The 115,343-nt window shown below is 65.3% G+C and carries 98 protein-coding genes and 1 riboswitch (2 of these 99 only partly in view); of the genes, 55 read left to right on the plus strand and 43 right to left on the minus strand.

From position 1 onward, the window contains the following. The 3 genes from waaC to glnE form a co-directional block, all read right to left on the minus strand. On the minus strand, positions 1 to 409 hold the 5' portion of the coding sequence (gene waaC, locus CTR55_RS23425; protein WP_296289823.1) for a lipopolysaccharide heptosyltransferase I. It extends 665 nt beyond the left edge of the window; the window shows 409 of its 1,074 coding nt (coding positions 1-409); its start codon is at positions 407 to 409; the stop codon falls past the left edge of the window. Further along, positions 406 to 1,449: a lipopolysaccharide heptosyltransferase II gene (gene waaF, locus CTR55_RS23430; RefSeq protein WP_296289825.1), complete on the minus strand. Its 1,044-nt coding sequence runs from the start codon at positions 1,447 to 1,449 to the stop codon at positions 406 to 408. Before waaF ends, waaC begins: the two co-directional genes overlap by 4 nt. Positions 1,450 to 1,733: 284 nt before the next feature. Further along, positions 1,734 to 4,679 carry a bifunctional [glutamate--ammonia ligase]-adenylyl-L-tyrosine phosphorylase/[glutamate--ammonia-ligase] adenylyltransferase gene (glnE, locus tag CTR55_RS23435; RefSeq protein ID WP_296289827.1) on the minus strand — a complete coding sequence of 982 codons (2,946 nt, stop codon included), beginning with the start codon at positions 4,677 to 4,679 and terminating at the stop codon, positions 1,734 to 1,736. Positions 4,680 to 4,924: 245 nt separating this feature from the next. Between glnE and aceE the strand changes: the two genes are divergently transcribed. The 4 genes from aceE to msrA all read left to right on the plus strand — a co-directional run bounded on the left by aceE (position 4,925) and on the right by msrA (position 13,081). Beyond that, on the plus strand, positions 4,925 to 7,573 hold the full coding sequence (aceE, locus tag CTR55_RS23440) for a pyruvate dehydrogenase (acetyl-transferring), homodimeric type (protein WP_296289828.1): 2,649 nt from the start codon (positions 4,925 to 4,927) through the stop codon (positions 7,571 to 7,573). Positions 7,574 to 7,584: 11 nt separating this feature from the next. Beyond that, complete coding sequence (gene aceF, locus CTR55_RS23445; protein ID WP_296289829.1) at positions 7,585 to 9,225, plus strand: dihydrolipoyllysine-residue acetyltransferase; 1,641 nt, start codon at positions 7,585 to 7,587, stop codon at positions 9,223 to 9,225. Between the two features lie 408 nt (positions 9,226 to 9,633). After that, on the plus strand, positions 9,634 to 12,333 hold the full coding sequence (locus CTR55_RS23450) for an EAL domain-containing protein (RefSeq protein WP_296289830.1): 2,700 nt from the start codon (positions 9,634 to 9,636) through the stop codon (positions 12,331 to 12,333). A 100-nt stretch (positions 12,334 to 12,433) separates the two neighbouring features. Next, positions 12,434 to 13,081, plus strand: a complete 648-nt coding sequence (msrA, locus tag CTR55_RS23455; RefSeq protein WP_296289832.1) for a peptide-methionine (S)-S-oxide reductase MsrA — start codon at positions 12,434 to 12,436, stop codon at positions 13,079 to 13,081. Positions 13,082 to 13,129: 48 nt separating this feature from the next. Here the strand turns inward: msrA and CTR55_RS23460 are convergent, their stop codons facing one another. Then, positions 13,130 to 13,921 (minus strand): hypothetical protein, encoded by a 792-nt coding sequence (locus CTR55_RS23460; RefSeq protein WP_296289833.1) that lies wholly within the window; start codon positions 13,919 to 13,921, stop codon positions 13,130 to 13,132. Positions 13,922 to 14,043: 122 nt separating this feature from the next. Then, positions 14,044 to 14,883, minus strand: coding sequence for a 23S rRNA (adenine(2030)-N(6))-methyltransferase RlmJ (locus CTR55_RS23465; protein WP_296289834.1), 840 nt, complete (start codon positions 14,881 to 14,883; stop codon positions 14,044 to 14,046). Positions 14,884 to 15,055: 172 nt separating this feature from the next. Here CTR55_RS23465 and CTR55_RS23470 point away from each other — a divergent pair, with 172 nt between their 5' ends. The 13 genes from CTR55_RS23470 to CTR55_RS23530 all read left to right on the plus strand — a co-directional run bounded on the left by CTR55_RS23470 (position 15,056) and on the right by CTR55_RS23530 (position 31,299). Continuing rightward, positions 15,056 to 16,858, plus strand: a complete 1,803-nt coding sequence (locus CTR55_RS23470; RefSeq protein ID WP_296289835.1) for an acyl-CoA dehydrogenase — start codon at positions 15,056 to 15,058, stop codon at positions 16,856 to 16,858. A 216-nt stretch (positions 16,859 to 17,074) separates the two neighbouring features. Next, the gene (locus CTR55_RS23475) at positions 17,075 to 17,725 is read left to right on the plus strand and encodes a hypothetical protein (RefSeq protein WP_296289837.1); all 651 of its coding nucleotides are present in this window, start codon (positions 17,075 to 17,077) and stop codon (positions 17,723 to 17,725) included. A 100-nt stretch (positions 17,726 to 17,825) separates the two neighbouring features. Continuing rightward, complete coding sequence (locus tag CTR55_RS23480; RefSeq protein ID WP_296289838.1) at positions 17,826 to 19,568, plus strand: potassium/proton antiporter; 1,743 nt, start codon at positions 17,826 to 17,828, stop codon at positions 19,566 to 19,568. 85 nt (positions 19,569 to 19,653) lie between these two features. After that, positions 19,654 to 23,019, plus strand: coding sequence for a mechanosensitive channel MscK (mscK, locus tag CTR55_RS23485; RefSeq protein ID WP_296289841.1), 3,366 nt, complete (start codon positions 19,654 to 19,656; stop codon positions 23,017 to 23,019). 58 nt (positions 23,020 to 23,077) lie between these two features. Next, positions 23,078 to 24,538 (plus strand): protein adenylyltransferase SelO, encoded by a 1,461-nt coding sequence (gene selO / locus CTR55_RS23490; RefSeq protein ID WP_296289842.1) that lies wholly within the window; start codon positions 23,078 to 23,080, stop codon positions 24,536 to 24,538. Between the two features lie 121 nt (positions 24,539 to 24,659). Then, the gene (locus CTR55_RS23495) at positions 24,660 to 25,937 is read left to right on the plus strand and encodes a bifunctional O-acetylhomoserine aminocarboxypropyltransferase/cysteine synthase (RefSeq protein ID WP_296289844.1); all 1,278 of its coding nucleotides are present in this window, start codon (positions 24,660 to 24,662) and stop codon (positions 25,935 to 25,937) included. A 189-nt stretch (positions 25,938 to 26,126) separates the two neighbouring features. Then, positions 26,127 to 28,046: a methyl-accepting chemotaxis protein gene (locus CTR55_RS23500; RefSeq protein WP_296289846.1), complete on the plus strand. Its 1,920-nt coding sequence runs from the start codon at positions 26,127 to 26,129 to the stop codon at positions 28,044 to 28,046. Between the two features lie 372 nt (positions 28,047 to 28,418). Next, positions 28,419 to 28,739: a hypothetical protein gene (locus CTR55_RS23505; protein ID WP_296289847.1), complete on the plus strand. Its 321-nt coding sequence runs from the start codon at positions 28,419 to 28,421 to the stop codon at positions 28,737 to 28,739. A gap of 121 nt (positions 28,740 to 28,860) precedes the next feature. Next, on the plus strand, positions 28,861 to 29,139 hold the full coding sequence (locus tag CTR55_RS23510) for a BrnT family toxin (RefSeq protein ID WP_296289848.1): 279 nt from the start codon (positions 28,861 to 28,863) through the stop codon (positions 29,137 to 29,139). Further along, on the plus strand, positions 29,117 to 29,365 hold the full coding sequence (locus CTR55_RS23515) for a BrnA antitoxin family protein (protein WP_296289850.1): 249 nt from the start codon (positions 29,117 to 29,119) through the stop codon (positions 29,363 to 29,365). The genes CTR55_RS23510 and CTR55_RS23515 overlap by 23 nt, the downstream gene beginning before the upstream one ends. Before the next feature lie 74 nt (positions 29,366 to 29,439). Next, entirely contained in the window at positions 29,440 to 29,874 is a 435-nt protein-coding gene (trxC, locus tag CTR55_RS23520) for a thioredoxin TrxC (RefSeq protein WP_296289852.1), read from the plus strand. Positions 29,875 to 29,968: 94 nt separating this feature from the next. Beyond that, entirely contained in the window at positions 29,969 to 30,412 is a 444-nt protein-coding gene (locus tag CTR55_RS23525) for a YiiD C-terminal domain-containing protein (RefSeq protein WP_296289854.1), read from the plus strand. A gap of 77 nt (positions 30,413 to 30,489) precedes the next feature. Then, positions 30,490 to 31,299 carry a universal stress protein gene (locus CTR55_RS23530; RefSeq protein WP_296289855.1) on the plus strand — a complete coding sequence of 270 codons (810 nt, stop codon included), beginning with the start codon at positions 30,490 to 30,492 and terminating at the stop codon, positions 31,297 to 31,299. Between the two features lie 4 nt (positions 31,300 to 31,303). Here the strand turns inward: CTR55_RS23530 and CTR55_RS23535 are convergent, their stop codons facing one another. Next, positions 31,304 to 32,071: a ParA family protein gene (locus CTR55_RS23535; RefSeq protein WP_138213958.1), complete on the minus strand. Its 768-nt coding sequence runs from the start codon at positions 32,069 to 32,071 to the stop codon at positions 31,304 to 31,306. A gap of 310 nt (positions 32,072 to 32,381) precedes the next feature. On the opposite strand from CTR55_RS23535, the gene CTR55_RS23540 reads away from it, so the two are divergent. The 21 genes from CTR55_RS23540 to CTR55_RS23640 are packed head-to-tail and all read left to right on the plus strand — an operon-like array spanning position 32,382 to position 50,857. Beyond that, positions 32,382 to 33,098, plus strand: a complete 717-nt coding sequence (locus CTR55_RS23540; protein ID WP_296289861.1) for a beta-ketoacyl synthase chain length factor — start codon at positions 32,382 to 32,384, stop codon at positions 33,096 to 33,098. Continuing rightward, positions 33,074 to 33,886, plus strand: a complete 813-nt coding sequence (locus CTR55_RS23545; protein ID WP_296289863.1) for a lysophospholipid acyltransferase family protein — start codon at positions 33,074 to 33,076, stop codon at positions 33,884 to 33,886. Before CTR55_RS23540 ends, CTR55_RS23545 begins: the two co-directional genes overlap by 25 nt. Next, positions 33,861 to 34,121, plus strand: a complete 261-nt coding sequence (locus CTR55_RS23550; RefSeq protein WP_296289865.1) for a phosphopantetheine-binding protein — start codon at positions 33,861 to 33,863, stop codon at positions 34,119 to 34,121. Before CTR55_RS23545 ends, CTR55_RS23550 begins: the two co-directional genes overlap by 26 nt. A gap of 11 nt (positions 34,122 to 34,132) precedes the next feature. Next, positions 34,133 to 34,381, plus strand: a complete 249-nt coding sequence (locus CTR55_RS23555; RefSeq protein ID WP_296289867.1) for an acyl carrier protein — start codon at positions 34,133 to 34,135, stop codon at positions 34,379 to 34,381. Then, complete coding sequence (locus CTR55_RS23560) at positions 34,378 to 34,923, plus strand: hypothetical protein (RefSeq protein ID WP_296289869.1); 546 nt, start codon at positions 34,378 to 34,380, stop codon at positions 34,921 to 34,923. Before CTR55_RS23555 ends, CTR55_RS23560 begins: the two co-directional genes overlap by 4 nt. Then, positions 34,920 to 36,611 (plus strand): AMP-binding protein, encoded by a 1,692-nt coding sequence (locus CTR55_RS23565; protein WP_296289871.1) that lies wholly within the window; start codon positions 34,920 to 34,922, stop codon positions 36,609 to 36,611. The genes CTR55_RS23560 and CTR55_RS23565 overlap by 4 nt, the downstream gene beginning before the upstream one ends. Continuing rightward, positions 36,608 to 37,351: a glycosyltransferase family 2 protein gene (locus tag CTR55_RS23570; protein ID WP_296289873.1), complete on the plus strand. Its 744-nt coding sequence runs from the start codon at positions 36,608 to 36,610 to the stop codon at positions 37,349 to 37,351. The genes CTR55_RS23565 and CTR55_RS23570 overlap by 4 nt, the downstream gene beginning before the upstream one ends. A gap of 47 nt (positions 37,352 to 37,398) precedes the next feature. Further along, a complete protein-coding gene (locus CTR55_RS23575) occupies positions 37,399 to 38,277 on the plus strand; it encodes a glycosyl transferase (protein WP_296290360.1) in 879 nt (292 codons plus the stop codon). Continuing rightward, positions 38,261 to 39,802 (plus strand): aromatic amino acid ammonia-lyase, encoded by a 1,542-nt coding sequence (locus CTR55_RS23580; RefSeq protein WP_296289874.1) that lies wholly within the window; start codon positions 38,261 to 38,263, stop codon positions 39,800 to 39,802. The genes CTR55_RS23575 and CTR55_RS23580 overlap by 17 nt, the downstream gene beginning before the upstream one ends. Then, positions 39,795 to 40,232, plus strand: a complete 438-nt coding sequence (locus CTR55_RS23585; RefSeq protein ID WP_296289875.1) for an acyl-CoA thioesterase — start codon at positions 39,795 to 39,797, stop codon at positions 40,230 to 40,232. Before CTR55_RS23580 ends, CTR55_RS23585 begins: the two co-directional genes overlap by 8 nt. Further along, positions 40,226 to 40,834, plus strand: coding sequence for an outer membrane lipoprotein carrier protein LolA (locus CTR55_RS23590; RefSeq protein WP_296289877.1), 609 nt, complete (start codon positions 40,226 to 40,228; stop codon positions 40,832 to 40,834). Before CTR55_RS23585 ends, CTR55_RS23590 begins: the two co-directional genes overlap by 7 nt. Then, positions 40,824 to 43,154: a hypothetical protein gene (locus CTR55_RS23595; protein WP_296290361.1), complete on the plus strand. Its 2,331-nt coding sequence runs from the start codon at positions 40,824 to 40,826 to the stop codon at positions 43,152 to 43,154. The genes CTR55_RS23590 and CTR55_RS23595 overlap by 11 nt, the downstream gene beginning before the upstream one ends. After that, positions 43,148 to 44,317 (plus strand): sodium:proton antiporter, encoded by a 1,170-nt coding sequence (locus tag CTR55_RS23600; protein ID WP_296289878.1) that lies wholly within the window; start codon positions 43,148 to 43,150, stop codon positions 44,315 to 44,317. Before CTR55_RS23595 ends, CTR55_RS23600 begins: the two co-directional genes overlap by 7 nt. Beyond that, positions 44,304 to 45,542, plus strand: a complete 1,239-nt coding sequence (locus CTR55_RS23605) for an NAD(P)/FAD-dependent oxidoreductase (RefSeq protein WP_296289879.1) — start codon at positions 44,304 to 44,306, stop codon at positions 45,540 to 45,542. Before CTR55_RS23600 ends, CTR55_RS23605 begins: the two co-directional genes overlap by 14 nt. A gap of 16 nt (positions 45,543 to 45,558) precedes the next feature. Next, positions 45,559 to 46,281, plus strand: a complete 723-nt coding sequence (locus tag CTR55_RS23610; RefSeq protein ID WP_296289880.1) for a class I SAM-dependent methyltransferase — start codon at positions 45,559 to 45,561, stop codon at positions 46,279 to 46,281. Between the two features lie 2 nt (positions 46,282 to 46,283). Beyond that, a complete protein-coding gene (locus CTR55_RS23615; RefSeq protein ID WP_296289882.1) occupies positions 46,284 to 46,778 on the plus strand; it encodes a hypothetical protein in 495 nt (164 codons plus the stop codon). After that, positions 46,775 to 47,983, plus strand: a complete 1,209-nt coding sequence (locus CTR55_RS23620; protein WP_296289883.1) for a beta-ketoacyl-[acyl-carrier-protein] synthase family protein — start codon at positions 46,775 to 46,777, stop codon at positions 47,981 to 47,983. Before CTR55_RS23615 ends, CTR55_RS23620 begins: the two co-directional genes overlap by 4 nt. Beyond that, positions 47,980 to 48,462, plus strand: a complete 483-nt coding sequence (locus tag CTR55_RS23625) for a hotdog family protein (RefSeq protein WP_296289886.1) — start codon at positions 47,980 to 47,982, stop codon at positions 48,460 to 48,462. Before CTR55_RS23620 ends, CTR55_RS23625 begins: the two co-directional genes overlap by 4 nt. Next, positions 48,459 to 49,187 (plus strand): 3-oxoacyl-ACP reductase FabG, encoded by a 729-nt coding sequence (gene fabG, locus CTR55_RS23630; RefSeq protein WP_296289887.1) that lies wholly within the window; start codon positions 48,459 to 48,461, stop codon positions 49,185 to 49,187. The genes CTR55_RS23625 and fabG overlap by 4 nt, the downstream gene beginning before the upstream one ends. After that, complete coding sequence (locus CTR55_RS23635; protein WP_296289889.1) at positions 49,187 to 50,413, plus strand: beta-ketoacyl-ACP synthase; 1,227 nt, start codon at positions 49,187 to 49,189, stop codon at positions 50,411 to 50,413. Before fabG ends, CTR55_RS23635 begins: the two co-directional genes overlap by 1 nt. Positions 50,414 to 50,461: 48 nt before the next feature. Beyond that, positions 50,462 to 50,857 (plus strand): hypothetical protein, encoded by a 396-nt coding sequence (locus CTR55_RS23640; RefSeq protein ID WP_296289891.1) that lies wholly within the window; start codon positions 50,462 to 50,464, stop codon positions 50,855 to 50,857. Between the two features lie 122 nt (positions 50,858 to 50,979). Here CTR55_RS23640 and CTR55_RS23645 read toward each other — a convergent pair whose 3' ends face one another. After that, on the minus strand, positions 50,980 to 51,885 hold the full coding sequence (locus tag CTR55_RS23645) for a LysR family transcriptional regulator (RefSeq protein ID WP_296289893.1): 906 nt from the start codon (positions 51,883 to 51,885) through the stop codon (positions 50,980 to 50,982). A 313-nt stretch (positions 51,886 to 52,198) separates the two neighbouring features. Between CTR55_RS23645 and CTR55_RS23650 the strand changes: the two genes are divergently transcribed. Next, a complete protein-coding gene (locus tag CTR55_RS23650) occupies positions 52,199 to 53,542 on the plus strand; it encodes an MFS transporter (protein ID WP_296290362.1) in 1,344 nt (447 codons plus the stop codon). A 244-nt stretch (positions 53,543 to 53,786) separates the two neighbouring features. After that, positions 53,787 to 55,178: a GABA permease gene (gene gabP, locus CTR55_RS23655; RefSeq protein ID WP_296289894.1), complete on the plus strand. Its 1,392-nt coding sequence runs from the start codon at positions 53,787 to 53,789 to the stop codon at positions 55,176 to 55,178. Positions 55,179 to 55,476: 298 nt separating this feature from the next. On the opposite strand, the gene hemE is transcribed toward gabP, so the two are convergent. From hemE to CTR55_RS23710, 11 genes are all read right to left on the minus strand, one after another. After that, positions 55,477 to 56,541: a uroporphyrinogen decarboxylase gene (hemE, locus tag CTR55_RS23660; RefSeq protein ID WP_296289896.1), complete on the minus strand. Its 1,065-nt coding sequence runs from the start codon at positions 56,539 to 56,541 to the stop codon at positions 55,477 to 55,479. Between the two features lie 190 nt (positions 56,542 to 56,731). Next, positions 56,732 to 58,165 (minus strand): FAD-dependent oxidoreductase, encoded by a 1,434-nt coding sequence (locus tag CTR55_RS23665; RefSeq protein ID WP_296289897.1) that lies wholly within the window; start codon positions 58,163 to 58,165, stop codon positions 56,732 to 56,734. 29 nt (positions 58,166 to 58,194) lie between these two features. Continuing rightward, a complete protein-coding gene (gltB, locus tag CTR55_RS23670) occupies positions 58,195 to 62,640 on the minus strand; it encodes a glutamate synthase large subunit (protein WP_296289899.1) in 4,446 nt (1,481 codons plus the stop codon). Positions 62,641 to 63,101: 461 nt separating this feature from the next. Continuing rightward, complete coding sequence (locus tag CTR55_RS23675) at positions 63,102 to 64,790, minus strand: AAA family ATPase (RefSeq protein WP_296289901.1); 1,689 nt, start codon at positions 64,788 to 64,790, stop codon at positions 63,102 to 63,104. A gap of 6 nt (positions 64,791 to 64,796) precedes the next feature. Further along, the gene (gene aroB, locus CTR55_RS23680; RefSeq protein WP_296289903.1) at positions 64,797 to 65,903 is read right to left on the minus strand and encodes a 3-dehydroquinate synthase; all 1,107 of its coding nucleotides are present in this window, start codon (positions 65,901 to 65,903) and stop codon (positions 64,797 to 64,799) included. A gap of 50 nt (positions 65,904 to 65,953) precedes the next feature. Continuing rightward, entirely contained in the window at positions 65,954 to 66,472 is a 519-nt protein-coding gene (gene aroK, locus CTR55_RS23685; protein WP_296289904.1) for a shikimate kinase AroK, read from the minus strand. A gap of 8 nt (positions 66,473 to 66,480) precedes the next feature. Then, positions 66,481 to 68,553, minus strand: coding sequence for a type IV pilus secretin PilQ (gene pilQ / locus CTR55_RS23690; RefSeq protein WP_296289906.1), 2,073 nt, complete (start codon positions 68,551 to 68,553; stop codon positions 66,481 to 66,483). Between the two features lie 53 nt (positions 68,554 to 68,606). Continuing rightward, the gene (pilP, locus tag CTR55_RS23695; protein WP_296289907.1) at positions 68,607 to 69,131 is read right to left on the minus strand and encodes a type 4a pilus biogenesis lipoprotein PilP; all 525 of its coding nucleotides are present in this window, start codon (positions 69,129 to 69,131) and stop codon (positions 68,607 to 68,609) included. After that, on the minus strand, positions 69,128 to 69,778 hold the full coding sequence (pilO, locus tag CTR55_RS23700) for a type 4a pilus biogenesis protein PilO (protein WP_296289909.1): 651 nt from the start codon (positions 69,776 to 69,778) through the stop codon (positions 69,128 to 69,130). Before pilO ends, pilP begins: the two co-directional genes overlap by 4 nt. After that, positions 69,775 to 70,368, minus strand: coding sequence for a type 4a pilus biogenesis protein PilN (gene pilN / locus CTR55_RS23705; protein WP_296289911.1), 594 nt, complete (start codon positions 70,366 to 70,368; stop codon positions 69,775 to 69,777). The genes pilO and pilN overlap by 4 nt, the downstream gene beginning before the upstream one ends. Then, positions 70,368 to 71,432: a pilus assembly protein PilM gene (locus CTR55_RS23710; protein ID WP_024764148.1), complete on the minus strand. Its 1,065-nt coding sequence runs from the start codon at positions 71,430 to 71,432 to the stop codon at positions 70,368 to 70,370. Before CTR55_RS23710 ends, pilN begins: the two co-directional genes overlap by 1 nt. 185 nt (positions 71,433 to 71,617) lie before the next feature. Between CTR55_RS23710 and CTR55_RS23715 the strand changes: the two genes are divergently transcribed. Both CTR55_RS23715 and CTR55_RS23720 read left to right on the plus strand, forming a co-directional pair. Next, positions 71,618 to 74,059, plus strand: a complete 2,442-nt coding sequence (locus CTR55_RS23715; protein WP_296289914.1) for a penicillin-binding protein 1A — start codon at positions 71,618 to 71,620, stop codon at positions 74,057 to 74,059. A 174-nt stretch (positions 74,060 to 74,233) separates the two neighbouring features. Then, complete coding sequence (locus tag CTR55_RS23720; RefSeq protein ID WP_296289916.1) at positions 74,234 to 74,701, plus strand: hypothetical protein; 468 nt, start codon at positions 74,234 to 74,236, stop codon at positions 74,699 to 74,701. Here the strand turns inward: CTR55_RS23720 and CTR55_RS23725 are convergent. The 8 genes from CTR55_RS23725 to tkt form a co-directional block, all read right to left on the minus strand. Then, on the minus strand, positions 74,695 to 75,192 hold the full coding sequence (locus CTR55_RS23725; protein WP_296289918.1) for a M48 family metallopeptidase: 498 nt from the start codon (positions 75,190 to 75,192) through the stop codon (positions 74,695 to 74,697). The genes CTR55_RS23720 and CTR55_RS23725 overlap by 7 nt on opposite strands. Positions 75,193 to 75,240: 48 nt before the next feature. Further along, positions 75,241 to 76,011, minus strand: a complete 771-nt coding sequence (locus tag CTR55_RS23730; protein WP_296289920.1) for a class I SAM-dependent methyltransferase — start codon at positions 76,009 to 76,011, stop codon at positions 75,241 to 75,243. 37 nt (positions 76,012 to 76,048) lie between these two features. Continuing rightward, on the minus strand, positions 76,049 to 76,480 hold the full coding sequence (locus CTR55_RS23735) for a hypothetical protein (protein WP_296289922.1): 432 nt from the start codon (positions 76,478 to 76,480) through the stop codon (positions 76,049 to 76,051). Between the two features lie 73 nt (positions 76,481 to 76,553). Beyond that, positions 76,554 to 77,618, minus strand: coding sequence for a class II fructose-bisphosphate aldolase (gene fba, locus CTR55_RS23740; protein ID WP_296289924.1), 1,065 nt, complete (start codon positions 77,616 to 77,618; stop codon positions 76,554 to 76,556). Between the two features lie 119 nt (positions 77,619 to 77,737). Continuing rightward, complete coding sequence (locus tag CTR55_RS23745) at positions 77,738 to 78,073, minus strand: MliC family protein (RefSeq protein ID WP_296289925.1); 336 nt, start codon at positions 78,071 to 78,073, stop codon at positions 77,738 to 77,740. A 425-nt stretch (positions 78,074 to 78,498) separates the two neighbouring features. Beyond that, a complete protein-coding gene (locus CTR55_RS23755) occupies positions 78,499 to 79,662 on the minus strand; it encodes a phosphoglycerate kinase (RefSeq protein WP_296289929.1) in 1,164 nt (387 codons plus the stop codon). 28 nt (positions 79,663 to 79,690) lie between these two features. Further along, on the minus strand, positions 79,691 to 80,737 hold the full coding sequence (gene epd / locus CTR55_RS23760) for an erythrose-4-phosphate dehydrogenase (RefSeq protein WP_296289931.1): 1,047 nt from the start codon (positions 80,735 to 80,737) through the stop codon (positions 79,691 to 79,693). A gap of 59 nt (positions 80,738 to 80,796) precedes the next feature. Further along, complete coding sequence (tkt, locus tag CTR55_RS23765) at positions 80,797 to 82,794, minus strand: transketolase (RefSeq protein WP_296289933.1); 1,998 nt, start codon at positions 82,792 to 82,794, stop codon at positions 80,797 to 80,799. 225 nt (positions 82,795 to 83,019) lie between these two features. Here tkt and CTR55_RS23770 point away from each other — a divergent pair, with 225 nt between their 5' ends. From CTR55_RS23770 to ligB, 3 genes are all read left to right on the plus strand, one after another. Beyond that, on the plus strand, positions 83,020 to 84,021 hold the full coding sequence (locus CTR55_RS23770; protein ID WP_296289935.1) for a metalloregulator ArsR/SmtB family transcription factor: 1,002 nt from the start codon (positions 83,020 to 83,022) through the stop codon (positions 84,019 to 84,021). An 18-nt stretch (positions 84,022 to 84,039) separates the two neighbouring features. Continuing rightward, positions 84,040 to 85,230 carry a methionine adenosyltransferase gene (gene metK / locus CTR55_RS23775; RefSeq protein WP_296289936.1) on the plus strand — a complete coding sequence of 397 codons (1,191 nt, stop codon included), beginning with the start codon at positions 84,040 to 84,042 and terminating at the stop codon, positions 85,228 to 85,230. A 280-nt stretch (positions 85,231 to 85,510) separates the two neighbouring features. Then, positions 85,511 to 87,178, plus strand: coding sequence for an NAD-dependent DNA ligase LigB (gene ligB, locus CTR55_RS23780; RefSeq protein WP_296289938.1), 1,668 nt, complete (start codon positions 85,511 to 85,513; stop codon positions 87,176 to 87,178). 5 nt (positions 87,179 to 87,183) lie between these two features. On the opposite strand, the gene CTR55_RS23785 is transcribed toward ligB, so the two are convergent. Continuing rightward, a complete protein-coding gene (locus CTR55_RS23785) occupies positions 87,184 to 88,488 on the minus strand; it encodes a ferric reductase-like transmembrane domain-containing protein (RefSeq protein ID WP_296289940.1) in 1,305 nt (434 codons plus the stop codon). 173 nt (positions 88,489 to 88,661) lie between these two features. Between CTR55_RS23785 and CTR55_RS23790 the strand changes: the two genes are divergently transcribed. After that, positions 88,662 to 89,408, plus strand: a complete 747-nt coding sequence (locus CTR55_RS23790) for a metallophosphoesterase (protein WP_296289942.1) — start codon at positions 88,662 to 88,664, stop codon at positions 89,406 to 89,408. On the opposite strand, the gene CTR55_RS23795 is transcribed toward CTR55_RS23790, so the two are convergent. Then, complete coding sequence (locus tag CTR55_RS23795) at positions 89,405 to 90,388, minus strand: alpha/beta fold hydrolase (RefSeq protein ID WP_296289943.1); 984 nt, start codon at positions 90,386 to 90,388, stop codon at positions 89,405 to 89,407. The two genes, CTR55_RS23790 and CTR55_RS23795, sit on opposite strands and share 4 nt — an antisense overlap. A 150-nt stretch (positions 90,389 to 90,538) precedes the next feature. On the opposite strand from CTR55_RS23795, the gene CTR55_RS23800 reads away from it, so the two are divergent. Then, positions 90,539 to 90,937 carry a DUF1090 domain-containing protein gene (locus CTR55_RS23800; RefSeq protein WP_296289945.1) on the plus strand — a complete coding sequence of 133 codons (399 nt, stop codon included), beginning with the start codon at positions 90,539 to 90,541 and terminating at the stop codon, positions 90,935 to 90,937. Positions 90,938 to 91,100: 163 nt separating this feature from the next. Here CTR55_RS23800 and CTR55_RS23805 read toward each other — a convergent pair whose 3' ends face one another. From CTR55_RS23805 to CTR55_RS23815, 3 genes are all read right to left on the minus strand, one after another. Next, positions 91,101 to 91,568 (minus strand): cytochrome c, encoded by a 468-nt coding sequence (locus tag CTR55_RS23805; protein WP_296289948.1) that lies wholly within the window; start codon positions 91,566 to 91,568, stop codon positions 91,101 to 91,103. Positions 91,569 to 91,711: 143 nt separating this feature from the next. Next, complete coding sequence (locus tag CTR55_RS23810; protein WP_151188562.1) at positions 91,712 to 92,098, minus strand: MAPEG family protein; 387 nt, start codon at positions 92,096 to 92,098, stop codon at positions 91,712 to 91,714. Positions 92,099 to 92,198: 100 nt separating this feature from the next. Further along, positions 92,199 to 93,029 (minus strand): EamA family transporter, encoded by an 831-nt coding sequence (locus CTR55_RS23815; RefSeq protein WP_296289951.1) that lies wholly within the window; start codon positions 93,027 to 93,029, stop codon positions 92,199 to 92,201. Positions 93,030 to 93,175: 146 nt separating this feature from the next. On the opposite strand from CTR55_RS23815, the gene CTR55_RS23820 reads away from it, so the two are divergent. Together CTR55_RS23820 and CTR55_RS23825 are read left to right on the plus strand one after the other, a co-directional pair. Beyond that, positions 93,176 to 93,790 carry a LemA family protein gene (locus tag CTR55_RS23820; RefSeq protein WP_296289953.1) on the plus strand — a complete coding sequence of 205 codons (615 nt, stop codon included), beginning with the start codon at positions 93,176 to 93,178 and terminating at the stop codon, positions 93,788 to 93,790. Next, entirely contained in the window at positions 93,787 to 94,776 is a 990-nt protein-coding gene (locus CTR55_RS23825; protein ID WP_296289954.1) for a YgcG family protein, read from the plus strand. Before CTR55_RS23820 ends, CTR55_RS23825 begins: the two co-directional genes overlap by 4 nt. Positions 94,777 to 94,791: 15 nt before the next feature. Here CTR55_RS23825 and CTR55_RS23830 read toward each other — a convergent pair whose 3' ends face one another. From CTR55_RS23830 to CTR55_RS23850, 5 genes are all read right to left on the minus strand, one after another. Then, positions 94,792 to 95,568: an ABC transporter ATP-binding protein gene (locus CTR55_RS23830; protein ID WP_296289955.1), complete on the minus strand. Its 777-nt coding sequence runs from the start codon at positions 95,566 to 95,568 to the stop codon at positions 94,792 to 94,794. Beyond that, positions 95,568 to 96,374, minus strand: a complete 807-nt coding sequence (locus tag CTR55_RS23835; RefSeq protein WP_296289957.1) for an ABC transporter permease — start codon at positions 96,372 to 96,374, stop codon at positions 95,568 to 95,570. The genes CTR55_RS23830 and CTR55_RS23835 overlap by 1 nt, the downstream gene beginning before the upstream one ends. Before the next feature lie 70 nt (positions 96,375 to 96,444). Further along, positions 96,445 to 97,452 carry an ABC transporter substrate-binding protein gene (locus CTR55_RS23840; RefSeq protein WP_296289959.1) on the minus strand — a complete coding sequence of 336 codons (1,008 nt, stop codon included), beginning with the start codon at positions 97,450 to 97,452 and terminating at the stop codon, positions 96,445 to 96,447. A gap of 179 nt (positions 97,453 to 97,631) precedes the next feature. Beyond that, complete coding sequence (locus tag CTR55_RS23845) at positions 97,632 to 98,039, minus strand: hotdog domain-containing protein (RefSeq protein WP_192435919.1); 408 nt, start codon at positions 98,037 to 98,039, stop codon at positions 97,632 to 97,634. Between the two features lie 105 nt (positions 98,040 to 98,144). Continuing rightward, positions 98,145 to 99,053: a LysR family transcriptional regulator gene (locus tag CTR55_RS23850; protein WP_296289963.1), complete on the minus strand. Its 909-nt coding sequence runs from the start codon at positions 99,051 to 99,053 to the stop codon at positions 98,145 to 98,147. 228 nt (positions 99,054 to 99,281) lie between these two features. On the opposite strand from CTR55_RS23850, the gene CTR55_RS23855 reads away from it, so the two are divergent. From CTR55_RS23855 to CTR55_RS23880, 6 genes are all read left to right on the plus strand, one after another. Next, positions 99,282 to 100,463, plus strand: a complete 1,182-nt coding sequence (locus CTR55_RS23855; RefSeq protein WP_296289965.1) for an acyl-CoA dehydrogenase — start codon at positions 99,282 to 99,284, stop codon at positions 100,461 to 100,463. A gap of 135 nt (positions 100,464 to 100,598) precedes the next feature. Further along, the gene (locus CTR55_RS23860) at positions 100,599 to 101,822 is read left to right on the plus strand and encodes a CaiB/BaiF CoA-transferase family protein (protein ID WP_296289966.1); all 1,224 of its coding nucleotides are present in this window, start codon (positions 100,599 to 100,601) and stop codon (positions 101,820 to 101,822) included. A gap of 308 nt (positions 101,823 to 102,130) precedes the next feature. Next, a riboswitch (S-adenosyl-L-homocysteine riboswitch) is annotated at positions 102,131 to 102,243 on the plus strand. A 22-nt stretch (positions 102,244 to 102,265) separates the two neighbouring features. Further along, a complete protein-coding gene (gene ahcY, locus CTR55_RS23865) occupies positions 102,266 to 103,675 on the plus strand; it encodes an adenosylhomocysteinase (protein WP_236199115.1) in 1,410 nt (469 codons plus the stop codon). Positions 103,676 to 103,741: 66 nt separating this feature from the next. Further along, positions 103,742 to 104,272, plus strand: coding sequence for an HD domain-containing protein (locus CTR55_RS23870; protein ID WP_296289971.1), 531 nt, complete (start codon positions 103,742 to 103,744; stop codon positions 104,270 to 104,272). Positions 104,273 to 104,326: 54 nt separating this feature from the next. After that, positions 104,327 to 105,175 carry a methylenetetrahydrofolate reductase [NAD(P)H] gene (gene metF / locus CTR55_RS23875; RefSeq protein ID WP_296289973.1) on the plus strand — a complete coding sequence of 283 codons (849 nt, stop codon included), beginning with the start codon at positions 104,327 to 104,329 and terminating at the stop codon, positions 105,173 to 105,175. Positions 105,176 to 105,329: 154 nt separating this feature from the next. Then, positions 105,330 to 107,375 carry a DEAD/DEAH box helicase gene (locus CTR55_RS23880; RefSeq protein ID WP_296289976.1) on the plus strand — a complete coding sequence of 682 codons (2,046 nt, stop codon included), beginning with the start codon at positions 105,330 to 105,332 and terminating at the stop codon, positions 107,373 to 107,375. A 208-nt stretch (positions 107,376 to 107,583) separates the two neighbouring features. Here CTR55_RS23880 and CTR55_RS23885 read toward each other — a convergent pair whose 3' ends face one another. From CTR55_RS23885 to pip, 7 genes are all read right to left on the minus strand, one after another. Next, a complete protein-coding gene (locus tag CTR55_RS23885; RefSeq protein WP_296289978.1) occupies positions 107,584 to 108,318 on the minus strand; it encodes an amino acid ABC transporter ATP-binding protein in 735 nt (244 codons plus the stop codon). Then, positions 108,311 to 109,273 carry an amino acid ABC transporter permease gene (locus tag CTR55_RS23890; protein WP_296289980.1) on the minus strand — a complete coding sequence of 321 codons (963 nt, stop codon included), beginning with the start codon at positions 109,271 to 109,273 and terminating at the stop codon, positions 108,311 to 108,313. The genes CTR55_RS23885 and CTR55_RS23890 overlap by 8 nt, the downstream gene beginning before the upstream one ends. Positions 109,274 to 109,346: 73 nt before the next feature. After that, positions 109,347 to 110,144 (minus strand): transporter substrate-binding domain-containing protein, encoded by a 798-nt coding sequence (locus CTR55_RS23895; protein ID WP_296289982.1) that lies wholly within the window; start codon positions 110,142 to 110,144, stop codon positions 109,347 to 109,349. A 235-nt stretch (positions 110,145 to 110,379) separates the two neighbouring features. Continuing rightward, the gene (mdoH, locus tag CTR55_RS23900; protein WP_296289983.1) at positions 110,380 to 112,953 is read right to left on the minus strand and encodes a glucans biosynthesis glucosyltransferase MdoH; all 2,574 of its coding nucleotides are present in this window, start codon (positions 112,951 to 112,953) and stop codon (positions 110,380 to 110,382) included. Continuing rightward, complete coding sequence (locus tag CTR55_RS23905; protein WP_296289985.1) at positions 112,946 to 114,514, minus strand: glucan biosynthesis protein G; 1,569 nt, start codon at positions 114,512 to 114,514, stop codon at positions 112,946 to 112,948. The genes mdoH and CTR55_RS23905 overlap by 8 nt, the downstream gene beginning before the upstream one ends. 201 nt (positions 114,515 to 114,715) lie before the next feature. Then, a complete protein-coding gene (gene dtd, locus CTR55_RS23910; protein WP_296289987.1) occupies positions 114,716 to 115,153 on the minus strand; it encodes a D-aminoacyl-tRNA deacylase in 438 nt (145 codons plus the stop codon). Continuing rightward, positions 115,150 to 115,343, minus strand: the 3' portion of a protein-coding gene (gene pip / locus CTR55_RS23915; protein ID WP_296289988.1) for a prolyl aminopeptidase. 778 nt of this gene lie beyond the right edge of the window; only the last 194 of its 972 coding nucleotides appear in the window; the start codon falls outside the window, past its right edge; its stop codon occupies positions 115,150 to 115,152. The genes dtd and pip overlap by 4 nt, the downstream gene beginning before the upstream one ends.

The raw sequence follows: 115,343 nt of genomic DNA on the forward strand, positions 1-115,343 counted from the left end.
AGGCGACCGGGTAGGTACGGTTATAGAAGCGGCTGGCGGCCGGCTCGCGGGCAGACGCCTTGTCCAGCCCGGCAACCGGCGTGCGACGGCGCGCGTAGCGGGTCAGCCAGGCGCTCTTGAGCAGGCCCTGGGCATCGATCACCAGGTCGTAGTCGACTTCCTTCAGGCGGCGTTTGAAGCGGCTCCATTCGCCACTCCTGAGGGTCTGCCAGAGGTTCTTGCGCCAGCGACGGATCGCCACCGGGATCACCTGGGCCACGGCCGGATGCCAGGCGGGAATCTCGGCAAAGCCCTCCTCCACCACCCAGTCGAACTGGATGCCGGGAATGGCGCGGGCGGCGTCGGTCAACGCCGGCAGGGTGTGGATGACATCGCCCAGGGACGAAGTCTTGATCAACAGAACCCTCATTCAGCGCTTTCCACATCCACCGGGTCGGCGACCAGTCGGTCCAGCGCCTCGATTACCGGGCGCGGCTTCAGCTCGCGCAGGCAGTTGTAGTGACCGAAGCGGCACACGCGATCGAAGCAGGGGCTGCATTCCAGGCCGAGGCGGACGATTTCCACCTGGTCGGCCAGCGGCGGGGTGAACTGCGGCGAAGTGGAGCCGTAGACCGCCACCAGCGGGCGGTTCAACGCGGCGGCCACATGCATCAGGCCGGAGTCGTTGGTGACCACGGCACTCGCGCAGGACATCAGGTCGATCGCCTCGGACAGCGCCGTTTCGCCAGCCAGGTTCACCGACTCCTCGCGCAGGCCGGGAATCAGGCGCATGCGAATGTCTTCGCCACCGGGGTGGTCGTTCTTCGAGCCGAAGATCCACACCTGCCAGCCGGCGCGAATCTTCATCTCGGCGACCTTGGCGTAGTACTCGGCGGGCCAGCGCTTGGCCTCGCCGAACTCGGCGCCGGGGCACAGCGCCAGCACCGGGCGATCCAGGCTCAGGCCGAACTTGGCCAGCGCGGCCTCGCGGCTCTGCGGGTCGATGGCCAGGCGCGGCTGTGGATACGGTTGCGGCAGCTCGGCGCCCGGCTCGTAGGCCAGGGCCATGAAGCGCTCGATCATCAGCGGGTAGCGCTCTTTATCCAGCGCGCGGATGTCGTTGAGCAGGCCGTAGCGCATCTCGCCCTTCCAGCCGGTGCGCCTGGGGATGCCGGCGAAATACGGCACCAGCGCCGACTTGAGCGAGTTGGGCAGGAGGATCGCCTGGTCGTACTGGCCCTTGAGGGTCTTGCCGATGCGCCGGCGCGAAGCGATGTCCAGCACGCCGTGGCCGAGCGGGAAGCTCAAGGCCTGGCGCACTTCGGGCATGCGTTCGAGGATCGGCCGGCTCCAGTCGGGCGCCAGCACGTCGATCACGCAGTCCGGATGCTGCTGCTTCAGACACTGGAAGAGTGTCTGCGCCATCACCATGTCGCCCACCCAGGAGGGGCCTACGATCAGAATTCTCATGCCTTTTCCAGAAACGACCGGGGAGGCTCTCGCCTCCCCGTACTCCATTCATCCAGCCGCGTGGCGCGTGCCCTCACGGTCGGGTGCCGAGCATCGAATGCCGGCAGTCTAGCCCAGCCGTTCTTTCAGCCGGGCGGTTTTCGTCACTCCCTGTGACCTGGCGCAATGGCATCACGCGCCCTGCTCCTGATACCCATACAGCCACGCGAGCAACCGACAGCCTGCCCGCTCCGGCGATCATTATCCCGCCGGATGCTGGCTATTTCATGGGAAATCGCAGCGAATCAGGTCAGCTCGAAGGCCTTCCACATCTGCATCACCATGCGTCTTTCCGCATGGAAGTGATCGCCGCTCACCACGCCCGGCTGCTTCTGCAGGGACAATCGGTGCGCCGCCGCCCGGTAGGCCTTGTAGGCGTCCTGCAGCTTCAGGACATCCTCGCCGGACATCAACCCGACCCGCTCCAGCGCTTCCAGAATGCGGATGTTGTCGGTGAACTCCACCAGCTCCGGGTGCTGCCACGACCAGGCCAGGGCCGCGTATTGCACCATAAATTCGATATCGACGATACCACCGGCATCCTGCTTGAGATCGAACGGGGCCGCGGCCTCGAAGGCATTCGGCGCGGTGCCGGCGGCCGTGCTCGGGGTGCCGAGGTTGTCGCGCATCTTCGCGCGCATCTCGCTGACTTCCTTGCGCAGCTCGGCCAGGTCGCGCTGCTGGCCGAGCACTTTTGCACGGATCGCCTCGAACGCCACGGCGACCCGTTTGCAGCCTGCCAGCACACGGGCGCGCACCAGCGCCTGATGCTCCCAGGTCCAGGCCTCGCCCAACTGGTAGGCCTCGAAGGCGCGCAGCGAGCTGACCAGCAGGCCGGAAGCGCCGCTCGGGCGCAGGCGCATGTCCACTTCGTAGAGCATGCCTGAGGGGGTCTGCGCGGTGAGGAAGTGGATGATCTTCTGCCCCAGGCGCGTATAGAACTGCGCCCCGTCGATGGGCTTGGCGCCGTCGGTCTCGCTCTGCGGGTCGCCGTCGTGGATGAACACCAGGTCCAGGTCCGAGCCATGGCCCAGCTCCAGGCCGCCGGACTTGCCATAGCCGACGATGATGAAGTCCGGATCGCAAGGCGTGCCGTCCACGCGGGTCGGCCGGCCGTGGCGCTGCACCAGCTGATCCCAGGTCAGAGTGAGCACCTGCTCGAGGATCGCTTCGGCCAGCCAGGTCAGGTAGTCGCTGACTTTCATCAGCGGAAGCGTGCCGGCGATTTCCGAGGCCACCACACGCAGGCCGTGGGCCAGCTTGAAGTGGCGCAGGGTTTCCATCTGCTGCTCAAGGTCGTCCTCGGGGATCCGCATCAGCCGCTCACGCAGCTCGGCGCCCAGCTCGGCGGCCTGCGGCGGACGGAACAGCCGTCCTTCATTCAATAGCTCGTCGAGCAGAATCGGGAAGCGGGCGATCTGCTCGGCCACCATCGGGCTGGCCGCACAGAGGGTCAGCAGACGCTCCAGCGCGCCAGGGTTTTCGGTCAGCAACACGAGATAAGCCGAGCGCCGCGCCACCGCCTCGATCAGCGGCAACACACGCTCCAGCAGCACGTCCGCCGGACCGCGCTCGGCGATCATGTTCAGCAGTCGCGGCATGAAGACATCCAGCCGCTCGCGGCCCAGGCGCTGCATGGCGCGCACCTGCGGGCCATTGCGCAGGTCGGTCAGGCGTTTCCAGGCCGCTGCCGGCTGGGCGAACCCGGTGTCGGCGAACTGCCGGCAGGCGGACTCCTCGTCCACCGCCTCTTCCCACAGCGGAATCCACTCGCCGCCAATGGTGGTATCCACCTGGCCTTCTTCATCTTCGTCCGGGTCGGCGATGACCTGGCGGAAATGCCAGTCGATGCGTTCGCGCCATTGATTGGTGGCCTGGTGGAAGGCCGACCAGTTGGCAAAGCCCATGATGAAGGCAACGCGGATTCGCTCGAGCTCGTCCTCCGGCAGCATCTGCGTCTGCCGGTCGGCAATCGCCTGCAAGGCGTGCTCGGCGTAGCGCAGGAATTCGTAACCCTCGCGCAGCTCGGCGACCACCTGCGGCGGCAGGTAGCCCTGCCCTTCGAGGATCGCCAGCACGCGCAGCAGCGGCCGCTGCTGCAGGCTGAGGTCACGGCCACCGTGGATCAACTGGAAGGCCTGGGCGATGAACTCCACCTCGCGGATGCCACCGGCACCCAACTTGATGTTCTCGCTCATGCCCTTGCGCCGGACTTCCTGCTGGATCAGCTGCTTCATGGTGCGCAGCGCCTCGATAGCGGAGAAGTCCAGGTAGCGGCGGTAAACGAACGGGCGCAGCAGCTCCAGCAGGCGCTGGCCGGCCTCCTGGTCGCCACCGACCACCCGCGCCTTGATCATCGCATAGCGTTCCCAGTCGCGACCCTGGTCCTGGTAGTACTGCTCCAGCGCGGCGAAGCTGTGCACCAGCGGGCCGCTGGAACCGTAGGGGCGCAGGCGCATGTCGACGCGGAAGGCAAAGCCGTCGACGGTGATGGCGTCCAGCGACTTGATCAGCTTCTGCCCCAGGCGGGTGAAGAACTCCTGGTTATCCAGCGCACGCTTGGCGCCCTGGGTTTCGCCGCCCTCGGGGTAACCGAAGATCAGGTCGATGTCGGAGGACAGGTTCAGCTCGCCCGCCCCCAGCTTCCCCATGCCCAACACGATCATTTTCTGCGGCAGGCCCGAGCGATTGCCGATGGGCACGCCGAACTGCTGGCAGTGGCGCTGGTAGAGCCAGGCCAGGGACTGATCGATGCTGACGTCGGCGAGGTCCGACAGGTCGCGGCAGGTACCGGCCAGGTCGCTGCGGCGGGTCAGGTCGCGCCAGATGATGCGTACCTGCTGGCGCCGGCGGAAGCGGCGCAGGCGGCGACCCAGCTCGTCCTCGTCGGCGCAATCGACCAGCCACGCATCCAGCTGCGCACCCATCTCACCGGGCAACAGGCCACGTTCGAGCTCACCGGTCGCGGCCAGCTCCAATAGAAAGGCAGGATCACGCTGAACCTGCTCGGCAACGAAATCGCTGCCGGCGGCCACGCGGGTGAAGTCGGCATGCCGCTCATCGGACCAGCTGTCGAAACTGGCGATCTGCTCGAGGGAGAACGCGGCGATGGCAGTGCGGAAATTCTGCTCAGCCCGCTCGGCGAGGGGCTTGAGGGTAGCCGGCAAAGCGGCCAGGGACGGCAGGCTCATGGTCTATCCTGAGTGGTCGGCGAGGCGCCGGCATTCCTGTCTTTTCGCGCCCCTGTAGTTTTACTACTAACTTTTTCAGGGGGAGGGATGTATCCGTCGGCAATTTGTAGTAAAACTACAACCCGCCGGGCGTACCCCCGGAATACTTCACAAGAATTCGCCGCGTCGCCCACGAGGTTGACGCCGCTATCGGCAACGATCTACTGGCCTCCGATTCTGGAAGCCTTTCCGCCCTGGAGCAAGCCATGCAAGACCTCGATCCCGTCGAAACCCAGGAATGGCTGGACGCCCTGGAATCGGTCCTGGACCATGAAGGTGAAGACCGCGCCCATTACCTGATGACCCGCATGGGCGAGCTGGCCAGCCGGTCCGGCACCCAACTGCCTTACGCCATCACCACGCCGTACCGCAACAGCATCCCGGTTACCCACGAAGCCCGCATGCCCGGCGACCTGTTCATGGAACGCCGCATCCGCTCCCTGGTGCGCTGGAACGCCCTGGCGATGGTGATGAAGGCCAACAAGAGCGACCCGGACCTGGGCGGCCACATCTCCTCCTTCGCGTCCTCGGCAACGCTGTACGACGTTGGCTTCAACTACTTCTTCCAGGCCCCGACCGACGAACACGGCGGCGACCTGGTGTTCTTCCAGGGCCACGCCTCCCCCGGCGTCTACGCCCGCGCCTTCCTCGAAGGCCGCATCAGCGAAGACCAACTGAACAACTTCCGCCAGGAAGTGGACGGCAACGGCCTGTCCTCCTACCCGCACCCCTGGCTGATGCCGGACTTCTGGCAGTTCCCGACCGTCTCCATGGGCCTGGGCCCGATCCAGGCGATCTACCAGGCGCGCTTCATGAAGTACCTGGAAAGCCGCGGCTTCATCCCCGCCGGCAAGCAGAAGGTCTGGTGCTTCATGGGTGACGGCGAGTGCGACGAGCCCGAATCCCTGGGCGCAATCTCGCTGGCCGGCCGCGAGAAGCTGGACAACCTGATCTTCGTCATCAACTGCAACCTGCAACGCCTCGACGGCCCGGTTCGCGGCAACGGCAAGATCATCCAGGAACTCGAAGGCGTATTCCGTGGCGCCGAGTGGAACGTCAACAAGGTGGTCTGGGGTCGCTTCTGGGACCCGCTGTTCGCCAAGGACATCGCCGGCCTGCTGCAGCAGCGCATGGACGAGGTCATCGACGGCGAGTACCAGAACTACAAGGCCAAAGACGGCGCCTACGTGCGTGAGCACTTCTTCGGTGCGCGTCCCGAGCTGCTGGAGATGGTCAAGGACCTCTCCGACGAGGAAGTCTGGAAACTCAACCGTGGCGGCCACGACCCCTACAAGGTCTATGCGGCCTACCACCAGGCGGTCAACCACAAGGGCCAGCCCACCGTCATCCTGGCCAAGACCATCAAGGGCTATGGCACCGGTTCCGGCGAAGCGAAGAACATCGCGCACAACGTCAAGAAGGTCGACGTCGAGTCCCTGAAGTCGTTCCGCGACAAGTTCGACATCCCGATCAAGGATGTCGACCTGGAAAACCTGCCGTTCTACCGCCCCGATGAAGGCAGCGCCGAAGCCAAGTACCTGGCTTCCCGGCGTGCCGCGCTGGGCGGCGTAATGCCGGTTCGCCGCGCCAAGAGCTTCCAGGTGCCGGTTCCCCCGCTGGAAACCCTCAAGGCCATGCTCGACGGCTCGGGCGACCGCGAAATCTCCACCACCATGGCCTTCGTGCGGATCATCTCGCAGCTGGTCAAGGACAAGGAACTCGGCCCGCGCATCGTCCCGATCGTGCCGGACGAAGCCCGTACCTTCGGTATGGAAGGCATGTTCCGCCAGTTGGGCATCTACTCCTCCGTCGGCCAGCTGTACGAGCCGGTGGATAAGGACCAGGTGATGTTCTACCGCGAGGACAAGAAAGGTCAGATCCTCGAGGAAGGCATCAACGAAGCCGGCGCCATGTCCAGCTGGATTGCCGCGGGCACCTCGTACTCCACGCACAACCAGCCGATGCTGCCGTTCTACATCTTCTATTCGATGTTCGGCTTCCAGCGTATCGGCGACCTGGCCTGGGCCGCTGGCGACAGCCGCGCGCACGGCTTCCTGATCGGCGGCACCGCCGGCCGTACCACCCTGAACGGTGAAGGCCTGCAGCACGAAGATGGTCACAGCCATATCCTGGCGTCGACCATCCCGAACTGCCGCACCTACGATCCGACCTACGCCTACGAGCTGGCGGTGATCATCCGCGAAGGCTCGCGCCAGATGATCGAAGAGCAGCAGGACATCTTCTATTACATCACCGTGATGAACGAGAACTACGTCCAGCCGGCCATGCCCAAGGGCGCCGAGGAAGGCATCATCAAGGGCATGTACCTGCTCGATGAGGACAAGAAGGCCGCCGCGCATCATGTGCAGCTGCTGGGCTCGGGCACCATCCTGCGTGAAGTCGAAGCCGCCGCGAAGATCCTCCGCGAAGACTTCGGTGTGGGCGCTGACGTCTGGTCCGTTCCGAGCTTCAACGAACTGCGCCGCGACGGTCTGGCCATCGAGCGCTGGAACCGCCTGCACCCGGGCCAGAAGCCCAAGCAGAGCTACGTCGAAGAGTGCCTCGCCGGCCGCAAGGGCCCGGTGATCGCCTCCACCGACTACATGAAGCTCTACGCCGAGCAGATCCGCCAGTGGGTTCCAAGCAAGGAGTACAAGGTGCTGGGCACCGACGGCTTCGGCCGCAGCGACAGCCGCCGCAAGCTGCGCGACTTCTTCGAAGTGGACCGTCACTGGGTGGTTCTGGCCGCGCTGGAAGCCCTGGCCGATCGCGGTGATATCGAACCCAAAGTGGTGGCCGAAGCCATCGCCAAGTTCGGCATCAACCCCGAAAAACGTAACCCGCTGGACTGCTGAGGAGAGGCACGATGAGCGAACTGATTCGTGTACCCGACATCGGCAATGGTCAGGGTGAAGTGATCGAACTGCTGGTCAAGGTCGGCGACACCGTCGAGGCCGACCAGAGCCTGCTGACCCTGGAATCCGACAAGGCCAGCATGGAAATTCCCTCGCCCAAAGCCGGCGTGGTGAAGAGCCTGAAGGTCAAGGTGGGCGACACCCTGAAGGAAGGCGACGAGATCCTCGAGCTGGAAGTCGAAGGGGGTTCGGCCGCCGCTGAAGCGCCCAAGGCCGAAGCGCAGGCACCCGCCGCTGAAGCTCCGAAGGCAGAGGCTCCGGCCGCTGCCCCGGCTCCGGCTGCCGCACCCGCTGCTGCCGCCAGCGTCCAGGACATCCACGTCCCGGACATCGGCTCGGCCGGCAAGGCCAACGTCATCGAAGTCATGGTGAAAGCTGGCGACACGGTCGAAGCCGACCAGTCGCTGATCACCCTGGAGTCGGACAAGGCCAGCATGGAAATCCCCTCGCCGGTTGCCGGCGTAGTGGAAAGCGTGTCGATCAAGGTCGGTGACGAAGTCGGCACCGGCGACCTGATCCTCAAGCTCAAGGTTGCAGGCGCTGCTGCCCCGGCCGCCGCAGAAGCTCCGGCTGCTGCTCCGGCTCCGGCCGCTGCGGCGCCTGCCGCCGCTCCCGCACCGGCTGCCGCTGCCAAGGCTCCGGAATCCGCTCCGGTGGGCGCGCCCAGCCGTGACGGCGCCAAGGTCCACGCAGGCCCCGCAGTGCGCATGGTCGCCCGCGAGTTCGGCGTCGAGCTGAACGAAGTCAAAGGCACCGGCCCCAAAGGCCGCATCCTCAAGGAAGACGTGCAGCTGTTCGTCAAAGAGCAACTGCAACGCGTCAAATCCGGCGCGCCGGCTGGCGCCAGCGGTGGCGCGGGTATCCCGCCGATCCCGGAAGTCGACTTCAGCAAGTTCGGCGAAGTGGAAGAAGTGGCGATGACCCGCCTGATGCAGGTCGGCGCCGCCAACCTGCATCGCAGCTGGCTGAACGTGCCGCACGTGACCCAGTTCGACTCGGCCGACATCACCGAGATGGAAGCCTTCCGCGTGGCCCAGAAAGCCGTCGCGGAGAAGGCCGGCGTCAAGCTGACCGTGCTGCCGATCCTGCTCAAGGCCTGTGCTCACCTGCTCAAGGAAATGCCGGACTTCAACAGCTCCCTCGCCCCCAGCGGCAAGGCGCTGATCCGCAAGAAGTACGTGAACATCGGCTTCGCCGTGGACACGCCGGACGGTCTGCTGGTCCCGGTGATCAAGAACGTCGACCAGAAGAGCCTCCTGCAGCTCGCCGCCGAAGCCGCCGAACTGGCCGAGAAAGCGCGCACCAAGAAGCTCTCCGCCGACGCCATGCAGGGCGCCTGCTTCACCATCTCCAGCCTCGGCCACATTGGCGGCACCGGCTTCACGCCGATCGTCAACGCGCCGGAAGTGGCGATCCTGGGTGTCAGCAAGGCAACCATGCAGCCAGTCTGGGACGGCAAGGCCTTCCAGCCGCGCCTGATGCTGCCGCTGTCGCTGTCCTACGATCACCGCGTGATCAACGGGGCGGCTGCCGCGCGCTACACCAAGCGCCTGTCCGACCTGCTGGGGGATATCCGCACCCTGCTGCTGTGAAGGAAATGGTCTACGGGCTCGCGAGCTAGAGTGGAGCAAGGCGGAAACTGAAGGAGACGCGGAGTTTGCCAAGGCAAATGAGCAGTCCGCTTCAGTTTCCAACGCAGCTCCGCCGACGCGCAGCAGACCGTAGGCCGATTCCAAGTGTTGTAAGAGGGCAGGCCCCGCCTGCCCTTCCTCTCGACGAGCACGCCACGCTCGTACTCTCCAGCCCTGCCGGATAGCGGGGCTTCTTTTTGTCCGGACCGGCGGTCACGCCCCGCTCCCGGCACCGCCTCAACTTAGCTCTGTGACGGCCGATACAGTCTTGGCTTGTCATGGCCCCGTGCCTCATGCAAATCTTGCCAACGCCCATAGAAGTCGGGCGGGGCCATGTCCCTCGTCCAGCACCCTGGAAATCTCCCGCGCATGAAGAGTCATCCCGATGCCGCCAGCCGTCAGGCGGCCGAGGTTGTCACGCCGCTTCCCGCCCCTTCGAGGCTCGGGATGCTGCGCTTCGAGCGCCTGAACGAACCCAGCTGGACCCTGCTGTTCCTCGATCCCGGCTGCGAGCGTCAGATCGGCGTGCCGGCCCAGGACCTCTGCGGCATCCTCGACGCCCCCTACGCCAGCCTGATGGAGCCCGAAGCGCGCCATCGCCTGCATGAGCAGGTGCAGCAGCAACTGCTCAAGGACGGCCGCTACCGGGTGCGCTACCTGCTCCACTCGCCGCGTGGCACGCTGAACGTGCTGGAGGTCGGCGAAAGTTTCCAGCAGCACGGCCGCCAGTTGCTCCACGGCTACCTGCTGCAGACCGAGGCGGATGAGCACGAAACCGAGCTGGACCCGCGCCTGCTCGACCTGGAAGCCCAGAACATCCGCCTGAAGATGTCCCTGGAGATGTACCAGCGCTCCCAGGACGAACACCTGCAACACCTGGTGCGCTCGCGCACCCAGCAGAACCTCATCGTGCGCCTGGCGCGGCACCGCTACCTGTCCAGCGACCCGCTGCTCGAAGCCGCCCAACTGATCGCCCAGGCCGCCTGCGAGGCCTACGACGTGGCCCGCGCCGGCATCTGGCGCCTGCACACCGACCAACGCCTGGAAGCGGTGACCATTTACTGCCGCGACACCGACCAGTACGAAAAGCCCCAGGACATCGACGCCAGCCACTTCCCCAACTACCTCGACGCGGTCCACAGCGGTCGCGCCATCGACGCCCACAACGCCCAGCAGGACCCGCGCACCGAGGAACTGGCCAAGCGCTACCTGCGCCCGCAGGGCATCAGCGCCATGCTCGACGCCACCATTCGCGTCGGCGGCGAAGTGGTCGGCGTGCTCTGCTTGGAACACGTCGGCGAAGTGCGCATGTGGCAGAGCGACGAGATCGCCTTTGCCGGCGAGCTGGCCGACCAGTACGCCCAGGTGCTGATGAACCACGAGCGGCGCAATGTCTCCAGCGCCCTGCACCTGTTCCAGCGCGCCGTCGAGCAGAGCGCCAGCGCCTTCCTGCTGATCGACCGCGACGGCCTGGTGGAATACGTCAACCCGAGCTTCACCGCGATCACCCAGTACGGCGCCGACGAAGTCCGTGGCCGCCGCCTGCCGGAGCTGCCGGCGCTGGCCAACCTCAGCGAGTTGCTGTTCGACGCGCGCTCCACACTGGTCACGCAGAACAGTTGGCAGGGCGAGTTCCGCAGCCGGCGCAAGAATCTCGAACCTTACTGGGGCCAGTTGTCGCTATCCAAGGTCTACGACGACAAGGGCGAACTGACCCACTACATCGGCATCTACGAAGACATCACCCAGAGCAAGCTGGCCCAGCAGCACATCGAGAAGCTCGCCTACCGCGACAACCTCACCGGCCTGGCCAACCGGCACTTCTTCATCAATGCCCTGGAAGAACGCCTGCAGGTGGGCAGCGAACACTCGCTGAGCCTGCTGCTGGTGGACATCGACAACTTCAAGCGGATCAACGACAGCCTTGGCCACCAGACCGGCGACAAGCTGCTGTCCAACCTCGCCCGCCGCCTGCGCAGCAGCCTGAGCGACAGTGCCACCCTGGCGCGCTTCGCCAGCAACGAATTCGCCGTGCTGCTGGAAGAGTCGGTGGCCGGCCGCGGCGAAAAGGTCGCCGCGCAGATCCTCGACGTCCTGGACAAGCCACTGTTCGTCGACAACCAGCTGATCAGCATCACCGGCTCCGTCGGCATCGCCTACGCACCGCAGCACGGGCAGGACCCGCAGACCCTGATGAAACACGCGGGCCTGGCGCTGCACAAGGCCAAGGCCAACGGCAAGCACCAGGTGCAGACCTTCACCGAGGCGATGACCGCCGAAGCCAGCTACAAGCTGTTCGTCGAGAGCAACCTGCGCCGCGCGCTGGTGCAGGACGAACTGGCGGTGCACTACCAGCCCAAGCTGTGCCTGCGCAGCGGCGCCTTGCTCGGGCTGGAAGCGCTGCTGCGCTGGCAGCACCCGGAGAAGGGCATGATCCGCCCGGACCAGTTCATCAGCGTCGCCGAGGAAACCGGGCTGATCATCCCCATCGGCAAATGGGTGATCCGCCAGGCCTGCCGCCAGGTTCGCGAGCTGGCCGCCAAGGGCCTGGGCGACCTGCACATGGCGATCAACCTGTCGCCCAAGCAGTTCAGCGACCCGGACCTGGTCGGCTCCATCGCGGCGATCCTCCATGAGGAAAGCATCCCGGCCTCGCAGCTGGAACTGGAACTCACCGAAAGCCTGCTGCTGGACGCCACCGACGACACCCGCCAGCAACTGGAGCGCCTGAAGCACCTCGGCCTGACCCTGGCCATGGACGACTTCGGCACCGGCTACTCGTCGCTGAGCTACCTGAAGAAATTCCCCATCGACGTGATCAAGATCGATCGCAGCTTCATCAAGGACATCCCGGACAACCAGGACGACATGGAAATCACCTCGGCGGTGATCGCCATGGCCCACAACCTCAAGTTGCAGGTGGTCGCCGAAGGCGTCGAGACCGCCGCCCAGTTGGCCTTCCTGCGGCGCAACCGCTGCGACATCGGCCAGGGCTACCTGTTCGACAAGCCCATCCCCAGCCACGACCTCTCCGCCAGCCTGCAACGCTACCCCTGCCGCCCGCACTGAGCCGCCCTGCCGTCCCCATCCCCGCAACGAAGGCAAAACGCTGTAATCTTCGGCGAGTACCCGAGTCTATTGCCGCCCCTGTTCAGAGGAGACGAATGCCATGACCCTGCGCTCGCAACTACTTGCCCACAAGCTGGAACTGCCCAGCTCCGCCCAGGCCCTGCCGGGGCGCGAAAGCCCGATGCCGGTGCCCGAAGCGCATTACGTCAATGGTCGCCCTCTGCTGGCGCCCTACCCCGCCGGCCTGCAACAGATCGTCGTCGGCCTGGGTTGTTTCTGGGGCGCCGAGCGGCGCTTCTGGCAGCAGCCGGGCGTGTGGGTCACCGCCGTGGGTTACGCCGGCGGCTTCACGCCGAACCCGACCTACGACGAAGTCTGCTCCGGCCTGACCGGCCACAGCGAAGTGGTGCTGGTGGTGTACGACCCGCGCGAAACCAGCATCGAGGCGCTGCTCAAGGTGTTCTGGGAATCCCACGACCCGACCCAGGGTATGCGCCAGGGCAACGACACCGGCACCCAGTACCGCTCGGTGATCTACTGGTTCGACCCGGCGCAGAAAGCCGCCATCGAGGCCAGCCGCGCCGCCTTCCAGAAGGAGCTCAGCGCCAAGGGCTACGGCGAGATCACCACGGAAATCCGCGAAGTGCCACCGCTCTACTATGCCGAGGCCTATCACCAGCAGTACCTGGCGAAGAACCCCAACGGCTACTGCGGCCTGGGCGGCACGGGCGTCTGCCTGCCGGCGTGACTGCGGCCCCACCGTTCGCGCTGGCGGGCGGTGGGGCCAGCAATCCGGCTAGCCCTTGGTCGCAAGCGTAATCTTGCGGGCGATCAGATTCCCGGTCATGGCCATGTCCGGCATCACGAAGTGGATCGACAGGGCCTGCCCATCCTCGGTCGCACTGACCTGCATGGCTTGCACAAAGGTCTCGCCTTTATAGAGCTGAATGTTCAGGACACGCTCTGCCAATTGCCGCACCGAGACCCGATCGATCTCCTGGCTGCCGCTGTAGGGAACGAAGCTGCCGTCCAGTGGAGCGGTGTAGGACTCACCGTTGTCCATCGTCACACTCAGTTGCCCATTGTCGATTCGATAATGGAAAGTCGAATCCGCTGCGGACTGTTCCATGCCCTGGGCAACCCAGACACCGGAAACGGCATGCTCGCCCTTGATCGGCTCCCCCAGACGCGTCCGCTCGGAACCTTCGACAATCGACTGGTTGCTTCCCGAATAGCTGTTGTAGCGCAGCAGCTTTCCATCGCTGGAAACCGACATGATCAACGACTCGAATGCCTTGCCCGCCTTCTTCTTCTGTATGCGAACCTGGTAATCGTTCTTCACTTGCACGGAGATGCTGTCGAACCCCTTGTACCCCTTGACCGGATGGTCCTTGCCATCCGCCTTGACCCGAATGGGCGGTGCACAGGTCTGGCAATCGTAGTAGCCGTCACTCACCTCGAACTTGTCCAGCAGATCAGGGAAGGCCAACGGCCAATCGATACGCCAGCTACCCTCCAGGGCACTCTCGGCCGATGCCGTCAGCGGTAGGAAGCCAGCGACCAGCATCGGCAACAGAATTCTCTTCACGCGATTACCTCCATCCGGTGACCTCGCCGGGAAGCCGGCCAGGGAAAACACCATAGGAAGCAAAAGGGAAGGACGAAAACAGGCAAAGTCGTCTTTTCAGGAGCGAAAAGACTGATCGCCCCTCATCCCTCGGCGATCAGCCAGTCCACCTGGCTGCTGCCTTCACTCTGCGCCAGCGTCTGGGCCAGCCACGGCAACAGGCCGCGCAGCTCTTCGTCCAGCGGCCAGGGGGCGTTGGCGATGACCAGCCCGGAGCCGTTCAGGCGGTCAGCCGTATCGGCCGCATGCACGCACAGCTCGACCCGCAATAGCTTCGGAGCCGAGCTCTTCTCCAGGCGTTGGTAGAAACGCTTGAGCTGACGGCGGTCCTTGATCGGGTACCAGATGGCAACCACGGTCTGGCGCATGCGGCCGATGGCCTCGTCCAGCGCGGTCACGCAACGCTCCAGGTCGTCGGGCTGCTCGAAGGGCGGGTCGATCAGCAGCACGCCGCGTTTCTCGGCAACGGGCAGGAAGGCACGCGGCAGCAGCCAGCCGTCCCCCTGGTGCACCGAGATGCGCCGCTCGCCCGCCATGTTGGCCTTGAGCAGGCGACCGTCTTCCGGATGCAGCTCGTTGAGCATCACCCGATCCTGCGGACGGGTCAGCCGCCGCGCCAGTTCGGGCGAGCCGGGGTAGAACTCCAGGCCACCACCGGGATTCAGCGCGCTCACGACGCCCAGGTAGTCCTGCAGCAGCTCCGGCAGGTCATCACGCTCATACAGGCGACCGATGCCCGACTCCCACTCGCCGGTGCGGCTGGCTTCGTCGCCCAGCAGGTCGTACAGGCCTATGCCGGAATGGCTGTCGAGGTAGGCGAAGGGCGTGTCCTTGCGCGCCATCAGCGCGAAGATGCGCGCGAGGACGATGTGTTTCAGCACGTCGGCGTGGTTGCCGGCGTGGTAGGCGTGGCGGTAGTTCATGGATGGCGGACTCCTCTAGGCGCGCAGTTTAGGTCCTGGGGCGGGTGTGGTGCGAGCCCGACGTCGCCGGCCGGCTCCTCGGGTGTTTTAGGCCTTTATCACGCGCATGGATGATTCTGTGCGCGCTTCATTCACCGGACTAGACTGCGGCGATTCCCACGGAGGTCGATCCATGTCCGAGACCCTGCTCAGCTCCCGCAACCTCGCTTTCGAACTCTACGAAGTACTCGATGCGCAGGCCCTGACCCAGCGCGAACGCTTCGCCGAGCACAACCGCGAGACCTTCGACGCCGCCCTGGGCACCGCCCGCGGCATCGCCGAGGAGCTGTTCGCCCCGCACAACCGCAAGAACGACGAGAACGAACCGCAGTACGTCGACGGCGGCGCGGTGCTCATCCCGGAAGTGAAGCCGGCAGTGGATGCCTTCAACCAGGCCGGCTTCCAGAACGCCTCGCGCAGCTTCGAGCAAGGTGGCATGCAGCTGCCACACCTGCTGGCGCGCGCCTGCTTCGCGCACTTCCAGTCGGCCAACATCGCCACCTCTTCCTATCCGATGCTGAGCATGGGCTCCAGCCACCTGATCGAAACCTTCGGCAGTGAAGAACAGAAACGCCTGTTCCTCCAGCCGATGATCGAAGGCCGCTGGTTCGGCACCATGGCGCTCACCGAGCCCCACGCCGGCTCATCCCTCGCCGATATCCGCACCCGCGCGGAACCGGCCGCCGATGGCAGCTACCGGATCAAGGGCAACAAGATCTTCATCTCCGGCGGCGACCACCCGCTGTCGGACAACATCGTGCACATGGTGCTGGCCAAGCTGCCGGACGCCCCGGCCGGCGTGAAGGGCATCAGCCTGTTCATCGTGCCCAAGTTCCTGGTCAACGACGATGGCTCCCTCGGCGCGCGCAACGACGTGACCCTGGCCGGCCTGTTCCACAAGATGGGCTGGCGCGGCACCACCTCCACCGCCCTGAATTTCGGCGATAACGGCGATTGCGTCGGCTATCTGGTCGGCAAGCCGCACCAGGGCCTGGCCTACATGTTCCAGATGATGAATGAGGCGCGCATTGGCGTCGGCATGGGCGCCATCATGCTCGGTTACGCCGGCTACCTGTACTCCCTGGAGTACGCCCGTGAACGCCCGCAGGGCCGCCCGGTGGATGCCAAGGACCCGACCTCCGCACCAGTGTCGATCATCGAGCACACCGACGTGCGGCGCATGCTGCTGACCCAGAAGGCCTACGTCGAAGGCGCCTTCGACCTCGGCCTGTACGCCGCGCGCCTGGTGGACGACTGCGAGACACTGGCGACCGAAGAAGAACGCCAGCAGGCCCACGAGCTGCTCGACCTGCTCACCCCGATCGTCAAATCCTGGCCCTCGGAGTTCTGCCTGAAGGCCAACGAACTGGCGATCCAGATCCTCGGCGGCCACGGCTACACCCGCGAGTATCCGGTGGAGCAGTACTACCGCGACAACCGCCTGAACCCGATCCACGAAGGCACCCACGGCATCCAGTCGCTGGACCTGCTCGGCCGCAAGCTGGCGCAGAACAACGGCGCTGGCCTCAAGCAACTGACCCGCCTGATCAGCCAGTGCTGCCAGCGCGCCAGCGCGCACCCGTCACTGGACAAACTGCGCGAGCCGCTGGAACAGCTGATGGCGCGCCTCTCGACCACCACCCTGAGCCTGCTTGGCGATCTGATGCAGGGCCGCGTGGCCCAGGGCCTGGCCAACTCGGCCCTCTACCTGAAAGTCTTCGGCCACGCCGTGATCGGCTGGCGCTGGCTGGAGCAGGCCATTCGCGCCGAGGAAGGCCTGGCGTCCGGTGACGCTGCCGACATCGACTTCTACCGCGGCAAGCTGCAGGCCGCGCGCTACTTCCTGACCTGGGAAGTGCCGTCCTGCCACCACGACCTGGCGCTGCTCGAAGGCCGCGACGACACCTGTTCCACCATGCAGGACGCCTGGTTCTAGGCCCCCGCATGTTCCTTGCGCCCCGGTCACGTCCGGGGCTTTTTTATGTCGGCGATAAAGTCACGAACCCACGGCCGGCCCTCCATGGAAGGGCTGCGTCAGATCGACGAATGATTTGAAGGAAAATTCTGACAACCACAGCTGACCACGCTGACAGCGACACCTGGGGTATTTGCCGTTGAATGGCGCCCGCGCAACTTTTCGCTCGTCACGACCATGGCCATTCAAACCTCCCTCCTCGCTTCCATCTCACGCCGCTGCCTGCACCTGCTCCCCCTGCTTGCCGTCACGGTGGCGCTGGGCTGCATGGTCGCGCTGTTCAACACCGGCCCGGCCGATGCCCTGCCCAAGGAGGCCTCGCAACGCAGCGTGGCCCCCCCCCTGAGCGCCGCGCCCATCTTCACTGCCCCCAGCGTGGAAGCCTTCCAGCACGCCGACGACTACCTGCAGAACATCGACAAGGCCATGGCCAACGGCCTCGAGGTACTGCGCGGCGACGACCGCAAGTCGATCGTCGCGCAGAGTCGCTACTTCAATGCCCTGGTCAATGCCGGCTACGCGCAGTTCGGCTCGTCCTACTACGACCCGCTGGGCAGTTGCGGCGTCGCCGGCAGCTCGGCCCGCCACCTCTGGCATACGCAGATCCGCGCCATCAGCGGTGAAGCCGATATCGCTGGCGAGGTGAGCAAGGCTCGCGCCACCCTGCAGCATGACCGCAAGGCCTGCCTGGAGGCCGTCAGGCCGCCTCTGGAGGAAGCCATCACCTGGGCGCCCACCGAGCTCTCCACATGGGAACTGGTACCCGTTGGGCTGGATCGCGCCGCCTGGCCGAAAAGTGCCGCCCAACGGTCCTCAACAAACCTTTGACAGCCTTGTAAATCCGCAGGTTAGAATCGATTGGCATGCGGCCTGCATCCTGATCCTTGAGTAGCGTCGCCACTCCCCTATCCGCCAGGAGGTCGACACCTTGGATGCCGTGGCCATCAACAGCTATTTCCTGATCGCTGCGGTGCTGATCGGCCTGAGCATCCTGGTCAGCTCGCTGTCCTCGCGCCTGGGCATCCCGATCCTGGTCATCTTCCTCGCGGTCGGCATGATCGCCGGCACCGACGGCCCCGGCGGTATCGGCTTCTCCAACTACCCCATGGCCTACCTGGTGGGCAACCTGGCGCTGGCAGTGATCCTGCTCGATGGCGGCTTGCGCACGCGGGTGTCGAGTTTCCGCGTGGCCCTCTGGCCCGCGCTGTCGCTGGCCACCGCCGGGGTGCTGATCACCGCCGGGCTTACCGGCATCGCCGCTGCCTGGCTGTTCAAGCTGAGCTGGATGGAGGGCCTGCTGATTGGCGCCATCGTCGGCTCCACCGATGCCGCGGCAGTGTTCTCGCTGCTGGGCGGCAAGGGCCTGAACGAGCGGGTAACCGCTACCCTGGAAATCGAATCGGGCAGCAACGACCCGATGGCGGTGTTCCTCACCGTCACCCTGATCGACATGCTCGCCCATGGTGAGAGCGGCCTGTCCTGGAGCTTCCTCTGGCACTTCCTGCGCGAGTTCGGCATCGGTTCGGTGCTCGGCCTCGCTGGCGGCTGGCTGCTACTGCAGGTGATCAACCGCATCCACCTGGCCAACGGCCTCTATCCGCTGCTGGCGATCAGCGGCGGCCTGCTGATCTTCGCCCTGGCCAACGCGGTGCACGGCAGCGGCATTCTTGCCATCTATTTGTGCGGCCTGGTGCTGGGCAACCAGCCGATCCGCTCGCGCCACGGCATCATGCACATGCTCGACGGCATGGCCTGGCTGGCGCAGATCGGCATGTTCCTGGTGCTGGGCCTGCTGGTCACGCCCCACGATCTCTGGCCCATTGCCCTGCCGGCCCTGGGCCTTGCGCTGTGGATGATCCTCTTCGCCCGCCCGCTGTCGGTGCTGGTCGGGCTGTTCCCGTTCCGCGCCTTCCATGGCCGCGAGAAGGCCTTCATCGCCTGGGTCGGCCTGCGCGGCGCGGTGCCGATCATTCTCGCGGTGTTCCCGCTGATGGCTGGCCTGCCCAACGCCCAGCTGTTCTTCAACGTGGCCTTCTTCATCGTGCTGGTCTCGCTGCTGGTGCAGGGCACCAGCCTGCCCTGGGCCGCCAAGCTGCTGCGCGTGGTAGTGCCGCCAGACCCGGCGCCGATCTCCCGCGCCGGCCTGGAGGTGCACCCGACCAGCGAGTGGGAGCTGTTCGTCTACCACCTGAGCAAGGAAAAATGGTGCATCGGCGCCGCCCTGCGCGAGCTGAAGATGCCCGAGGGCACCCGCATCGCCGCGCTGTTCCGTGGCACCCAGCTGCTGCACCCGTCCGGCAGTACCATCCTCGAGGCCGACGACATCCTCTGCGTGATCGGCCACGAGCATGACCTCTCGCCGCTGGGCAAGCTGTTCAGCCAGGCACCGGACCGCGGCCTGAGCGCGCGCTTCTTCGGCGACTTCGTCCTCGAAGGCGACGCCCAGCTCTCCGCCGTGGCCTCGCTCTATGGCCTGAAGCTCGAAGGCGTGGACGGAGAGCAGACCCTGGGCCGCTTCATCGCCCACGAAATCGGCGGCCAGGCGATCATCGGCGACCAGGTGGAATGGAACGGCCTGACCTGGACCGTCGCCGCCCTGGACGGGAACAAGATCCGCAAGGTCGGGGTCAAATTCCCGGAAGGTCGTCCCGGTCCGGGGCTCTTCCTCTGACCGCCCACCGGTACCCGCTTGCGGGTGCCGGCCAGCCAGCACTACCCTCACTCCACTTTTTTCGCACGAGCCGCTGAACGCGACCATGTCATTCCTGCTGCGTACCCTCCTGACCGCCGTCCTCCTGGGTGGCTCGCTCACCGGCCTGCCCGCGCTGGCCGCCGACAACAACCCACCCAGCGCCGAACAGGTGCAGCAGAGCCTCGACGGCCTGGCCGAGCGCAAGCTCGCCGAGGCCGAGGCCAAGCTGCTCAAGGCCAGTCTGGAGAACACCCTCAAGCTGCTGGCCGCCAAGGCCGACAGCGAGAAGCAGCGAGACGAGCTCAAGGGCCGGCTGGCCGATGCGCCCAAGCTGATCAGCGAGAACCAGAGGGCACTCAATCGCCTCAAGGCCAGCAGCGACAAGCCTGCCGCCCAACGCTATGGCGGCTATAACACCACCCAGCTGGAAATGCTCCTCAACGAGCAATCCACCCAGCTGGCCGCCTGGCAGAAGGAGATGATCGACGCCAAAAGCGAGATCCTCACCGCGCAGACCCGCCCCGAGCGCGCCCAGGCCGACCTGAGCAAGAACCAGTCGCGCCTGCTGGATATCGGCACCGCGCTCAAGGCCGGCAAGGAGGGCAGCAAGCCGCTGACCACCGAGCACCGTAATGAACTGCTCGCCGAACAGGCAGCGCTCACTGCGCAGAACCAGTTGCTACGCCAGCAACTGGCCGGCAACAACCTGCTGCTGGACCTCGCCTCCAGCCAGCGCGACCTGCTCGCCGAGCGAATCGGCCGCGAGGAGCGCGAAACCCTCGAGCTGCAGGCGATGATCAGCGACAAGCGCCGCGAACAGTCCGAGAAAACCGTTGCCGAGCTGTCCAAGGACAGCAGCCAGGCCGCCGGCACCGACAGCCTGCTGAGCCAGCAGAGTGCTGCCAACCTCAAGCTTTCCGACTACCTGCTGCGCACCACCGACCGCCTCAACACCCTGACCCGGCGCAACCTCGAAGCCAAGCAGCAGCTGGACACCCTGACTCAGGGTGAACAAGCCCTCGACGAGCAAATCAACGTCCTGCGCGGCAGCCTGCTGCTGGCCAAGATCCTCTACCAGCAGAAGCAGTCACTGCCGGTGATCAAGACCGACCAGGACCTCGCCGACGAGATCGCCGACCTGCGCCTGTACCAGTTCGAGCTGAACCAGAAGCGCGACGAGATCAACAACACCCAGGTCTACATCGACAATCAATTGGCCCAGCAGCCGCAGGAGAGCATCACCCCGCAACTGCGCCATGACCTCTCCGAGCTGGTCAGCACCCGCCTGGAGCTGATGGAGCGCCTCAACCACGAACTGAATGCGCTGCTCAACGAAGCCATCACCCTGCAGCTGAACCAGAAGCAGCTCAAGGAAACCAGCGACAGCCTGCGCGCCACCCTCGACGAGCAGATGTTCTGGATTCCCAGCAACCGCCCGCTGGACCTGTCCTGGTTCAAGATGACCCCAGCCCTGCTGCACCACCAGCTGGCTGAAGTACCCTGGGGCTCGGGTGTGAAGGAACTGGGCGAGGGCCTGATCGACCGGCCCTTCCTGTTCCTGCCGCTGCTCCTGCTGGTCGCCGCCCTGCTGTGGAAGCGCCGGTTTCTCTACGACAAGCTGGAATCGCTGAACGACGATATCGGCCACTTCAAGCGCGACAGCCAGGCGCATACCCCGCTGGCCCTGTTGCTCGCCGTGCTGCTGGCGTTGCCGGGCACATTGACATTGGCCGTCGCCGGCCTCGCCCTGCTGCTCGACGCCCGAGGCCAGAACGCCACCCTGGGTAGCGCGCTGCTGGAGATGGCGCAGGTCTGGCTGGTGTTCTACACCGCGCACCGCATCCTGCGCCCTGGCGGTATCGCCGAACGACACTTCCACTGGAGCCAGCCGCAGGTGCAGTTCCTCGGCAAGCTGATGCGTCGACTGGGTCTGGTGGTGATGTCACTGGTCGCCGTGGTCACCGTCGCCGAGCACCAACCGGCCTCGCTGGCCGATGACGTGATCGGCATCGCCGTGGTCCTGTTCGGTTACGCCGCCATGACCTGGCTGCTCGCCCAACTGCTGTTCAGCAGCCCTTCCAGCGAACGCCCGTCGATGATCAAGATGATCGTCGGCCTGAGCTTCACCGCCCTGCCGGTGGCGCTGTTCCTCGCCGTCGGCTTCGGCTACTACTACACCGCGCTCAAGCTCACCGACCGCTTGATCGACAGCCTGTTCCTGCTGATGTTCTGGATGGTGGTGGAAGCCACCTTCGTTCGCGGCATGGGCGTCGCTGCTCGCCGTCTGGCCTACCAGCGCGCGCTGTCGAAGCGGCAGAACTCCGCCAAGGAAGGCATCGAAGGCCCCGAGGTAGTCGAGGAACCGACCCTGGGCATCGAGCAGATCAACGACCAGTCCATACGCCTGATCCGCCTGGGCCTGCTGATCGGCTTCGTGGTCACCCTGTACTGGGTCTGGGCCGACCTGATCAGCGTCGTCTCCTACCTCGACAACGTGACCCTCTACCAGTACGCCAGCGGTACCGGCGACGCCGCGTCCACCACACCGATCAGCCTCAGCGACTTCATCATGGCGCTGGTGATCGCCGCCGTGACTGTCGCCCTGGCGCGCAACCTGCCCGGCCTGCTGGAAGTGCTGGTGCTACAGCGCCTGACCCTGGCCCAGGGCAGCGCCTACGCCATCACCACCCTGCTGTCCTACACCATCAGCGGCATCGGCTTCGTCAGTGCGCTGTCCACCCTCGGGGTCAGCTGGGACAAGCTGCAATGGCTGGTGGCCGCACTGTCGGTGGGCCTGGGCTTCGGCCTGCAGGCGATCTTCTCCAACTTCGTCTCCGGCCTGATCATCCTCTTCGAGCGCCCGGTACGGATCGGCGACGTGGTGACCATCGGCACGCTGTCCGGCACCGTCAGCCGAATCCGCATCCGCGCCACCACCATCACCGACTTCGACCGCAAGGAAATCATCGTCCCCAACCAGACCTTCATCACCGGCCAGCTGGTGAACTGGTCGCTGAGCGACACCGTCACGCGCGTCACCATCAAGATCGGCCTGGCCTACGAAAGCGACCTGGCGCTGGCGCGCAAGATCATGCTCGATGCCGCCCACGCCAATACCCGCATCCTGCGCGACCCGGAGCCGGTGCTGTACTTCACCACCATCAGCGCCAGCACCTTCGACTACGAGCTGCGCTTCCACGTACGCGAGCTGGGCGACCGCAACCCGGCGGTGGACGAGACCCTCACGCGCATCGCCCTGGCCTTCCGCGAGGCCGGCATCGACATGGCCTTCAACCAGGTCGACGTGTTCCTGAAAAACTTCCAGGGCCAGGAGGCCCAGGTCATCGTCGGCCAGCAGCAGCCCGCCGCCACACCGGTGAAGATCAGCGGTCCCCAGGCCACCGACAAGCCCAACGGCGACAAGGCCTGAGGGTGGACGCCTTCGGACAAGTCCGAGCACAATGCTCGGACTTGTCCCGGAGATGCGTGTGAAAAAGCTCGACGAACTGACCTTCGATAACCGCTTCGCCCGCCTGGGCGATGTGTTTTCCACTCAGGTCCTGCCCGATCCCATCGCCGACCCGCGCCTGGTCGTCGCCAGCCCCGCCGCCATGGCCCTGCTCGACCTCGACCCGAGCGAGACGGATAACCCGCTGTTCGCGGAAATCTTCGCCGGGCACAAGCTCTGGGAAGAAGCCGACCCGCGCGCGATGGTCTACTCCGGGCACCAGTTCGGCTCCTACAACCCGCGCCTGGGCGATGGCCGCGGCCTGCTGCTGGGCGAAGTGGTCAACGAGGCCGGCGAGCACTGGGACCTTCACCTCAAGGGCGCCGGGCAGACGCCCTACTCGCGCATGGGCGATGGCCGCGCGGTGCTGCGCTCGTCGATCCGCGAATTCCTCGCCAGCGAATACCTCGCCGCTCTCGGCATCCCCAGCAGCCGCGCGCTGTGCGTCACCGGGTCCAGCACCACGGTGTGGCGCGAGTCGAAGGAAACCGGCGCCATGCTGCTGCGCCTGGCGCCCAGCCACGTGCGCTTCGGCCACTTCGAATACTTCTACTACACCCAGCAGGAAGACCAACTGCGCACCCTCGGCGCGTTCGTCCTCCAGTCGTACTTCCCGCAGTGCCTGGACGACGAGAAGCCCTACCTGGCGTTCTTCCGCGAAGTGGTCGAGCGCAACGCCGAGATGATTGCTTACTGGCAGGCCTACGGCTTCTGCCACGGCGTGATGAACACCGACAACATGTCGATCCTCGGCATCACCTTCGACTACGGCCCCTACGCCTTCCTCGACGACTTCGACGCCAACCACATCTGCAACCACTCCGACGACAGCGGCCGCTACTCCTTCAGCAACCAGGTGCCCATCGCCCACTGGAACCTCGCCGCACTGGGCCAGGCGCTGACGCCCTTCGTCGAAGTGGACGACCTGCGCGCCTCCCTCGACCTGTTCCTGCCGCTCTACCAGGCCAGCTACCTGGACCTGATGCGCCGCCGCCTCGGTCTCACCACCGCCGAAGACGGCGACCTGGAGTTGGTGCAGCGCCTGCTGCAGACCATGCAGAAGGGCGCGGTGGACTACTCGCTGTTCTTCCGTCGCCTCGGCGAACAGGCACCCGAGCAGGCGCTGGCGGTGGTCCGCGAAGACTTCGTCGACCTCGCCGGTTTCGACGCCTGGGCCGCCGACTACCAGGCCCGTGCCGAACGCGAAGGCGGTGGCCAGGACGAACGCCGCACGCGCATGCACGCGGTCAACCCGCTCTACATGCTGCGCAACTATCTGGCCCAGGAAGCCATCACGGCCGCCGAACAGGGCGACTTCAGCGTGGTGCGCCGCCTGCATGAAGTGCTCAGCAAGCCCTTCGAGGAACAGCCCGGCGCCGAAGCCTTCACCCGCCGCCCGCCGGACTGGGGCCGGCATCTGGAGATCAGTTGCTCGTCCTGAGCCAGTTATAAGCTCAGCGAAAAGCGATCTAGCGGCGCTTCGGCGGAGTTGCTCCCGGTCATTGACCGGGGGCGGCACCGCTCGCATCCTCGGGGCTTTCTGCCACAAGGACGCTCGAACAATGAAACCGGAAACCCTGGCCATCCATGCCGGCTACAGCCCCGACCCGACCACCAAGGCCGTGGCCGTGCCGATCTACCAGACCAGCTCCTACGCCTTCGACGACACCCAGCACGGTGCCGACCTGTTCGACCTGAAGGTCGCCGGCAACATCTACACGCGCATCATGAACCCCACCAACGCGGTGCTGGAGGAGCGCGTGGCCGCACTGGAAGGCGGCGTCGCGGCGCTGGCCGTGGCTTCCGGCATGGCTGCCATCACCTACGCCATCCAGACCGTCGCCGAAGCCGGCGACAACATCGTCTCGGTGGCCAAGCTCTACGGCGGCACCTACAACCTGTTCGCCCACACCCTGCCGCGCTTCGGCATCCAGACACGCTTCGCCGCCCACGACGACATCGCCGCCCTCGAAGCGCTGATCGACGACCGCACCAAGGCAGTATTCTGCGAATCCATCGGCAACCCGGCGGGCAACATCGTCGATCTGCAAGCCCTGGCCGACGCCGCGCACCGCCACGGCGTGCCGCTGATCGTCGACAACACCGTCGCCACGCCGATCCTCTGCCGCCCGTTCGAGCACGGCGCGGACGTCGTCGTGCACTCGCTGACCAAGTACATCGGCGGCCACGGCACCAGCATCGGCGGCATCGTCGTCGACTCCGGCAAATTCCCCTGGGCCGACAACAAAGAGCGCTTCCCGCTGCTCAACACCCCGGATGCGTCCTACCACGGCGTCACCTACACCGAAGCCTTCGGCCCCGCCGCCTTCATCGGTCGCTGCCGCGTCGTGCCGCTGCGCAACACTGGCGCTGCGCTCTCACCGTTCAACGCCTTCCTCATCCTGCAGGGCCTGGAAACCCTGGCGCTGCGCATGGAGCGCCACTGCGAGAACGCGGTGAAAGTCGCCCAGTACCTGCAAGACCACCCGCAAGTCAGCTGGGTGAAATACGCAGGCCTGGCCGACCACCCCGAGCAGGAACTGGCGCTGCGCTACATGGGCGGCAAACCCGCATCGATCCTCTCCTTCGGCATCAAGGGCGGGCAGGAAGCCGGCGCGCGTTTCATCGACGCGCTCAAGCTGGTGGTACGCCTGGTGAACATCGGCGACGCCAAGTCCCTGGCCTGCCACCCGGCCTCCACCACCCACCGCCAGCTCAACGACGAAGAACTGGAGAAGGCCGGCGTGCCGCGCGACATGGTGCGCCTGTCCATCGGCATCGAGCACATCGACGACATCCTCGCCGACCTCGCCCAGGCGCTGGACGCGGCCAAGGCCTGACGTCACCTCAAGCTTTCCCCGACCGAACCGCCGGCCCGCTGTGCAGCAGGCCGGCGGTTTTTTTCGCCCCAACCATACGGATCTGCCAAACGCGGCCGATAGCGACTGAGCGCGGTACGCCCGCCTGGCCCCCAACAAGAACAATCTCCGAACGGCCTGACTTCACACAACCTTTCCTGGAGATCGTCAATGAACCGCTGGATTTCCAACTTGAGCGTCAACCTCAAGTTGGCCCTGGGCTTCGGCCTGGTCCTCGCCTTCACCGCCATCCTCGCCATCGTCAGTTGGGTCGGCCTGGGCTCGCTGATCGACCGCAGCAACTGGATGAGCGACATCACCGAGCTGAACTCGCGCCTCACCAAGCTGCGCATCACTCGCCTGCAATACATGATCGCCGACGGCGCCGAGCAGGAAGCCGCCAGCGTCATGCGCAGCCTGGCCGACTTCAAGGCGCAGCAGCAGAAACTCCGCGCCTCCTTCGTCAGCCCCGACAACGTGCGCATGCTCGACCAACTGGGCGGCATCATCGCTGATTATGAAAAGTCCCTGGCCGCCATGCGCGCCGGCTACCAGAGCGCCGGCAACACCCGCCGCGTGCTGCAGGACAACGCCGCCCGTGCCGCCGAACTGACCGCGAAGATCCAGGAAGACATCCTCAAGGCCCCGGCCGACGAAGAGCGCGCCGCCCGCTTCCAGGCCATCACCGGCACCCACGAGGACCTGCTGCAAGCCCGTTACGATGTACGCGACTACCTCGCCACGGCCCTCACCAGCAACGGCGACGGTGTGACCCGCGGCCTCGACCAAAGCATCGCCGGCTTGCCGGCGCTGGAAAACGTGCTCGGCGTCGCCCAAGCGCAGTACGTCCAGCAGCTCGGCAGCGCCCTGCGCACCTACCGCGACGCCGTGGTCGCGCTGCGCCAGAACATGGCCGCCATCGTCCAGGCCCGCAAGGAAATGACCACCCAGGGCCAGGACATCGTCAAGGTCAGCGAAAATCTCTACCAATTGCAGCTTGACCGCCGCGACATCGAAAGCGCCCGCGCCCGCAGCCTGCAGACCCTGTTCACCCTGCTCGCGCTGGTGCTCGGCGGCATCGCCGCGCTGGTCATCACCCGCCAGATCACCCGCCCGCTGCACGAGACCATGGCCGTGGTCGACCGCATCGCCGCCGGCGACCTGTCGCAGACTCTGCAGGTCAGCCGTCGCGACGAACTGGGTCGCCTGCAGCAGAGCATGCAGCGCATGAGCCAGAGCCTGCGCGAGCTGATCGGTGGCATCCGCGATGGCGTCACGCAGATTGCCAGCGCGGCCGAGGAACTCTCCGCCGTCACCGAGCAGACCAGCGCCGGCGCCAACACCCAGAAGGTCGAGACCGACCAGGTCGCCACCGCCATGCACGAGATGTCCGCCACCGTGCAGGAAGTCGCGCGTAACGCCGAGCAGGCCTCCCAGGCGGCCTCCGCCGCCGACCACCAGGCCCAGGACGGCGACCGCGTGGTGAACAAGGCCGTGGAGCAGATCGAGCGCCTGGCCGAGGAAGTCGAACGCTCCGCCGAAGCCATGCAGCGCCTGGAACAGGAAAGCGAGAAGATCGGCAAGGTCATGGACGTGATCAAGTCGGTGGCCGAGCAGACCAACCTGCTGGCCCTCAACGCCGCCATCGAAGCCGCCCGCGCGGGCGAGGCCGGGCGCGGATTCGCCGTGGTCGCCGACGAAGTACGCGGCCTGGCCCAGCGCACCCAGCAGTCCACCGAAGAGATCGAAGCCCTGGTCGCCGGCCTGCAGAGCGGCACCCGCCAGGTCTCCAGCGTCATGCTCGGCAGCCGCGAACTCACCGCCAGCAGCGTCGCCCTGAGCCGCCAGGCCGGCGATTCCCTCGGCGAGATCACCCGCACCGTCTCCAACATCCAGGCGATGAACCAGCAGATCGCCACCGCCGCCGAAGAGCAGAGCGCCGTGGCCGAGGAAATCAGCCGCAGCGTGGTCAACGTCCGCGACGTCTCCGAACAGACCGCCTCCGCCAACCAGGAAGTCGCCGCCTCCAGTGTCGAACTGGCTCGTTTGGGCGGGCAGTTGCAGACATTGGTCAGCCACTTCCGCATATAACCCGCCGGCGGCCTCCAGCGCTCAGCGCTGGGCTTTTCGTAGGAGCGAGCTCGCGAACCCGCCTGACGCCAGCGTCAGGCGGGACTACATCTCTTTCACGCCGCCCTACCCCGCCCTCACCCGACTTTTCGCAAGCTCCTGCCAGACGCGGTGGATTCCCCTTCCTGCCGGGTTCTCGCTCGTCTCGAATCCGTAGAATGACGACATCTTCCAGCGCATAAACAGCACGTTGCAGGAATTTTCCTGCATGTTCAACGCAAAGGAAGATTGTGATCCAGAACTGCCGAACGGCGCGGATCAAAAGACGCGAGCCCCCGGTGCTACCAACACCGAAGGCCCGCTAACCACAATCAGCTGACTAAGGAACTGACCATGGCTATCACCGATGGTAAAACACCCGCACACCCGGAAACAGGCCGCTTCCTACCGCTGGGAACCGACTCACAACACCACGCCCATCCCCGCAACGCCACTCTCTACCTACGCACCGACGCCCCCGCCGACGAACTCTACAACGCCGCCGAAGACCGCCTGAGCGCCGTCATCGACCTGCTCGGCATCCTCTCGCTCTCCACCCTCGACGCCCAGCCGCTGCGCAACGTCCTGCAAATCAGCCGATCCCTCCTGCTGCTGGCCTCCGATGCTCATTCGCTTTACCAGGCGGACCGTGAGCAACGCGACGCACAACGCTAGAACCTGCCTGGCCAAGCCCTCGGCGGAAGCCGAGAGCTCCAGCATCAGGAGCCGCACCACTCATCATGCGACACGACCGTCAAAACTTTTTGTATGTACAAACGTCAATACGGAGAGCACCATGCTATTCGAGTGGGACGAAGCCAAGAACCAGGCCAACATCCGCAAGCACGGGATCGACTTCAACGACGTGATGGAGCTGTTCCAGCAGCCCTACCTCGCGCAACGCGATGATCGCGAGGACTACGCCGAGGAACGCTGGATCAGCCTCGGCAGGATCAGGTCGCTGATAGGAGTGGTCGTGAGCACCGAACGAGAAGGGGATGTCATCCGCATCATCTCCGCCCGAAAAGCCACCAGACGGGAGGCCAGACACTATGTCCAAACCATCGAAAACTGATTTCGAACGCCTGAGCAAACTGAAGGACAAGGACATCGACACCAGCGATATCCCTGAGCTGGGCGAGGACTTCTTCAAGAACGCCGAGCTCCATGTGCCGGCCAAGCAGGCCGTCACCATCCGCCTGGACTCGGACGTACTGGAGTGGTTCAAGAGCCAGGGCGCGGGCTACCAGACACGGATCAACCAGCTTCTGCGGCAGTACATGCAGGCCCACCGTAACTGACCTTCGTCGCAGGGCACAGTTGATAATCTCCGGATCGCCACCACCTAGCTCCCCATAGCCCGAGGAGCCCTGTCATGTCCGATTCCCTGATCATCCCCTGCCCCAACTGCAACGGCCTGAACCGCGTGCCCGCCGCGCGGCTCGCCGATTCGCCCAGTTGCGGGCGCTGCCAGTCGCCGATCGTGCTGGCTACACCGTTCGACCTCGATGAGACCGGCTTCGCCGCCCAGGCCAAGGGCGACTTGCCGTTGCTGGTGGACGTGTGGGCCGACTGGTGCGGGCCGTGCAAGGGATTTGCGCCGGTGTTCGAGCAGGCCGCCGCGCGGCTGTCGGGCAAGGTGCGCCTGGCCAAGCTGGACAGCGACGCCAACCCGAACCTCTCCACGCGCCTGGGGATTCGTTCCATCCCCAGCCTGATCCTGCTGCGCAACGGCCAGGAAGTGGCGCGCCAGAGCGGTGCGATGCCGCTGCCGCAGTTGCTCGACTGGCTGTCCCGCCAGGGCATCTGAGGGCGAGCGTTTCGGTCAATCCGCGCGGTCATTGCCAGGCCGCGCGGTGCGGCTAGGCTTGGGAGCACACCCGTCGGCGAATCGGAGCGCGCCCATGCGACATAACCTGGAATTCATCCGCCAACTCACCGAAGAGCACATTGCCTTCGTCAAACGCACCGGCCTCAAGGCCGAGGTGCTGGAGCCCGGCCATGTGCGCCTGCGCATGCCGCTCAAGGGCAATGAGAACCACCTCCGCAACATGTACGCCGGCGCACTGTTCACCGTGGCCGAGCTGCCCGGTGGCGTGCTGATGCTGACCAGCTTCGACGCGCGGCGCTTCTACCCCATCGTCAAGGAAGCCGGCCTGCGCTTCCTCCGCCCCGCTGCCAGCGACGTGATCGTGGATGCGCGGCTCAGCGAGGAAGACATCCAGCGCATCGGCGAGGAAGCGACCCACAACGGCAAGTCGGAATTCGTGCTGGACCTGCAACTGAAGGACGAAGAAGGCAACGTCGTCGCCGAAAGCCACGCCATCTATCAGCTGCGCAGCCGCTGAAGACGGGCCATTGCCCTGTATCAAGGTGAAATTTCCTACGTGGCGCGACAGTAGAAGCGCCACAAAGGAAGCCCGCCATGTACAGGAACCTGCTCGTCGCCCACGACCTCAGCGTCGAGGCGGATACCGCCGTGCGCCGCACGGCCCAACTGGCCCGCCAACATGGCGCCAGCGTCACACTGCTGCACGTCATCGAGGAATACTTTCCCGACCGCATGATGGCCACGGTGCGCGAAGCCGCCGAAGTGGCCCTACGCGACGCCGCACGCGCCAATGACATCACCGACTACCAGCTGGTGATCCGCCAGGGTCGCGCGGCGAATACCGTGACCGAGACGGTTCAGGAACTGAACGCTGACCTGCTGGTGATCGGCGCGCACCACCAGCAATTGCTGGAACGCTTCGACGGCACCACCCTGGAGCGTATCGCCCGGCATTGCCGCGCACCGATCCTGCTGGCCGTGGAAGAGTCCGCCACGCCTTACACCAGAGCCCTCGTCGGTCTGGACCTGTCGCACTGCTCCTGCCAGGCCTGGCGCGCCGGCTACCGTCTGCTGGCCGCCGATGCCGAGTTGCTGGCGCTCAATGCTTACCAACCCGGCAAGAAGGCCGACCGCGCCGACAGCCACCTGGAAACCCAGCGCGAACTGTTGCGCCAGGCGCTGCAGGATGAACGTGCGCAGGTACCGGCCAGCGGGCCGCAGTTACTCTGCGCGGTGCAGCAGGGCACGCCCCAGCAGGCACTGGAGACGGCATTGCGGGAGTGGACACCCAACCTGCTGGTGCTCGGCAGCCGCAGCCGCGGCGCCATCGAACAGGCCATGCTGGGCAGCTCGACGCGCTATTTCCTGCGCCGGCCGCCCTGCGATGTGCTGATCAGCCAGTAACCGCTCAGGCTTCCAGCAGGTTGTGCAGTTCGACGAACTGCTGGGTCAGCTTGTGCCGGGGCTCCAGGAAGATCAGCGGGGTGCAGGCCTGGTGCGACTCGCGCATCTTCACCGAGCTCATCAGGTACACCGGCAGTACCGGCAGCTCCTCTTCCACCAGTTCGTCGAGCAGTTGCTGCGGCAGGGTCGCGCGCGGCTGGAACTGGTTGACCACGATGCCTTCGACTTCCAGGTCCTCGTTGTGGTCTTCCTTCAATTCTTCGATCTCCTGCAGCAGGCCGTACAGTGCCTGGCGCGAGAAACTGTCGCAGTCAAAGGGGATCAGGCAGCGATCGGCGGCGATCAGCGCGGAAACCGTGTAGAAGTTCAGCGCCGGCGGCGTATCCAGGTAGATCCGGTCGTAGTCTTCGGAGAGCTCGTCCAGCAGTTTGCGCAGCTTGTTGATCTTGTGCTTCTGCTCGAGCTTGGGCTGCAGGTCCGCCAGCTCAGGGCTGGCGGTGACGATGTGCAGGTTGTCGAAGGGCGTCTCGTAGATGTCCACCTTGCCCTTGCGACTGAAAGGCCCGGACGACAGGGTCTGCTTGAAGAAGTCGGCGATGCCCACCGGCAGGTCCTCGCCGGTCAGGCCGGTGAGGTAGTGGGTGGAGTTGGCCTGGGCGTCCAGGTCCACCAGCAACGTGCGGTAGCCCTCCGCCGCGCTCACCGCCGCCAGGTTGCAGGCGATGCTCGACTTGCCGACTCCGCCCTTCTGATTGAACACCACGCGCCGCATGAGCCATCCCTCCAGGAACCATTCAAGACCTCGGGATTCTATGCAAAGCCCATGACAAGGGCGAGCACACTTCGCCCTTCATTCGGGATACCGCTCGGCGGCTACAACCGATTCATTCGAGCGCCGTAACAGACACGACGGTAAATTGAGAACCTTCCTAAGCCTTTGTAAGCAATAGTTTGCTTGACATCAGCGTGACCGGGATAATGCCGGCATTGCGCCATGGCACGTGTCGACGAAGCTCTTGGTGGACCAGGGAAGACCCATTAGCCGACAGGAACGCCCCCAAGGGCCCACAAGAGCTCGCAGCGTGATTCAATTCGATATCGACCAGTGGAGTGCCTGGGCGCCGGGCCTGCCCACGATCGCCGACTGGCAGGGCTGGGCCAGCGAAGCGCGCTCGCCTGACGCCGACGCCCAGCCGGATGTCGCCTTCCTTCCCGCCATGCAACGCCGTCGCCTCAGCCCCCTGGCGCGTATGGTGTTCAGTGTCGCCTGGCCACTGGCCGACGGGCGGCCGCCGATGCCTCTGATCTTCGTCTCCCGCCACGGCGAAACCGGCCGCAGCCTGGAACTGCTGCGCGAACTGGCCGTCGAACAACCATTGTCCCCGACCCAGTTCAGCCTCTCCGTGCACAACGCGGTGATTGGCCTATGGTCGATCCTGCGACAGGACAGCAGTGAAATGTCGGCAATCGCCGGCGAACGCGACGGCCTGGAGCACGGCTTGCTGGAAGCCGCCACACTGCTCGCCGAAGGCGCGCCGGAAGTCCTGCTGGTGGTGGCCGAAGAGACGCCGCCCGAACTCTATGCGTCGTGGATCGACGATGTGCCCTTCTCCTACGCCGTGGCCCTGCGCCTGACGCGCGGCAGCGATTGGAGCCTGAGTCTTGCGGAAAACCGCGCACAGCTGGACGCGCCGCAATACCCCAACGCCCTGAACCTGGTGCGCGCGCTCGTCGAGCCCACCAGCCTGATCCATCACCCCTGGAAGAAGCGTCTATGGACCTGGCAACGCAACCACTGAGCAAGCGCGCCGACGCTTGGCTGTGGCGCCTGTTCGCCACCGGCCTGTGCTTCGCCCTGTTCGGTATCGGCGGCCTGCTGCTGCGCGTGCTGGTGTTCCCGCTGCTGGCCCTGCTGCCCGGCGATGCCCTGCGCCGCCGCACCCGCGCACGCCAGACGGTGAGCCGGCTGTTCTGGCTGTTCGTGCAGATCATGCAGCGCAGCGGCGTGCTCACCTATGAGGTAGAGGGCATCGAGCGCCTGGGCCGACCGGGACAAATGGTGATCGCCAACCACCCCTCGCTGATCGACGTGGTCTTCCTCATCGGCCTGATCCGCGACGCCAACTGCGTGGTCAAGCAGAGCCTGTTCGCCAACCCCTTCACCCGCGGCCCGGTGACGGCGGCGCAGTACATCAGCAACAACGGCAGCATGGACATGTTCGATGAGGCCGTGGACGCGTTGCAGCAGGGCCAGACCCTGATCGTCTTCCCCGAGGGCACCCGCACCACGCCGGGCAAGACCCCCGAATTCCATCGCGGCGCGGCGTCCATTGCCCTGCGCGGCGCCAGCGCGATCACCCCGGTGACCATCACCGTCACCCCGACCACCCTGACCAAGGCCGAGCCCTGGTACAGCATTCCCGCCCGCCGCGTGCATTTCCGCCTGCGCGTGGGCGAGGACATCGATCCACGCCATTTCGCCAGCCAGGGCCCCGCCCCGGCGGCCTCACGCCGGCTCAATGCCTTTCTGCACCAGCATTTCACCAAGGAGCTCGCAAGAGATGAGCGATCTGCAACTGGAGATTAAACAGCTGATCATCGACGCCCTCGGGCTCGAAGATATCGGCCCTGATGACATTGGCGCGCAGGACGCGCTGTTCGGCGACGGCCTCGGCCTGGATTCGGTGGACGCCCTGGAACTGGGCCTGGCCATCCAGAAACGCTACGGCATCAAGATCGACGCCGATGCCAAGGACACCCGCCAGCACTTCGCCAACGTGGCGAGCCTGGCGGCCTTCGTGACCGCCCAGAAAGCCGCCTGAGAACGCCGACCATGCAAACCCGTGAGGACATCTTCAACACCCTGCGCGACGCCCTGGTCGAACTGTTCGAGCTGGAGCCGGAGCAGATCAGCCTCGACGCCAACCTGTACGAAGACCTGGAAATCGACAGCATCGACGCCGTCGACCTGATCGACCACCTCAAGCGCCACACCGGCAAGAAAATCGCCGCCGAGGAATTCAAGTCGGTGCGCACCGTCGGTGATGTGGTCGAAGCGGTCTATCGCCTGGCCAACCCATGACCCGCCTGGTCGGGCTCGGCCTCCTGCTGGCCGGGTTGCTCTACCCGTTCGCGATCTACTTCGGCATCGATCACCTGTCGCCGAAGTTCTTCGCGTTGCTGCTGGGCGGCTTGTGGTTCGCCCGCAGCCTGGGCAGCGGGCAACGCCCCGGCCAACGCTGGATGGCGCTGGCCGCCGTGGCGTTCTGCATCGTGCTGTGGCTGTCCGACGAACCGCATCTGCTGCGCTGGTACCCGGTGCTGATCAGCGCGGGCCTGCTCTGCCTGTTCGCCCTCAGCCTGAAATTCGGCCCGCCGCTGGTGGAACGCCTGGCGCGCCTGCGCGAGCCGGAGCTACCGCCCCACGCAGTGCGCTATACACGCCGGGTCACCCAGGTCTGGGTGCTGTTTTTTCTCGGTAACGGCCTGATCGCCGCGGCCCTTACGCTATGGGCGCCGCTGGCCTGGTGGACGCTGTACAACGGCCTGATTTCCTACCTGCTGATGGGCGTGCTGTTCGCCGTCGAGTGGCTGGTGCGGCAACGGGTCAGAGGTCAAGGATGAAACCGATCGCCCTCGCCCGGCTGCTGCTGGAGTTGCCCGCCGGGCGTCCGCTGGCGCTGGAACCAATGCTGCTCGCCGACGACTTCGTGCAGCGCGCCTGTACCGTTGCCGGCGCCTTGCGCCAGCGCAACGCCCAGCGCGTGGCGATCCACCTGGAAGACGCCGCCGAACTGGCCATCGCCCTCTACGCCGCCTGGCTGGCGGGCGCCGAAGCCGTGCTACCGGCGGACAACCTCACCCACAGCCGCGAGCGCCTGGCCTCGCAGATCGACGCCTGGATCGGCGACCAGCCCGGCGACCTGCTGCTGGCCGACCTGAGCGGCCCGCCGCTGCCTGCGGCTCCTCTTGCACCTGAAGAGCTGGACCTCGACGCCTGCCGCCTGGTGCTCAGCACCTCCGGCTCCACTGGCGAACCCAAGCTGATCGGCAAGTCGCTGCGCCAACTGAGCAACGAAGTGCAGGTGCTGGAGAACCTCTGGGGCGCCGAACTGGGCGAGGCGCGCATCCTCGGCAGTGTCGCCGCGCAGCACATCTACGGCCTGCTGTTCCGCGTGCTCTGGCCGCTGTCCGCCGGGCGCGCCTTCCTCCGTCGGCAGATTGCCTTCCCCGAAGACCTGCAACGCCTGAGCCTCGACCAGCCGCGCTTCGCCTGGGTCGGCAGCCCGGCGCTGCTCAAGCGCATGGGCGACAACCTCGACTGGCCGGCGCTGCGCCCGGTGGTGCGGGTGTTCTCCTCCGGCGGCCCGCTGCCGGCCGAAGCCGGCGAACGGCTGCACGAACGCCTCGGCCAGGCCCCCACGGAAATCTACGGCAGCTCCGAGACCGGCGGCATCGCCTGGCGTCAGGGCGGCCAGCTCTGGCAGCCATTCGACGGCGTGAGCCTGAGCCAGGACGAGCACGGCGCGCTGCGCATCGAATCGACCTACCTGCCGCCCGGCGAAACCGAGCAGACCGCCGACGCCGCGCGCCTGTGCGCCGACGGCCGCTTCGAGCTGCTCGGCCGGCTGGACCGCATCGTCAAACTGGAAGAAAAACGCATTTCCCTGCCGCAACTGGAAGCGGCGCTGGCCAAGCACCCCTTCGTCAGCGAAGCGCGCCTGGGCGTGGTCCAGGAGAATCGCGCCAGCCTCGGCGCGCTGGTCGCCCTGAGCGACGCCGGCCTGCATGAGCTGCGCAACGGCGGCCGCCGCGCGCTGACCCAGCGTCTGCGCGAACACCTCGCCGACCACTGCGAAGCCCTCGCCCTGCCGCGCCGCTGGCGCCTGCTACGGCGCCTGCCGGGCAACGCCCAGGGCAAGCTGGCGCAAAGCCTGGTGGACGAGTTGCTGCACGCGCCACGCAGCCTCGCCCCCGAAGTCCTGGCGCGCCGCGAGACGGAAGGCGAACAGCACTTCCAGCTGGAAATCCCCCCGGACCTCGCCTGCTTCCCCGGCCATTTCCCCAAGGCCCCCGTGCTGCCGGGCGTGGTGCAGGTGCAGTGGGCACAGCAGCTGGGCCGCCAGGTATTCGACCTGCCGCCGCGCTTCGGCGGCATGGAAGTGCTGAAGTTCCAGCAGTTGCTGCGACCGGGCGATACCTGCCAGTTGGCTCTGCGCTGGGACGCCGCGCGCGGCAAGCTGTACTTCGCCTTCACCCGTGGCGGGGCGGCCTGCTCCTCCGGGCGTATCCTCCTCGGAACAGACACATGAACACGCGCCCCTGCGCGGTCATCCCGGTGTACAACCACGAGCACGCGCTGCCCCAGGTGGTCGCCGAACTGCTCGCCGCCGGGCTGCCCTGCGTACTGGTCGACGACGCCTCCAGCCGCGAGTGCGCGGCGGTGATGGACCAGCTCGCCGCAGGCCGCGACACGTACCTGGTGCGCCTGCCGGTGAACCAGGGCAAGGGCGGCGCGGTGATGGCCGGCCTGCGCGAGGCCGCGCGCCTGGGCTTCAGCCATGCGCTGCAGGTGGACGCCGACGGCCAGCATGACCTGGGCGATGTACAGCGCTTCCTCGGCACATCCCGCGAGCACCCCGAGGCGCTGGTCTGCGGCTACCCGCAGTACGACGAGAGCGTGCCCAAGGGCCGTCTCTATGCGCGCTACCTGACCCACGTCTGGGTGTGGATCAACAGCCTGTCGCTGTCGATCCGCGACGGCATGTGCGGCTTCCGCGTCTACCCGCTCACCGCCACGCTGAAGCTGATCGACAGCACCACGCTGGGCAAGCGCATGGACTTCGACCCGGAAATCCTCGTCCGCCTGGCCTGGCGCAACCAGCCGATGCAGTGGCTGCCGACGAAGGTGCATTACCCGCTGGACGGCCTCTCGCACTTCCGCCTGTTCCACGACAACGCGCTGATCTCCTCCATGCACGCCCGGCTGTTCTTCGGCATGCTCTGGCGCTCCCCGGCGATCCTCTGGCGCCGCCTGCGGAGCGCCGCGTGAGCGCGCAGCACTGGGCGCAACAGCGCGAGCGCGGCAGCCTGCTGCTGATGCGCTTCACCGCCTGGGCGGCACGCACCTTCGGCCGGCGCCTGCTGTCGCCGCTGCTGCACCTGATCGTGCTGTACTTCTTCCTCTTCGGCGCCCGTGCGCGCGGTGCCATCCGCGAGTACCAGCAGCGCCTGGCGCAACACAGCGGCGACGCTTCGCTGAGCCCGAGCACCGGCCGCGTGTTCGGTCAGTTCATGGCTTTTGCCGACGCCATCCTCGACAAGCTCGACGTCTGGGCCGGTCGCCTGGATGTCTCCAGTATCGAACTGAACGACCCGCACAACCTGCGCGCGCAACTGCGCAGCGGCCGTGGCCAACTGCTGGTGGGCGCGCACCTGGGCAACCTCGAAGTCTGCCGCGCGCTGGCCGAGCTGGGCGAAAAGGTGCGGATGAACGTGCTGGTGCACACCCGCCACGCCGAGCAGTTCAACCAGCTGCTGGGCGAATCCGGCGCCAGCCACCTGCGGCTGATCCAGGTGAGCGAGCTGGACCCGGCGATCATGCTGCAGCTCTCCCAGCGCCTGGACGCCGGCGAATGGCTGGCGATCGCCGGCGACCGCATTCCGCTGCACGGCGGGCGCAACGTCGAGGTCGACTTCCTCGGTGCGCCGGCCGCCTTCCCGCAGGGGCCCTGGTTGCTCGCCGGGCTGCTGCAATGCCCAGCCAACCTGATGTTCTGCCTGAAGGAAGAAGGGCACTACCGCGTGCACCTGGAGCCCTTCGCCGAGCGCATCCAGTGGCGCCGCAGCAACCGCGCCGAGGTCCTGAAACACTGGACCCAGCGCTACGCCCAACGCCTGGAACACTACTGCCTGCGCGCGCCGCAGCAGTGGTTCAACTTCTACCCGTTCTGGAAAGCCCATGACGACAGCCACTGAAACGCCGGTTTTCGGCCAAGGCCACCTGAGCATCGAACAGATCGTCGCCCTCGCCGAGCGCCGCGTTGAAAGCCGCCTGGACGATGACGCCGAGTTCCGCGCGCGGATCGCCCGTGGCGCGCAGTTCCTCGACACCCTGCTGGACAAGGAAGGCGTGATCTACGGCGTCACCACCGGCTACGGCGACTCCTGCGTGGTGGCCGTGCCGCTGGAGCACGTCGAGGCCCTGCCGCAGCACCTGTTCACCTTCCATGGCTGCGGCCTGGGCAAGCTGCTGGAGCCGGCCGCCGTGCGCGCCGTGCTCGCCGCGCGCCTGCGCTCGTTGAGCCACGGGGTTTCCGGCGTGCGCCTGGAACTGCTGGAGCGCCTGCATGCCTTCCTCGCACACGACATCCTGCCGCTGATCCCCGAAGAGGGCTCGGTGGGCGCCAGCGGCGACCTCACGCCGCTGTCCTACGTCGCCGCGACCCTCGCCGGCGAGCGTGAAGTGCTGTGGCGCGGCGAGCGTCGCAGCGCCGCCGAGGTCCACGCCGAGCTGGGCTGGCAGCCGCTGGTGCTGCGGCCCAAGGAGGCACTGGCGTTGATGAACGGCACGGCGGTGATGACCGGGCTGGCCTGCCTCGCGTACTCGCGCGCCGACTACCTGCTCAAGCTGGCCACCCGCATCACCGCACTGAACGTCATCGCCCTGCAAGGCAACCCGGAACACTTCGACGCGCGTCTGTTCGCCGCCAAGCCGCATCCGGGGCAGATGCAGGTCGCCGCGTGGATTCGTCAGGACCTCGCCATCGACGCACCGACACCGCCGCTGCACCGTCTGCAGGACCGCTACTCGCTGCGCTGCGCACCTCACGTGCTGGGGGTGCTGGCCGACAGCCTGGGCCTGCTGCGGCAGTTCATCGAGATCGAACTGAACAGCGCCAACGACAACCCGATCATCGACGCCGAGGACGAGCGTGTGCTCCATGGCGGGCACTTCTACGGCGGGCACATCGCCTTCGCCATGGACAGCCTGAAGAACCTCGTGGCCAACGTCGCCGACCTGCTCGACCGGCAGCTCGCGCTGCTGGTGGACACCCGCTACAACCATGGCCTGCCGAGCAACCTGTCCGGCGCGCCGGCCGATCGCGCGATGATCAACCACGGCTTCAAGGCCGTGCAGATCGGCGCCAGCGCCTGGACCGCCGAGGCGCTGAAAAACAGCATGCCGGCGAGCGTGTTCTCGCGCTCCACCGAGTGCCACAACCAGGACAAGGTGAGCATGGGCACCATCGCCGCGCGCGATGCCCTGCGCAGCCTGGATTTGACCGAACAGGTCGCCGCTGCCGCCCTGCTGGCCGCGCAACAGGGCGTCTGGCTGCGTTGCGGCGAAGCCGGTGCGCGCCCACTGCCGGCGCCGCTGGGCGGCATGCACGAGCAGCTCGGCCGGGACTTCCCGCCGCTGATCGAGGACCGCGCGCTGGAAGGCGAGCTGCGCCTGTGCCTGGAGCGCATCCGCGCGCGCCATTGGGGGCTCTATGCGTAAGGCCGGAGTGCTGCAGGCCGAGGTGGAAATCCTCGTGCCGTTCTTCGATGTGGACATGATGGAAGTGGTCTGGCACGGGCACTACGTCAAATACCTGGAAGTCGCGCGCTGCGCCCTGCTCGACAAACTCGACCACAACTATTCGCAGATGCGCGAGGCTGGCTACGCCTGGCCGGTGATCGACCTGCAACTGCGCTACGTGCGCGGCGCGCGCTTCGGCCAGCGCATCAGCGTGCGCGCCGACCTGGTGGAGTGGGAGAACCGCCTGAAGATCAACTACCTGATCAGCGACGCCGAAACCGGCGAGCGCCTGACCCGCGCCAGCAGCACCCAGGTCGCCGTGGAGATCGCCAGCCGCGAGATGCAGATGGCCTCGCCCGCCGTGTTCATCGACGCCGTGCAGCGCGCCCTGGAGGCCGAAGCATGCTGAACCGCGCCCTGCTCGTCTGCGGTCTGCTGACTCTTTTCATCGAGAGCATCCCTCTGGCCCACGCCTTCGACCTGCCGCAACTGGCCGCGCAGCTCGGCAAGCCGGCGGTGGTGCGCGGCGAGTTCATCCAGGAGAAGCACCTGCGCTCGCTGCCGCAACCGCTGGTGAGCAAGGGCCACTTCGTCCTCGCCAAGCAGCACGGGCTGCTCTGGCTGCTGCAAGCGCCACTCAAGCAGGATTACCGCATCGATGACCAGGGCATCGCCCGGCGCGACGCCAACGGCTGGCAGCAACTGCCGCAACGCAGCGCCAGCGCGCAGCAGAACCGCCTGTTCCTCGCCGTGCTGGAAGGTGACAGCAGCGGCCTGCAACGCGACTTCGACCTCGCCCTGAGCGGCGAGGCGAACGACTGGCAGCTCACCCTGACGCCACGCGCCGTGCTGCTCAAGCAGATCTTCGACAGCATCGAGATTGCCGGCGGCGAACTGGTGCAGCGTATCGAACTGCACGAAGCCCAGGGCGACCGCACCGTGCTGCGCATGACCAGCAGCCAGCCCGGCGACAGCTTGACCGATGCGGAGCGCAGTGACTTTGCCCGCTGAGCGGCCGCTGTGGCTGCCGCGCCTGGTGATCGCCGGGCTGCTGGCGCTGCTCGCCCTCGCTGCCTGGCAATGGCGCGGCGCCGCGCCGCTGAGCACCGACCTGCTGGAGCTGGTGCCCGGTGGCAGCCGTGACGCCCTGCAAAGGCAGGCCGAGCAGCGCATGCAGGAACCGCTCAACCGCGAGCTGCTGGTACTGGTCGGCTACCCCGAGCGCGACACCGCCATCGCCCACGCCCGCGAACTGGCCGAGCGCTGGCAGGCCAGCGGCCTCTATGAAAAAGTGCAGTGGGGCGTGCAGGCCGACCTGCCGGCCCTGCGCGAACAACTGCGCGCAGGCCGCCTCGCGCTGCTCAATGCCGACGACCGCCGACAACTCGCCGAACAGCCGGCCGCCTTCATCCAGCAGCGCGTAGAACAACTCTTCGACCCCTTCTCCGGCTTCGGCCTGCTGCCCAACGACCAGGACTGGTTCGGCCTGGCCCTGCGCATCCAGCACCACCAACCGCTGACGGCCAAGGTGCAGCTGGACATCGGCAGCGGCGCGCTGGTCGCCGAAGACGATGGCCGCCACTGGGTGCTGCTGCGCGCGCGCACCCGCGCCGACGCCTTCGACATGAACCTGCCCCGCGCCGTGGCCGCACAGGTTGCCGAGGCGCGCCAGCAACTGGCTGCCGATGGCGGGCAGATAGTCGCCGCCAGCGGCCTGCTCTATGCCGCTGACGGGCAGAGCCAGGCCAGCCGCGAGATGACCTGGGTCGGCGGCGGTGCCGCACTGGGCACCCTGCTTCTGCTGCTGCTCGCCTTCCGCCGCGTGCGCGCATTGCTGGCCTTCGTGCCGGTGCTGGTCGGCGTGCTCGCCGGCGCCACCGCGTGCATCGCGCTGTTCGGCAAGATCAACCTGCTTACCCTGGTGCTCGGCGCCAGCCTGATCGGCGTGGCCTCGGACTACCCGCTGCACTACCTGTCCAAGGCCTGGACTGCCACTCATTGGCAGCCTTGGCACGCGCTGAAACTCAGCCAGCGCGGTCTGTTCCTCAGCCTCGCCACCAACCTGATCGGCTACCTCGCGCTGGCCTGCACGCCCTTCCCGGCGCTGACCCAGGTGGCGACCTTCTCGGTGGCCGGCTTGCTCGCCGCCTACCTGTGCGTGATCGGCCTGCTGCCGCTGCTGCTGCGTGGCGATGCCATCGCCCCGCAACCCTTGCTGCTCGCGTTGGGCGAACGCTTGATCGGGCTGCGCCAGGCGCTGCTCAAACGCACGGGAAGCTGGCCACTGCTCGCGGTGGTCGCGCTGTTCTGCGCCGGCGGGCTATGGCAGTTGCAGGTGAAGAACGACCTGCGCCAGTGGCTGGGCGCCAAGCCGCAACTGCTCAGCGAGGCCCAGGCCGCCGCGCGCATCACCGGCTACCAGCCCACCAGCCAGTTCTTCCTGGTCCGCGCTGCCGATGAAACCCAGCTGCTGCAACGCCAGGCGGAACTGGCCGCGCGGCTGGACACGCTGGTCGCCTCCGGCCAGCTCAAGGGCTATCTGGCGCTCAACCAGTTGCTCGCCACCCCACAGCAGCAACAACAGGCCCGCGAGGCGCTGCGCCAACTGCCGCAACACTGGCAGGCGCTGATCGACCTGGGCATTCCGCAAGCCGCGCTGCAAGCCGAGCTGGATCAGCTGGAAAAGCTCCCGCCACAAACCCTCGACCAGGCGCTGCAAGGCCCGCTGGGCGAGCCGTGGCGGCCGCTGTGGCTGGGCACCATCGACGGTGGCGTGGCCGGGCTGGTGAGTTTGCAGGGCCTGTCCGATGCCGGCGTGCTGGCCGAACAGGCCAAGGGGCTGCAAGGCGTGCAGTTGGTGGATCGTCTCGGCGAGCTGAACCGCCTGTTCGCCGCCACCCAGGTCAGCGCCACCGAACTCAAGCTGCTCTCCTGCGTACTGATCTTCGCCCTGCTGTTGAAACCCTTCGGCCCGCACGGCGCCCTGCGCATCGTCCTGCTGCCGCTGCTGGCGGCATTGTGCAGCCTCGCCAGCCTCGGCTGGCTGGGGCAGCCACTGACCCTGTTCAGCCTGTTCGGCCTGCTACTGGTGACCGCCATCGGCGTGGATTACACCATCCTCATGCGCGAGCGCGTCGGCGGTGTGGCGGTGAGCCTGGTCGGCGTGCTGCTGGCGGCCATCACCACCTGGCTGTCGTTCGGCCTGTTGGCCCTCTCCAGCACGCCGGTGATCAGCAACTTCGGCCTGGCCGTGGGGCTGGGCCTGGCGTTCTGCTTCCTGTTCTGCCCCTGGGCTGGCGCAAGCAGCCGAGAAGGAGCACCGGCATGCTGACGATGCTGTTCTGGCTGGCCATGCCGCCGCTGTTCGCCCTCGCAGTGATCGGCGGCAAACGCCTGCGCCTGCTGCCCATCGTCAGCCAGTTGCTGGTGGCGGGCCTGCTGCTGCCGCTGCTGTTCGTCGCGCTGCAAAGCCAGGGCTTCGAGGTGCGCACGCTGGTCAGCGCGCCGTGGCTGCGGCCGCTCTATGACATCGGCTTCGCGCTGCTGCTGGGGCACATCCTCAGCGATGTGATCGACCTCGATGTCAGCCGCCAGAGTCTGAAGATCGCCCTGCCCAGTTTCGCCGTGCCGCTGGCCTGCGGCATGGCCAGCGCCTGGTGGCTGCTGGGCGTGCGCGAAGGCATGAGCGTGCTGGGCATCGGCCTGCTGTTCTCGATCACCGCGATCCCGGTGCTCTACCTGTTCCTGCGCAACATCGACTACCCCGAAGAGTCCACCCGCCGCCTGATGCACGCGGCGGTGCTGATGGACCTGTGGTGCTGGAGCCTGTTCGGCCTGGCCGAGGGCAGCAGCGATCCGATCCAGCTGGTCTGGCCGCTGCTGGCCGGCAGCGTGCCGCTGCTGCTGCGCCTGCTTCGCGTACGCCATGCGCTGGCCTTCAGCCTGCCGTTCTTCGGCCTGATGATCGCCTTCCAGCACTGGCACCTGAATACCCTGGTGTTCGCCATCACCTGGTTGATGGCCCAGGCCGCGGTGCGCCAGCCGTTCCTCTTGCCGGTGTCGCCACGGGCAGCGCTGGCCTTGCAGAACTATCTGCTGGTGCCGCTGGTGCTGGCCTTCGGCATCCTGCAGATCGACTTCCACCACGCGCTTGCCGGGTACTCCTGGCTGTACCTCGGCGCGCTGCTGGTGCTGCCTGTGGTCAGCAAGCTGGCGGGTAGCTGGCTCGGCCTGCGCTGGGCGCTGCCGGGCGCAAGCCGGGGTGATTTGTGGAAGGAAAGCCTGCTGCTGAACATTCGCGGGTTGACCGAAATCGTCTTCCTCAACCTGCTGTTCCAGCAGGGCCACATCGACTCGCTGCTGTATTTCAGCCTGCTGCTGATGAGCCTGTTCGCCACCCTGCTGCCCGCCCTCTGCGGCGTACGCCGTGCGCGCACCGCGACTGAATCCCTGGATCACGCCCCGGCAAGGAGCCCCTCAGATGTCCGCCCCTGATCTGCAACAACGCACCGTCGTCGTGATCGGCGCCGGCCCGTCCGGCGCCATCGCCGCCGCCCTGCTCAAGCGCAAGGGCCATGACGTGCTGGTGCTGGAGCGCCAGCGCTTCCCGCGCTTCTCCATCGGCGAGAGCCTGCTGTCGCACTGCCTGGACTTCGTCGAGGAAGCCGGGATGCTCGACGCGGTCCTGGCCGCCGGATTCCAGGTCAAGCACGGCGCGGCCTTCGGCTGGGGCGAGCGCTACACCGCGTTCGATTTCCGCGACAAGTTCACCGAGGGCAAGGGCAGCACCTTCCAGGTCCAGCGCGCGCGCTTCGACCAGTTGCTGGCCGATCAGGCTGAACTGCAGGGCGTGGAAATCCGCTACGAGGAGGAGATCGTCGCCGCCGACTTCGCCGGCACCTGCCCGCGCCTGCGGGTGCGCCGCCTGGACGGCAGCGAGTACGAAGTGGAATGCGCCTTCGTCCTCGACGCCAGCGGCTATGGCCGCGTGCTGCCGCGCCTGCTCGACCTCGAAGCGCCCTCCGGTTTCCCGGTACGCCGCGCGGTGTTCACGCATATCGAGGACCGTATCGACGCGCCGGAATTCGACCGCGAGAAGATCCTCATCAGCATCCACCCGCAAGAGCGCGGCATCTGGTACTGGACCATCCCCTTCAGCGATGGCCGCACCTCGGTCGGCGTGGTCGCCGAGGACCGTCACTTCGAAGGCAAGCTGGATGACCTGGACGCCTGCCTGAAGGATTTCTACGATGCTGCGCCGAACCTGCGCCCGCTGCTGAAGAACGCCGTGTGGGACACCCCGGCGCGCACCCTCGGCGGCTACTCGGCGAACGTCAAGCGTCTGGCCGGGCCGGGCTTCGCCCTGCTGGGCAACGCAGCGGAATTCCTCGACCCGGTATTCTCCTCCGGCGTCACCATCGCCATGCGCTCCTCCAGTATGGCCGCCAACCTGCTCGACCGGCAGCTCAAGGGCGAGACGGTGGACTGGGAAGGCGACTTCGCCCAGCCGCTCAAGCGCGGCGTGGACACCTTCCGCGCCTATGTCGAGGGCTGGTACGACGGCAGCTTCCAGGACGTGATCTTCTACGAGAAGGCCACCCCGGAAATCCGCCGGATGATCAGCTCGATCCTCGCCGGCTACGCCTGGGACACACGCAATCCCTTCGTCGCCGAACCGCAGCGCCGCCTGCGGGTGCTTTCCGAAATCTGCGCCAGCTAAAAGGACAAGGACTGTCATGACCCGCCCCGCCTCCACCTATGTCGAAGAAACCCGCTTCGGGTTCTGGTTCCTGCAAAGCCACACCTGGCAGCACCATGTGTTGCGCGTGGCGATCAACGACCTCAAGCGTCTGGTCAGCTGGGACATTCCGGCCAACCCGGTATTGCTCGACGCCGGCTGCGGCCAGGGCCGTTCGTTCCGCCTGCTGCGCGAGGCGTTCCAGCCCGGACGAATGATCGGCCTCGACGCCGACCCGCACAGCCTCGACTGCTCGGCCATGGAAGCAGCGCGGGAGAACATCGAGGTGGAACTGAGCTGCGCCGACTGCGCTGACCTGATGCTGCCCTCGGCCAGCGTCGACATCCTGTTCTGCCACCAGACCTTCCACCACCTGATGGAGCAGGAACGCGCGCTGGCCGAGTTCTGGCGCGTGCTCAAGCCGGGCGGCCTGCTGCTGTTCGCCGAATCCACCCAGGCGTACATCAATACCTGGGTAATCCGCTGGTTCTTCCGCCACCCGATGCATGTGCAGAAGAGTGCGCCGCAGTACCTGCAGATGCTCCGCGAGCAGGGCTTCGAGTTCGCCGAGCAGAACGTCTCCTACCCCTACCTGTGGTGGAGCCGTTCCAGGGACTTCGGCCTGCTGGAGCGCTGGGGCATCCGCCAGCCGAAACCCTTCGGTGAGCGCGAGGAAACCCTGGTCAACGCCGTGGTGCGCAAGCCGCTGGAGAGTCGCTGAACATGCTCCGCTGGCTGAGCCTCGCCTTTGTTCTGCTGCTGGCCGGTTGCGCCCAGCATGCGCCGCTGCCGTCCGCGTTGCCGACGCTGGCGACGCCGCTGCAGCTGCATATCCAGCGCGAACAAGGCGCGGCCGGCAAAACGACCAGCCAGGACTGGCTGCTGGTGATTCAACGCGAAGGCGCAACGCTGCGCTGGTCGCTGATCGACCCACTGGGCATCCCGCTGTCGCGCCAGCTGCTGCATGACGGAGAATGGAACAACGACGGCCTGCTGCCGCCCAACCCGGAAGCGCGCGACTTGTTCGCCGTGCTGCTGTTCGCCCTCACGCCCGAAGGTGAACTCGCCCAGCGCTACCCGCCCACGGACTTCCGGATGGCTGGCGCCACGCGTGAGCTGCAGCCACGCTGGAAGATCACTTACCGTTCGGCGCAGGATTTCACTGTGGAATCCGCCGACCTCCGTTACCGGGTGACGCCCCTGGAAACCGCTCCATGACCGCGACCTATCTGAACGAACTGGGCCTGATCTGCGCGCTGGGCAACGACCGCCGCGAAGTGGCCGCCGCGCTACTGGCGAGCGAGTCCGCCGGCATGCAGGTGCAATCGGGCTGGGTGCCGGGCAGGAGCCTGCCGGTGGGCACGGTGAAGGCGCGTCTGGCGAACATTCCCGAGCAGCGCCACGACACCCGCAACAACCGCCTGCTGCTGGCCGCCGCCACGCAGATCGTCCCGGCCATCCGCACGGCCATCCAGCGCTACGGCGCCGCGCGCGTGGCGGTGGTGCTGGGCACCAGCACCTCGGGTATTCACGAATCCGCCCAGGGCATTCGCCATCATCACCTGCACGGCCAGTTGCCCGAAGGCTTCCACTATTCGCACCAGGAACTGTGCAACCCCGCGGCCTTCCTCGCCGAGCACTACGAGCTGGCCGGCCCCGCCTACGTCATTTCCACCGCCTGCACCTCCAGTGGCCGCGCCCTGCAGAGCGCGCGCCGGTTGCTGAACCTGGGGCTGTGCGACGCGGTGTTGTGCGGCGGCGTGGACAGCCTGTGCGAGTTGACGCTCAACGGCTTCAGTGCGCTGGAGGCGGTGTCGGATGAACGGTGCAAGCCGTTCTCCGCCAACCGTCGAGGCATCAACATCGGCGAAGGTGCCGCGCTGTTCCTGATGACCCGCGAGCCCGCCCGCGTGGCCCTGCTCGGCGCTGGCGCCAGCTCCGATGCGCACCACATTTCCGCGCCCGAGCCCGAGGGCCGTGGTGCCCGCGAGGCGATGCGCAAGGCGCTGGCCGACGCGAAGCTCGACGCCGCGCAAATTGCCTACCTGAACCTGCACGGCACCGCGACCGCGCACAACGACGCCATGGAAAGCCTCGCCGTCAGCGCGGAATTCCCCGCCGGCGTGCCCTGCTCCTCGACCAAACCGCTGTCCGGGCATACCCTCGGCGCCGCCGGCGCACTGGAAGCGGCGTTCTGCTGGCTGCTGCTGAGCGAGCACAACCCGCATAATCGCTTGCCGCCGCAGCGCTGGGACGGCATGGCCGACCCGCAACTGCCGGCGCTGCAACTGGTGGGCGACGACGCCCCGCGCCTGCCAAACGAAGGCCCGCGCTACCTGATGAGCAACTCGTTCGCCTTCGGCGGCAACAACATCAGCCTGATCCTGGGCGAGATGAGCGAAGATTCTGGAGTGACCCGATGATCGACTGGCCGATCGCCTCGCTGCTGCCCCACGCGGGCGACATGATCCTCCTCGACGAAGTGCTCGACTTCGGCGACGAGGACATTCGCACGCGCCTGACGGTGCGCCCGGGCGGCCTGTTCAACGAGGCCGACGGCAGCCTGCCGGCCTGGGTCGGCGTGGAGCTGATGGCGCAGAGCGTCGCCGCCTACGCCGGTTGCCAGGCACGCTCGCGCGGCGAGCCGGTGGAACTGGGCTTCCTGCTCGGCACCCGCCAGTACCAGTGCGACGTGGCGAGCTTCCCCGCCGGCAGCGTGCTGACCCTCCATGCCATTCGCACCCTGCAGGACGACAATGGCATGGGCGTTTTCGAGTGCCATCTGGACGGGCCTGGGATCAAGGCGCTGGCGCGCCTGACCGTGTTCCGCCCGCCAGAACCCGCCAGCTACCTACAAGAACCCGCTCTTGCAGAGCGAGAGCCGAAAGAGCCAAGCGTATGACTGATTCCATCCTCGTAACCGGCTCCAGCCGCGGCATCGGCCGCGCCATCGCCCTGCGCCTGGCCCAGGCCGGCTTCGACCTGGTGCTGCATTGCCGCAGCGGCCGCGCCGAGGCCGATGCCGTGCAGGCCGAAATCCAGGCGCTGGGCCGCACCGCCCGCGTGCTGCAATTCGACGTGGCCGAGCGCGAAGCCGCGCGCAGCATCCTCGAAGCCGACGTGGAAACCCACGGCGCCTACTACGGCGTGGTGTGCAACGCCGGCCTGACCCGCGACGGCGCCTTCCCGGCGCTCACCGAAGAAGACTGGGACCAGGTGCTGCGCACCAACCTCGACGGCTTCTACAACGTCCTGCACCCGGTAATCATGCCGATGATCCGCCGTCGCCAGCCGGGACGCATCGTCTGCATCACCTCGGTGTCCGGGCTGATCGGCAACCGCGGCCAAGTCAATTACAGCGCCTCCAAGGCCGGCGTGATCGGCGCCGCCAAGGCGCTGGCCATCGAGCTGGGCAAGCGCAGGATCACGGTGAACTGCGTGGCGCCGGGGCTGATCGACACCGCCATGCTCGACGAGCAGGTGCCGGTGGAGGAAATCCTCAAGATGATCCCCGCCCAGCGCATGGGCACGCCCGAGGAAGTGGCCAGCGCGGTGAACTTCCTGATGTCGGCCGAGGCCGGCTACATCACCCGCCAGGTGCTGGCGGTCAACGGAGGGCTGTGCTGATGAAGCGTGTGGTCGTTACCGGCATGTCCGGCATCACTTCGCTGGGTTCGGACTGGGCGAGCATCGAGGCGAACTTCAGCGCCAACCAGAGCGGCATCCGCCGCATGGACGAGTGGGACCGCTTCACCGAACTGAACACCCGCCTGGCCGGCCCAGTGCTGGACTTCGTGGTGCCCAGGCACTGGACCCGCAAGCAGCTGCGCAGCATGGGCCGCGTCTCGCGCCTGTCGGTGGGCGCCGCCGAGCGCGCGCTGGCCGACGCCGGTCTGCTGGATGACGAATCGATCCGCGACGGCCGCATGGGCGTCGCCTGCGGTTCCTCCACCGGCAGCACCGACGAGATCAAGGCGTTCGGTAACATGCTGCTGAACTCGGTGGCCGACGGCCTCAACGCCAACTCCTATGTGCGCATGATGCCGCACACCACGGCGGCGAATATCAGCATCTTCTTCGGCCTCAAGGGCCGGGTGATCCCGACTTCCAGCGCCTGCACCAGTGGCAGCCAGGGCATCGGCTACGCCTACGAGGCGATCCGCTTCGGCCGCTTGCCGCTGATGCTCGCCGGTGGCGCCGAAGAGCTGTGCCCGACCGAAGCCATGGTGTTCGACGCGCTCTACGCCACCAGCCTGAAGAACGACACCCCGCACAAGACCCCACGCCCCTATGACAGCGGCCGCGACGGCCTGGTGATCGGCGAAGGCGCCGGCATGCTGGTCCTGGAGGACCTGGACCACGCCCTCGCCCGTGGTGCGCGCATCCATGCCGAGATCGTCGGCTTCGGCAGCAACGCCGACGGCCAGCACACCACCCGCCCCGAGCAGGTGACCATGCGCCGCGCCATGGAGCTGGCGCTGGAAGATGCCGGCCTGAGTATCGACGCCATCGGCTACGTGAACGGCCACGGCACCGCCACCGAGCAGGGCGATATCGCCGAGACCCTGGCCACCAGCGAACTGTTCGGAAAGCGCATGCCGATCAGCTCGCAGAAGAGTTTCCTGGGCCACACTCTGGGAGCGTGCGGCGCGCTGGAGTCCTGGTTCAGCATCGAGATGATGAACAGCGACCGCTACGTGCACACCCTCAACCTGGACGAGATCGACCCGCGCTGCGGCGAGCTCGACTATCTGCGGGGCGAGCCGCGCGCGATGAGCCACGAGTACGTGATGAACAACAACTTCGCTTTTGGCGGCATCAACACCTCGCTGATTTTCAAGCGCTGGCGCTGAGACGCCTGCCAACGGCCCCGACTACCGACACTGCAAGGAGAGCAATCCATGTCCCGTCTGATCCGTAGCATCATCCTCTGCGTGGCTACCGTGCTGGTCATCGGCTGCACCGGCAGGGCCGTGCAGAACATCGACCAGAGCCTGCCGCCGAGCAGCCAGCGCACCGCCGCCCAGGTGCAGCAGGCGATCCACCAGGCGCTGGCGGAGCAGAAGTGGACCCTGCAGCAGGACAACGGCAGCGTGATCTACGCCGAGATCACCGTGCGCGAGCGCCACCACGCCGAGATCAGCATTCCCTATACCAGCCAGCAGTACTCCATCAAGCTGCGCAGCAGCAGCGGCCTGGACGAGAAGGACGGACAGATCCACCGCAACTACAACAACTGGGTCACCCTCCTCAACGAGAAGATCCAGCAGAACCTGGGCATCACGCCGACGCGCTGATCCCGCTCATCGACGAAGTCGACGCCGGGGGCACGCTGAAGTAACCCGCTCGTGCTGCCCTGCCGTAGGGCGGGTAACGGCGGATAAAGCGTTCCGCTTTATTCGCCCTACGCGACGCGCCCTCAGCCGGCCCTGCCAGCCTGGACTTCGTGGGTCACCAGGTCGAAGAACGACTGCGCCAGGCGCGACGTCTCGTTGCGCCGGCGCACCAGCCACACCGAGCTGGTGGCGCCCGGATCGATCAGCGTGCGATAGACCACACCGTCCACCCGTGTACGACGGAATGACGCCGGCAGCATCGACACCCCCAACCCCGCCGCCACCAGGCCGATGATGGTCATCGCCTCGCCCGCCTCCTGGGCGATGCGCGGGCTGAAACCGGCTTGCCGCGACAGTGCCATCAGCTGGCTATAGAGGCCGGTGCCATAGCTGCGCGGGAAGAACACGAAGGGCTCCTCGGCCAGCGCGGCGAACTCCAGGCCCTCCTGGCTGGCCTGCGCCAGCGGGTGATCGGCGCGCAGCACCGCCACCAGCGGTTCGCTGAACAGCTCCACGGCTTCCAGGGTTTCCGGCAGCGGGATCGGGCGGATCAGGCCGACCTGCACACGCTCTTCCAGCAGCGCCTGCACCGCCTGCCCGCTGCTCAGTTCCTGCAGGTCCAGGTGCACATCCGGGTAGGCCTGGCGGAACGCCAGAATCGCGCGCGGGATGCTGGAAGTGAAAGGCGCCGACGCAGTGAAGCCGACCTTGAGCTCGCCGATCTCGCCCTGGTGTGCGCGCCGCGCCAGCAGCACGGCGCGGTCCACCTGCTGGAGTACCTGGCGCGCCTCGTCGAGAAACAGCCGCCCCGCTTCGGTCAGCGCCACGCGACGATTGGTGCGCTCCAGCAGACGCGCGCCGATCTCTTCCTCCAGCGCCTGGATCTGCTGGCTCAGCGGCGGCTGGGAAATCCCCAGTTGCTCGGCGGCGCGGCCGAAGTGCAGCTCTTCCGCCACGGCAATGAAATAACGCAGGTGTCGCAGTTCCATCATTTCTCCCGCTAAAGCGCCGCAATTCCCGGCTGGGTAGGAGCGGACTCCGTCCGCGATCGATTCCACACCACCCGGGTACAAACGGTGGCACCCGCCAACGATTCGTAAAACGACTCAAATGTGTCGATTAATATATTGGAAATAATAAAGCCCGCTCCTTATCCTTTCCACACAAGCCCAATAACGACTACCAACCTGCTCCCTGCCTGGCCGCGCGGGCCTTTGCCGCCATTCCAGGCCCTCTGCTGTCATCTACCTGAGGTGTGTCGTGAGTCAACCTGCCCTGCGGGCTTTGCGGGAAGAACCGTCCATGGCGGCCGAGCCGGCTGTCGTACAAGAGCCATCCGCCGCTAACGAGCCGGCTGAGGTGCTGCCTGATCTGCGCGAGAGCGCGCTTGAAGCCAACGGCGACGTGGTGCGCGCCGTCGAAGAAATCGAAACCTACATCGAGAAAGGCACCCCGGAATTCATGCGCACCTCGCTGGCGCTGTTCTCCGGCGGCTTCGCCACCTTCGCCCTGCTCTATTGCGTGCAGCCGATGATGCCGGTGCTGTCTCAGGCCTTCAGCCTGACCGCCGCGCAGAGCAGCCTGGTGCTGTCGATCTCCACCATCACCATGGCCTTCGGCCTGCTCGTGATCGGGCCGATTTCCGACGCCATCGGGCGCAAGTCGATCATGGTCGCCTCGCTGGTCTTCGCCGCCCTGTTCACGCTCGGCAGTTCGGTGATGCCAACCTGGCACGGCGTGCTGCTGATGCGCGCACTGCTCGGCCTGTCGCTGAGCGGCCTGGCGGCGGTGGGCATGACCTACCTCTCCGAGGAGATTCATCCGCAGCACATCGGGCTGTCCATGGGGCTCTACATCGGCGGCAACGCCATCGGCGGCATGAGCGGCCGGCTGATCAGCGGCGTGCTGGTGGACTACGTGAACTGGCACGTGGCGCTGGCCACCCTGGGCGTGCTCGCCCTGGCCGCTGCAGTACTGTTCTGGCGCATCCTCCCCGAATCGAAGAACTTCCGCCCCGCACCGCTCAAGCCGCGCCGACTCATCGAGGGCTTCACCGGGCACTTCCGCGATGCCGGCCTGCCCTGGCTGTTCCTCGAGGCCTTCCTGCTGATGGGCGCCTTCGTCACCCTGTTCAACTACATCGGCTATCGCCTGCTGGCAGAGCCGTACCACCTGAGCCAGGCCATCGTCGGCGTGCTCTCGCTGGTCTACCTGTCGGGCATCTACAGCTCGGCGTGGGTCGGTTCACTGGCCGACAAGCTGGGCCGGCGCAAGGTGCTCTGGGCGATGATCGCGCTGATGCTCGGCGGCGTGCTGATCACCCTGCTGCAGCCGCTGGCGCTGGTACTGGTCGGCCTGCTGGTGTTCACCTTCGGCTTCTTCGGCGCGCACTCGGTGGCCAGCAGCTGGATCGGCCGCCGCGCCCTCAAGGCCAAGGGCCAGGCGTCGGCGCTGTACCTGTTCAGCTACTACACCGGTTCCAGCGTCGCCGGCACCGCTGGCGGCCTGTTCTGGCACCAGTACGGCTGGAACGGCGTCGGCCTGTTCATCGCCAGCCTGCTGGGCATCGGCCTGCTGGTGGCCCTGCACCTGGCACGCCTGCCAGTGTTACCGCGCGACCTTCCCGCACTCGGCAAGCATGGGTAGTTTCTACACAAACGACGCTACACATACCTATAAACGACATGGAACGGTCGTACAAAGACATGATATGTCGTTTATAGCGATGCCTTTATGACGGGCCATGTAGCGAATCATCCCAACCTACAACTTAAGTCGTAACAGAATATGGCGCGATCCTTGCGTACAGAATATTGAACGACTTGTTGGAATCCTGAAACGGACCTCGACTCCCGCAGTACGCAATTCCCTCCGTAGTTGTAGGTAAAGCATGAGCAGCACCCCAACCTCCGGGCTCTCCCAGGGCCTGAAAAATCGTCACGTCACGATGCTTTCGATTGCCGGCGCCATTGGCGCAGGCCTGTTCGTCGGCTCGGGGCACGCCATTGCCGAGGCCGGTCCGGCCGTTCTGGTGTCCTACCTCATCGCCGGTCTGCTGGTGGTGCTGGTCATGCGCATGCTGGCCGAAATGGCCGTCGCGCAACCGGACAGCGGCTCCTTCTCCACCTATGCCGACCGCTCCATCGGTCACTGGGCCGGCTTCACCATCGGCTGGCTGTACTGGTGGTTCTGGGTCCTGGTGATCCCGCTGGAGGCCAACGCTGCCGCGGCCATCATCCACGCCTGGTTCCCCGGCGCGCCGATCTGGGTGCTGGCGTTCGTGATCACCTCCGCGCTGACCGTGACCAACCTGTTCAGCGTGAAGAACTACGGTGAGTTCGAGTTCTGGCTGGCGCTGATCAAGGTCTGCTCGATCGTCGCCTTCATCCTGCTGGGTTGCGCGGCCATCTTCGGCTTCTCGCCCAACAGCGAAGTGTCCGGCATCAGCCACCTGACCAGTGAAGGCTTCCTGCCCAAGGGCTGGGGTGCCGTGCTCGCCGCGCTGCTGACCACCATGTTCTCCTTCATGGGTTCGGAAATCGTCACCATCGCCGCCACCGAGTCCAAGGACCCGGAGCAGCAGATCACCCGCGCTACCAACTCGGTGATCTGGCGTATCGCGCTGTTCTATCTACTGTCGATCCTGATCGTGGTTTGCCTGGTGCCGTGGAACGACCCGCGCCTGGTGAGCATGGGCTCCTACCAGACCGTGCTGGAACACCTGCACATCCCGTACGCCAAGCTGATCGTCGACATCATCGTCCTCGTCTCGGTCACCAGCTGCCTGAACTCGGCGCTCTATACCGCCTCGCGCATGATGTACTCGCTGAGCAAGCGCGGCGACGCGCCGAAGATCGCCCAGGTGACCAGCGTCAGCCGCACCCCGGTGTACGCCGTACTGCTGTCCACCGCCATGGCCTTCCTCTGCACCTTCGCCAACTACCTGGCCCCGGCTGAAGTGTTCAACTTCCTGCTGGCCAGCTCCGGCGCCATCGCCCTGCTGGTGTACCTGGTGATCGCCATCTCCCAGCTGCGCATGCGCAAGAAGCTGCTCGCCCAGGGCCACCAACTGACCCTGAAGATGTGGTTCTTCCCCTGGCTGACCTGGGCGGTGATCCTGTTCATCAGCGCCGCGCTGATCATCATGCTGATCCGTCCGGATCACCGCATCGAAGTGGTCGCTACCGCACTGCTGACCATCGTGGTCGTCTGCTCCGGCCTGCTGGTGTCCAACCGCCGCAAGTCGCAGCATGCCGCCGGCCTGGTGGGCGACGCTGCGTGATGCACCCTGATGGGGCCTGAGGCTCCATGAGGAACGAAAAGCCCCGCTCTGGAGCGGGGCTTTTTTCATTGCATCGTGAAACATTGTGCCGTTCTGGACGATCGCGGACGGAGTGCGCTCCTACGCCCGTATCGGCGCTCGAAGGAGCCCGTAGGGGCTGCGCAGGGACGGTTCGCGAGCAAGCTCGCTCCTACAGGTAGCCGTGCGCTCTTTGTAGGAGCGAGCTTGCTCGCGAACCCCGCCACCCCATCACGAAAAAGCCCCGCAGATGCGGGGCTTTTTCAGTTACGCGTCAGGCTCAGTGATACTGCGCCGACAGCTCGTGCACCGCCTCGAAGAAGGCACCGGCATGCGCCGGGTCGACTTCCGGGGTGACGCCGTGGCCGAGGTTGAACACGTGGCCGTTGCCGTTGCCGAAGGCGCCAAGGATGCGTGCGACTTCGGCACGGATGGCTTCGGGCTTGGCGTAGAGTACCGCCGGGTCCATGTTGCCCTGCAGGGCGACCTTGTCGCCGACGCGCGCGCGGGCGCTGCCGATGTCACAGGTCCAGTCCAGGCCGAGGGCTTCGGCACCGGTGTTGGCCATGGATTCCAGCCACAGGCCGCCGCCCTTGGTGAAGAGGATCACCGGCACACGGCGACCGTCGTGTTCACGGATCAGGCCGTCGACGATCTTCTGCATGTAGGCCAGGGAGAACTCCTGATAGGCGGCCGCCGACAGGCTGCCACCCCAGGAATCGAAGATCTGCACCGCCTGCGCGCCCGCCAGGATCTGGCCGTTGAGGTAGCTGGTGACCGACTGCGCCAGCTTGTCCAGCAAGGCGTGCATGGCCTGCGGGTTCTCGTAGAGCATCGCCTTGGACTTGCGGAAGTCGCGGCTGGAGCCGCCTTCGACCATGTAGGTAGCCAGAGTCCAGGGGCTGCCGGAGAAGCCGATCAGCGGTACGCGGCCGTTCAGCTCGCGACGGATGGTGCGCACGGCGTCCATCACGTAGCCCAGGTCTTTCTCCGGATCGGGAATCGGCAGGGCTTCGATGTCGGCCAGGCTGCTCACGACCTTCTTGAAACGCGGACCTTCGCCGGTCTCGAAGTACAGGCCCTGGCCCATGGCGTCGGGGATGGTGAGGATGTCGGAGAAGAGGATCGCCGCGTCCAGCTGCGGGTAACGATCCAGCGGCTGCAGGGTCACTTCGCAGGCCATCTGCGGGTTCATGCACAGGCTCATGAAGTCACCGGCCTTGGCGCGGGTGGCGCGGTACTCCGGCAAGTAGCGGCCGGCCTGGCGCATCATCCAGACGGGGGTGACATCGACGGGCTGCTTGAGCAGGGCGCGAAGGAAGCGATCGTTCTTCAAGGCAGTCATAACGGCATCCGGCAAAAAAGTGCGGGTATTTTCGCAAAGCCCAAAAGAAAAGGCACGGCGGGTGCCGTGCCTTTTGTCCGTCGCGGCATTCTGCCGCACTGGCATTTGCCGTGTAGGAGCGAGCTTGCTCGCGAACAAAGCCCGTTGCGGGGACAGGGTTCGCGAGCAAGCTCGCTCCTACAGGTCCGGCTTAGACGCCCAGGTAGTCGAGGATACCTTCGGCGGCCGTACGGCCTTCGAAGATCGCCGTCACCACCAGGTCGGAACCACGGACCATGTCGCCACCGGCGAAGATCTTCGGGTTGCTGGTCTGGTGCTTGAACTGCGAAGCGGCCGGGGCGATGACGCGTCCCTGGCTGTCGATTTCCACCTGGTGCAGGTCGAACCACGGCGCCGGGCTCGGGCGGAAGCCGAAGGCGATCAGCACGGCTTCGGCCGGGATGATCTCTTCGGAGCCCGGGATCGGCTCGGGGCTGCGACGGCCGCGGGCGTCCGGCTCGCCAAGACGGGTCTCGACCACTTTCACGCCTTCCACCTTGTCCTCGCCGACGATGGCGATGGGCTGGCGGTTGAAGAGGAATTTCACGCCTTCTTCCTTGGCGTTCTTCACCTCTTTGCGCGAGCCGGGCATGTTCTCTTCGTCGCGACGGTAGGCGCAGGTCACGCTCTTGGCTGCCTGGCGGATCGAGGTGCGGTTGCAGTCCATCGCGGTGTCGCCACCGCCCAGCACCACGACGCGCTTGCCCTTCATGTCGACGAAGTCTTCCGGCGACTTCTCGAAGCCCAGGTTGCGGTTCACGTTGGCGATCAGGAAGTCCAGCGCATCGTGCACGCCGGGCAGGTCCTCGCCGGGGAAGCCGCCTTTCATGTAGGTGTAGGTGCCCATGCCCATGAACACGGCATCGTACTCATCGAGCAACTGCTCCATGGTGACGTCCTTGCCGATCTCGGTGTTCAGGCGGAACTCGATACCCATGCCGGTGAAGACTTCGCGGCGGCGCGAGAGCACCTGCTTCTCCAGCTTGAATTCGGGGATGCCGAAGGTCAGCAGGCCGCCGATTTCCGGGTTCTTGTCGAACACCACCGGGGTCACGCCGTTGCGCACCAGCACGTCGGCGCAGCCCAGGCCGGCCGGGCCCGCGCCGATCACGGCAACGCGCTTGCCAGTGGGCTTGACCTTGGACATGTCCGGGCGCCAGCCCATGGCGAATGCGGTGTCGGTGATGTACTTCTCCACCGAGCCGATGGTGACCGCGCCGAAGCCGTCGTTCAGGGTGCAGGCGCCTTCGCAAAGGCGGTCCTGCGGGCACACCCGGCCGCAGACTTCCGGCAGGGTGTTGGTCTGATGAGACAGCTCGGCGGCGGCGAGGATGTTGCCTTCGGAGACCAGCTTCAACCAGTTGGGGATGAAGTTGTGCACCGGGCACTTCCACTCGCAGTACGGGTTGCCGCAGCCCAGGCAGCGATGTGCCTGGTCAGCAGCTTGCGCCGGCTTGAACAAGTCGTAGATTTCCACGAACTCGCGCTTGCGCTGGCGCAGCAATTTCTTCTTCGGATCCTTGCGCCCGACTTCGATGAACTGGAAGTCATTGTTCAGGCGATCAGAATTCATACGTTCAGACATTTCGTGACCTCATCAACAACTTCAGGCGCTTATTGCGGGTTGGCACGGGTGCTGGACAGCAGCGAGCCCAGGCTTGCGGCCTTGGGTTTCACCAGCCAGAACCGACGCAGGTAGTCGTCCAGGTTTTCCAGGACGTTCGCGCCCCACTCGCTCGCCGTTTCTTCTACGTACTCGACCAGGACCTTGCGCAGGTGGCTGCGCTGGGCTTCCATCGCTTCGCCACTGATGCGCTGGATTTCCACCAGCTCGTGGTTCACGCGGTCGACGAAGGTGTTGTCCATGTCCAGGACATAGGCGAAGCCCCCGGTCATGCCGGAGCCGAAGTTGTAGCCAGTCTTGCCCAGCACGCAGATGAAGCCACCGGTCATGTATTCGCAGCAGTGGTCACCGGTGCCTTCAACCACGGCGTGGGCGCCGGAGTTACGCACACCGAAACGCTCGCCAGCGGTGCCAGCGGCGAACAGCTTGCCGCCGGTGGCGCCGTACAGGCAGGTGTTGCCAACGATGGCCGATTCCTGCGACTTGAACGGGCTGCCCTTGGGCGGGGTGACGACCAGCTTGCCACCGGTCATGCCCTTGCCGACGTAGTCGTTGGCGTCGCCTTCCAGGTACAGGTGCAGGCCGCCGGCGTTCCACACGCCGAAGCTCTGGCCCGCAGTGCCCTTGAAGCGGAAGGTGATCGGCGACTTGGCCATGCCCTGGTTGCCGTGGACCTTGGCGATCTCGCCGGAAATCCGCGCGCCGATGGAACGGTCGCAGTTGCAGATGTCCAGTTCGTAGTCGCCGCCCTTGGCGCCCTGGATGGCGGAGCGCGACAGCTCGACCATCTTCTCAGCCAGCAGGCCTTTGTCGAACGGCGGGTTCTTCTCGACTTCGCAGAACTGCGGCTTCTCAGCCGGGATCAGGTCGCTGCCCAGCAGCGGCGTGAGGTCGAGATTGCCCTGCTTGGGCGTCTCGCCCGGCAGGATTTCCAGCAGGTCGGTACGGCCGATCAGTTCTTCCAGGCTGCGCACGCCGAGCTTGGCGAGCCACTCACGGGTTTCGCTGGCGATGAAGGTGAAGAAGTTCACCACCATGTCCACGGTGCCGATGAAGTGGTCCTTGCGCAGCTTGTCGTTCTGGGTGGCGACGCCGGTGGCGCAGTTGTTCAGGTGGCAGATGCGCAGGTACTTGCAGCCCAGGGCAATCATCGGCGCGGTGCCGAAGCCGAAGCTCTCGGCGCCGAGGATGGCCGCCTTGATGACGTCCAGGCCGGTTTTCAGGCCGCCGTCGGTCTGCACCCGGACCTTGCCGCGCAGGTCGTTGCCGCGCAGGGTCTGATGCGCCTCGGCGAGGCCCAGCTCCCACGGCGAACCCGCGTACTTGATCGAGGTGATCGGCGAGGCGCCGGTACCGCCGTCGTAACCGGAGATGGTGATCAGGTCGGCATAGGCCTTGGCCACGCCGGCGGCGATGGTGCCGACGCCCGGCTCGGACACCAGCTTCACCGACACCAGCGCCTGCGGGTTGACCTGCTTGAGGTCGAAGATCAGCTGGGCGAGGTCTTCGATGGAGTAGATGTCGTGGTGCGGCGGCGGCGAAATCAGGGTGACGCCGGGGACTGCGTAGCGCAAGCGGGCGATCAGGCCGTTGACCTTGCCGCCGGGCAGCTGGCCGCCCTCGCCGGGCTTGGCGCCCTGGGCCACCTTGATCTGCAGGACTTCGGCGTTGACCAGGTATTCCGGGGTCACGCCAAAGCGGCCGGTGGCCACCTGCTTGATCTTCGAGCTCTTCAGCGTGCCGTAGCGCGCCGGGTCTTCGCCACCCTCACCGGAGTTGGAGCGGCCGCCCAGGCGGTTCATGGCTTCGGCCAGGGCCTCGTGAGCCTCCGGCGACAGCGCGCCGAGGGAAATACCGGCGGCGTCGAAGCGCTTGAAGATGGATTCCAGCGGCTCGATGTCATCCAGGCTCAGCGGCTGCTCGGCGGTCTTCACCTTGAGCAGGTCGCGCAGCATCGACACCGGACGGCTGTCCACCAGCGCGGTGTATTCCTTGAACCGGGCGTAGTCACCCTGCTGCACAGCAGCCTGCAGGGTGTTCACCACGTCCGGGTTGTAAGCGTGGTACTCGCCGCCGTAGACGAACTTCAGCAGGCCGCCCTGCTGGATCGCCTTGCGGCTGTTCCAGGCTTCGCCGGCCAGCAGCTTCTGCTCGTTCTCGAGGTCGAGGAAGCGCGCACCCTGGATGCGGCTCGGGGTACCCGGGAAGCACAGGCCGGTGACTTCGTCGGCCAGGCCGATGGCTTCGAACAGCTGGGCGCCACGGTAGGAGGCGATGGTGGAGATGCCCATCTTCGAGAGGATCTTCAGCATCCCCTTGGAGATGCCTTTACGGTAGTACTTGAACACCTCGTAGAGGTCGCCCAGCACTTCGCCGGTGCGGATCAGGTCGGCCAGCACTTCGTAGGCGAGGTACGGGTAGACCGCGGACGCACCGAAGCCCACCAGCACCGCGAAGTGGTGCGGGTCACGGGCCGTGGCAGTTTCCACCAGGATGTTGGAGTCGCAACGCAGGCCGGTCTGCACCAGGCGGTGGTGCACGGCGCCAACAGCCAGGGCCGCATGCACCGGCAGCTTGCCGGGGGCGATCTGGCGGTCGGACAGTACCAGCAGCACCTTGCCGGCGCGCACGGCTTCCTCGGCCTGGTCGGCGATGTTGCGCACGGCCGCTTCGAGGCCGACGGACTCGTCGTAGTTCAGCTCGATGTGGTGCAGGTCGAAGCCCGGACGCTCCAGGTTCATCAGGGTCCGCCACTTCGCCGGGGAGATCACCGGGGTGGTCAGGATCGCCTGGTTGGCGTGGTGCGGGGACTCTTCGAAGATGTTCTGCTCGATCCCCAGGCAGGTTTCCAGGGACATCACGATCGCCTCGCGCAGCGGGTCGATCGGCGGGTTGGTCACCTGGGCGAAGACCTGGCGGAAGTAGTCGTAAGGCGAGCGGACGCGCTTGGAGAGCACCGCCATCGGGGTGTCGTCGCCCATCGAGCCGACCGCTTCCTGGCCCTGTTCGGCCAGCGGACGCAGTACCTGGTCACGCTCCTCGAAGGTGACCTGGAACATCTTCATGTACTGCTTGAGCTGGTCGCCGTCGTAGCTCGCCACACCCTGATCATCTTCCAGGGTGGCCTGGATACGCAGCGCGCTCTGGCGCAGCCACTGCTTGTAGGGGTGACGCGACTTCAGACGGTTGTCGATGTCGTCGGTCTGCAGCAGTTGGCCGGTCTCGGTGTCCACCGCAAGGATCTGGCCCGGGCCGACACGGCCCTTGGCGATGACATCCTCGGGCTTGTAATCCCACACGCCGATTTCCGAGGCGAGGGTGATGTAGCCGTTCTTGGTGGTGACCCAACGCGAGGGGCGCAGGCCGTTGCGGTCGAGCAGGCAGACGGCATAGCGGCCGTCGGTCAGCACGACGCCGGCGGGGCCGTCCCACGGCTCCATGTGCAGCGAGTTGAATTCGTAGAACGCGCGCAGGTCGGCGTCCATGGTCTCGACGTTCTGCCAGGCCGGCGGAATGATCATGCGCAGGCCACGGAACATGTCCATGCCGCCGGTGACCATCAGCTCGAGCATGTTGTCCATGCTGGAGGAGTCCGAACCCACGCGGTTGACCAGCGGGCCGAGTTCGTCCAGGTCGGGCATCCACTCGTTGGCGAACTTGGCGCGACGGGCCTGGGCCCAGTTGCGGTTGCCGGTGATGGTGTTGATCTCACCGTTGTGCGCCAGCAGGCGGAACGGCTGGGCCAGCGGCCATTTCGGCAGGGTGTTGGTCGAGAAACGCTGGTGGAAGACGCAGATCGCGGTCTTCAGGCGCTCGTCGGAGAGGTCCGGATAGAAGGCGGCGAGGTCCGCCGGCATCATCAGGCCCTTATAGATGATGGTCTTGTGCGAGAAGCTGCAGATGTAGTGGTCGGCGTCCTCGGCGTTGGCCACGGAGGAACGGCGACGGGAGCTGAACAGCTTGACCGCGAAGTCCTGGTCGGAGAGGCCTTCGCCGCCGATGAACACCTGCTCGATCTGCGGCAGGCGCTCCAGCGCCAGGCGACCCAGGACGCTGGTATCGATCGGCACTTTGCGCCAGCCGACCAGTTTCAGGCCGGCGCGCTCGATCTCGCGGTTCATGTTCGCGCGAGCGGCTTCGGCTTTCACCGGATCCTGGTTGAAGAAGACCATGCCCACGGCGTACTGGGCGGGCAGTTCGGCGCTGAAGGATTCCTTGGCCACGGCGCGCAGGAACTGGTCGGGCTTCTGGATCAGCAGCCCACAGCCGTCCCCGGTTTTCCCGTCCGCGTTGATCCCACCTCGGTGGGTCATGCAGGTCAGTGCTTCGATGGCGGTTTGCAGAAGTTCGTGGCTTGCCTCGCCCGTCATATGGGCGATCAGACCGAATCCGCAGTTATCCTTGAACGTCTCAGGATGGTACAGACCTGCTTTCATAGGGAACTCTCACCGGCAAAACTTTTTAATTTCCAGGGTCTGCTGACGTTTCACCATCGCCCTGTTTCGCCTTGCTGGCTCGTTTTCCGCGCACCCCAAAGGCACGGGCCGCCTCTATCGTGCAGCGCCGCTCAGCCCCTGGTTCACCTGGAATGACCGACCCGCGTCAGTTGCCACGTCTTACCCAACGTGGCGGCGGTTCCGGCCCTGGCCATGACGAAACGTCAGCAGACCCTCTTCAAGCACTTCGCCTGTCTACTCGCTCAAGCGGCAAGTTTCCGATAGGCAAAGGGAGGTCATTGTACACACGGGGAAAGCGCCGTCACTGCTTTTTTTTGACGCACTACCGACACCCGATGTCGCATTTCTATAAGAATTCGACAAAAGAAACAACCCAACAAAAAAGCCGAGCCCCACGGGAATGGGGCTCGGCTTGTTCAGTATTGCGACAGTGCGACCTTTCAGCGCGCCCCGGCGATGTCCTGCTGGATGCTGGAGAAGGGGCGAGCCCAGGGCTTGGACGCCTGGATCTTCGCCGGGAGCTTCTTGATCGCCGCCTGCGCGGAGGTGCGGTCGGCGAAGTTGCCGTAGGTCACCACGTAGAACGGCTTGCCCTGCAGGTTCTTGCGGAAGTAACGGTAGTCGCCGCCACCCTGCTGGCTGATGAAGGCCTTGGCGCTGGCTTCCGAACCGGTGCCCAGGACCTGCACGGAATAGCGCGAACCCGCCTGGGACTGGTACCAGCTGCTGCCGCCAGCACTGCCGGTGGCCGCAGCGGGCTTGCTGGCGGCAGTCGCCGGCTTGGCGCTGGCAACGGTGGTGGCGGGCTTGGTCGCTACCGGCTTGGCAGCCTGGACGGGCTTGGCCGGTGCAGTCGCGGCAGGCTTGACCGGCTCCGGACGCGGTGCCGGGGTCGGGGCCGGAACCGGCTGAGCGGCAGCCTGCTGTTGTACCGGAGCCGACGGCACAGGATTCAGCGGTTTCGGACCGTTGTTGGCCAGCGGAGTCACCGGCGGCGCGGTGGTGGTCACGGTCGGCGGGATGGCTGCGGAAGGCATGCCGCCTTCGTCGGCATCCTCCTGACCGCCAGCCTGGGCCATGGGCTCACGGATCACCGGCTGGCTTTCGCCCACCAGCGGAAGTGGCAGCGGCTGGTTGGAGCCAGCGAACTCTACCGACGGGCCGCTACCCTGGGCATCGGGCTGCGCTTGAGCATTGGGTTGCGCCGCGGTGCCGCCCAGCGGCAGTTGCGACGAGGTTTGCGCGGCGCTGTTGCTCGCGGTCTCCGGCTTGCTGGTCTTGCCCTGCATGAACCAGGCAGCGATGACACCGATGGCGACCACGCCAAGGATGGCCAGGTGCTTCTTCGGCAGTTTGAAGCCAGCACCAGCCGCTTTGCGCTCGCCGCTGCGATCGGCCAGCATGGCCTCGATCATCGCGTCGCGGGCGGTCTGGTTGATGGTGCCCGGCCAGCCGCCGGACTGTTCGTGGATGTCGGCCAGCAGGTCGGCGGAGATCAGTTCGATCCCCTGCCCCGCACCTTCCAGGCGCTGCGCGAGGTACTCGCGGGTCTCTTCCTCGCTATAGGGCTGCAGCTCGATGGCGTGGAAACGCTCCTCGCCCTCGGAGAGCACCTCCAGACGCGACAGCAGCTCGGGTTCGCCGAAGAGGAAGACGTGCAGGCGCGCTTCGGAGTTGCCAGCGGCCAGCAGCAGGAGCACTTCGAGAGCATCGTCGCGCAGCTGCTCGGCGTCATCCACCAACAAGTACACGTCCTGCCCAGTGATCGCCAACTGGGCGACCTTGGCGAGAATCGCCTCGATGCTGGTCTGAGTAATGCCCAAGCCCTGCGCGAGCTGGCGCAGCAGGGTGGCTTCGTCGGTCACCGAGCGACCGGAAATCACCACGCTGGACACAGCGTCCTTGTTGGTACTGGCCACCAGGGCCTGGCGCAGCAGCGTCTTGCCGCTGCCCAGCGGGCCGGTAACGGCCAGCAGCAGGTGGCTGTAGCGCGCCAGGTGGTGCAGTTGCCCGAGGACGGGCTTGCGCTGTGCCGGGAAGAACTTGAAGCCGGGAACCCGTGGTGCAAACGGGTCGTGACTGAACTGGTAGTGGGCCAGGAAGGCCTCATCAGCATGCAAACTGGACATGGGACCTCAATGTTTTCCTGCCTGACCGACCAGTGCCTGGTAGTCAGCGCGCAGTGTTTCTTCCAAAACCTCACGAGGGAATTCGGCGGTTACGACCGCGCCCCCCAGCCCTTGGAGCAAGACCAGACGCAAACGGCCATCGAGCACTTTCTTGTCGACGGCCATGTGCTCGAGAAAATGCTCGGCATTCATTTCCTGTGGCGGGACCACCGGCAGCTTCGCCGCAGCGAGCAGCCGGATACCGCGATCGAGTTCGGCCTTTGTCAGCCATCCCAACCGATGCGACATCTCAAGTGCCATCACGGTTCCCGCCCCCACGGCTTCGCCATGCAGCCAGACGCCATAACCCATGTGAGTCTCGATGGCGTGGCCGAAGGTGTGGCCCAGATTCAGCGTCGCGCGGACACCGGTTTCCTTCTCGTCGGCGCCGACCACGCGGGCCTTGGCGGCGCAGGAGCGCTCGATGGCCTCGGTCAGCGCAACCGGCTCGAGCACCAGCAGGTCATCCATGTGGGCTTCCAGCCAAGTGAGGAAAGGCTCGTCACAGATGAAACCGTATTTGATCACTTCCGCCAGGCCCGCCGACAGCTCGCGGGGCGGCAGGGTCTTCAGGGTTGCGGTGTCGATGACCACGGCCTGGGGCTGATAGAAGGCCCCAACCATGTTCTTGCCCAGCGGGTGGTTGATGCCGGTCTTGCCGCCGACCGAAGAGTCGACCTGGGAGAGCAGGGTGGTCGGCACCTGGATGAAGTCGACGCCGCGCTGATAGCAGGCGGCGGCGAAACCGGTCATGTCACCGATAACGCCGCCCCCCAGAGCGATGAGGGTCGTCTTGCGATCATGGCGCGCACTGAGCAGACCATCGAAGATCAGTTGCAGGGTTTCCCACTGCTTGTAGGCTTCGCCGTCGGGCAGCACGACCGTAGTGATCTTGTAGCCGGACAGGGTCTTCTGCAGTCGATCCAGATACAGCGGCGCGATGGTTTCGTTGGTGACGATGGCTACCTGGCGGCCACGGATGTGCGGCTCGAAGTAGCGCGGATCGTCCAGCAGCCCCTCGCCGATATAGATCGGGTAGCTGCGATCGGCCAGATCGACGTTGAGTGTGCGCATGAAACCCCCAGGCAATAAAGGGGACTAGGATACCGCAGATTGCAGCGCCGTTAATGGCGCTCCAACTCACGCAGGCGTTCCAGAATCTCCAGAACGACCAGGCGCGGAGGCCGCTCGTCGGTTTCGATGATCACGTCGGCAATTTCGCGATAAAGCGGATCGCGCATTTGCATGAGATCGCGAAGGATCTGGTCCGGGTTGGGCTTCTGCAGCAACGGGCGATTCTTGTCGCGCGCCGTGCGGGAAATCTGCTGCTCGACCGAGGCATGCAGGTAGATCACCTTGCCGCCACTCTTGAGGATGAGGCGATTGGCGTCGCGCATGACCGCGCCGCCACCGGTAGCGATGACCATGCCACCCTCATCGCACAACTCGGCGAGCATCGCTTGCTCACGCTCGCGGAAGCCCGCCTCGCCCTCGACATCGAATATCCAGGGGATGTTGGCTCCGCAGCGCTGCTCGATCTCTTTATCCGAATCTTTAAAGACGAGGTGAAGCTCTTTGGCGAGAAGACGCCCGATGGTGCTTTTACCAGCTCCCATCGGGCCTACCAGAATCAAATTGGACACGACATTGATCAACGGCCGACTGCAATGGCCTGATTATTCATGATCCGCGGGGTAAGGAAAACCAGCAGCTCGTTCTTGCTGTCGGTTACATAGTCGTTCTTGAACAGGCGGCCGATCATCGGCACATCGCCCAGGAACGGCACCTTGGCCGTGGACTTGGTCTGAGTGTTGGAGAACACACCACCGATCACGATGGTCTCGCCATCGTTGACCAGCACCTTGGCATTCACCTCGTTCTTCTTGATCGGCGGGACACCGTTCAGCGCGTTGGCGTAGTCCGGCTCGTCCTTGTTGACCTTCACTTCCATGATGATGCGGTTGTCCGGGGTGATCTGCGGAGTCACCTCCAGAGACAGTGCCGCTTCCTTGAACGACACCGAGGTCGCGCCGCTGGAGCTGGCTTCCTGGTACGGAATCTCCGAGCCTTTCAGGATCTTCGCGGTTTCCTTGTCGGAAGTGACGACCTTCGGCTGGGAGACCACCTCACCGTTACCGGTTTTCTCCATGGCGTTGAGTTGCAGATCCAGAATGGTGTTGTTGGTGGTGAAGCCAATGCTGATGCCGGATGTCGGCGTAACATTCGAGGTTCCCAGATCGACGAACGTGTTGCCGACACTGTTGGTGCCGCCGGAAACATCGAAGTTGCCGTGGCCGGACAGCGAGCCACTCCAGTTCACCCCCAGCTCCTTGGTGTAGTCGACGTTGGCTTCGACGATACGAGCCTCGATCATGACCTGGCGAACCGGGATGTCCAGTTGCGCCACGATACGACGCAGCTCATCCAGTCGATCCTGAGTCTGGTAGGCAATGATGGCATTGGTGCGATCGTCCACAGTGATCGAGCCACGATTGTCGGTGCCGGCAGAAGCCGCTCCCGGAGCGCCGCCGACGCCTGTGACCGACTGGAACAACTTGGCGATATCCGATGCCTTGGCGTAGTTCACCTGGATCAGTTCCCGACGCAGGGGGGCCAGTTCGGAAATCTGCTTCTGCGCTTCCAGCTCCTGACGCTCGCGGGCCGCAATTTCATCAGCCGGCGCGACCAGCAGCACATTGCCCACCTTGCGCTTGTCCAGGCCCTTGGTCTTGAGCACCAGATCCAGCGCCTGATCCCACGGCACGTTCTGCAGGCGCAGGGTGATGTTGCCCTGAACGGTGTCCGAAGCCACCAGGTTCAGATCGGTGAAGTCGGCGATCAACTGCAGCACCGAGCGCACATCGATGTCCTGGAAGTTCAGCGACAGCTTCTCGCCGGTATAGGCGAAAGTATCTTTCTTGCGTTTCTCCGCATCATCCTGGGTCAGCGGCTTGATGCTGACGGTCATGCGGTTATCGGTCTGGTAGACAAGGTAGTCAAACAGGCCGGTCGGCTCGATGGAAATACTGGCCTTGTCGCCGGCAGTGGATGCGTTGACGAACTGCACTGGAGTGGCGAAGTCCTTCACATCCAGGCGAACGCGCAGATTGTCCGGCAGTTGGGTGCGCGGGAAGTCCAGGCGAATCTTGCCGCCCTGCTCCTGGATATCGGGGCTGACCGTCGGATCGGACAGATCGATCACGACATTGCCTTCACCCTGATCGCCACGCTGGAAATCGATGTTGCGAATCGCCTTGCCCGCCGGAACGTACGGCTTGGGCTGAGCTGGCTTGGCAGCCGCGGCGGAAGTAGGCGCAGCGGAAGCATAGGAACTCGACGGCGCACCGCTGGCACCGACCACGACGTACAGATTCGAACCTTCCGCGCGGGTGGTGTAAGGCACCAGGCTGTTCAGGTTGACGATAAGGCGGGTACGGTCCTTCGCCTCGACCACGGTCAGGCTGCGAGCATTGCCCACACCCAGCTCACGGTTCTTGCTACCCAGTTTGTTCTGCACACCCGGCAGGTCCAGCGCGATGCGCGCCGGCTGCTCGATGGTGTAGCCGCGCGGGGCAGCCACCGGCTCATCAAAGCCCAGCTTGAGCTCCACACGGTCGCCCGGCAGAGCCGCCACATCGACGCTCTGCAGGTTGGCAGCCAGCAAGGCCGGCGCGAATACGGCCGCGAGCAAGGAAATGCTCAGGCGGGAAAGCTTTCTATTCATCGTCTGAATCCGTCGTGCAGACTGCTGTTTATTGTCCATATTCATCCCCGCCCTTAGGAGCGTTCCTTGAGAGTCAGGCTGCGCGGACGCTCCAGCCAGCCACCCTCACCATCAGGAACGATTTCAATCACGTCGATCTTGGCTTCGCTGATCGCAACGATCTTGCCGTCGTTGCGCCCAAGGTAGTCACCCACTCGCACCCGGTGCACCCCTCCTGCACCTTTCACGAGAGCAAACACCTGACTGTCCTTGGCCAGGGTACCGACCATTTCGAAGGTTTCGATGTTGAAGCCCTCGAGGAACTGCTTGACCCGCGTATCGTCAGGCTTGATGACCTTGTTGCCCTTCTGCTTGACCGCCAGGTCGATCTTCACCGGCGGCTGGAAAGGGCTACGCAGGGACGAGGCGCTGTAGGTGAACGCTTCATAGGTCTGGAACTTCGGCAGCGGCTCGATAGCGCCTTTCGGGCGAGCTCGAACTTCGTCCAGATAGGCCTGCAGGTCAGAAAAATCACCGCCCGAGCCACAACCATTCAACGTCAGGAGCAGGAAACTGCAGATGATCAGGCGCCCCCTCATTTCTTCGCTCCCGCAGTCGGGGCAGTCACCTTCACGCCCTTGTCGTTGTACCGGTAGGTTTTTGCCAGGATGCTCATGCGCAGCTTGGACGTGCTATCCGGGCTGGCGGGCTTGATCTCGAAATCATGCAGGGTCACGATCCGCGGCAGGCTGGCGACGCCACTGACAAAGGTCGCCAAGTCGTGGTAGCCGCCTACGACGCTGATCTGAATCGGCAGCTCGATGTAGAACTGCTGGGTGACTTCCGGCAGCAGCTTGATCTCTTCGAATTCGAGACCACTACCCAGGCCGGTGCGAGTGATGTCCTCCAGCAGCCCCGGCACTTCGGTATCGCTCGGGAGCTGACGCAGCAAGGCACCGAAGGATTCTTCCATCTCCTTCATCTGCACCTTGTAGGCATCCAGGTTCGCCGCCTGGAACGCCTTGGTCGAGAACTGCTGCTTGAGGGTCTGCTCTTCCTCGCGATTGCGGTCGAGTTGATCCTGCAGCTCTTTCAGATGGAAGTTGTATCCGAGCGCCAGCACCACAGCCATCACCAGCACACAGGCGATGAACTTGACCGCTGCCGGCCAGGAACCCAGGTTGTTGAGGTCAAGATCGTTGATATCAATCTTGCGCAAGCTCTCCAGAGAACTGGCCAGACTCATTTCTTGGCTCCTTGCGCGGTACTCTTCTTGTCCTGCTCCTCGCTGCCGGGCTGGGTCTGCTGCACCGTCAACTGGAAGACATTTGCCTGGTCCAGGGCGCCCTGGGTAATCGCCTTCACCTCGGTCAGGTTCGGAGCGGTCAGCCACTCCGACGAGTCCAGGTTACGCATGAGGTTGGATACGCGGTTGTTGGATTCGGCTGCCCCTGCAATGGCAATGGACTTTCCGGACATCTTCAGGCCAGTGAAGTACACGCCGTCAGGCAAGGTACGGACCAGTTGATCGAACACCCGGCCGATGATCGGACGGTTGCCCTGCAGGTCCTGAATGATCTTCATCCGTTCCAACAGTTGCTGGCGGCGCGTCTTCAGCTCGCTGATCTCCTTGATGCGCGCATCCAGCACGGCGATTTCCTTGCGCAGGAAATCGTTACGTGCGTTCTGATTCTCGATGGCCGAATTGAAGTACTGATCGCCCAGGAAGATCACTGCCCCGGAGGCAAGCAGGACAGCCCCCAGGATCACCAGGAAACGCTGCTTGCGTTCCTCGCGCAGCTGCTCCCGCCACGGCAATAGGTTGATGCGTGCCATCAGTCGAAACTCCTCATCGCCAGACCGCAGGCAATCATCAGCGCAGGCGCATCACTGGCCAGCGCACCGGCGTTGACCTTGCCGCTGAGCACCATATCGGCGAACGGGTTGGCCACCAGGGTCGGAGTACCGATCTTCTGCTGAATCAGACGATCCAGGTCGGGAATGGACGCAGTGCCACCGGCCAGCAGGATGTAATCCACATCGTTGAACTGACCGGCCGCGAAGAAGAACTGCAGCGAGCGGGAGACCTGTTGAACCACGGCATCCTTGAACGGTTGCAATACTTCGCTGTCGTAGTCATCCGGAAGACCGCCCTGCTTCTTGGCAAGCCCAGCTTCCTCGACCGACAGACCATAGCGACGCTGGATTTCCTCGGTCAGCTGACGCCCGCCGAAGAGCTGTTCGCGCGTATAGATGGTGCGGCCATGGTGCAGAACGCTGAGCGTGGTCATGGTGGCGCCGATATCGACCACCGCAACTGTGAGCTCGTCGGCATTGCCGCCCAACTGGTCTCCCAGCAGACTAAATGCTCGCTCCAGCGCGTAGGCTTCGACGTCGACGACCTTGGCCGTCAGGCCCGCGAGCGCCAGCGCAGCTTCGCGTACCTCGACGTTCTCCTTCCGACATGCGGCGAGAAGAACATCGACGCGCTCCGCGTTGCGTGCGGACGTGCCCTGCACCTCGAAGTCGATCGCGACCTCTTCGAGGGGATAGGGGATGTACTGGTCGGCCTCGATCTTGAGCTGATTTTCCAGCTCATCGTCAGAGAGTCCGCCGTCCATCTCGATGGTTTTGGTGATGACCGCCGAGCCGGCAACCGCGACCGCAGACGTCTTCACAGCGGTCCGCGCCTTGGCGACCACACGTGACAACGCCTGGCCGACACCCTCCAGCTCAGCGATGTTCTTTTCTACCACTGCATTGGGCGGGAGCGGCTCGACAGCGTAGGCCTCTACCTTGTAGCGGCCTCCAGAGCGGCTCAATTCGAGAAGTTTGACCGAAGTCGAACTGATGTCTATCCCAAGCAGCGTGTTCGCTTTCTTATTGAAGAGCCCTAGCACGACTGATTTCCTATCAGCATCCGAGACTTACGGACGATTTATGTTTTTCCACATTAGATACCAGACTTGACAGCTTCGCAAATGGCTCACCAGCAAAAAAACTGCTTATAATGTGATCAGCTTTTCCCTTTTTACCGCGCCATCCGCTTAACTCTTTCTTTTCTCTGGAAATCCAAGACCTTCCGATGCGCCTGCTGAAGTTTCTGTGGTGGACTTGCGTCACCATTATTTGTGGAGTGCTGCTCAGTTTCAGCGGCGCCTATCTGTACCTCAGCCCGAACCTCCCTTCCGTGGAGGCCTTGCGCAACGTGCGATTGCAGATGCCGCTGCGCGTGTACAGTGCTGATAACAAATTGATAGCAGAGTTTGGCGAGATGCGCCGAACGCCGATTCGATTTGCTGAAATCCCCCCGGATTTCACTCACGCGCTGTTATCGGCTGAAGATGACAATTTCGCCAACCATTATGGCGTGGACGTCAAAAGCCTGATGCGTGCTGCCGCGCAATTATTGAAAACCGGGCACATCCAGACCGGCGGCAGCACGATCACCATGCAGGTGGCGAAGAACTACTTCCTCACCAACGAGCGCAGCTTCTCCCGCAAGATCAACGAGATATTGCTCGCCCTGCAGATAGAGCGCTCGCTCACCAAGGACGAGATCCTCGAGCTCTACGTCAACAAGATCTACCTGGGCAACCGCGCCTATGGCGTAGAAGCCGCTGCCCAGGTCTATTACGGCAAATCCATCAAAGACTTGAGCCTGGCGCAGATGGCGATGATCGCCGGTCTGCCCAAGGCGCCGTCGCGCTACAACCCGCTGGCCAATGCCGCGCGCAGCCTGGAGCGTCGCAACTGGATTCTCGAGCGCATGCTCAAGCTGGGCTTCATCGACCAGCCACGCTACGAAGCGGCGGTCAAGGAACCGGTGGGCGCGTCCTACCACGTCCAGACGCCGGAGCTGACAGCCCCCTACATTGCCGAGATGGCGCGCGCCGAGTTGGTCGGTCGCTTCGGCGGTGATGCCTACACCGAAGGCTATCGCGTCTACACCACCGTGCGCAGCGACCTGCAGGACGACGCCAACACCGCCCTGCGCGAAGGCCTGCAGGAATACGACCAGCGACATGGCTACCGCGGCCCGGAAACCCGCCTGCCAGGCAAGACCCGTGAAGCCTGGCGCCAGGCCATTGCCCAGCAGCGCCCGCTCGGCGGCCTGGAGCCTGCCATCGTCATCCAGGTCGAGAAGAGCGGCGCCATGGTCATGACCCGCGACGGCAAGGAAGAAGCGCTGAGCTGGGACGGCATGAAATGGGCCCGCCCCTACCTGAGCAACAACAGCATGGGCCGCATGCCCAGTCAGCCGAGCGACGTGGTGCAGGCCGGCGACGTGATCCGCGTACAGCGCAAGAACGATGGCTCGCTGCGACTGACCCAGGTGCCGGCCGCACAGAGCGCCCTGGTATCGCTGAACCCGCAGGACGGCGCGATCATGGCGCTGGTCGGCGGCTTCTCCTTCGAGCAGAGCAACTACAACCGCGCCACCCAGGCCCGTCGCCAACCAGGCTCCAGCTTCAAGCCATTCATCTACAGCTGCGCACTGGACAACGGTTTCACCGCTGCTTCGTTGATCAACGATGCCCCGGTGGTGTTCTACGACGAGTACCTGGACAAGGTCTGGCGGCCGAAGAACGACACCAACACCTTCCTTGGTCCGATCCCCATGCGCGAAGCGCTCTACAAGTCGCGCAACATGGTATCGATCCGCATCCTGCAGGCGCTGGGCGTCGACCGTGCGCGCAACTGCATCAGCAAGTTCGGCCTGAACAAGGACGACCTGCCGCCAAACCTGTCGATGGCCCTGGGCACCGCGACGCTCACCCCCATAGACATCGCCAGCGCCTGGACCGTCTTCGCCAACGGCGGCTTCAAGGTCTCGCCCTACATCGTCCAGCGCATCGAAAGCCGCGACGGGCAGGTGCTTTACCAGGCCAACCCGCCGAGCGTGCCTCACGACGAGGAGAAACTCGACCCGTCTGCCCAGGCGCAAGCCCAGCCGGCCAGCACCGATGCCTTTGGTAACGACGATCCAGGCCAGGCGAAGACATCCATCGAGCCAGCCGCTGCCGAACGCGTCATCGACGCCCGCACCGCGTACATCATGACCAGCATGCTGCAGGACGTGATCAAGCGCGGCACCGGCCGCCGCGCGCTGGCGCTCAAACGCGACGACCTGGCAGGCAAGACCGGCACCACCAACGAATCGAAGGACGCCTGGTTCTCTGGCTTCAACGCCGACTTCATGACCACCGTGTGGGTCGGCTTCGACCAGCCGGAAAGCCTCGGTCGTGCCGAGTATGGCGGTAACGTCGCCTTGCCGATCTGGATGCGCTACATGGGTGCGGCGCTCAAGGACAAGCCGTCGCACCTGCTGCCCGAGCCGCCCGGACTGATCAGCCTGCGCATCGATCCGGTTACCGGCCGCGCGGCGCCTCCGGGCACGCCTGGCGCGTACTTCGAACTGTTCAAGAATGAGGACACACCGCCCTCGATGAACGAACTGGCGCCCGGCAGCGCTCCCGGCAGTGGCATGCCCGCGGACGAAGAAGCGCCGATAGACCTGTTCTGAAGAAAGGCCCCTCCGATGAGGGGCCTTCTTTTTTCGGGAATCATTCCCGACAAAATCATGGCATTTAGCCAAATCATTGATTAATCTGATCTTTGCGGCGGCGAACAACCCCAGACGACCGACCCCATCCGGCGCGTCAGGGGCTTCCCGCAGCAACTTCGTCAGGAGTTTCGGATGCAGCGCCCCCTGCTCGGCTGGCTGTTCTGCCTGATCGCCCTCCTGCTCGGCGCACCGCTGCTGCGCCTGCTCGCGCAGCCGCGCTCGCTCGAGCCAGCTCCCGACCTCGTTTATCTCGACCAATTGTTTGCCGTACTGCTAGCCAGTACTGGCCTGGCAGGCCTGCTGATTGCCTACCTGTTGCGCCTGGCGGGACGAACCCTGGCGGCCCTGGCGCTGCTCTTGCCGGCGATCATTCTCTGCGCCTGGCACCTCACCCACACCCACCTCGGCCCGGTATCGCCGACCCTGGAGCAATACCAGCAGTTGCTGGCCGGCCTGACGGTCTACGCACTGGCACTGGCGGGGATCAATTGGCTGAACCAGGGAGAACACGGTCCGCGCGCAGCGCTGCGCTACCTGGGCCTCGCCTTGCTGCTGCCCTGGTGCCTGGGGCTGTTCTACCTGGGGCGTCTTTACTACTGAAGCAGGTCACGCCAGGTCAGGTAGACGCGCAGGTCGAACTCCAGCTGATGGTAGCCAGGCAGCATGTGCTCGCAGAGCTGGTAGAACGCCTTGCTGTGGTCGCGCTCCTTCAAGTGCGCCAGTTCGTGGACGACGATCATCTGCAGAAACTCGGGTGCGGCGTCCTTGAACAGCGAGGCGACACGGATTTCCTTCTTCGCCTTGAGCTTGCCGCCCTGTACGCGCGAGATCGCCGTGTTCAGCCCCAGCGCCCGCTGCACCACATCCAGCTTGTTGTCGTAGAGCACCTTGTCCACCGCCGGCGCGGTGCGCATGAACTGCTGCTTGAGGTCCATGGCGTAGCCGTACAGCGCCTTGTCGCTCTGCACATCGTGGCGAGCGGGATAGCGGCGCTCCAGGTACTGGCCGAGGCGGTTCTGCTCGATGAGCTGGCGCACCTGATCCTGGAGCTGTGGCGGGTAGGCCTGGAGATAGCGAAGCGGCTGCTGCATGGGGAACGACTGGCGGGGAAGCGGCCGCCAGTCTACCGCATTCCCCGATCAGGCCAGCGCGCGAGTGCTGTAGGCCTCGGTGCGATAAGGGAAGGCGATCTCGCTGCGCCCTTTCAGCGCCGGGTGCGTGGCGATCAGCTCGCGCAGTTGTTCGGCGACGCGCTGCTTCTGCTCGTCGGGCAGGGCCGCGATGAAGCTCACCGAAAGCGTCCGCGCGACAATCACCTGCTCTGGCGGACCGATGTGCTGGTAGCTGAACTCGCGCAGTCGCAGATCCTCGAAGCGCGACCCGGCAAAAGCACGGCGCCACTGCCCGGTATGGAAGCGCGGCGTGCTGCCCTCATAGCGCTCGAGGATGCGAGTTACCTGGGCGACCCAGTCGACCCGCTCGTCGCGCACGTTCCAGACCAGCCCAAGGTGGCCGCCTGGCCGCAGGACGCGATGGATTTCATCCAGCGCCCGCTCATCGGCGAACCAGTGGAAAGCCTGGGCACAGGTCAACCCATCGACGCTTGCCGTCACCAGCGGCATTGCCTGGGCCGTTCCATTGAGCACCTTCACGGCAGGCAGCGACGTACTGAGTTGTTCGCGCATCGCCGCCACCGGCTCGATGGCGGTGACTTGCGCACCGGTGCGCAGCAACAGGGAGGTGAACTTCCCGGTACCCGCACCGAGGTCGACCACTTCCTTGCCGGCGCCTATGCCCAGCTCCTCACCGAGCCAGCCCAACAGCTCGTCGGGATAGTCCGGGCGTCCGTGGGCGTAGGCCTTCGCTTCACGGGAGAAACCTTCCTGCGCACTGCCATGTACATCCGTCATCGTGCCTCCAGAGCCCGCCCGGCCCGAGCACCAGCGCTCAGCGGAACCGGCAGGCCTTGCCGTCGAGAGTGGTCTTTCCATCAAGGTAACTACGGTAGCAGCTGAGCAGGCGCGATTCCTTGATACGACAGCGCTTCTGCCGGCATTCGCTGGAGAACTCGAAGCGGCCGCCGTCCGGATCGGCCAGTTGGATGCGAATCGCCGGCCAGCCCTTCTTCGGCGCCTTCTCCGGCGTACTCAGTACGCGGTTCTCGTTCTCCACCAGCGCCGCGCCCGCCTCGGCATAGTCGAAGACGAACAGCAGGGTGCGCGAAGTCTTCAGCGTGCACTCCTGATGGGTCAGGCAGTTCTGCGCATCCGCCGGCAGGTCTGCCGGCGGCTTGGGCGGCGGTGCCGAGGGCTGCGCCGGGTGCAGCGAACAGCCGGCCAGCAGCATCAGCAACAACAAGGGGAACAAGGCACGCGGCATCGGCGATTTCCTTCTGGCGGATACGAAAGAGCCCCGCAAGGCGGGGCTCTTCAGGGACAAAGCCGGAGCGGGATCAGTTGATCTTCGCTGCCAGCTCACCCTTGGCGTAACGCTGGAACATGTCTTCCAGGGAGATCGGTTTGATCTTGGAGGCATGACCGGCGGTGCCGAAGGCTTCGTAGCGGGCGATGCAGATATCACGCATGGCAACGATGGTCTTGGCGAAGAACTTGCGCGGGTCGAACTCGCTCGGCTGCTCGGCCATCATGCGGCGGATGGCACCGGTGGAGGCCAGACGCAGGTCGGTGTCGATGTTGACCTTGCGCACGCCGTGCTTGATGCCTTCGACGATTTCCTCGACCGGCACACCGTAGGTTTCCTTGATGTCGCCGCCGAACTCGTTGATCACCTTCAGCCACTCTTGCGGCACCGAGGAGGAGCCGTGCATCACCAGGTGGGTGTTGGGGATGCGCTTGTGGATTTCCTTGATGCGCTCAATGGAGAGCACGTCACCGGTCGGCGGCTTGGTGAACTTGTAGGCACCGTGGCTGGTGCCGATGGCGATGGCCAGGGCGTCGACCTGGGTCTTCTTGACGAAGTCGGCGGCTTCTTCCGGGTCGGTCAGCAGTTGGCTGTGATCCAGCACGCCTTCGGCGCCAACGCCGTCTTCTTCGCCGGCCATGCCGGTTTCCAGGGAGCCCAGGCAACCCAGTTCACCTTCCACGGATACGCCGCAGGCGTGAGCGAAGGCAACGGTCTGCTGGGTGACGCGGACGTTGTAGTCGTAGTCGGCCGGGGTCTTGCCGTCTTCCCTCAGCGAGCCGTCCATCATGACGGAGGAGAAGCCCAGCTGGATCGAGCGCTGGCAGACATCAGGGCTGGTGCCGTGGTCCTGGTGCATGCACACCGGGATGTGCGGGAATTCTTCGATGGCCGCGAGGATCAGGTGGCGCAGGAAGGGCGCACCGGCGTATTTGCGGGCACCGGCGGAGGCCTGCACGATCACCGGGGAATCGGTCTTGTCGGCCGCTTCCATGATGGCGCGCATCTGCTCGAGGTTGTTGACGTTGAAAGCCGGAACGCCGTAGCCGAACTCGGCGGCGTGATCCAGCATTTGGCGCATGCTGATGAGTGCCATGGTTTTCGCTTCTCCCAGAAGTCAGGCCCGTTTACACGAGCCCGTAAATACATGTTTGGAAGCCTGCCGCAGGGGCAGGCCGTGTTCAAGCCTTCCGGCGCGGGCCGGACAGCCGGCGCTCAGGGCGCCTTGCAACCACGGCCGATCAGGTCGTTGCTCTCGACCCAGTAGACCAGGCCCTGGTCGCCTTTGATGCTCAAACCGATCAGCCCGTCGCTATAGAAAGCGCCGGAGCCGCCGGGTTCCTCTTCCAGGTGATGCACTACGTCGTCCTCACCCAGCTTCAGGTCGACCACCGACTTGCTGGGGTCGACGTAACGCCACCGCACCTCTGCCTTACTGTCGCAGACCCAGTGATTCCAGCCACTGCTCGAACGGGTGTTGCCATCGGACGAATGGCTGGAGCACCCCGCTACCAGCAAAAGGGCCAGGGCCGGGACGATATAACGCAGCATCGGGCGATTCTCCTTCGGACGGACACGCCGCCGGCTATCCAATGCGCCAGATTGCCCGTCCCATCAAGGGAACGCCAGTGCCGCCCGCGCTCGGGCACAAGCGACACCGTCAGATCGTGATCCTGACCGCCAGAGCGCCGCCTCAGGGACAGTTTACCGGCTTCTGGTCAGGCATTGGATCGCCGCTGCTCTGGCTTTCCACCCGCTCGCGACTCTGGTCCGAAGGCACCATGACCGAAGGCGGGCTCATCACTTCACAGGTACTGGGGGCTCCACCGCTTCCGGCACAGCCCATCAGCACGAGGCAAAACGACAGCACAGGGGTGACAGCTCGCATGACCTTTCTCCTTGGCATCCGTACAAGGCTTGTGACCCGAGGATGCCGCAGAGGTTTGCATTACTGTCACCCGGCAGTGCCGCCTGAATCAGGCCTTGGCGCGCTGCTCCAGCACTTCCACGGCAGGCAGGACCTTGCCCTCGACGAACTCGAGGAAGGCACCACCACCGGTGGAAATGTAGGAGATCTGCTCACCGATACCATACTTGTCGATGGCCGCCAGGGTGTCGCCACCGCCAGCGATGCTGAAGGCGGAGCCTTCGGCGATAGCTTTGGCCAGGGTTTTGGTGCCTTCGCCGAACTGGTCGAACTCGAACACGCCGACCGGACCGTTCCACAGGATGGTCTTGGAGGTCTTCAGCAGCTCGGCGAACTGGGCGGCGGTCTTCGGGCCGATGTCCAGGATCATGTCGTCGTCGGCCACGTCAGCGATGTCCTTGACGGTGGCGACGGCGGTTTCGGCGAACTCCTTGGCGACGACCACGTCCACCGGCAGCGGCACGCTGACCTTGGCGGCGATGGCCTTGGCGGTGTCAACTAGGTCGGCTTCGTACAGCGACTTGCCAACCTTGTAGCCCGCCGCGGCGAGGAAGGTATTGGCAATGCCACCGCCGACGATCAGCTGGTCGCAGATCAGCGCCAGGCTGTTGAGCACGTCGAGCTTGGTGGACACCTTGGAGCCGGCGACGATGGCCGCCATCGGGCGCGCCGGGTTGCCCAGGGCCTTGCCCAGGGCTTCCAGCTCGGCGGCCAGCAGCGGGCCGGCCGCGGCTACCTTGGCGAACTTGGCTACGCCGTGGGTGGAACCCTCGGCGCGGTGGGCGGTGCCGAATGCGTCCATGACGAACACGTCGCACAGGGCGGCGTATTGCTGGGCCAACTCGTCGACGTTCTTCTTCTCGCCCTTGTTGAAGCGCACGTTCTCGAACAGCACGACTTCACCCGGCTTCACTTCGACGCCACCCAGGTAGTCCTTGACCAGCGGCACCGCGCGGCCCAGGGCCTTGGACAGGTAGTCGGCGACCGGCTGCAGGCTGTTCTCGGCGGAGAATTCGCCTTCGGTCGGGCGGCCCAGGTGCGAGCAGACCATCACCGCCGCGCCCTTCTCCAGGGCCAGCTTGATGGTCGGCAGCGAGGCCAGGATGCGCGCGTCGCTCTTGACCACACCGTCCTTCACCGGAACGTTGAGGTCTTCGCGGATCAGCACGCGCTTACCTTGGAGGTCGAGGTCGGTCATCTTCAACACGGTCATGACAGTCAGTCCTGTTGGGGCTGTTTGATTAACGTTCGGTAGCGGCGACCCGCAGGAAGTGCCCTGCGGTGTCGAGCATGCGGTTGGCGAACCCCCACTCGTTGTCGAACCAGGCCAGCACGTTCACCAGGCGGGGGCCGGAAACGCGGGTCTGGCTGCCATCGACGATGGCCGAGTGCGGGTCGTGATTGAAATCGCAGCTGGCGTGGGGCAGCTCGGTGTACGCCAGCAGGCCTTTCAGCGGGCCTTCGGTGGCGGCCTGGCGCAGCACGCGGTTGATCTCCTCGGCGGACGTATCGCGGGAGACCTGCAGGGTGATGTCCAGGGCCGAGACGTTCACCGTCGGCACCCGAATGGCTTTGGCCTGGATTCGCCCGGCGAGTTCCGGCAGCAGGCGTTCGATGCCACGCGCCAGCCCCGTGGACACCGGAATCACCGACTGGAAGGCCGAGCGCGTGCGGCGCAGGTCTTCGTGGTGGTAGGCGTCGATCACCGGCTGGTCGTTCATCGCCGAGTGGATGGTGGTGATCGAGACGTACTCGATGCCCACCGCCTCGTTCAGCAACTTGAGCAGCGGCACGCTGCAGTTGGTGGTGCAGGATGCGTTGGAGACCAGCGCCTCAGCGCCGGAGAGTCCCTGCTGGTTGATGCCGAAGACCACGGTGGCGTCGATGTCCGCCTCGCTGGCCATCGGCTGGGAGAACAGCACCCGTGGTGCGCCGGCACCGAGGAAACGCTCACCGTCGGCGCGGGTGTTGTAGACCCCGGAGCATTCCAGCACCAGGTCGATGTCCAGGCCGCGCCAGTCGATGGCCTCGGGCTCGGCTTCGCGGAACACCTTCACGCAGTCGCCACCCACATGCAGGCAGCCGTCGGCCACGCTCACCTCGCCGGGGAAGCGACCGTGGGTGGAGTCGAAGCGGGTCAGGTATTCCAGGCTGGCCAGGTCCGCCAGGTCGTTCAGCGCAACGATGGAGAAATCAGCCTTGGCGCCGCGTTCGTGCAGGGCACGGAACACGCAGCGGCCGATACGGCCGTAGCCGTTGAGGGCAACTCGGTAAGGGCGCTTGGACATTGTTATCCCTTGGTGATCGCTGCCGGGGCGTGGCGCGCCCCGGCAGGTTCAGGCGCTCGTCAGGCTTCGAGCAGCTCGGCGGCGATTTCCAGCACGTTCTCGACGGTGAAGCCGAAGTGCTCGAACAGCGCCGGGGCCGGGGCCGACTCACCGAAGGTGGTCATGCCGATAACGCGACCTTCCAGACCGACGTACTTGTACCAGTAGTCAGCGTGGGCAGCTTCGATGGCAATGCGCGCCGCCACCTGAACCGGCAGCACGGCCTGCTTGTAGCCGGCGTCCTGTTGCTCGAAGACGCTGGTGCAGGGCATGGAGACCACGCGCACCTTGCGGCCTTCGGCGCTGAGCTTGTCGAACGCCTGGACGGCCAGGCCGACTTCGGAGCCGGTGGCGATCAGGATCAGTTCCGGCTCGCCGTCGCAGTCCTTCAGCACGTAGGCGCCACGGGCCACGTCGGCCAGCTGGGCGGCATCGCGCGGCTGGTGCGGCAGGTTCTGGCGGCTAAAGATCAGCGCGGACGGGCCATCGTTACGCTCGATGGCGTATTTCCAGGCCACTGCGGATTCCACGGCATCGGCCGGGCGCCAGGTGTCCAGGTTTGGCGTCATGCGCAGGCTGGCAATCTGCTCGATCGGCTGGTGAGTAGGGCCGTCTTCGCCCAGACCGATGGAGTCGTGGGTGAACACGTAGAGCACGCGCTGCTTCATCAGGGCGGACATGCGCACTGCGTTGCGGGCGTATTCCATGAAGATCAGGAAGGTCGCGCCGTACGGGATGAAGCCGCCGTGCAGGGCCACGCCGTTCATGATGGCGCTCATGCCGAACTCGCGCACGCCGTAGAACAGGTAGTTGCCGTTGGCGTCGTCGGCGCTCACGCCCTTGCAGCCCTTCCACAGGGTCAGGTTGGAACCGGCTAGGTCGGCGGAGCCGCCCAGCAGCTCCGGCAGCAGCGGACCGAAGGCGTTCAGGGCGTTCTGGCTGGCCTTGCGGCTGGCAATGGTCTCGCCCTTCAGGGCGACGTCGGCGACGTAGGCCGCGGCCTTCTCGGCGAAGTCGGCCGGCAGCTCACCGGCAACGCGGCGCTCGAACTCGGCGGCCAGTTCCGGGTGCGCGGCCTGGTAGGCGGCGAAACGCTTGTTCCACTCGGCTTCGCGGGTGGCGCCGGTGTCCTTGGCGCTCCACTCGGCGTAGATATCTGCGGGCACTTCGAACGGAGCGTGGTTCCAGCCCAGCGCGGCGCGGGTGGCAGCCACTTCGTCGACGCCCAGGGCGGCGCCGTGGCTTTCTTCCTTGCCCTGCTTGTTCGGCGAGCCGAAGCCGATGATGGTCTTGCAGCAGATCAGGGTCGGTGCGTCGCTCTTGCGGGCGGTGTCGATGGCGGTCTTGATCTCGTCGGCGTCATGTCCGTCGACGTTGCGGATCACCTGCCAGCCGTAGGCTTCGAAGCGCTTGGGAGTGTCGTCGGTGAACCAGCCGTGGACTTCGCCATCGATGGAGATGCCGTTGTCGTCGTAGAAGGCGACCAGCTTGTTCAGGCGCAGGGTGCCGGCCAGCGAGGCGACTTCATGGGAGATGCCCTCCATCATGCAGCCGTCGCCCAGGAAGGCGTAGGTGTAGTGGTCGACGATGCTGTGGCCGTCGCGGTTGAACTGTGCGGCCAGCACTTTCTCGGCCAGCGCCATGCCCACGGCGTTGGCGATGCCCTGGCCCAGCGGGCCGGTGGTGGTCTCGACGCCGGCGGTGTAGCCGTATTCCGGGTGACCCGGAGTGCGCGAACCCATCTGGCGGAAGCTCTTCAGGTCGTCGACGGTGACGTCGTAACCGGTGAGGTGCAGCAGCGAGTAGATCAGCATCGAGCCGTGGCCGTTGGACAGCACGAAGCGGTCACGGTCAGCCCACTGCGGGTTGCTCGGGTTGTGCTTGAGGTAGTCGCGCCACAGCACTTCGGCGATATCCGCCATGCCCATGGGGGCGCCGGGATGGCCGCTGTTGGCTTTCTGCACGGCATCCATGCTCAGTGCGCGGATGGCGTTGGCTCGCTCACGACGGCTGGGCATCGCTGAATCTCCTGCGGGGGCTGCTTCGAAAGATCGAAGGGAATGAAAAAAGGCCGGTATTTTCGCCCAGCCACCCCCTGCGGGGCAATGACAGATCGGCAGATGCCTGATGCAAGGCACGCCCATGAGCTATCCAACGGGTCAAAAACCACTCATCCGTCAATATCAAAACTTTTTGATACAGCTATTGCCCACCCCGGGAGCCACGACTAGACTGCGCGACCTATGAGTCTGCGCCTGCCCGAAATCCGCCACGACGATTGCGACCAGTTGGCTGCCCTGTGCAAGGCCGGCGGCGATCCGCTGCGGCTGAACGTCCTGCGGGTGCTGGCCAACGATTCGTTCGGCGTGCTGGAGCTGGCGCATATCTTCGGCGTCCGCCAGTCGGGCATGAGCCACCACCTGAAGGTGCTGGCCCAGGCCGGGCTGGTCGCGACCCGCCGCGAAGGCAATGCGATCTTCTATCGCCGCGCGCTGCCCCAGGGCGAAAGCCTGGGTGGCACGCTGCACGGGGCACTGCTCGAAGAAGTGGACGAACTGGCACTGGCCGACGACGTCAGCGCCCGCATCGATGGCGTGCACGCCCAGCGTGCCACCGTCAGTCGCGACTACTTCGCCCGCAGCGCGGAGAAGTTCCAGGCGACCCAGGACCTGATCGCAGGACTGCCGCAATACCGCGAAAGCGTGCTGGCGCTGCTCGATGCACTGAGCTTCGCCCCCGGCGCCACGGCGCTGGAAGTCGGCCCCGGTGACGGCGGATTCCTCCCCGAACTGGCCCGGCGCTTCGGTCAGGTCACCGCGCTGGACAACAGCCAGACCATGCTCGAGATGGCGCGGCAACGTTGCGCCAGCGAAGGTTTGAACAACGTCCGGCTGCGGCTGGGCGACGCCCTGCAGGATGTCGACGACGCGGCGGACTGCGTGGTGCTGAACATGGTGCTGCACCACTTCGCCGCACCCGCGGAGGCCGTGAAGCAGCTGGCGCACCTGGTGAAGCCCGGTGGCAGCCTGCTGGTGACCGAACTCTGCAGCCACGACCAGAGCTGGGCACGCGAGGCCTGTGGTGATCTCTGGCTGGGGTTCGAACAGGAAGACCTGGCCCTCTGGGCCGACGCCGCCGGGCTCGCGTCCGGCGAAAGTGTGTACATCGGTTTACGTAATGGCTTTCAGATCCAGGTACGGCACTTCGCCAAGCCGGATTCGCGAAGCGTCCTCACCCACCGGTAATTGAATGGGAACCGTTAGATGAGCGAATACTCAGTTTTCACCTCCGAATCCGTCTCCGAAGGCCATCCGGACAAGATCGCGGACCAGATTTCCGATGCGGTGCTCGACGCCATCATCGCCAAGGACAAATACGCCCGCGTGGCCTGCGAAACCCTGGTGAAGACCGGTGTCGCAATCATCGCCGGTGAAGTCACCACTTCCGCCTGGGTCGACCTCGAAGACCTGGTGCGCAAGGTCATTATCGACATCGGCTACAACAGCTCCGACGTCGGCTTCGACGGCGCCACCTGCGGCGTACTGAACATCATCGGCAAGCAGTCGGTGGACATCAACCAGGGCGTCGACCGCGCCAAGCCGGAAGACCAGGGCGCCGGCGACCAGGGCCTGATGTTCGGCTACGCCAGCAACGAAACCGACGTGCTGATGCCCGCGCCGATCTGCTTCTCCCACCGTCTGGTGGAGCGTCAGGCCGAGGCCCGCAAATCCGGCCTGCTGCCGTGGCTGCGCCCGGACGCCAAGTCCCAGGTCACCTGCCGCTACGAAGGCGGCAAGGTCGTCGGCATCGACGCCATCGTCCTGTCCACCCAGCACAACCCGGAAGTCAGCAACAAGGACCTGCGCGAAGGCGTGATGGAGCTGATCATCAAGCAGGTGCTGCCGGCCGAGCTGCTGCACAAGGACACCCAGTTCCACATCAACCCGACCGGCAACTTCGTGATCGGCGGCCCGGTGGGCGACTGCGGCCTGACCGGCCGCAAGATCATCGTCGACTCCTACGGCGGCATGGCCCGTCACGGCGGCGGCGCGTTCTCCGGCAAGGACCCGTCCAAGGTCGACCGTTCCGCTGCCTACGCCGGCCGCTACGTGGCCAAGAACATCGTCGCCGCCGGCCTGGCCGAGCGTTGCGAGATCCAGGTGTCCTACGCCATCGGCGTGGCCCAGCCGACCTCCATCTCGATCAACACCTTCGGCACCGGCAAGATCAGCGATGAAAAGATCGTCCAGCTGGTCCGCGAGCACTTCGACCTGCGTCCGTACGCAATCACCAAGATGCTCGACCTGCTGCACCCGATGTACCAGCCGACCGCAGCCTACGGCCACTTCGGTCGCAGCCCGTTCGAAATGACCTACGGTGACGATACCTTCACCGCCTTCACCTGGGAGCGCACCGACAAGGCTGCCGCCCTGCGTGACGCAGCCGGTCTGTAAGACCCGGCTGCAGGAAAAGCCCCGCCTTGGCGGGGCTTTTTCGTTTCTGGGGCGCCCCTTCGCGAGCAAGCTCGCTCCTACAAACAGCGTCACTGACGTCTACCTGTAGGAGCGCGCTTGCTCGCCAAACAGCCCAAGCGATAAGGAAACTACCTCGCGATGCCAGGCTTTTGCGTTTCCGCCGTCCGACAAAACGTACCGAAGAATCCACGAGCTTCCGGGCCCAGGCCGCCACCGAGGACTTCTAGCCTTGGGGTTCTCCGCCGCACGGATGCCCGCCATGCCCCGCCTGACTCTCGCCTTGTTGCTTTGCCTGCCGGCCCTGGCGCACGGCTGCCCTGACTGGACGCCCGAACAAGCCGCCGAAGAGACTGGCGCGCTGCGGACGCAACTGGGCCGCTGGGACGACGCCTATCACCGTGACGGGCAGTCTCCCGTCGCCGATGAACTCTACGACCAGGCTCGCGAACGCCTACAGCAGTGGCAGGCGTGCTTCCCGCAAACCCTTGCCGCCCCCGAGGCGCCGCTGGCCAGCAGCGCCGGGGAAGTCCGCCATCCCTTCGTCCACACCGGGCTGGACAAGCTTCCCGATGCCTCGGCCGTGCGTACCTGGCTGGCGAACCGCAGTGATCTCTGGGTGCAGCCCAAAGTCGACGGCGTAGCGGTCACGCTGATCTACCGCAACGGCCGGCTCACCCAGGCGATCAGCCGTGGCGACGGCACCAGTGGCCAGGACTGGACTGCCAATGCGCAGCGGATTGCAGCAATCCCCAAGGAGTTGCCCGGCGCGGGCGGTGACCTGGTACTGCAAGGCGAGCTGTACTGGCGTCTGCCGCAGCATGTACAGGCGCTGAACGGCGGTGCGGGCGCACGCGGCAAGGTCGCCGGGCTGATGGCGCGCAAGGAGCTCAGCGACGAGGGCGCGCAGATCGGCCTGTTCGTCTGGGAGCTGCCGGACGGCCCGCTGGAGATGCCCGAGCGCCTGGCACGCCTGCGCCAGCTGGGTTTCGACGACAGCGCCGAGCTGACCGAGGCGGTGGCAGGGCCGAGTGAAATCGAAGCCTGGCGCGAACGCTGGTATCGCCAGCCGCTGCCGTTTGCCAGCGACGGCATCGTCATCCGCCAGGGCCGCCGACCACCGGGCAAGGCCTGGAGCGCACAGGCACCGGGCTGGGCAGTGGCCTGGAAGTACCCGCATCAACAGGTATTGGCCGAGGTGCGGCGCGTGGAGTTCAAGGTCGGCCGCAGCGGGCGGGTGACGCCGGTGTTGCATCTGGCACCCGTGGAACTGGACGGGCGAACCATCCAGCGCGTCGGCGCCGGCTCGCTCAAGCGCTGGCGCAGCCTCGATATCCGGCCCGGTGATCAGGTCGCCATTGCCCTTGCCGGGCTGACCATCCCGCGCCTGGACGGCGTGGTCTGGCGCTCGCCGATTCGCCCCGAAATGGCGGTACCCACGGACGAGCAGTTCAACGCCCTCTCCTGCTGGCAGCCTACCGAGGGCTGCGAGGAACAGTTTCTCGCCCGCCTCGATTGGCTGGGCGGCAAGCGTGGCCTGGGGCTTTCCGGCGTCGGCCCGGGCACCTGGCGGCGCCTGCACGAAACCGGCCTGCTGGCGGGGCTGCTCGACTGGATGATGCTGCCCCCGGAGCAACTGAGCCAGGTACCCGGCCTGGGCGAGCGCAGCGCCGCCAGTCTCTACCAGCAGTTCCAGGTCGCTCGCCAACGTCCGTTCACTGTCTGGCTACGCGCGCTCGGCGCGCCCTCTCCCAACGCTCATCCAGCGGGAGAAGACTGGGCCTCCCTGGCCGCCCGCAGCGCATCGCAATGGCAGGAGCAACCGGGCGTCGGCAAGGTCCGCGCAAAGCAATTGGAAGCCTTCTTCAAGGCGCCGGAAGTCGTGCAGCTGCGCGAGCGGTTGCACGACCTCGGCATCGCCGGCTTCTGAGCGCCTCAGCGCATCTGGAACGCTTCCTGGTGGAAGCGGTTGTCCGGCATGCCCTGGCGGCGCAGATCGCGCCGCAGCAGCTCGGCCAGCGCCTGCGGGCCGCAGAACCAGACACTCGGCCAACGCCCCTGCGCACCGGGTTGCAGACCCAGGTCAGACGCCTGCAGATAGCCTTCGCTCTCGCTGTAATGCACGCGCAGATCGATGCGCGGCAGCTTCGCGCACAGCTCGCGCAGACGCCCGGCGTAGATGGCGTCCGAAGGTGAGCGCACGCAGTACAGCAGCGTCACTTCCGGGCTGTCTTCCGGCCGCCCCTGCAATGATTCGAGCCACGCCAGGAAAGGGGTGATACCGATACCGCCGGCGATCCAGACCTGCCGTTCGCCCTTGTCACGGCGGAAGTCAAAGCGGCCGTAGGGCCCTTCCACCTTCACCGGATCACCGACCTTCAGGCTGTCCTGAAGGCGTTGGGTGTAATCCCCCAGCGCCTTGATGCTGAAGCGCACCTCGCCGTCGCCACGGTCGCCACTGGAAAGGGTGAAGGGATGCTGGCCTTCCAGGCGATCGCAGGTCAGGAAGGCGAACTGCCCGGCACGGTGCTGCCAACGACCCTGCAGCTTGCAGGTGACTTCCAGCATGCGCTCGCCGGGGCGCTCGACTGCCACCACGACGCCTTGATGAGTACGCCGGCGACCGATCTGCCCAGCCAACGACCAGAGCGCGCACAGGCTGCCTACGGCCGCGCAGAGCGCCACCAGCCAGCCGATCGGCTGCGTCCAGTAACCGGCCGGCGCCAGCACCACGCCGTGGAAGGCGAGCACCAGGTAGACCACCGCGAGGGTTTTATGGACGTAGCGCCACAGGTGGTAGGGGAAGCGTTGCCACAGGGTGATGACCAGCATCGCCCCCAGCAGCCAGGCCGACCACTCGCCCAGGTCCTTGGCCGAACCGCGGAACACGTCGAGGAAGGTTTCCACCCGCGGGCCCTTGGCTGGCTTGGTGATGAACTCGGCGAGCAGCGGCCCGCCCAGCTCCATCAAGTAGTGCAGCAGGCCCAGCACGATGGCCAGGATGCCCGCCCACTTGTGCGCGCGGTACATGCGGTCGAGGCCGTCCAGCGGCTTCTCCAGCCACACCGGGCGCACCGCCAGCAGCATGATCAGTGACATCAGCGCGAAGGATGCGACGCCGGTGAAGAGGATGGCCTGTTTGCGCAGAACCCAGATATCCAGGGTTGCCGGCGGATCGACGAACAGCGCCAGGCCAAAGGTGGCCGCCACGGCCAGCAGTACGATCCAGATGAGTTTCATGAGTCCTCCTTGGGGCGCCAAAAGCAGCGGCCCAGACGGGAAGCTGAAGGAACCTTCTGAATCATCCCTTAATTTCGAAAGGTCTTTAGGTAGGCATCGGCAATGCCATGACTCATGTCAAACGTATCGTCCTTCGTTATCCTCGGCATACTCCTACAGACCAGTGAAATGCCATGCGCCTGCGAGTGCTGTCCGACCTCCACCACGAACACTTTCCCAATGGCCGCCGCGAACTGCCGCAGGCCGCGGCGGACATCGTCGTGCTGGCCGGAGACATTCACGAGCACCTGCAAGGTCTGCACTGGGCGCGCGAGGCATTCCCCGACAGCGAGATCATCTACGTCGCCGGCAACCACGAGTTCTACCATTCCGACCTGCCCGAGCTGACCCAGGCCATGCGCAACCTCGCCCAGGCGCTGGATATCCACTTCCTCGAGAAGGACGCGGTGGTCCTCGGCGGCGTTCGCTTCCTCGGCACCACGCTGTGGACGGACTTTCAACTTTACGGCGAGCGCGCCTCGGTACTGGCCTGCGAGCAGGCGCAGTTGCTGATGCCCGAATTCAGCACCGTGGACTACTTCACCCAGCCCTTCACACCGGAAATGAGCCGCGAACTGTGCGGCGCCAGCTGCGAATGGCTGGAGGGTGAACTGGCCCAGCCCTTTGCCGGCCCCACGGTGGTGGTGACGCACCATGCACCCAGCGCCCGCTCGATCCCCTCGCCCTATGTCGGCGACGCCCTGTCGCCGGCCTTCGCTTCGAACCTCGAAGACCTGGCCGAGCGCTGCGACCTGTGGATTCACGGGCATGTGCACGAGTGCCTGGACTACCGCCTCGGCAAGGCGCGGATCGTCGCCAACCCCGGCGCCTATCCTGGCGAAGACAGCGGTTTCGATCCCTGCCGGGTGATCGACCTCTAACGCACCAGTTCGTTAGGCGACAGGTCGCTGAAGAAACGCCAGATTTCAGCCGGTGCGTCCAGCTGCGGATCGCCCCGACCGAGCATCCGCGGCGGCCGGTAGAGCGACTGCGACAGCAGGTGCCCACCGCCGAAGACCGTCACCAGCTCCACTGGCGGCCCGCCATTCGCGGCCCAACGCTGCCGCTGCGTCCACACCGGGCCCGGCTGGGTCAGCCTGTCCACGCTCGGCTCGCCACCCTGGCCATTGCGCTGCGCCAGCGCGAGGGCGGAATCCTCGGCAGAGAGCACGTTACCGCGATCCCCGAAACCGAACAGCGTGACCCGGCCTCCGGCATAAGGATTGATCGGGTCACGCGTACCGTTCATCAACAGCGCGGCCTTGGGCTGTCCGGCGGAACGACAGGCATCGTTGTCGGCACTGGGCAGGCTGGCCGCCACGGCGGCGATACCAGCGACCTTGTCCGGCGCTTCGGCAGCCATGCGCAGGGCCATCTGCCCACCATTGGAGTAACCGGTGACGAACACCTGTGCGGGGTTGACGCCGCGTTCGCGTTGCAGGCGTTCGATCATGCCCGAGAGGAAGCCGACGTCATCGATGTTCAACCGACGTGCGCTATAGGACGCAGCCCGCCGGCAGTCATTCCAGTGGCCTTCGAAACCGTCAGGGTAGAGCACCAGAAAGCCGTCGCGGTCGGCCAGGGCATCGAAGCGGTAACCGCTATCGCTGCGCATGTGCTCGCCGTTGCTCTGCGAGCTGTGCAGCACCACCAGCAGCGCCGGGCGCTCAGCCACTTTCTGCGGTACGTAAAGCACATAACTGCGCCGTCGTTCTCCCTGGCGCACCGAGGCATCCTCGCTGCTGCCCGTCAGCACCGGTTGCCGCTTCAGCTCACCGGGCACGTACCACCAGCCGCCCACCAGCAGTGCCAACACCAGCAGTGCGATGAGTGTCTGCACGATCCGTATCGCTAGTCGCATCCATCACCTCCTTGCCCGTCCGGCGGGCCTTGCGAGCCCTGGCCTGTTCCTGGGGCCATTGTTCTGGGGCAGCCCCCCATGCTCCCGCCCATGGCAAACTCTAGCCGTTGACTCCAACGTCATAGTGTTTGGTAACCAAGGACTCCGAAAATGTTCCGAAGCTCTGCTCTGATGGCCGCCGTTCTCGCCCTCGGCTGCGTCAGCCCGCTGCTCGCCGCCGAGGCTGCCCAGCAACCGCTGACCGGCTGCGCCGCCAAGCGCGCGGCACTCGAAACCCAGCTTGAACAGGCCAAGGCCCAGGGCAACGGCAGCCGTGTTGCCGGCCTGCAGACCGCACTGGAGAAGGTGAAGACCTACTGCACCGATGCCAGCCTCTCGCAGGAGCGCAAGCAGAACGTGCTGGAGGCCGAGAAGGAAGTCGCACAGCGCGAGAAGGACCTGCGCAAGGCGATGAACAAGGGCGATTCCGAGAAGATCGAGAAGCGCAAGGACAAGCTGGCCGAGGCCCGCGCCGAGCTGGAGCAGGCCAAGCGCGAGCTGGAGGAGTAAAGCCGTGCTTCGCGGGGCACTGCTGTCTGTAGAAGCGAGCTTGCTCGCGAAGCGTTTCGCGTCGAGCTTCTACAGGACAGCAGAGGCAGCCGGGACGCTCAGGCGGGTAGCTTGATCGCGAGCAAGCTCGCTCCTACGAAAAGCAGCGGCGCAGGAGGCCGTGTCAGAGCGCGCGGAATTTCTTGTGGCAGGCTTCGCAGGCGTCTTCCACCGCGGCAAAGTCCTTGCGCACGCCTTCAGACGTCGGCGCGACGTTGCGGGTGTTCTCGCCCAGGGCGCGGACGGCCTGCTCGAAGGTCTTGGCGTCGGCCTGGAATTCCAGCTGGCGCTGCCAGATTTCCGCCTTGGCGCGGGTGTCGTCGCTGTCCACCTGATCAGCCGGCGGCTGGGTGGTCGGGAAATACTGCCAGGGCTTGTCAGCCAGCTCGCCCAGCTTGGTCGAGTTCGCGCGGAACTTCTCGCCATCGAAGGGGATGCGCCCGCGCAGCATGCCACCCATGTCCTCGCTGGTCTTGAGCATCTCCTTGAACACCGCCTGGCGCTTGTACTCCGGCGAGTTGGGGTCCTGGCGATGGCAGCCGGCGAGCGCCGTGCCGGCAAGCAACAGTACGAGCAGGGTCTTCAACTTCATGGGGGACTCTTGTAGGACGGCTAGACACGGAAGCGCCGGATTATCCGCCCCGATCCCCGAATGTTCCAGACCACACACAATCAGCTGCGGCCATCCGCCGCAGCCGCGCACCTTTCGTTCAGCCGTCGTTCAGGCCCTTCCGGTCAGGCCGAGACGACGAAGATGGCGATGATCAGGCCCATGCCGAGGAACCACACCAGCGACCGCAGCAGCGCCAGGTCGGCCACGTAGAAGATCAGGTAGAGCAGGCGGCTGGTGACCCAGGCGATGGCCAGGCGGTCAATGGTGGCGGGCTCGGCGTTGTTCACCACGTAGGCGATGATTACCGCCGCGGCGAAGGCCGGGGTGACCTCGAAGCTGTTCATCTGGAAGGCATTAGCGCGTTTGCGGTAGCCCTCCAGGGTGGCGAGGAAGGTGCGTGGGTCGTGGTTCTGCCGGGGGCCGAAGCCGCCGCCGGTAAACTTGGCGAGGCTGGTGCCGACGTAGGGCAGGAAGATCGCGATCAGGACGCACCAGAAGGCAATGGGCATGGCGAAACTCTCGTCGAGGGGAAAGCGCGCAGCTTAGGTCATGGCCACGCGCCACGTCCTTGACCAGCTTGGCGGCTCGGCCTGTAGCCGGGGCCAATCCTCAGAGCTTCATCACCAGCATGCCCGCCAGTACCAGGCTGCACGCGGCCAGGCGCGGCAGGCCAAAAGGCTCCTTGAGGAAGCGCATGCCGAACAGCACCACCAGCAGCACACTGGTTTCGCGCAGCGCGGCGGCCTCGGCGATGGAGCCCAGCTGCATGGCCCAGAGCACCAGCCCATAGCTGAGCAGCACGCAGAAGCCGACGCTCAGGCCCAGTTTCCAGTCGCTGATCCAGAACTTGGCGAAGGCGCGGGTTCGCCCGACCAGCGCCACCAGCGGGAACGGCAGGCCGGACAGCAGCGACAGCCAGACCAGGTAGTCCAGAGGCTTGGGCCAGAGCTTCAGCGCGTTGCCATCGGTCCAGGTGTAACTGCCGATGCACAGGCCCATCAGCAGTACGGTGGGATAGGCGATCCATGGCAGTTTCGAGCCGCCGCCGCCCTTGAGCAGGAACAGCATGCCGACCGGGATCAGCAGGATGCCGAGAATCTGTTTGTCGGTCAGGTGTTCGCCACCGAAGTACAGCGTCAGCGCCAGCACCACCAGCGGCGACAGCCCGCGCATCAGCGGGTAGACCAGCCCCAGGTCGCCGACCTTGTAGGCCTGGATCAGCAGCACCCGGTAGACCAGTTGCAATGACACGGCGGCCAGCAGCCAGGGCCAGACTTCGGCAGGGGGAATCTCGATCCAGGGCAGCAAGGCCAGCCCGGCAGCGAGGCCGACCATGTCCATGCAGGCGACCACCAGCAGACGGTCATTGCTGAATTTGACGAGGGTGTTCCAGGTGGCGTGCAGCAGGGCGGCCAGCAGCACCAGGGTAGTGGCGAGCACGGAAACGAACTCCTGGTATAGACCAGAACGATTCTACCCTGAGCCACCCCGTTACCGGCAAGCACCGGCTGTTTCGGACATTTCCATCTGACCTGTCAGCCGGAACTGACCTAGACTGGGCCTTTTCGCCAGCACGAGCGCCCGCCATGCCACGTTTGATCAAGTTTCTCACCGGCTACATCCTCGTCACCCTGCTCTCCGGCTGCGGCTATAACGCCATGCAGGCCGGCGACGAACAGGTGAAGGCCGCCTGGTCGGAAGTGCTCAACCAGTACCAGCGCCGCGCCGACCTGGTCCCCAATCTGGTCAGCACCGTGAAGGGCTACGCCGCCCATGAGGCCTCCGTCCTGACCCAGGTGACCGAGGCACGCGCCAAGGTCGGCAGCACAACCATCAATGCAGATCAACTGGACGACCCGGAGGCGCTCAAGCGCTTCCAGCAGGCCCAGGGCCAGCTCAGCTCGGCGCTGTCGCGCCTGATGGTGGTTTCCGAGAACTACCCGCAGCTCAAGGCGGACGGCCTGTTCAAGGACCTGCTGACCCAGCTCGAAGGCACCGAGAACCGCATCACCGTCGCCCGCGGCCGCTATGTGAAGGCCGTGCAGGAGTACAACGTGATGATTCGCCAGTTCCCGCAGGTGATCACCGCGAAGATCTTCGGCTACAAGCCCAAGGCCAACTTCAGCGTGGAAAACGAAGCCGCCATCTCCACCGCGCCTAAAGTGGACTTCGGCAACGCGCCGGCGCAGCCCGCGCAATGACCCTGCCGCGCTGGCTGCTGGCCGCCCTGCTGCTGTGCTGGGCGGCCGTGCTGCAAGCCGCGCCGGTCGCCATCCCGCCGCTCAGCGCCCGCGTCACCGACCTCACCCAGACCCTCGACGCGAGCCAGCGCGCGCAGCTGGAAAGCCAGCTCGCCGGTCTGGAGCAGCGCAAGGGCGCGCAGATCGCCGTGCTGCTGATCCCCACTACCGGCGAGGACAGCATCGAGGACTACGCGGTACGAGCCTTCGAACAGTGGAAACTGGGCCGCAAGGGCGTGGATGACGGTGTGCTGCTGGTGGTTGCCAAGAATGACCGCGCGCTGCGCATCGAGGTCGGTTACGGCCTGGAAGGCACCATCACCGACGTGCAGGCCGGGCGCATCATCCGCGACACCATAGTCCCGCACTTCAAGACTGGTGACTTCGCCGGTGGCATCCAGGCCGGCGTGGACAGCCTGGTAGCGCTGGTAGAACCGCCAGCGGCGGCCCCCGCCGAACCCGACGAGAACGCAGCGGATCAGCTGCCGCAGACGGGCCCGGCCGAGAACTACAGCGACGCCTACTCCAACCGCAACGCCAGCGCCGCCGAAGAGATTCCACCCGCGCGCCTGGTGGCGCTGCTCGGCCTGCTGGTCGGTGTGCCCCTGCTGGGCATGCTGCTGCCGGTGTCGTGGATGCGCCAGCGCAGCATGGGCCGCTACCTGCTGTGCAGTGGGCTGGTCGGCGGTATTGCCGCAGGCGTGCTGCTGGCCGCCGAAACCAACCCCATCGCACTGCAACAACAGATGATCGGCGCCTTCTCGATTCCCCTGGTGCTGTACCTCTTCTTCCTGCCACCGATGTGGCTGACCATGGGCGTGCTGCAACTGCTCATGACGATCATCAGCTCGATCGGCCGTGGCGGGCGCGGAGGTGGCGGTGGGGGCGGCGGTTTCCGTGGCGGCGGTGGCTCCAGCGGCGGCGGTGGAGCCTCCGGCCGCTGGTAACACCGATGAGCAGAATTACAGGGCGGCGACGCCCTGCTCTTCTTCGCGGATCGAGCGCAGTACCTGGCGCTGCAGGTCGATGAACTCGGCGCTGGCGGCCATGTCCTCGTGGCGCGGGCGGCCGAGCTTCACGTCGAAGGTCGTCTTGATCCGCCCCGGCCCCAGCCCCATCACCACGATACGGTCGGACAAGTACACCGCCTCTTCCACGTCGTGGGTAACGAACATCACCGTCAGCCGGTGGGTTTCCCAGATGCGCGTGAGCAGCTCCTGCATCTGGTGGCGGGTCATGGCGTCCAGCGCGCCGAAGGGCTCGTCCATCAGCAGGATCTTCGGCCGGTAGGACAACGCACGGGCAATCGCCACGCGCTGCTTCATGCCACCGGAAAGCTCATTCGGATAGGCCTCGGCGAACTTCGTCAGCTTCACCAGCTCCAGGTGTTCGTCGGCAATCTCGCGGCACTGCGCGCGGGACATGCCAGCCGCCTTGAGGGCGAACTCGACGTTCTGCCGCGCGGTGAGCCAGGGCAACAGGGTGTAGGACTGGAACACCACGCCACGGTCCAGACCGGGCCCTGCGATCGGCACGCCATCGACCTTCACGCTGCCGCTGTCGAATTCTTCCAGGCCGGCGGCGATGGACAGCAGCGTGCTCTTGCCGCAACCCGAAGTGCCGACGATGGAAACGAACTCGTTGTCCGCCAGGGTCAGGTCGATATGGCGCAGCACCTCGCGGCGTTCCTTGCCGACCGCGAAGCTCTTGTTCAGGCCGGAAATTTCCAGGGTCGCCATCAGCTGCGTCTCCGGTTGTAGCGGAACAGGACCTTCTCGCCGGCGCGCATGGCCTGGTCGGTGATCAGGCCGAGGAAGCCGAGCAGAAGGATGTAGCCGATGATGGTGTCGGTCTGGAAGAAGCGCTGGGACACGGTGATGCGATAGCCCAGGCCCGAGGTCGCGGCCACCAGCTCGGCCAGCACCAGCCAGGTCCAGGCCCAGCCGAGGCTGATCCTCAATGCATCCCAGATGCCCGGCAGCGCGCTGGGCAGAACGATCTTCAGCAGAATGTGGCGGTCCGGCATGCCGAGGGTGCGACCGAGGCCGACGAAGTCCGCCGGCACGCGCTTGATGGCATCCATCACCATCAGCACCTGCTGGAAGAAGGTGCCGATCCAGATGATGAGGAATTTCTGGAAGTCGCTGGTGCCGGCCCAGAGGATCGTCAGCGGGACGAAGGCGACCACCGGCATGTAGCGCACGAAGTCCACCAGCGGCTCGGTGGCGGCCTTCCAGAAGCCGTAGCAGCCGGCAAACACGCCGATCACGATGGACATCGCCGAGGACACCAGGAAGGCGACGGCGATGCGGTACACGCTGACTTTAAGGTCCGACCACAGGGTGCCGTCGGCCGCCAGCTTGAGCATGCGCGCCCAGACATCGCCGGGTGCCGGCAGGAAGATTTTCGGCACCGTGCCGCTGGCGCCGGCCAGCCACCAGAGCAGCGCCAGCAGGACGAACACGGCGCCGCCGATAAGCAGAAAATGGCGCTGCGCAATCGGCTTGCCGATGGTGAACAGCGGGTTGGATTTGCGGGCTTTCATGCAGGACTCGTCGAACGGTCAAAGACGCGCGCCGGCTCGGGGCCGGCGCGCGTGGCACTTCAGAGGGGCATCAGAGGGCTTCGACGAAACGCGCGTCGATGGCCTGCGCCGGAGTGACCGGCTGCTGCAGGATGCCGGCTTCGCTGGCAGCCTTCTGGATGTGCTCGAAGGAGCCTTTCTGGAAGCTGCCTTTCAGCTCAGCCTTGTTCTCTTTCACCGAGTAGAAGTGCACGCCGTCGAAGGCGCTGGTCAGCTCGGACTCGTCGGCGCCCACGCCCTTGGCGATGGCCGCGCGGCCTTCGGCACCCTTCTCGTTGTAGTGCTTGAGGCCGGCTTCCCAGCTCTTGATCAGCGCCAGCACCTGGCCGGGACGCTCCTTCAGCACTTCATCACGGACCACGAACACGTCGCTGATGATGCCCGGATCATCCGAGCCCTTGTACAGCAGGTTGACCTTGGGGTTCTGCTGCTTGGCGGCGGACAGGTACGGCTCGTAGGTCACCGCGGCCGGAACCTGCCCGGCGATCAGTGCGCTACCGGCGCTGGCGGCGGGCATCGGCACCGGCTGCACGTCGGCGATGGTCAGGCCGGCCTTGCGCAGGGCACTGTGCAAAAGGATGTCGCTGGTGGTGCCTTCTTCGTAGGCGACCTGCTTGCCCTTGAGGTCGGTCAGGGTCTTGATCGACGGATCGACGATCAGTGCATCGGCGCTGGTGCTCTGGTCCAGCAGCAGGACGATCTTCACCGGCAGGCCGGCGGCGACCATGGCCATGGCGGTGTGGGTGGCGAGGTTGCCGCCATCGATCTGGCCGCTGGCCAGGGCGGCGTTCATGTCCTTGTCTTCGGTGAAGTTGACCAGTTCGACCTGCTCCAGGCCGTTGGCCTTGAAGGCACCGGCCTGCTCAGCCACGTACCACTGGCCGTAGCCCAGCCAGGGCTGCATGCCCATCTTGAAGGTGCCTGCCTCAGGCTTGATGTCAGCCTTGAGCGGTGCGGCGTGCGCGGCGCCGGCCAGCAACAGGCTGGCGCAGGTAGCCACGGCCAGTTGGCGCAGCGCGGATGCGAAGGTGGTGTGCATGGTCTCTCCCCGGTCATTGTTCTGATGCAGTCAATCTGCAAGATCGGCGGGGAGCAGCGTCGGCCCATGCCCGCCGTGGGCGGGCAAAGGCTCACACTCAATCGACGCAAATGCAAAGGTTTTCGCCGGGGATCGGCTTGGCTCCGGGCCCGCAGGCAATCACCTTGGCAAGTCAGCCATCAGGGCTGCGGAATGGCGTCGTCCTTGAACTGGTCCTTGATATAGAGAATCTCGGTGCGGCCATGGGGTGCCGGCTGGCCGTCCGGGCCGATATTGACGAAGACCATCCGGTCGACCGTGAGAATGCTCTTGCGGGTGATCTTGTTGCGCACTTCGCAGCTCAGGGTGATCGAGGTGCGGCCGAACTCGGTGGCGGTGATGCCCAGCTCGATGATGTCGCCCTGGCGCGCGGAACTGACGAAGTTGATCTCCGAGATGAACTTGGTGACCACGCGCTGGTTGCCCAGTTGGACGATGGCGTAGATCGCCGCTTCTTCGTCGATCCACTTCAGAAGACTGCCGCCGAACAGGGTGCCGTTCGGGTTGAGGTCTTCAGGCTTGACCCATTTGCGGGTATGGAAATTCATGGAAGCTCCTTCTTGGGAGGTTGCGCCTCGTGAGCGCGATGACGGGGAAAGCCCCGCCGGCTATGCAAGTCTGGATCAGCCCCGCCTCAGGCACCTTGCCATGGCTCAGCCGAGCCCGGCTTCGGCGCGGTATTGCGCGGCCTCGTCGACCAGCCAGTCGCGGAACGCGCCCAAGGTCGCCGACTCCACCTTGCGCTCGGGAATCATCAGGTAATAGGCATTTTCGCTCAAATAGGCATGTTGCATCGGCACGATCAGCCTGCCGTCGGCCAGCTCCTGCTGGATCAACATCGGCGGGATCAGCGCCATTCCCATGCCGTGCATCGCGGCCTGGGCGAGCATGGAGAACAGTTCGTAGCGGGTGCCGCTCATGTCGTGCGCCACGCTCATGCCCAGCGAGCCGAACCACTGGCGCCAGGCGTAGGGCCGGGTGGTCTGCTGCATCAGTGGCAGCGCGGATATCTCGGCGGCCGAGAGCTCGCTGCGCCCGCCCAGCAGCTCGGGGCTGCACACCGGCACCGGGTTCTCGTGCATGAGGAAGTTGGCCACCGTACCGGACCAAACACCGTCACCGAAATACAGCGCAGCATCGAACTCGGTGTCAGCAAACAGGAAGGGCCGGGTGCGGTTGGTCAGGTTGACCGTGACTTCCGGGTGCAGGCGCTTGAAGTCCTTCAGCCGCGGCAGCAGCCACTGGGTGGCAAAGGTCGGCACCACGGCCAGTTCCAGCGTGCCGCCACCCTGCTGGCCCATCACCGCCAGGGTGTCGCGCTCCACGGCGTCCAGGCGCTGGGCGACGCGGCGGCTGTAGTTGAGCCCCGCCTCGGTCAGCTTCACCCCACGCCGTGAACGGCGGAACAGCTCGACACCGAGGAACTCCTCCAGCGTGGCGATCTGCCGGCAGATCGCGCTCTGGGTCAGCGACAGCTCGTCGGCGGCCTTGGTGAAACTCTCGTGGCGGGCGGCGGATTCGAAGGCGACCAGCGCCGCGGTGGTCGGGATTTTGCGTCGCATCGAATGCCTCTTCGGAATATCGCGATGCGCGAGACTCGCTGCAAACACCTTGAACAGAGGCGTTATCGCGAATAGTCGCTGCAATCCTGTATTTACGGAGTGACAAAATAGCACAACAGCATGCGAATTAGTCGGTTGCCCGGCTTCCCGACGGCTGACTAGGATGGCCCACACCGAGCCCGCCTAGACTTGTGCGGGTCATTCACCGTCTGCGTTCGAGGTTTCTCCATGGCGACCAAAGCAAGCTTCAACTGGGAAGATCCGCTGCTGCTGGATCAGCAACTCACCGAAGAAGAGCGCATGGTGCGCGACAGCGCCTATCAGTTCGCCCAGGACAAGCTGGCCCCGCGCGTGCTGGAAGCCTTCCGCCATGAGCAGACCGACCCGGCGATCTTCCGCGAGATGGGCGAAACCGGCCTGCTCGGCGCGACCATCCCCGAACAATACGGCGGCAGCGGCCTGAACTACGTGTGCTACGGCCTGATCGCCCGTGAAGTCGAGCGCATCGACTCCGGCTACCGCTCGATGATGAGCGTGCAGTCTTCCCTGGTGATGGTGCCGATCAACGAATTCGGCAACGAAGCCACCAAGCAGAAATACCTGCCGAAACTGGCCAGCGGCGAATACATCGGCTGCTTCGGCCTGACCGAGCCGGACCACGGTTCCGACCCGGGCTCGATGATCACCCGCGCCAAGAAAGTCGACGGCGGCTACCGCCTGACCGGCGCCAAGATGTGGATCACCAACAGCCCGATCGCCGACGTCTTCGTGGTCTGGGCCAAGGACGACGAAGGCCAGATCCGCGGCTTCGTCCTGGAAAAAGGCTGGGAAGGCCTGTCCGCCCCGGCGATCCACGGCAAGGTCGGCCTGCGCGCCTCGATCACCGGCGAAATCGTGATGAACAACGTGTTCTGCCCGGAAGAGAACGCCTTCCCGGAAGTGCGCGGCCTGCGTGGTCCGTTCACCTGCCTGAACTCCGCCCGCTACGGCATCTCCTGGGGCGCCCTGGGTGCCGCCGAAGCCTGCTGGCACACCGCTCGCCAGTACACCCTGGACCGCAAGCAGTTCGGCCGCCCGCTGGCCGCCAACCAGCTGATCCAGAAGAAACTGGCCGACATGCAGACCGACATCACCCTCGCCCTGCAGGGCTGCCTGCGCCTGGGCCGGATGAAGGACGAAGGCACCGCCGCCGTCGAAATCACCTCGATCATGAAGCGCAACAGCTGCGGCAAGGCGCTGGACATTGCCCGCCTGGCCCGCGACATGCTCGGCGGCAACGGCATCTCCGACGAGTTCGGCGTTGCCCGCCACCTGGTCAACCTGGAAGTGGTGAACACCTATGAAGGTACCCACGACGTCCACGCGCTGATCCTCGGCCGCGCCCAGACCGGTATCCAGGCGTTCTTCTAAGCGCCTCGCGCCGGCCCGAGCTCATCAAGAGTCGAGCCGGCGCACGTTTTACCTCTCGCCCGAGAGGCCCCGGGGAGGACCGTGGAGTCCCCGCACTGCGCCCTCCCCGCCCCTATTCACGCTGCAGGTGATTGCATGTCCGGCGCCCTTTCGCACATCCGTGTCCTCGACCTCTCCCGCGTTCTCGCCGGCCCCTGGGCCGGGCAGATCCTCGCCGACCTCGGCGCGGAAGTGATCAAGATCGAGCGCCCCGGCAGCGGCGACGACACCCGAGCCTGGGGCCCGCCGTTCCTGAAGGATGCAGACGGCCGCGACACCAGCGAAGCGGCGTATTACCTGTCGGCGAACCGCAACAAGAAATCCCTGACCATCGATTTCACCCAGCCCGAAGGCCAGCGCCTGGTGCGCGAACTGGCGGCAAACGCCGACATCGTGCTGGAGAACTTCAAGGTCGGCGGGCTGAAAGCCTACGGCCTGGACTACGACTCACTGAAAGCGCTGAACCCGAAGCTGATCTATTGCTCGATCACCGGCTTCGGCCAGTTCGGCCCCTACGCCAAGCGTGCCGGCTACGACTTCATGATCCAGGGCCTCGGCGGCCTGATGAGCCTGACCGGCCGCTCCGACGCCGAGGAAGGCGCCGGCCCGGTGAAGGTCGGTGTCGCGCTGACCGACATCCTCACCGGCCTGTACTCGTCCACCGCGATCCTCGCTGCCCTCGCCCACCGTGACGTCAGCGGCATCGGCCAGCACATCGACATGGCGCTGCTGGACGTGCAGGTCGCCTGCCTGGCCAACCAGACCCTGAACTACCTGACCACCGGCAACCCGCCGCGTCGCCTGGGCAACGCGCACCCGAACATCGTGCCGTACCAGGACTTCCCCACCGCCGATGGCGACCTCATCCTCACCGTTGGCAACGATGGGCAGTTCCGCAAGTTCGCCGAACTGGCGGGCCACCCGGAATGGGCCACCGACGAGCGCTTCGCCACCAACCAGGCGCGCGTGGCGCACCGCGAGGTGCTGATCCCGCTGATCCGTCAATCCACTGTGATGCGCACCACCGCCGAGTGGATCGCCTTGCTGGAACAGGCCAGCGTGCCGTGCGGCCCGATCAACGACCTGGCGCAGGTGTTCGCCGACCCGCAGGTGATCGCCCGCGGCCTGCGCGTGGACCTGCCACACCCGCTGGCCGGCAGCGTGCCGCAGGTGGCCAGCCCGATCCGCCTGTCCGAGACCCCCGTCGAGTACCGCAACGCCCCGCCGACCCTCGGCCAGCACACTCAGGAAATCCTCGAGGGCGTGCTCGGCCTGGACCCGGCCGCCATCGGCAAGCTGCGCGACAGCGGCGTGATCTAAAGCCTCCGTAGGGCGAATAACGCCTCAGGCGTTATCCGCCGTCCGTCGGTCCAAAAGCCAGGATCGGCGAATAAAGCGTGCCGCTTTATGCGCCCTACGACTGACAATCGGCGCCTGCTTCCGCGGGCCCCAACGATCCCCGAACGACGCCCGCGCCAGGGTTTTCACGGCCCCTGGCGCGGGCGCGGCGGGGAACCGAGGCGCGATCCAATCCGGATCGCGACCAAAAGCCTTTGGCTTGTCATGCGCCATGGCTATAATCCGCAAGCTTCAATAACGGCCGGCACTGCCTGAGTCGTTCCCGCCACCTGTCCGAGGGGCGCTGCAGCAGGTCGATTCGCTTCGGCTTGTCAGGCTCGGATGGGGCGCGTCACGGTCGGCAACCGCCGATCGCCAAACGCATCAACGGCGCCCATTCGCAGACAACGAATGGAGAGTTACGCATGAGCGCTGTCATGACGCCTGCCGGTTTCACCGACTTCAAAGTCGCCGACATTTCCCTGGCCGCCTGGGGCCGCCGCGAGCTGATCATCGCCGAGTCCGAAATGCCGGCTCTGATGGGCCTGCGCCGCAAGTACGCCGCCAGCCAGCCGCTGAAAGGCGCGAAGATCCTCGGCTGCATCCACATGACCATCCAGACCGGCGTGCTGATCGAGACCCTCACCGCGCTGGGCGCCGAAGTGCGCTGGTCGTCCTGCAACATCTTCTCCACCCAGGATCAGGCCGCCGCTGCCATCGCCGCCGCCGGCATCCCGGTATTCGCCTGGAAAGGCGAGACCGAGCAGGAGTACGAGTGGTGCATCGAGCAGACCATCCTCAAGGATGGCCAGCCGTGGGACGCCAACATGGTGCTGGACGACGGCGGTGACCTGACCGAAATCCTGCACAAGAAATACCCGCAGATGCTCGAGCGCATCCACGGCGTTACCGAAGAGACCACCACCGGTGTGCACCGCCTGCTCGACATGCTCAAGGCCGGCACCCTGAAAGTCCCGGCGATCAACGTCAACGACGCGGTCACCAAGAGCAAGAACGACAACAAGTACGGCTGCCGTCACAGCCTGAACGACGCCATCAAGCGCGGCACCGACCACCTGCTGTCGGGCAAGCAGGCCCTGGTGATCGGCTACGGCGACGTGGGCAAGGGCTCCGCGCAGTCGCTGCGTCAGGAAGGCATGATCGTGAAGGTTTCCGAAATCGACCCGATCTGCGCCATGCAAGCCTGCATGGACGGCTTCGAGCTGGTTTCCCCGTACAAGAACGGCCTGAACGACGGCACCGAAGCCAGCGTTGACGCCGCTCTGCTGGGCAAGATCGACCTGATCGTCACCACCACCGGCAACGTCAACGTCTGCGACGCCGGCATGCTGAAAGCGCTGAAGAAGCGCGCCGTGGTGTGCAACATCGGTCACTTCGACAACGAGATCGACACCGCCTTCATGCGCAAGACCTGGGCCTGGGAAGAGGTCAAGCCGCAGGTGCACAAGATCCACCGCACCGGCGCCGGCGACTTCGATCCAGCCAACGACGACTACCTGATCCTGCTGGCCGAAGGCCGCCTGGTGAACCTGGGCAACGCCACCGGCCACCCGAGCCGCATCATGGACGGCTCCTTCGCCAACCAGGTGCTGGCGCAGATCTTCCTGTTCGAGCAGAAGTACGCTGACCTTTCTGCCGAGAAGAAAGCCGAGCGCCTGACCGTCGAAGTGCTGCCCAAGAAGCTCGACGAAGAAGTGGCCCTGGAAATGGTGAAAGGCTTCGGTGGAGTCGTCACCCAGCTGACCCCGAAACAGGCCGAGTACATCGGCGTGACCGTGGCAGGCCCGTTCAAGCCGGACACCTACCGCTACTGATGTGCCAGGGGGCAGACGAGCAATCGTCTGCCCCTTTTGCCATCCAGCGCCATCCGGAAGACATGCATGGACCTGCAGGACAGCTACAACCAGGCCTGGCTCTTCGCCGCCGGCGCTCACGCCGGGCAGACGCTGACCGCCTCGACGCTGCCCTATGCGGTCCACCTGGCGATGGTGGCCAACGAAGTGATGGCGGCCGACCGCGAAGCGCCCATCCAGCGCCTGGCGGAAACCGTCCAGATCGCCCTGCTGCACGACGTGCTCGAAGACACCCCGGTGCCCTTCGAGGAACTGCAGACGCGTTTCGGCGAGTTCGTCGCCGAAGGCGCCCAGCGCCTGAGCAAGGTGGTGAATGGCGAGAAATTGCCGTTCGACATCTACCTCGAAAGGCTGGCGGCCGGCGCGCCGCAGTATGCGATCGTCAAGCTGTGCGACCGGATCACCAACCTGCAGCCGCCACCCTCGACCTGGGCGCGGAGCAAGATTGCCCAATACCATGGGCAGTCGCAGCGCATCCTGGCCGTTCTCGGCCATGTGCATGAGCCCAGCGCCGAGCGACTGCGCACGAAGATAGACCACTACCGCCGTTACTTCTGAAGTCGACGGCACATGCCGGCAGCCACGCGATGACGCGGCGCCGAAGGAACGACCATGAGTCAGAAAGAACGCCGTTTCAGCTTCGAGTTCTTCCCCGCCAAGACCGAAGCCGGCCATGAAAAACTGCTGGCCACCGCACGCCAGCTGGCCGCGAAAAAGCCCGACTTCTTCTCCTGCACCTACGGTGCCGGCGGCTCCACCCGCGACCGCACCCTGACCACCGTGCTGCAGCTGGACGGCGACGTGCAGGTGCCCACCGCACCGCACCTGTCCTGTGTCGGCGACACCAAGGCCGAGCTCTCGGCCCTCCTGGCCCACTACAAGGACGCCGGCATCCGCCGCATCGTCGCCCTGCGTGGCGACCTGCCTTCGGGCATGGGCATGGCCAGCGGTGAACTGCGTTTCGCCAACGAACTGGTGGAATTCATCCGCGCCGAAACCGGCGATCACTTCCACATCGAAGTTGCCGCTTATCCGGAAGTTCACCCGCAGGCCCGTAATTTCGAGGATGATTTGGCGAATTTCGTGCGCAAGGTCAAAGCCGGCGCCGACTCTGCCATCACACAATACTTCTTCAACGCCGACAGCTACTTCCATTTTGTCGAGCGTGCGGAGAAACTGGGTGTCAGCATCCCGGTCGTACCGGGTATCATGCCGATCACCAACTACACCAAGCTGGCCCGCTTCTCCGACGCCTGTGGCGCGGAAATCCCCCGTTGGATTCGCAAGCAACTGGAAGCCTACGGCGACGATATCGCCAGCATCCAGGCCTTTGGTGAGCAGGTCATCACCGACATGTGCGAACGCCTCCTCGAAGGCGGCGCACCCGGTCTGCATTTCTACACCCTGAACCAGGCTGAACCCAGCCTGGCGCTCTGGAACAACCTCAAGCTCCCCCGCTGAGGATCATTGCTCCGGGCTTACCGTCCGCGATCCCGGCCAGCGCAACGCCGGCGTATCGTGGACGGGGTGCATCCAGCCTCCGGCTGAGCGCTCGCCCCGAGCTTGAAATCACGCGCCCTTGAGCCGGCAGGTCGCCGGCCTACAGGAACCCTGCATGTCCTTTACTTCCCTCGGTCTCTCCGAGGCCCTGGCTGGCGCCGTTGAAGCCGCCGGCTATGCGCGCCCCACTCCCGTCCAGGAACGCGCCATTCCCGCCGTACTGCAAGGCCGCGACCTCATGGTTGCCGCCCAGACCGGCACCGGCAAAACCGGCGGCTTCGCCCTCCCGGTACTCGAACGCCTGTTCCCCGAAGGCCACCCGGACCGCGAACACCGCCACGGCCCGCGCCAGACCCGTGTACTGGTACTGACCCCGACCCGCGAGCTGGCTGCCCAGGTGCACGACAGCTTCAAGGTCTACGCCCGCGACCTTCCCCTCAAGAGCGCCTGCATCTTCGGCGGCGTCGGCATGAATCCGCAGGTCCAGGCCATGTCCAAGGGCGTCGACGTCCTGGTCGCCTGCCCCGGCCGCCTGCTTGACCTGATCGGTCAGGGCAGCGTCGACCTGTCCCGCGTGGAAATCCTCGTCCTCGACGAAGCCGACCGCATGCTCGACATGGGCTTCATCCATGACGTGAAGAAGGTCCTCGCGAGGCTTCCGGCCAAGCGCCAGAACCTGCTGTTCTCGGCAACCTTCTCCAAAGACATCATCGACCTCACCAACAAGCTCCTGCACAACCCGGAGCGCATCGAGGTCACCCCGCCGAACACCACCGTCGAGCGTATCGAGCAGCGTGTGTTCCGCATTCCGTCCGTGCAGAAGCGCGCCTTGCTGGCGCATCTGGTGACCATGGGTGCCTGGGAACAGGTACTGGTGTTCACCCGCACCAAGCACGGCGCCAACCGTCTCGCCGAGTACCTGAGCAAGCACGGCCTGCCGGCGGCCGCGATCCACGGCAACAAGAGCCAGAACGCGCGCACCAAGGCCCTGGCCGACTTCAAGGCCAACGACGTGCGCATCCTGGTCGCCACCGACATCGCCGCTCGCGGCCTGGACATCGACCAGTTGCCCCACGTGGTCAACTACGAGCTGCCCAACGTCGAGGAAGATTACGTTCACCGCATCGGCCGTACCGGCCGCGCCGGTCGCACCGGTGAAGCCATCTCGTTGGTGGCGCCGGACGAGGACAAACTGCTCAAGGCCATCGAGCGCCTGACCAAGCAGCGCATCCCCGATGGCGACATGCTGGGCTTCGACCCCGACACCGTGCTGCCGGAAGTCCAGCAGCCCGAGCCGAAGGAAGCTCCCCAGCGCCAGCCGCGCAAGGACAAGGCCAAGCGCGGCGAGCGCAAGGACCGCAACAAGGACAAGCCCCAGCAGCCGCAGGCCGAAGTGCAGCAGAACACTGCTCCCGGCGCTGAAGGCGAAGCTGCCCAGGGCGACAAGCCCGCCGGCAAGCGCCGCCGCCGTGGCGGTCGTGGCAAGAACAAGGGCGAAGGCCAGGCGAGTGACGCCCAGCCGAGCGCCAATGCTCAACCGCGCCAGCCTCGTCAGCCCCGCCAGCAAGACCAGCAGGGCCAGGATCGTCAGCAACAGCCCAAGCAGGCTCGCGCACAGAGAAGCGATGGCAATCGCGATCCGGAAGTCTTCCTCGACGACGATTTCGACAACTTCGGCAACCGCGCCGATTACGTCAGCCCGTTCCCGGACAAGGATCAGCAACGCGGCCAGCGCCGTCGTGGCGGTCAAGCTCAAGGGCAAGGCCAGAATCAAGGCCAGGGTCAACAGCGCCCTCGCAGCCAAGGCGCCCAAGGTGGCCAAGGCGGCAGCGGCCAGCCTCGTGGGCAAGGGCAAAGTCAGGGCCAAGGCCAGGGCAAGACCGCCAGAAAGCCGAGTAGCGGCGGTCGCAGTCAGGGTCAAGGCCAGGGCGCCAATGGCCAGCGCAAGCGCGGCGGCAAGGCTCCGGCGTCCCGCATGAACGACGCTCCGCTGCGTGAGCCGAGCGAGTACGGCGCCGCCAAGCCGACCCGCCAGCCGGTGGTGATCAACAAGCGCGACCTGGTCCGCACCGACCGCTTCCCGACTCCGGAGCAGTTGGAAGAGCTGGAACCGCGCCGCAAGACCGAGCGTCCCGCGCTGCTGACCCGCAACCGCGAGTGATGCTGTAGAAGAAACCGCCCTCCGGGGCGGTTTCTTTTTGCCTGGAATTTGTCGCCGGAATCGCTTTTCGTACGGGCGAGCTTGCTCGCGAACAGAGTCCGCAGCGGGGCTTGTTCGCGAGCAAGCTCATTCCTACAACAGCCGATCCCTGCCACCGAGCAGGCACAAAAAAGCCGCCCGAGGGCGGCTTTTCAGCAAGGCGAAGAACTCACAGCACCTGCCGCAGGAAGCTCTGCGCGCGCGCATCCTTGGGCTGGGCGAAGAACTCCGCCGGGGCGGCGTCCTCCAGCAGCTTGCCGTGATCGAAGAACAGCACGCGGTCCGCCACTTCGCGGGCGAAGCCCATTTCGTGGGTCACGCAGACCATGGTCATGCCTTCCACGGCCAGGGTCTTCATCACGTCCAGCACCTCGCCGACCATTTCCGGGTCGAGCGCCGAGGTGGGTTCGTCGAAGAGCATCACCTTCGGGTCCATGCACAGGGCGCGCGCAATCGCTACGCGCTGCTGTTGCCCACCGGAGAGGCGCGACGGGTATTCGTTGGCCTTCTGGCCGATACCGACTTTCTCCAGCAGCGCACGGGCCTTGGCCTCGCGCTCGGCCTTGCCGCGCTTGCGCACGACTTTCTGCGCCAAGCAGAGGTTCTCCAGCACGGTCATGTGCGGGAACAGGTTGAAGTGCTGGAACACCATGCCGACTTCGCGGCGGTAGGCGTTGACATCGGTCTTCGGGTTGGCGAGGTCGAGGCCGTCGATGCTCACCGAGCCGGTATCGAACTCTTCCAGGCCGTTCAGGCAGCGCAGGAAGGTGGACTTGCCCGAGCCCGACGGCCCGATCACCACCACCACTTCGCCCTTGGCTACGCCGGTCGTGACGTCATCCACCGCGCGCACAACTTGCCCGCGTGTGTCGAAGACCTTGGTCAGGTTACGGACTTCAATCACTTTGGCCGAGCCTCCGCTCCAGGCGCCCCGCAATATGCGACAGCGGCAGGTTGATCACCAGGTAGAGGGCGGCGACGCAGAACCAGATCTCGAAGGTGGAGAACGAGGTGGTGATCGCCTCGCGGCCGCTCTTGGTCAGTTCGGTGATGGCAATCACCGAAACCAGCGAAGTGTCCTTGACCAGGCTGATGAACTGCCCGGCCAGCGGCGGCAGCACGCGCTTGAAGGCTTGCGGCAGGATCACGTGGCGCATCGACTGCGCGGCGTTCAGGCCGAGCGAGCGCGCGGCTTCGTCCTGGCCACGGGCGATGGACTGCACGCCGGCACGGACGATCTCGGCCACATAGGCGCCGGTGAACAACGCCAGAGCGGCCACGCCGGCAAACTCGCGGGACAGGTTCAGCACGGTGCCGATGAAGAAGTAGAAGATGAAGATCTGCACCAGCAGCGGCGTGCCGCGCACCAGCTCGACGTAGAGGGTCGAAAGGTCGTGCAGGGTCGGATTCTTCGACAGGCGGCAAAGGCCGGTGAACAGGCCGATGAACAGGCCGAACGCACCGGAAACGAAGGAGATCCACACGGTGGTCCACAGCCCCCAGGCCAGCGGGCCGGCAGCCCAGTGGCGGGTCACGCCGACCACATCTCCCTCGGCGACATCGTCGTTCTCGGAGAACTGCAGGCTGTCGGCCGCAACGGTCAGCACCTGCTGCTTGCCCTCCTCGTCCACCAACGTGACGCGGGCGTTACCGCCTTGATCCTCGACCTTCTCCACCCGCGAGATGCTGTCCGCGCGCAGTGGCTCTTCAGCCTGGTAGGCGAAGTACTGCGGGACGCGGTTCCAGCGCCACTCGTAGGAAATCAGCGAGGTGGAGTACCAGAGGGCCAGGCCGATCAACAACAGGATCAGTCCGGTCAGCCCGTGCCAGGGCCAGGTTGCGCGTTTCGTTCTAGCCACGAATCTCTACCGTGAAAATGCGAACGCGCAGGCTCAGGGCCTGCGCGTCGGGTCAGCCAGCGTCAGACGTGGATTATTCCATGTCCTTGAGCCAGTCGGTGCTCTTGAACCACTTGTCGTGCAGACGATCGTAGGTACCGTCTTCGTGGATCTGCTTGAGGAAGTTGTTGATGAAGTTGATCGAGTCGTAGTCGCCCTTCTTCAGACCGAAGGCCAGCGGTTCGTAGGTGAACGGCTGGTCCAGGTAGACCAGCTTGCCAGCGCCGAACTTGCTGACGGCCACCACGTTGTAGGGCGAGTCGTAGATGAAGGCGTCGGCCTTGCCGTTGACCACGTCCATGACCGCTTCGGGCTCGTTGTCGAAGCCGTGGTACTGGGCCTTGGACAGCTGCTTCTTGGCGACGAACTCGCCGGTGGTGCCGATCTTGGAAGTGATGCGGTACTTCGCATCGTTCAGGTCCTTGTAGGACTTGATGGTGCCTTCCAGGTCCTTGCGGATCAGCAGGGTCTGGCCGACCACGATGAAGGGATCGGTGAAGTTCAGGCGCAGGTTGCGTTCCTGGGTCAGGGTCATGCCCGAGCCGATCATGTCGAACTTGTCGGTGAGCAGGGCCGGGATGATGCCGTCATAGGCGGTGGAAACCAGCTCCAGCTTGACGTTCATGGCCTTGGCCATGGCCTTGAGCAGGTCCACTTCGAAGCCGACGATCTGACCGCGCTTGTTGGTCATCTCGAACGGCATGTAGGTCGGGTCCATGCCCACGCGCAGGGTGCCGCGCTTGGCCGCTTCATCGATGGCGCCGGCCTGAGCCGCGCTCACGCTGACCAGGGCGCAGACGCCCATCACCAGCGATGCCAGGTACTTTTTCATCCCCATACTCCCAAGCAAGTGAAAGAACTTGTTGTTTTTTCCAGCGATCGAACCGGGCGCGCCACGGCAGGCCGCACGCGCAAAGGGTGCGAAGCGTACCCCATGCGCCGGATATCTCAATCTTTTCTGGATAGCTGGCGAAGGGTACCAGCAGCGGTGCGCGGGGAAAACAGGGGAAACCGGCGAGTCGCCCCCACCCTGCTCTCGATAGGAGCAGGATGAGGGCGACTCGCGGTCAGGATTGCGCGGCGGGCAGCGCCATGGCGCCCTGTTCCGCCACGGGAGCCAGGGGCACGGCCGGGGCATGGGCATCGGCCTGCAGCGAGTGACGCCAAGGACCGATCCACTGCTCCTTGTCGTTCTGCCACAGCGCCAGGTGCAGGCGCGACAGCGCCACCGGATCGCTCAGCAGCGCCAGTCGGCGATTGCCGTCGAGCTGCTCGGGGCCGGCCTCCAGCGCTTTCTCGACCAGCGCAGTGCGCGTGGCTTCGATGGCGGCGGACTGGCCGTGGCGGGCAGTGCCCATGGCGCAGGCCAGGGCGTTCAGCACCGGGTCCACGGCGGAGCGGACGAAGCCATCCTTCAGCGCCTGCCAGCGGTTCTGGTAGGTGTACTCGTCGGTGGCTCGCAGTTCGCGCGGGGTGTCGTATTCCTCAGGGATAAGGAACAGCTTCTCGTCGCGCGAAGCCAGGCCCAGCTTGACCCGGCTACTGATCACCGAGACCGGGATCGACAGCATCAGCGCGCCGACGATGGGCGACAGCCACCACAGGAAGCGCGGATTCAGCCACGCCACCAGCAGCGCCCAGCACAGGCCCAACAGGGTTTGCAGGCCGTGGCGACGAATCGCCTCGCTCCACGGGGTGTCATCGTCGTCACGTTGCGGCGACTTCCACTGGGCTTCCCAGCCGAGGAACGCGGCCAACACGAAGCGGGTGTGGAAGAGCATGCGCACCGGGGCGAGCAGCACGGAGAAGAACATCTCCAGCAGCATGCTCATCGTCACCTTGATCACACCGCCGTAACCCTTGGCGCCCTTGGCCCAGATCAGCATGACGCTGAGCAGCTTGGGCAGGAACAGCAGGGTCAGGGTGGTGGAGAACAACGCGATGGCCTTCTCCGGGTGCCACTGCGGCCAGATCGGGAACAGCTGGCGCGGCTCCAGGAAGTACTGCGGCTCCATCAGTTGGTGCACCGCCAGTAGCGCGGTGGACAGCACCAGGAAGAAGAACCACAGCGGCGCCGACAGGTAGGACATCACGCCAGTGAGGAACACCGCGCGGTGCACCGGGTGCATGCCCTTGACCAGGAACAGGCGGAAGTTCATCAGGTTACCGTGGCACCAGCGGCGGTCGCGCTTGAGCTCGTCCAGCAGGTTGGGCGGCAATTCCTCGTAGCTGCCTTCCAGGTCGTAGGCGATCCACACACCCCAGCCGGCGCGACGCATCAGCGCGGCTTCGACGAAGTCGTGGGAGAGGATCGCACCGGCAAAGGAGCCCTTGCCCGGCAGCGGCGCCAGGGCGCAGTGCTCGATAAAGGGTTTCACCCGGATGATCGCGTTGTGGCCCCAGTAGTGGGATTCGCCCAGTTGCCAGAAGTGCAGGCCGGCGGTGAACAGCGGGCCGTAGACGCGCGTGGCGAACTGCTGCATGCGTGCATAGAGGGTGTCCATGCCCGACGCCTTGGGCGCGGTCTGGATGATGCCAGCCTCGGGGTTGGCCTCCATCAGACGCACCAGCTTGGTCAGGCAGTCCCCGCTCATCACGCTGTCGGCGTCCATGACGACCATGTACTTGTACTGACCGCCCCAGCGACGGCAGAAGTCGTCGATGTTGCCGCTCTTGCGCTTCACCCGGCGCCGACGGCGGCGGTAGAAGATGCGACCAAAGCCCAGGGCGTCCTTGCACAGCTCGATCCAGGCCTTTTCTTCGGCCATGGCGATGTCGGGCTGGTTGGTGTCGCTGAGCACGAAGAAGTCGAAACGATCCAGCTCGCCGCTGGCCGCCACCGACTCGTAGGTCGCCCGCAGGCCGGCGAAGACGCGCGGGACGTCCTCGTTGCAGATCGGCATGACGATGGCAGTGCGCGCGTCAGCGGCGATCGGCTCGCTACCCGCGCTGCTCCCGGAGATGCGGTAGCGGTCACGCCCGGTAAGCAGCTCCCAGAAGCCCATCAGGGCGGTCCAGAAACCAGCCGAGACCCAGCAGAAGAGGATGGCGAACAGCGCCAACACACCGAACTGGATGACGTACGGCACCACCTGTTCCAACGTCTGCAGCCAGGTCTGGCGGTTGATCTCTTCCAGGTCGACGAAGGCCCATCCCTGATAGGGCAGGATGCCTTTCATGTAGAAGGTGGCGACGCTGGTCTGGCCGAGCATGAGCAGGACCAGGATAAACCGGCGCAACGAACCGACCCGCTGCCAGCGTGCCTTGGGCAGGTCGCGGGCAGGCTTGGACGGGTTGCTGCGCCCGGTGAGGCGACGCCAGCCGCGCATGATCGGGTTGGTGCGCCAGGGCTCGGGAATCACCTTGGTGCGCTGGATCGGTGGCGCGGCCCGGAGGTAGGTGCGGCCGTTGTCGTCCATGCCCAGCATCTGGGCGTCGTCGAGGTCCTGGCCGTAGCCATGGCGCAGACGCGCACCGACCGAGGCCAGTGCAGCATCTTCACCCTGGGTATCGCCAGCGAGCTGCTCGTGCAGCTCGCTGAAGGAACCGGCCTGGGCCAACCGCTCACGCTCCTGCGCCGAAAGCGGCAGGTGCGCGAGATAGTCGGCCACCGGCGCGGTGGTAGTGGTGGAGTTATTCATCGGCAGGCAGCTGGTAGCTCCAGGTTTCGGAAATGGTCTGGCCGCCGTTAACCAGCGCAGCACGCATTTCCGTCGGCTTCTTCGGATCCTTGACCTTGACCCGCAGAGTCAGACGCCATCCCTGGGTCACTGCGTTGTAGCGCAGGCTGTTTTCCTTGACCTCGGCGTTGTCGTCGGTGCTTACCTGGGTGCTCACCGGGGCATCGCCAGCCAGCGCCTTCAGGGTCGGGCCAACGAAGTCGACGACCAGGGCAACGCTGCCGTCAGGCTGACGGATCAGGTTCTTCTGCTTCACGTCACCGACCGAGCGCAGGGTCTGCATGACCCAGGCGTTCTTCGGATCGTGCAGGGCCTGCTCGTCCTTGGTCCAGCGCATGCGGTAGGCGAAGTCCAGCGGCTCGCCGGCTTCCGGGCGCTTCTCGGGGTTCCAGAAAGCAACGATGTTGTCGTTGGTCTCGTCCGGAGTCGGGATCTCCACCAGTTCGATGGTGCCCTTGCCCCAGTCACCTTGCGGCTCGACCCAGGCGGACGGGCGCAGGTCGTAGCGGTCGTCCAGATCCTCGTAGCGGGAGAACTCGCGGCCACGCTGCAGCAGGCCGAAGCCTTTCGGGTTCTCGACGCTGTAGGCGCTGACGGACAGGTGTTTCGGGTTGTTCAGCGGACGCCAGATCCACTCGTCGTTGCCAGCATGGATCTGCAGGCCGGTGGAGTCATGCAGTTCCGGACGGAAGTTGTGTTCCGCGGAAGGCTGATTGGAGCCGAACAGGAACATGCTGGTCAGCGGCGCCAGGCCCAGCTTGGTGACCTTGTCGCGCAGGAACACGCGAGCCTTCACATCGACCACCGTGTCGTTGCCCGGACGGATGGTGAAGCGGTACGCGCCAGTCGCACGGGGCGAATCCAGCAGCGCGAAGATCACCAGGTGCTTGTCCTTGGGCTTGGGCTTCTCGATCCAGAACTCGCGGAAGCGCGGGAATTCCTCCCCCGACGGCAACGCGGTGTCGAGCGCCAGGCCACGGGCGGACAGGCCCCACCACTGATCCTTGCCGATGATGCGGAAGTAGCTCGCGCCCAGGAAGGTAGCGATCTCGTCCTGCTTGTCGGCAGAGTTGATCGGGTACAGCAGGCGGAAGCCGGCGTAGCCCAGATCTTTGGTGGCATTCTCGTCGAATTTCAGCGAACCAAAATCGAAACGGGAGGGATCGTACTTGATTTCCTTGACGTCGGTCGCCGTGACTTCGTTGATCTTCACCGGGGTGTCGAAGTGCATGCCCTGGTGATAGAAGCTGATCTTGAAGGGGGTCTTCTCGTCGGCCCAATAGGCCTTCTCGTTGCGGAAGCGGATCTGCTGGTAGTCAGCGAACTTCATTTCGCTGAATTCCGATGGCAGGTTGCTCGTCGGTGCGCTGTACTTCTCAGCAGCCAGCGCCTTGGCCTTTTCGCCAACGTCGTCGAGATTGAAGGCCCAGGCATGGGTAGCGCTCAACGCCAACAGGGCGGAGCCGACCAGTCCGCGAAGGATTTGGCGCGAAAGCGATTGTTGAACGGAACGGAAAATCACGAGTCCCCCTCGTCCGTGAACACAAAACGATTAAAGCCAGCAAAGGCGATGCCAATTTGCCGGCGATTGAATTCCGACCCCGGTGAGCCTGAATGATTCCCCGATTTTTTCCGCGGGTACTTCCGGCTCCCGGAGGCGCATTGTTCTAGATGCATAAGCCCTAACCATCATCCCACGGCGATATGACAAGCTGCCGCGCGTTCAAGCCTCCAGTAGAAAGGTCACCGGACCGTCATTGACCAGGTGGACCTGCATGTTGGCGCCAAAACGGCCAGTGGCAACCAGCGGATGACGCTCTCGCGCCTGCTCCACGAGTAGATCGAACAACGCGGCGCCCTTTTCAGGTGGCGCCGCGCTGGAAAAGCTCGGCCGCAGCCCCTTGCGGGTATCCGCGGCCAGGGTGAACTGCGACACCAGCAGCAGGCCGCCGCCGACATCGCTCAATGAAAGGTTCATTTTACCGTCATCGTCGCCAAACACTCGATAGTTAAGCAGCTTGTGCAGCAAACGATTGACCGATTCTTCATCATCCTGGGGCTCGACGCCCACCAGGGCCAGCAGGCCATGGTCGATGGCGCCGACGATCTCGCCCTCGACCTCGACGCGGGCGCCACGCACCCGCTGGATCAGACCCTTCATTCAGCCTCCGGCGGCAGGTTCAGCAGGCGCCGGCCGATCTCGTTGGTGGCGCGCACCAGCGCATCGGTGATACCCGGTTCAGCCGCCACGTGACCGGCCTCGCGGACGATCTGCAGCTCGCTGTTGGGCCAGGCCTTGTGCAGCGCCCAGGCGTTATCCAGCGGGCAGACCACGTCGTAGCGGCCGTGGA

Source organism: Pseudomonas sp., from assembly GCF_002796985.1.
Taxonomy (GTDB): Bacteria; Pseudomonadota; Gammaproteobacteria; order Pseudomonadales; family Pseudomonadaceae; genus Pseudomonas.

Excerpts from the sequence above, each read along its gene's own strand:
- waaF (WP_296289825.1), bottom strand. The coding sequence starts at position 1,449 with ATGAGAATTCTGATCGTAGGCCCCTCCTGGGTGGGCGACATGGTGATG.
- glnE (WP_296289827.1), bottom strand. The coding sequence starts at position 4,679 with ATGAGCCTGCCGTCCCTGGCCGCTTTGCCGGCTACCCTCAAGCCCCTC.
- aceE (WP_296289828.1), top strand. The coding sequence starts at position 4,925 with ATGCAAGACCTCGATCCCGTCGAAACCCAGGAATGGCTGGACGCCCTG.
- aceF (WP_296289829.1), top strand. The coding sequence starts at position 7,585 with ATGAGCGAACTGATTCGTGTACCCGACATCGGCAATGGTCAGGGTGAA.
- CTR55_RS23450 (WP_296289830.1), top strand. The coding sequence starts at position 9,634 with ATGAAGAGTCATCCCGATGCCGCCAGCCGTCAGGCGGCCGAGGTTGTC.
- msrA (WP_296289832.1), top strand. The coding sequence starts at position 12,434 with ATGACCCTGCGCTCGCAACTACTTGCCCACAAGCTGGAACTGCCCAGC.
- CTR55_RS23465 (WP_296289834.1), bottom strand. The coding sequence starts at position 14,883 with ATGAACTACCGCCACGCCTACCACGCCGGCAACCACGCCGACGTGCTG.
- CTR55_RS23470 (WP_296289835.1), top strand. The coding sequence starts at position 15,056 with ATGTCCGAGACCCTGCTCAGCTCCCGCAACCTCGCTTTCGAACTCTAC.
- CTR55_RS23475 (WP_296289837.1), top strand. The coding sequence starts at position 17,075 with ATGGCCATTCAAACCTCCCTCCTCGCTTCCATCTCACGCCGCTGCCTG.
- mscK (WP_296289841.1), top strand. The coding sequence starts at position 19,654 with ATGTCATTCCTGCTGCGTACCCTCCTGACCGCCGTCCTCCTGGGTGGC.
- CTR55_RS23495 (WP_296289844.1), top strand. The coding sequence starts at position 24,660 with ATGAAACCGGAAACCCTGGCCATCCATGCCGGCTACAGCCCCGACCCG.
- CTR55_RS23500 (WP_296289846.1), top strand. The coding sequence starts at position 26,127 with ATGAACCGCTGGATTTCCAACTTGAGCGTCAACCTCAAGTTGGCCCTG.
- CTR55_RS23505 (WP_296289847.1), top strand. The coding sequence starts at position 28,419 with ATGGCTATCACCGATGGTAAAACACCCGCACACCCGGAAACAGGCCGC.
- CTR55_RS23510 (WP_296289848.1), top strand. The coding sequence starts at position 28,861 with ATGCTATTCGAGTGGGACGAAGCCAAGAACCAGGCCAACATCCGCAAG.
- CTR55_RS23515 (WP_296289850.1), top strand. The coding sequence starts at position 29,117 with ATGTCCAAACCATCGAAAACTGATTTCGAACGCCTGAGCAAACTGAAG.
- trxC (WP_296289852.1), top strand. The coding sequence starts at position 29,440 with ATGTCCGATTCCCTGATCATCCCCTGCCCCAACTGCAACGGCCTGAAC.
- CTR55_RS23525 (WP_296289854.1), top strand. The coding sequence starts at position 29,969 with ATGCGACATAACCTGGAATTCATCCGCCAACTCACCGAAGAGCACATT.
- CTR55_RS23530 (WP_296289855.1), top strand. The coding sequence starts at position 30,490 with ATGTACAGGAACCTGCTCGTCGCCCACGACCTCAGCGTCGAGGCGGAT.
- CTR55_RS23535 (WP_138213958.1), bottom strand. The coding sequence starts at position 32,071 with ATGCGGCGCGTGGTGTTCAATCAGAAGGGCGGAGTCGGCAAGTCGAGC.
- CTR55_RS23545 (WP_296289863.1), top strand. The coding sequence starts at position 33,074 with ATGGACCTGGCAACGCAACCACTGAGCAAGCGCGCCGACGCTTGGCTG.
- CTR55_RS23550 (WP_296289865.1), top strand. The coding sequence starts at position 33,861 with ATGAGCGATCTGCAACTGGAGATTAAACAGCTGATCATCGACGCCCTC.
- CTR55_RS23555 (WP_296289867.1), top strand. The coding sequence starts at position 34,133 with ATGCAAACCCGTGAGGACATCTTCAACACCCTGCGCGACGCCCTGGTC.
- CTR55_RS23560 (WP_296289869.1), top strand. The coding sequence starts at position 34,378 with ATGACCCGCCTGGTCGGGCTCGGCCTCCTGCTGGCCGGGTTGCTCTAC.
- CTR55_RS23565 (WP_296289871.1), top strand. The coding sequence starts at position 34,920 with ATGAAACCGATCGCCCTCGCCCGGCTGCTGCTGGAGTTGCCCGCCGGG.
- CTR55_RS23570 (WP_296289873.1), top strand. The coding sequence starts at position 36,608 with ATGAACACGCGCCCCTGCGCGGTCATCCCGGTGTACAACCACGAGCAC.
- CTR55_RS23575 (WP_296290360.1), top strand. The coding sequence starts at position 37,399 with ATGCGCTTCACCGCCTGGGCGGCACGCACCTTCGGCCGGCGCCTGCTG.
- CTR55_RS23580 (WP_296289874.1), top strand. The coding sequence starts at position 38,261 with ATGACGACAGCCACTGAAACGCCGGTTTTCGGCCAAGGCCACCTGAGC.
- CTR55_RS23585 (WP_296289875.1), top strand. The coding sequence starts at position 39,795 with ATGCGTAAGGCCGGAGTGCTGCAGGCCGAGGTGGAAATCCTCGTGCCG.
- CTR55_RS23590 (WP_296289877.1), top strand. The coding sequence starts at position 40,226 with ATGCTGAACCGCGCCCTGCTCGTCTGCGGTCTGCTGACTCTTTTCATC.
- CTR55_RS23600 (WP_296289878.1), top strand. The coding sequence starts at position 43,148 with ATGCTGACGATGCTGTTCTGGCTGGCCATGCCGCCGCTGTTCGCCCTC.
- CTR55_RS23605 (WP_296289879.1), top strand. The coding sequence starts at position 44,304 with ATGTCCGCCCCTGATCTGCAACAACGCACCGTCGTCGTGATCGGCGCC.
- CTR55_RS23610 (WP_296289880.1), top strand. The coding sequence starts at position 45,559 with ATGACCCGCCCCGCCTCCACCTATGTCGAAGAAACCCGCTTCGGGTTC.
- CTR55_RS23615 (WP_296289882.1), top strand. The coding sequence starts at position 46,284 with ATGCTCCGCTGGCTGAGCCTCGCCTTTGTTCTGCTGCTGGCCGGTTGC.
- CTR55_RS23620 (WP_296289883.1), top strand. The coding sequence starts at position 46,775 with ATGACCGCGACCTATCTGAACGAACTGGGCCTGATCTGCGCGCTGGGC.
- CTR55_RS23625 (WP_296289886.1), top strand. The coding sequence starts at position 47,980 with ATGATCGACTGGCCGATCGCCTCGCTGCTGCCCCACGCGGGCGACATG.
- fabG (WP_296289887.1), top strand. The coding sequence starts at position 48,459 with ATGACTGATTCCATCCTCGTAACCGGCTCCAGCCGCGGCATCGGCCGC.
- CTR55_RS23635 (WP_296289889.1), top strand. The coding sequence starts at position 49,187 with ATGAAGCGTGTGGTCGTTACCGGCATGTCCGGCATCACTTCGCTGGGT.
- CTR55_RS23640 (WP_296289891.1), top strand. The coding sequence starts at position 50,462 with ATGTCCCGTCTGATCCGTAGCATCATCCTCTGCGTGGCTACCGTGCTG.
- CTR55_RS23645 (WP_296289893.1), bottom strand. The coding sequence starts at position 51,885 with ATGGAACTGCGACACCTGCGTTATTTCATTGCCGTGGCGGAAGAGCTG.
- CTR55_RS23650 (WP_296290362.1), top strand. The coding sequence starts at position 52,199 with ATGGCGGCCGAGCCGGCTGTCGTACAAGAGCCATCCGCCGCTAACGAG.
- gabP (WP_296289894.1), top strand. The coding sequence starts at position 53,787 with ATGAGCAGCACCCCAACCTCCGGGCTCTCCCAGGGCCTGAAAAATCGT.
- hemE (WP_296289896.1), bottom strand. The coding sequence starts at position 56,541 with ATGACTGCCTTGAAGAACGATCGCTTCCTTCGCGCCCTGCTCAAGCAG.
- CTR55_RS23665 (WP_296289897.1), bottom strand. The coding sequence starts at position 58,165 with ATGTCTGAACGTATGAATTCTGATCGCCTGAACAATGACTTCCAGTTC.
- gltB (WP_296289899.1), bottom strand. The coding sequence starts at position 62,640 with ATGAAAGCAGGTCTGTACCATCCTGAGACGTTCAAGGATAACTGCGGA.
- CTR55_RS23675 (WP_296289901.1), bottom strand. The coding sequence starts at position 64,790 with ATGTCCAGTTTGCATGCTGATGAGGCCTTCCTGGCCCACTACCAGTTC.
- aroB (WP_296289903.1), bottom strand. The coding sequence starts at position 65,903 with ATGCGCACACTCAACGTCGATCTGGCCGATCGCAGCTACCCGATCTAT.
- pilQ (WP_296289906.1), bottom strand. The coding sequence starts at position 68,553 with ATGAATAGAAAGCTTTCCCGCCTGAGCATTTCCTTGCTCGCGGCCGTA.
- pilP (WP_296289907.1), bottom strand. The coding sequence starts at position 69,131 with ATGAGGGGGCGCCTGATCATCTGCAGTTTCCTGCTCCTGACGTTGAAT.
- pilO (WP_296289909.1), bottom strand. The coding sequence starts at position 69,778 with ATGAGTCTGGCCAGTTCTCTGGAGAGCTTGCGCAAGATTGATATCAAC.
- pilN (WP_296289911.1), bottom strand. The coding sequence starts at position 70,368 with ATGGCACGCATCAACCTATTGCCGTGGCGGGAGCAGCTGCGCGAGGAA.
- CTR55_RS23715 (WP_296289914.1), top strand. The coding sequence starts at position 71,618 with ATGCGCCTGCTGAAGTTTCTGTGGTGGACTTGCGTCACCATTATTTGT.
- CTR55_RS23720 (WP_296289916.1), top strand. The coding sequence starts at position 74,234 with ATGCAGCGCCCCCTGCTCGGCTGGCTGTTCTGCCTGATCGCCCTCCTG.
- CTR55_RS23725 (WP_296289918.1), bottom strand. The coding sequence starts at position 75,192 with ATGCAGCAGCCGCTTCGCTATCTCCAGGCCTACCCGCCACAGCTCCAG.
- CTR55_RS23730 (WP_296289920.1), bottom strand. The coding sequence starts at position 76,011 with ATGACGGATGTACATGGCAGTGCGCAGGAAGGTTTCTCCCGTGAAGCG.
- CTR55_RS23735 (WP_296289922.1), bottom strand. The coding sequence starts at position 76,480 with ATGCCGCGTGCCTTGTTCCCCTTGTTGTTGCTGATGCTGCTGGCCGGC.
- fba (WP_296289924.1), bottom strand. The coding sequence starts at position 77,618 with ATGGCACTCATCAGCATGCGCCAAATGCTGGATCACGCCGCCGAGTTC.
- CTR55_RS23745 (WP_296289925.1), bottom strand. The coding sequence starts at position 78,073 with ATGCTGCGTTATATCGTCCCGGCCCTGGCCCTTTTGCTGGTAGCGGGG.
- CTR55_RS23755 (WP_296289929.1), bottom strand. The coding sequence starts at position 79,662 with ATGACCGTGTTGAAGATGACCGACCTCGACCTCCAAGGTAAGCGCGTG.
- epd (WP_296289931.1), bottom strand. The coding sequence starts at position 80,737 with ATGTCCAAGCGCCCTTACCGAGTTGCCCTCAACGGCTACGGCCGTATC.
- tkt (WP_296289933.1), bottom strand. The coding sequence starts at position 82,794 with ATGCCCAGCCGTCGTGAGCGAGCCAACGCCATCCGCGCACTGAGCATG.
- CTR55_RS23770 (WP_296289935.1), top strand. The coding sequence starts at position 83,020 with ATGAGTCTGCGCCTGCCCGAAATCCGCCACGACGATTGCGACCAGTTG.
- metK (WP_296289936.1), top strand. The coding sequence starts at position 84,040 with ATGAGCGAATACTCAGTTTTCACCTCCGAATCCGTCTCCGAAGGCCAT.
- ligB (WP_296289938.1), top strand. The coding sequence starts at position 85,511 with ATGCCCCGCCTGACTCTCGCCTTGTTGCTTTGCCTGCCGGCCCTGGCG.
- CTR55_RS23785 (WP_296289940.1), bottom strand. The coding sequence starts at position 88,488 with ATGAAACTCATCTGGATCGTACTGCTGGCCGTGGCGGCCACCTTTGGC.
- CTR55_RS23790 (WP_296289942.1), top strand. The coding sequence starts at position 88,662 with ATGCGCCTGCGAGTGCTGTCCGACCTCCACCACGAACACTTTCCCAAT.
- CTR55_RS23795 (WP_296289943.1), bottom strand. The coding sequence starts at position 90,388 with ATGCGACTAGCGATACGGATCGTGCAGACACTCATCGCACTGCTGGTG.
- CTR55_RS23800 (WP_296289945.1), top strand. The coding sequence starts at position 90,539 with ATGTTCCGAAGCTCTGCTCTGATGGCCGCCGTTCTCGCCCTCGGCTGC.
- CTR55_RS23805 (WP_296289948.1), bottom strand. The coding sequence starts at position 91,568 with ATGAAGTTGAAGACCCTGCTCGTACTGTTGCTTGCCGGCACGGCGCTC.
- CTR55_RS23810 (WP_151188562.1), bottom strand. The coding sequence starts at position 92,098 with ATGCCCATTGCCTTCTGGTGCGTCCTGATCGCGATCTTCCTGCCCTAC.
- CTR55_RS23820 (WP_296289953.1), top strand. The coding sequence starts at position 93,176 with ATGCCACGTTTGATCAAGTTTCTCACCGGCTACATCCTCGTCACCCTG.
- CTR55_RS23825 (WP_296289954.1), top strand. The coding sequence starts at position 93,787 with ATGACCCTGCCGCGCTGGCTGCTGGCCGCCCTGCTGCTGTGCTGGGCG.
- CTR55_RS23830 (WP_296289955.1), bottom strand. The coding sequence starts at position 95,568 with ATGGCGACCCTGGAAATTTCCGGCCTGAACAAGAGCTTCGCGGTCGGC.
- CTR55_RS23835 (WP_296289957.1), bottom strand. The coding sequence starts at position 96,374 with ATGAAAGCCCGCAAATCCAACCCGCTGTTCACCATCGGCAAGCCGATT.
- CTR55_RS23840 (WP_296289959.1), bottom strand. The coding sequence starts at position 97,452 with ATGCACACCACCTTCGCATCCGCGCTGCGCCAACTGGCCGTGGCTACC.
- CTR55_RS23845 (WP_192435919.1), bottom strand. The coding sequence starts at position 98,039 with ATGAATTTCCATACCCGCAAATGGGTCAAGCCTGAAGACCTCAACCCG.
- CTR55_RS23850 (WP_296289963.1), bottom strand. The coding sequence starts at position 99,053 with ATGCGACGCAAAATCCCGACCACCGCGGCGCTGGTCGCCTTCGAATCC.
- CTR55_RS23855 (WP_296289965.1), top strand. The coding sequence starts at position 99,282 with ATGGCGACCAAAGCAAGCTTCAACTGGGAAGATCCGCTGCTGCTGGAT.
- CTR55_RS23860 (WP_296289966.1), top strand. The coding sequence starts at position 100,599 with ATGTCCGGCGCCCTTTCGCACATCCGTGTCCTCGACCTCTCCCGCGTT.
- ahcY (WP_236199115.1), top strand. The coding sequence starts at position 102,266 with ATGAGCGCTGTCATGACGCCTGCCGGTTTCACCGACTTCAAAGTCGCC.
- CTR55_RS23870 (WP_296289971.1), top strand. The coding sequence starts at position 103,742 with ATGGACCTGCAGGACAGCTACAACCAGGCCTGGCTCTTCGCCGCCGGC.
- metF (WP_296289973.1), top strand. The coding sequence starts at position 104,327 with ATGAGTCAGAAAGAACGCCGTTTCAGCTTCGAGTTCTTCCCCGCCAAG.
- CTR55_RS23880 (WP_296289976.1), top strand. The coding sequence starts at position 105,330 with ATGTCCTTTACTTCCCTCGGTCTCTCCGAGGCCCTGGCTGGCGCCGTT.
- CTR55_RS23895 (WP_296289982.1), bottom strand. The coding sequence starts at position 110,144 with ATGAAAAAGTACCTGGCATCGCTGGTGATGGGCGTCTGCGCCCTGGTC.
- mdoH (WP_296289983.1), bottom strand. The coding sequence starts at position 112,953 with ATGAATAACTCCACCACTACCACCGCGCCGGTGGCCGACTATCTCGCG.
- dtd (WP_296289987.1), bottom strand. The coding sequence starts at position 115,153 with ATGAAGGGTCTGATCCAGCGGGTGCGTGGCGCCCGCGTCGAGGTCGAG.